Source organism: Pseudomonas sp. DR48 (genome assembly GCF_019823085.1).
Lineage (GTDB): Bacteria > Pseudomonadota > Gammaproteobacteria > Pseudomonadales > Pseudomonadaceae > Aquipseudomonas.
The window spans coordinates 3297872-3410921 of sequence record NZ_CP081946.1 but is presented as its reverse complement, the minus strand read 5'-3'; the positions used below and the strand labels follow the sequence as shown (position 1 = coordinate 3410921).

108 protein-coding genes (2 of these 108 cut by a window edge) are annotated in these 113050 nt (G+C 59.8%); 59 read left to right on the top strand and 49 right to left on the bottom strand.

Annotation, left to right across the window (positions count from 1 at the left end; translation table 11 throughout):
* Together K5K95_RS15365 and yiaY are read right to left on the bottom strand one after the other, a co-directional pair.
* Nucleotides 1–277, bottom strand: the beginning of a protein-coding gene (locus tag K5K95_RS15365; protein WP_222590110.1) for a LysR substrate-binding domain-containing protein. 632 nt of this gene lie to the left of the window's left edge; 277 of the gene's 909 nt are visible here — the first part of the coding sequence; it begins with the start codon at nucleotides 275–277; its stop codon lies off the left edge, out of view.
* A 70-nt stretch (nucleotides 278–347) separates the two neighbouring features.
* A complete protein-coding gene (gene yiaY / locus K5K95_RS15360) occupies nucleotides 348–1496 on the bottom strand; it encodes an L-threonine dehydrogenase (RefSeq protein ID WP_222590109.1) in 1149 nt (382 codons plus the stop codon).
* Between the two features lie 155 nt (nucleotides 1497–1651).
* Between yiaY and K5K95_RS15355 the strand changes: the two genes are divergently transcribed.
* Entirely contained in the window at nucleotides 1652–2671 is a 1020-nt protein-coding gene (locus K5K95_RS15355; RefSeq protein ID WP_222590108.1) for a DUF4917 family protein, read from the top strand.
* 116 nt (nucleotides 2672–2787) lie between these two features.
* Here K5K95_RS15355 and K5K95_RS15350 read toward each other — a convergent pair whose 3' ends face one another.
* From K5K95_RS15350 to K5K95_RS15340, 3 genes are all read right to left on the bottom strand, one after another.
* Nucleotides 2788–3132 (bottom strand): YegP family protein, encoded by a 345-nt coding sequence (locus K5K95_RS15350; RefSeq protein WP_090181076.1) that lies wholly within the window; start codon nucleotides 3130–3132, stop codon nucleotides 2788–2790.
* A gap of 173 nt (nucleotides 3133–3305) precedes the next feature.
* Complete coding sequence (locus tag K5K95_RS15345) at nucleotides 3306–3611, bottom strand: ribbon-helix-helix domain-containing protein (protein WP_222590107.1); 306 nt, start codon at nucleotides 3609–3611, stop codon at nucleotides 3306–3308.
* A 14-nt stretch (nucleotides 3612–3625) separates the two neighbouring features.
* Complete coding sequence (locus tag K5K95_RS15340) at nucleotides 3626–4207, bottom strand: DJ-1/PfpI family protein (protein WP_090181073.1); 582 nt, start codon at nucleotides 4205–4207, stop codon at nucleotides 3626–3628.
* A 267-nt stretch (nucleotides 4208–4474) separates the two neighbouring features.
* Between K5K95_RS15340 and K5K95_RS15335 the strand changes: the two genes are divergently transcribed.
* A complete protein-coding gene (locus K5K95_RS15335) occupies nucleotides 4475–5380 on the top strand; it encodes a DMT family transporter (RefSeq protein WP_222590106.1) in 906 nt (301 codons plus the stop codon).
* A 60-nt stretch (nucleotides 5381–5440) separates the two neighbouring features.
* On the opposite strand, the gene K5K95_RS15330 is transcribed toward K5K95_RS15335, so the two are convergent.
* From K5K95_RS15330 to K5K95_RS15315, 4 genes are all read right to left on the bottom strand, one after another.
* A complete protein-coding gene (locus K5K95_RS15330) occupies nucleotides 5441–6655 on the bottom strand; it encodes a class I SAM-dependent methyltransferase (RefSeq protein ID WP_222590105.1) in 1215 nt (404 codons plus the stop codon).
* 216 nt (nucleotides 6656–6871) lie between these two features.
* Nucleotides 6872–7489 carry a TPM domain-containing protein gene (locus tag K5K95_RS15325; protein ID WP_222590104.1) on the bottom strand — a complete coding sequence of 206 codons (618 nt, stop codon included), beginning with the start codon at nucleotides 7487–7489 and terminating at the stop codon, nucleotides 6872–6874.
* 31 nt (nucleotides 7490–7520) lie between these two features.
* Nucleotides 7521–8276, bottom strand: a complete 756-nt coding sequence (locus K5K95_RS15320; protein ID WP_222590103.1) for a TPM domain-containing protein — start codon at nucleotides 8274–8276, stop codon at nucleotides 7521–7523.
* Between the two features lie 43 nt (nucleotides 8277–8319).
* Nucleotides 8320–8931 carry a LemA family protein gene (locus K5K95_RS15315; RefSeq protein ID WP_222590102.1) on the bottom strand — a complete coding sequence of 204 codons (612 nt, stop codon included), beginning with the start codon at nucleotides 8929–8931 and terminating at the stop codon, nucleotides 8320–8322.
* Between the two features lie 237 nt (nucleotides 8932–9168).
* Between K5K95_RS15315 and bglX the strand changes: the two genes are divergently transcribed.
* Nucleotides 9169–11460 (top strand): beta-glucosidase BglX, encoded by a 2292-nt coding sequence (gene bglX / locus K5K95_RS15310; protein ID WP_222590101.1) that lies wholly within the window; start codon nucleotides 9169–9171, stop codon nucleotides 11458–11460.
* A gap of 132 nt (nucleotides 11461–11592) precedes the next feature.
* Here the strand turns inward: bglX and K5K95_RS15305 are convergent, their stop codons facing one another.
* The 5 genes from K5K95_RS15305 to K5K95_RS15285 form a co-directional block, all read right to left on the bottom strand.
* On the bottom strand, nucleotides 11593–12750 hold the full coding sequence (locus K5K95_RS15305) for a phospholipase D-like domain-containing protein (protein WP_222590100.1): 1158 nt from the start codon (nucleotides 12748–12750) through the stop codon (nucleotides 11593–11595).
* 1 nt (nucleotide 12751) lies between these two features.
* Nucleotides 12752–13342, bottom strand: a complete 591-nt coding sequence (locus tag K5K95_RS15300) for a YceI family protein (RefSeq protein ID WP_222590099.1) — start codon at nucleotides 13340–13342, stop codon at nucleotides 12752–12754.
* 171 nt (nucleotides 13343–13513) lie between these two features.
* Nucleotides 13514–13837 (bottom strand): amidase, encoded by a 324-nt coding sequence (locus K5K95_RS15295; protein ID WP_222590098.1) that lies wholly within the window; start codon nucleotides 13835–13837, stop codon nucleotides 13514–13516.
* A complete protein-coding gene (locus tag K5K95_RS15290) occupies nucleotides 13834–14928 on the bottom strand; it encodes a serine hydrolase domain-containing protein (protein WP_222590097.1) in 1095 nt (364 codons plus the stop codon). Before K5K95_RS15290 ends, K5K95_RS15295 begins: the two co-directional genes overlap by 4 nt.
* 156 nt (nucleotides 14929–15084) lie before the next feature.
* Nucleotides 15085–15963, bottom strand: coding sequence for an acyl-CoA dehydrogenase family protein (locus tag K5K95_RS15285; protein ID WP_222590096.1), 879 nt, complete (start codon nucleotides 15961–15963; stop codon nucleotides 15085–15087).
* 154 nt (nucleotides 15964–16117) lie between these two features.
* On the opposite strand from K5K95_RS15285, the gene olsB reads away from it, so the two are divergent.
* Together olsB and K5K95_RS15275 are read left to right on the top strand one after the other, a co-directional pair.
* Nucleotides 16118–16873 (top strand): L-ornithine N(alpha)-acyltransferase, encoded by a 756-nt coding sequence (gene olsB / locus K5K95_RS15280; RefSeq protein ID WP_222590095.1) that lies wholly within the window; start codon nucleotides 16118–16120, stop codon nucleotides 16871–16873.
* Nucleotides 16873–17664: a lysophospholipid acyltransferase family protein gene (locus K5K95_RS15275; protein WP_222590094.1), complete on the top strand. Its 792-nt coding sequence runs from the start codon at nucleotides 16873–16875 to the stop codon at nucleotides 17662–17664. Before olsB ends, K5K95_RS15275 begins: the two co-directional genes overlap by 1 nt.
* A 107-nt stretch (nucleotides 17665–17771) precedes the next feature.
* On the opposite strand, the gene K5K95_RS15270 is transcribed toward K5K95_RS15275, so the two are convergent.
* Nucleotides 17772–18350, bottom strand: a complete 579-nt coding sequence (locus tag K5K95_RS15270) for an ACP phosphodiesterase (RefSeq protein WP_222590093.1) — start codon at nucleotides 18348–18350, stop codon at nucleotides 17772–17774.
* A 170-nt stretch (nucleotides 18351–18520) separates the two neighbouring features.
* On the opposite strand from K5K95_RS15270, the gene K5K95_RS15265 reads away from it, so the two are divergent.
* The 4 genes from K5K95_RS15265 (at nucleotide 18521) to K5K95_RS15250 (ending at nucleotide 22050) form a co-directional block, all read left to right on the top strand.
* Entirely contained in the window at nucleotides 18521–18823 is a 303-nt protein-coding gene (locus K5K95_RS15265; protein ID WP_090181020.1) for an ArsR/SmtB family transcription factor, read from the top strand.
* 93 nt (nucleotides 18824–18916) lie between these two features.
* Nucleotides 18917–20083, top strand: coding sequence for an MFS transporter (locus K5K95_RS15260; protein WP_222590092.1), 1167 nt, complete (start codon nucleotides 18917–18919; stop codon nucleotides 20081–20083).
* Between the two features lie 30 nt (nucleotides 20084–20113).
* Nucleotides 20114–21163 carry an alkene reductase gene (locus K5K95_RS15255; RefSeq protein ID WP_222590091.1) on the top strand — a complete coding sequence of 350 codons (1050 nt, stop codon included), beginning with the start codon at nucleotides 20114–20116 and terminating at the stop codon, nucleotides 21161–21163.
* A gap of 227 nt (nucleotides 21164–21390) precedes the next feature.
* Nucleotides 21391–22050, top strand: coding sequence for a hypothetical protein (locus K5K95_RS15250; protein WP_222590090.1), 660 nt, complete (start codon nucleotides 21391–21393; stop codon nucleotides 22048–22050).
* A gap of 258 nt (nucleotides 22051–22308) precedes the next feature.
* Here K5K95_RS15250 and emhR read toward each other — a convergent pair whose 3' ends face one another.
* Nucleotides 22309–22941 carry an efflux system transcriptional repressor EmhR gene (gene emhR, locus K5K95_RS15245; RefSeq protein ID WP_222590089.1) on the bottom strand — a complete coding sequence of 211 codons (633 nt, stop codon included), beginning with the start codon at nucleotides 22939–22941 and terminating at the stop codon, nucleotides 22309–22311.
* 265 nt (nucleotides 22942–23206) lie between these two features.
* Between emhR and K5K95_RS15240 the strand changes: the two genes are divergently transcribed.
* The 7 genes from K5K95_RS15240 (at nucleotide 23207) to K5K95_RS15210 (ending at nucleotide 33274) form a co-directional block, all read left to right on the top strand.
* On the top strand, nucleotides 23207–24364 hold the full coding sequence (locus K5K95_RS15240; protein WP_222590088.1) for an efflux RND transporter periplasmic adaptor subunit: 1158 nt from the start codon (nucleotides 23207–23209) through the stop codon (nucleotides 24362–24364).
* Between the two features lie 3 nt (nucleotides 24365–24367).
* The gene (emhB, locus tag K5K95_RS15235; RefSeq protein WP_222590087.1) at nucleotides 24368–27532 is read left to right on the top strand and encodes an efflux RND transporter permease subunit EmhB; all 3165 of its coding nucleotides are present in this window, start codon (nucleotides 24368–24370) and stop codon (nucleotides 27530–27532) included.
* Nucleotides 27529–28989 (top strand): efflux RND transporter outer membrane subunit EmhC, encoded by a 1461-nt coding sequence (emhC, locus tag K5K95_RS15230; RefSeq protein WP_222590086.1) that lies wholly within the window; start codon nucleotides 27529–27531, stop codon nucleotides 28987–28989. Before emhB ends, emhC begins: the two co-directional genes overlap by 4 nt.
* Before the next feature lie 436 nt (nucleotides 28990–29425).
* Nucleotides 29426–30685, top strand: a complete 1260-nt coding sequence (locus tag K5K95_RS15225; RefSeq protein WP_222590085.1) for an OprD family porin — start codon at nucleotides 29426–29428, stop codon at nucleotides 30683–30685.
* A 197-nt stretch (nucleotides 30686–30882) separates the two neighbouring features.
* The gene (locus K5K95_RS15220) at nucleotides 30883–32073 is read left to right on the top strand and encodes an FAD/NAD(P)-binding oxidoreductase (RefSeq protein WP_222590084.1); all 1191 of its coding nucleotides are present in this window, start codon (nucleotides 30883–30885) and stop codon (nucleotides 32071–32073) included.
* Between the two features lie 25 nt (nucleotides 32074–32098).
* Nucleotides 32099–32434 carry a DUF1641 domain-containing protein gene (locus K5K95_RS15215; RefSeq protein ID WP_259152090.1) on the top strand — a complete coding sequence of 112 codons (336 nt, stop codon included), beginning with the start codon at nucleotides 32099–32101 and terminating at the stop codon, nucleotides 32432–32434.
* A 21-nt stretch (nucleotides 32435–32455) separates the two neighbouring features.
* Nucleotides 32456–33274, top strand: a complete 819-nt coding sequence (locus tag K5K95_RS15210) for a methyltransferase domain-containing protein (RefSeq protein WP_222590082.1) — start codon at nucleotides 32456–32458, stop codon at nucleotides 33272–33274.
* An 84-nt stretch (nucleotides 33275–33358) separates the two neighbouring features.
* Here the strand turns inward: K5K95_RS15210 and pcaC are convergent, their stop codons facing one another.
* The 11 genes from pcaC to pcaR all read right to left on the bottom strand — a co-directional run bounded on the left by pcaC (nucleotide 33359) and on the right by pcaR (nucleotide 44251).
* Nucleotides 33359–33751, bottom strand: coding sequence for a 4-carboxymuconolactone decarboxylase (gene pcaC, locus K5K95_RS15205; protein WP_222590081.1), 393 nt, complete (start codon nucleotides 33749–33751; stop codon nucleotides 33359–33361).
* Nucleotides 33752–33761: 10 nt separating this feature from the next.
* Nucleotides 33762–34553: a 3-oxoadipate enol-lactonase gene (gene pcaD, locus K5K95_RS15200; protein WP_222590080.1), complete on the bottom strand. Its 792-nt coding sequence runs from the start codon at nucleotides 34551–34553 to the stop codon at nucleotides 33762–33764.
* 11 nt (nucleotides 34554–34564) lie between these two features.
* On the bottom strand, nucleotides 34565–35929 hold the full coding sequence (locus K5K95_RS15195; RefSeq protein WP_222590079.1) for a 3-carboxy-cis,cis-muconate cycloisomerase: 1365 nt from the start codon (nucleotides 35927–35929) through the stop codon (nucleotides 34565–34567).
* 45 nt (nucleotides 35930–35974) lie between these two features.
* On the bottom strand, nucleotides 35975–37279 hold the full coding sequence (locus K5K95_RS15190) for an MFS family transporter (RefSeq protein ID WP_222590078.1): 1305 nt from the start codon (nucleotides 37277–37279) through the stop codon (nucleotides 35975–35977).
* 196 nt (nucleotides 37280–37475) lie between these two features.
* Nucleotides 37476–38042, bottom strand: a complete 567-nt coding sequence (pcaG, locus tag K5K95_RS15185; RefSeq protein WP_222590077.1) for a protocatechuate 3,4-dioxygenase subunit alpha — start codon at nucleotides 38040–38042, stop codon at nucleotides 37476–37478.
* A 1-nt stretch (nucleotide 38043) separates the two neighbouring features.
* Nucleotides 38044–38748, bottom strand: a complete 705-nt coding sequence (gene pcaH, locus K5K95_RS15180; RefSeq protein ID WP_222590076.1) for a protocatechuate 3,4-dioxygenase subunit beta — start codon at nucleotides 38746–38748, stop codon at nucleotides 38044–38046.
* Nucleotides 38749–38784: 36 nt separating this feature from the next.
* Nucleotides 38785–39990: a 3-oxoadipyl-CoA thiolase gene (pcaF, locus tag K5K95_RS15175; RefSeq protein ID WP_222590075.1), complete on the bottom strand. Its 1206-nt coding sequence runs from the start codon at nucleotides 39988–39990 to the stop codon at nucleotides 38785–38787.
* The gene (locus K5K95_RS15170) at nucleotides 39987–40766 is read right to left on the bottom strand and encodes a CoA-transferase subunit beta (protein ID WP_222590074.1); all 780 of its coding nucleotides are present in this window, start codon (nucleotides 40764–40766) and stop codon (nucleotides 39987–39989) included. Before K5K95_RS15170 ends, pcaF begins: the two co-directional genes overlap by 4 nt.
* The gene (locus K5K95_RS15165) at nucleotides 40766–41623 is read right to left on the bottom strand and encodes a CoA transferase subunit A (protein WP_007947285.1); all 858 of its coding nucleotides are present in this window, start codon (nucleotides 41621–41623) and stop codon (nucleotides 40766–40768) included. The genes K5K95_RS15170 and K5K95_RS15165 overlap by 1 nt, the downstream gene beginning before the upstream one ends.
* Nucleotides 41624–41925: 302 nt before the next feature.
* Nucleotides 41926–43272 carry an MFS transporter gene (locus K5K95_RS15160; RefSeq protein WP_222590073.1) on the bottom strand — a complete coding sequence of 449 codons (1347 nt, stop codon included), beginning with the start codon at nucleotides 43270–43272 and terminating at the stop codon, nucleotides 41926–41928.
* 136 nt (nucleotides 43273–43408) lie between these two features.
* Nucleotides 43409–44251, bottom strand: a complete 843-nt coding sequence (gene pcaR / locus K5K95_RS15155; RefSeq protein WP_222590072.1) for a pca regulon transcriptional regulator PcaR — start codon at nucleotides 44249–44251, stop codon at nucleotides 43409–43411.
* 672 nt (nucleotides 44252–44923) lie between these two features.
* Here pcaR and K5K95_RS15150 point away from each other — a divergent pair.
* Nucleotides 44924–45124: a hypothetical protein gene (locus K5K95_RS15150; protein WP_007903846.1), complete on the top strand. Its 201-nt coding sequence runs from the start codon at nucleotides 44924–44926 to the stop codon at nucleotides 45122–45124.
* A 376-nt stretch (nucleotides 45125–45500) separates the two neighbouring features.
* Nucleotides 45501–46976: an inorganic phosphate transporter gene (locus K5K95_RS15145; RefSeq protein ID WP_222590071.1), complete on the top strand. Its 1476-nt coding sequence runs from the start codon at nucleotides 45501–45503 to the stop codon at nucleotides 46974–46976.
* A 1094-nt stretch (nucleotides 46977–48070) separates the two neighbouring features.
* Here K5K95_RS15145 and ccoM read toward each other — a convergent pair.
* The 3 genes from ccoM to K5K95_RS15135 form a co-directional block, all read right to left on the bottom strand.
* Entirely contained in the window at nucleotides 48071–48184 is a 114-nt protein-coding gene (gene ccoM / locus K5K95_RS33380) for a cytochrome c oxidase subunit CcoM (protein ID WP_010462558.1), read from the bottom strand.
* A 144-nt stretch (nucleotides 48185–48328) separates the two neighbouring features.
* On the bottom strand, nucleotides 48329–48490 hold the full coding sequence (locus K5K95_RS15140) for a hypothetical protein (RefSeq protein WP_222590070.1): 162 nt from the start codon (nucleotides 48488–48490) through the stop codon (nucleotides 48329–48331).
* Nucleotides 48491–48562: 72 nt separating this feature from the next.
* Nucleotides 48563–48904 carry an aspartate-semialdehyde dehydrogenase gene (locus K5K95_RS15135; protein WP_222590069.1) on the bottom strand — a complete coding sequence of 114 codons (342 nt, stop codon included), beginning with the start codon at nucleotides 48902–48904 and terminating at the stop codon, nucleotides 48563–48565.
* A gap of 218 nt (nucleotides 48905–49122) precedes the next feature.
* Between K5K95_RS15135 and rapA the strand changes: the two genes are divergently transcribed.
* Nucleotides 49123–51969: an RNA polymerase-associated protein RapA gene (gene rapA, locus K5K95_RS15130; RefSeq protein ID WP_222590068.1), complete on the top strand. Its 2847-nt coding sequence runs from the start codon at nucleotides 49123–49125 to the stop codon at nucleotides 51967–51969.
* 192 nt (nucleotides 51970–52161) lie between these two features.
* Here the strand turns inward: rapA and K5K95_RS15125 are convergent, their stop codons facing one another.
* On the bottom strand, nucleotides 52162–53511 hold the full coding sequence (locus tag K5K95_RS15125) for a spinster family MFS transporter (RefSeq protein ID WP_222590067.1): 1350 nt from the start codon (nucleotides 53509–53511) through the stop codon (nucleotides 52162–52164).
* A gap of 282 nt (nucleotides 53512–53793) precedes the next feature.
* On the opposite strand from K5K95_RS15125, the gene K5K95_RS15120 reads away from it, so the two are divergent.
* Together K5K95_RS15120 and K5K95_RS15115 are read left to right on the top strand one after the other, a co-directional pair.
* Nucleotides 53794–54159 carry a YkgJ family cysteine cluster protein gene (locus K5K95_RS15120; protein ID WP_222590066.1) on the top strand — a complete coding sequence of 122 codons (366 nt, stop codon included), beginning with the start codon at nucleotides 53794–53796 and terminating at the stop codon, nucleotides 54157–54159.
* A gap of 147 nt (nucleotides 54160–54306) precedes the next feature.
* Nucleotides 54307–56589, top strand: coding sequence for a putative bifunctional diguanylate cyclase/phosphodiesterase (locus K5K95_RS15115; protein WP_222590065.1), 2283 nt, complete (start codon nucleotides 54307–54309; stop codon nucleotides 56587–56589).
* Here K5K95_RS15115 and K5K95_RS15110 read toward each other — a convergent pair.
* Nucleotides 56480–57376, bottom strand: coding sequence for an NAD(P)-dependent oxidoreductase (locus tag K5K95_RS15110; RefSeq protein ID WP_222590064.1), 897 nt, complete (start codon nucleotides 57374–57376; stop codon nucleotides 56480–56482). The genes K5K95_RS15115 and K5K95_RS15110 overlap by 110 nt on opposite strands.
* 198 nt (nucleotides 57377–57574) lie before the next feature.
* Between K5K95_RS15110 and K5K95_RS15105 the strand changes: the two genes are divergently transcribed.
* On the top strand, nucleotides 57575–59776 hold the full coding sequence (locus tag K5K95_RS15105) for a hypothetical protein (protein WP_222590063.1): 2202 nt from the start codon (nucleotides 57575–57577) through the stop codon (nucleotides 59774–59776).
* Nucleotides 59777–60061: 285 nt separating this feature from the next.
* Here K5K95_RS15105 and K5K95_RS15100 read toward each other — a convergent pair whose 3' ends face one another.
* A complete protein-coding gene (locus tag K5K95_RS15100) occupies nucleotides 60062–60367 on the bottom strand; it encodes a DUF2288 domain-containing protein (RefSeq protein WP_222590062.1) in 306 nt (101 codons plus the stop codon).
* 350 nt (nucleotides 60368–60717) lie between these two features.
* Between K5K95_RS15100 and K5K95_RS15095 the strand changes: the two genes are divergently transcribed.
* The 9 genes from K5K95_RS15095 (at nucleotide 60718) to K5K95_RS15055 (ending at nucleotide 68374) form a co-directional block, all read left to right on the top strand.
* Nucleotides 60718–61845: a branched-chain amino acid ABC transporter substrate-binding protein gene (locus tag K5K95_RS15095; RefSeq protein ID WP_090180945.1), complete on the top strand. Its 1128-nt coding sequence runs from the start codon at nucleotides 60718–60720 to the stop codon at nucleotides 61843–61845.
* Between the two features lie 232 nt (nucleotides 61846–62077).
* Nucleotides 62078–63001 (top strand): high-affinity branched-chain amino acid ABC transporter permease LivH, encoded by a 924-nt coding sequence (gene livH, locus K5K95_RS15090; RefSeq protein WP_090180942.1) that lies wholly within the window; start codon nucleotides 62078–62080, stop codon nucleotides 62999–63001.
* Nucleotides 62998–64254: a high-affinity branched-chain amino acid ABC transporter permease LivM gene (locus K5K95_RS15085; protein WP_222590061.1), complete on the top strand. Its 1257-nt coding sequence runs from the start codon at nucleotides 62998–63000 to the stop codon at nucleotides 64252–64254. The genes livH and K5K95_RS15085 overlap by 4 nt, the downstream gene beginning before the upstream one ends.
* The gene (livG, locus tag K5K95_RS15080) at nucleotides 64251–65018 is read left to right on the top strand and encodes a high-affinity branched-chain amino acid ABC transporter ATP-binding protein LivG (RefSeq protein WP_090180937.1); all 768 of its coding nucleotides are present in this window, start codon (nucleotides 64251–64253) and stop codon (nucleotides 65016–65018) included. Before K5K95_RS15085 ends, livG begins: the two co-directional genes overlap by 4 nt.
* Nucleotides 65019–65720: an ABC transporter ATP-binding protein gene (locus K5K95_RS15075; RefSeq protein WP_222590060.1), complete on the top strand. Its 702-nt coding sequence runs from the start codon at nucleotides 65019–65021 to the stop codon at nucleotides 65718–65720.
* Nucleotides 65721–65933: 213 nt separating this feature from the next.
* A complete protein-coding gene (locus K5K95_RS15070) occupies nucleotides 65934–66239 on the top strand; it encodes a DUF2282 domain-containing protein (RefSeq protein ID WP_222590059.1) in 306 nt (101 codons plus the stop codon).
* A gap of 25 nt (nucleotides 66240–66264) precedes the next feature.
* Nucleotides 66265–67119 (top strand): DUF692 domain-containing protein, encoded by an 855-nt coding sequence (locus K5K95_RS15065; protein ID WP_222590058.1) that lies wholly within the window; start codon nucleotides 66265–66267, stop codon nucleotides 67117–67119.
* Nucleotides 67116–67886: a DUF2063 domain-containing protein gene (locus K5K95_RS15060; RefSeq protein WP_222590057.1), complete on the top strand. Its 771-nt coding sequence runs from the start codon at nucleotides 67116–67118 to the stop codon at nucleotides 67884–67886. Before K5K95_RS15065 ends, K5K95_RS15060 begins: the two co-directional genes overlap by 4 nt.
* Nucleotides 67883–68374, top strand: coding sequence for a DoxX family protein (locus tag K5K95_RS15055; RefSeq protein WP_222590056.1), 492 nt, complete (start codon nucleotides 67883–67885; stop codon nucleotides 68372–68374). Before K5K95_RS15060 ends, K5K95_RS15055 begins: the two co-directional genes overlap by 4 nt.
* Here the strand turns inward: K5K95_RS15055 and K5K95_RS15050 are convergent.
* Complete coding sequence (locus K5K95_RS15050) at nucleotides 68365–69279, bottom strand: LysR family transcriptional regulator (protein ID WP_222590055.1); 915 nt, start codon at nucleotides 69277–69279, stop codon at nucleotides 68365–68367. The two genes, K5K95_RS15055 and K5K95_RS15050, sit on opposite strands and share 10 nt — an antisense overlap.
* Before the next feature lie 105 nt (nucleotides 69280–69384).
* Between K5K95_RS15050 and K5K95_RS15045 the strand changes: the two genes are divergently transcribed.
* The 3 genes from K5K95_RS15045 to K5K95_RS15035 all read left to right on the top strand — a co-directional run bounded on the left by K5K95_RS15045 (nucleotide 69385) and on the right by K5K95_RS15035 (nucleotide 72406).
* Nucleotides 69385–69984 carry a short chain dehydrogenase gene (locus K5K95_RS15045; RefSeq protein WP_208671605.1) on the top strand — a complete coding sequence of 200 codons (600 nt, stop codon included), beginning with the start codon at nucleotides 69385–69387 and terminating at the stop codon, nucleotides 69982–69984.
* A gap of 59 nt (nucleotides 69985–70043) precedes the next feature.
* On the top strand, nucleotides 70044–70697 hold the full coding sequence (locus tag K5K95_RS15040) for a COG3650 family protein (RefSeq protein ID WP_222590054.1): 654 nt from the start codon (nucleotides 70044–70046) through the stop codon (nucleotides 70695–70697).
* 95 nt (nucleotides 70698–70792) lie between these two features.
* Nucleotides 70793–72406, top strand: a complete 1614-nt coding sequence (locus K5K95_RS15035; RefSeq protein ID WP_090180911.1) for an NAD(P)/FAD-dependent oxidoreductase — start codon at nucleotides 70793–70795, stop codon at nucleotides 72404–72406.
* A gap of 122 nt (nucleotides 72407–72528) precedes the next feature.
* Here the strand turns inward: K5K95_RS15035 and K5K95_RS15030 are convergent, their stop codons facing one another.
* Complete coding sequence (locus K5K95_RS15030) at nucleotides 72529–73626, bottom strand: PLP-dependent cysteine synthase family protein (protein WP_222590348.1); 1098 nt, start codon at nucleotides 73624–73626, stop codon at nucleotides 72529–72531.
* 236 nt (nucleotides 73627–73862) lie between these two features.
* On the opposite strand from K5K95_RS15030, the gene nhaA reads away from it, so the two are divergent.
* The 3 genes from nhaA to K5K95_RS15015 all read left to right on the top strand — a co-directional run bounded on the left by nhaA (nucleotide 73863) and on the right by K5K95_RS15015 (nucleotide 76583).
* Entirely contained in the window at nucleotides 73863–75050 is a 1188-nt protein-coding gene (nhaA, locus tag K5K95_RS15025) for a Na+/H+ antiporter NhaA (RefSeq protein WP_222590053.1), read from the top strand.
* A 121-nt stretch (nucleotides 75051–75171) separates the two neighbouring features.
* Nucleotides 75172–76356 (top strand): colicin E3/pyocin S6 family cytotoxin, encoded by a 1185-nt coding sequence (locus tag K5K95_RS15020; RefSeq protein WP_222590052.1) that lies wholly within the window; start codon nucleotides 75172–75174, stop codon nucleotides 76354–76356.
* The gene (locus tag K5K95_RS15015) at nucleotides 76353–76583 is read left to right on the top strand and encodes a hypothetical protein (protein WP_222590051.1); all 231 of its coding nucleotides are present in this window, start codon (nucleotides 76353–76355) and stop codon (nucleotides 76581–76583) included. Before K5K95_RS15020 ends, K5K95_RS15015 begins: the two co-directional genes overlap by 4 nt.
* Before the next feature lie 85 nt (nucleotides 76584–76668).
* Here K5K95_RS15015 and K5K95_RS15010 read toward each other — a convergent pair whose 3' ends face one another.
* Nucleotides 76669–77133, bottom strand: a complete 465-nt coding sequence (locus K5K95_RS15010; RefSeq protein WP_222590050.1) for a glycine zipper 2TM domain-containing protein — start codon at nucleotides 77131–77133, stop codon at nucleotides 76669–76671.
* A 166-nt stretch (nucleotides 77134–77299) separates the two neighbouring features.
* Here K5K95_RS15010 and K5K95_RS15005 point away from each other — a divergent pair, with 166 nt between their 5' ends.
* Nucleotides 77300–77536, top strand: coding sequence for a hypothetical protein (locus K5K95_RS15005; protein ID WP_222590049.1), 237 nt, complete (start codon nucleotides 77300–77302; stop codon nucleotides 77534–77536).
* 5 nt (nucleotides 77537–77541) lie between these two features.
* On the opposite strand, the gene pdxH is transcribed toward K5K95_RS15005, so the two are convergent.
* The 5 genes from pdxH to dinG form a co-directional block, all read right to left on the bottom strand.
* Complete coding sequence (gene pdxH / locus K5K95_RS15000) at nucleotides 77542–78189, bottom strand: pyridoxamine 5'-phosphate oxidase (RefSeq protein WP_222590048.1); 648 nt, start codon at nucleotides 78187–78189, stop codon at nucleotides 77542–77544.
* A gap of 24 nt (nucleotides 78190–78213) precedes the next feature.
* On the bottom strand, nucleotides 78214–79332 hold the full coding sequence (locus K5K95_RS14995; protein WP_222590047.1) for an OmpA family protein: 1119 nt from the start codon (nucleotides 79330–79332) through the stop codon (nucleotides 78214–78216).
* Between the two features lie 114 nt (nucleotides 79333–79446).
* A complete protein-coding gene (locus K5K95_RS14990; RefSeq protein ID WP_222590046.1) occupies nucleotides 79447–80592 on the bottom strand; it encodes a serine hydrolase domain-containing protein in 1146 nt (381 codons plus the stop codon).
* Between the two features lie 162 nt (nucleotides 80593–80754).
* Nucleotides 80755–83265 (bottom strand): beta-agarase, encoded by a 2511-nt coding sequence (locus K5K95_RS14985; RefSeq protein WP_222590045.1) that lies wholly within the window; start codon nucleotides 83263–83265, stop codon nucleotides 80755–80757.
* A 95-nt stretch (nucleotides 83266–83360) separates the two neighbouring features.
* Nucleotides 83361–85505, bottom strand: a complete 2145-nt coding sequence (gene dinG / locus K5K95_RS14980) for an ATP-dependent DNA helicase DinG (protein WP_222590044.1) — start codon at nucleotides 85503–85505, stop codon at nucleotides 83361–83363.
* A 99-nt stretch (nucleotides 85506–85604) separates the two neighbouring features.
* Here dinG and K5K95_RS14975 point away from each other — a divergent pair, with 99 nt between their 5' ends.
* Nucleotides 85605–86063, top strand: coding sequence for a CopD family protein (locus tag K5K95_RS14975; protein ID WP_222590043.1), 459 nt, complete (start codon nucleotides 85605–85607; stop codon nucleotides 86061–86063).
* Between the two features lie 109 nt (nucleotides 86064–86172).
* Here the strand turns inward: K5K95_RS14975 and K5K95_RS14970 are convergent, their stop codons facing one another.
* From K5K95_RS14970 to K5K95_RS14955, 4 genes are all read right to left on the bottom strand, one after another.
* Entirely contained in the window at nucleotides 86173–86931 is a 759-nt protein-coding gene (locus tag K5K95_RS14970) for a collagen-like protein (RefSeq protein ID WP_222590042.1), read from the bottom strand.
* The gene (locus K5K95_RS14965) at nucleotides 86924–87202 is read right to left on the bottom strand and encodes a DUF1145 domain-containing protein (RefSeq protein WP_222590041.1); all 279 of its coding nucleotides are present in this window, start codon (nucleotides 87200–87202) and stop codon (nucleotides 86924–86926) included. Before K5K95_RS14965 ends, K5K95_RS14970 begins: the two co-directional genes overlap by 8 nt.
* A gap of 148 nt (nucleotides 87203–87350) precedes the next feature.
* On the bottom strand, nucleotides 87351–88064 hold the full coding sequence (locus K5K95_RS14960; protein ID WP_222590040.1) for an OmpA family protein: 714 nt from the start codon (nucleotides 88062–88064) through the stop codon (nucleotides 87351–87353).
* Between the two features lie 90 nt (nucleotides 88065–88154).
* Nucleotides 88155–88850: an OmpA family protein gene (locus tag K5K95_RS14955; protein ID WP_222590039.1), complete on the bottom strand. Its 696-nt coding sequence runs from the start codon at nucleotides 88848–88850 to the stop codon at nucleotides 88155–88157.
* 191 nt (nucleotides 88851–89041) lie between these two features.
* On the opposite strand from K5K95_RS14955, the gene K5K95_RS14950 reads away from it, so the two are divergent.
* The 4 genes from K5K95_RS14950 (at nucleotide 89042) to K5K95_RS14935 (ending at nucleotide 90833) form a co-directional block, all read left to right on the top strand.
* On the top strand, nucleotides 89042–89539 hold the full coding sequence (locus tag K5K95_RS14950) for a DUF6231 family protein (RefSeq protein WP_222590038.1): 498 nt from the start codon (nucleotides 89042–89044) through the stop codon (nucleotides 89537–89539).
* 5 nt (nucleotides 89540–89544) lie between these two features.
* A complete protein-coding gene (locus tag K5K95_RS14945) occupies nucleotides 89545–90021 on the top strand; it encodes a YchJ family protein (RefSeq protein ID WP_222590037.1) in 477 nt (158 codons plus the stop codon).
* 111 nt (nucleotides 90022–90132) lie between these two features.
* On the top strand, nucleotides 90133–90627 hold the full coding sequence (locus tag K5K95_RS14940; RefSeq protein ID WP_222590036.1) for an LEA type 2 family protein: 495 nt from the start codon (nucleotides 90133–90135) through the stop codon (nucleotides 90625–90627).
* Nucleotides 90624–90833 (top strand): SEC-C metal-binding domain-containing protein, encoded by a 210-nt coding sequence (locus K5K95_RS14935; protein WP_007906737.1) that lies wholly within the window; start codon nucleotides 90624–90626, stop codon nucleotides 90831–90833. Before K5K95_RS14940 ends, K5K95_RS14935 begins: the two co-directional genes overlap by 4 nt.
* Nucleotides 90834–90986: 153 nt before the next feature.
* On the opposite strand, the gene K5K95_RS14930 is transcribed toward K5K95_RS14935, so the two are convergent.
* Nucleotides 90987–91544, bottom strand: coding sequence for a cysteine hydrolase family protein (locus K5K95_RS14930; protein ID WP_222590035.1), 558 nt, complete (start codon nucleotides 91542–91544; stop codon nucleotides 90987–90989).
* A 146-nt stretch (nucleotides 91545–91690) separates the two neighbouring features.
* Between K5K95_RS14930 and K5K95_RS14925 the strand changes: the two genes are divergently transcribed.
* The 11 genes from K5K95_RS14925 (at nucleotide 91691) to pdeM (ending at nucleotide 105787) form a co-directional block, all read left to right on the top strand.
* Entirely contained in the window at nucleotides 91691–92335 is a 645-nt protein-coding gene (locus K5K95_RS14925) for a glutathione binding-like protein (RefSeq protein ID WP_222590034.1), read from the top strand.
* 208 nt (nucleotides 92336–92543) lie between these two features.
* Entirely contained in the window at nucleotides 92544–94994 is a 2451-nt protein-coding gene (locus K5K95_RS14920) for a penicillin acylase family protein (protein ID WP_222590033.1), read from the top strand.
* Between the two features lie 202 nt (nucleotides 94995–95196).
* Nucleotides 95197–96231: a ligase-associated DNA damage response exonuclease gene (locus tag K5K95_RS14915; protein ID WP_222590032.1), complete on the top strand. Its 1035-nt coding sequence runs from the start codon at nucleotides 95197–95199 to the stop codon at nucleotides 96229–96231.
* Nucleotides 96228–97916, top strand: coding sequence for an ATP-dependent DNA ligase (locus tag K5K95_RS14910; RefSeq protein WP_222590031.1), 1689 nt, complete (start codon nucleotides 96228–96230; stop codon nucleotides 97914–97916). The genes K5K95_RS14915 and K5K95_RS14910 overlap by 4 nt, the downstream gene beginning before the upstream one ends.
* Before the next feature lie 310 nt (nucleotides 97917–98226).
* Nucleotides 98227–99009 (top strand): transporter substrate-binding domain-containing protein, encoded by a 783-nt coding sequence (locus K5K95_RS14905; RefSeq protein ID WP_140666252.1) that lies wholly within the window; start codon nucleotides 98227–98229, stop codon nucleotides 99007–99009.
* 56 nt (nucleotides 99010–99065) lie between these two features.
* Nucleotides 99066–99794, top strand: a complete 729-nt coding sequence (locus K5K95_RS14900) for an ABC transporter permease (RefSeq protein WP_033058975.1) — start codon at nucleotides 99066–99068, stop codon at nucleotides 99792–99794.
* Nucleotides 99791–100501, top strand: coding sequence for an ABC transporter permease (locus K5K95_RS14895; RefSeq protein ID WP_222590030.1), 711 nt, complete (start codon nucleotides 99791–99793; stop codon nucleotides 100499–100501). The genes K5K95_RS14900 and K5K95_RS14895 overlap by 4 nt, the downstream gene beginning before the upstream one ends.
* 28 nt (nucleotides 100502–100529) lie before the next feature.
* Nucleotides 100530–101648, top strand: a complete 1119-nt coding sequence (locus K5K95_RS14890) for a succinylglutamate desuccinylase/aspartoacylase family protein (protein ID WP_222590029.1) — start codon at nucleotides 100530–100532, stop codon at nucleotides 101646–101648.
* A gap of 13 nt (nucleotides 101649–101661) precedes the next feature.
* Nucleotides 101662–102426: an ABC transporter ATP-binding protein gene (locus K5K95_RS14885; RefSeq protein ID WP_222590028.1), complete on the top strand. Its 765-nt coding sequence runs from the start codon at nucleotides 101662–101664 to the stop codon at nucleotides 102424–102426.
* 218 nt (nucleotides 102427–102644) lie between these two features.
* Entirely contained in the window at nucleotides 102645–105131 is a 2487-nt protein-coding gene (locus K5K95_RS14880) for a ligase-associated DNA damage response DEXH box helicase (protein ID WP_222590027.1), read from the top strand.
* Nucleotides 105131–105787, top strand: a complete 657-nt coding sequence (pdeM, locus tag K5K95_RS14875; protein ID WP_222590026.1) for a ligase-associated DNA damage response endonuclease PdeM — start codon at nucleotides 105131–105133, stop codon at nucleotides 105785–105787. The genes K5K95_RS14880 and pdeM overlap by 1 nt, the downstream gene beginning before the upstream one ends.
* A 48-nt stretch (nucleotides 105788–105835) precedes the next feature.
* Here pdeM and K5K95_RS14870 read toward each other — a convergent pair whose 3' ends face one another.
* Both K5K95_RS14870 and dcd read right to left on the bottom strand, forming a co-directional pair.
* Nucleotides 105836–106045, bottom strand: a complete 210-nt coding sequence (locus tag K5K95_RS14870) for a hypothetical protein (RefSeq protein ID WP_084321795.1) — start codon at nucleotides 106043–106045, stop codon at nucleotides 105836–105838.
* Nucleotides 106046–106151: 106 nt separating this feature from the next.
* Nucleotides 106152–106718, bottom strand: a complete 567-nt coding sequence (gene dcd, locus K5K95_RS14865; protein WP_090187649.1) for a dCTP deaminase — start codon at nucleotides 106716–106718, stop codon at nucleotides 106152–106154.
* Nucleotides 106719–107072: 354 nt separating this feature from the next.
* Here dcd and K5K95_RS14860 point away from each other — a divergent pair, with 354 nt between their 5' ends.
* Complete coding sequence (locus tag K5K95_RS14860) at nucleotides 107073–107282, top strand: cold-shock protein (protein ID WP_002554837.1); 210 nt, start codon at nucleotides 107073–107075, stop codon at nucleotides 107280–107282.
* A 110-nt stretch (nucleotides 107283–107392) separates the two neighbouring features.
* On the opposite strand, the gene K5K95_RS14855 is transcribed toward K5K95_RS14860, so the two are convergent.
* Nucleotides 107393–108400, bottom strand: coding sequence for a DUF481 domain-containing protein (locus K5K95_RS14855; RefSeq protein ID WP_222590025.1), 1008 nt, complete (start codon nucleotides 108398–108400; stop codon nucleotides 107393–107395).
* A 163-nt stretch (nucleotides 108401–108563) separates the two neighbouring features.
* Between K5K95_RS14855 and K5K95_RS14850 the strand changes: the two genes are divergently transcribed.
* The 4 genes from K5K95_RS14850 to K5K95_RS14835 form a co-directional block, all read left to right on the top strand.
* Entirely contained in the window at nucleotides 108564–108917 is a 354-nt protein-coding gene (locus K5K95_RS14850; protein WP_222590024.1) for an MGMT family protein, read from the top strand.
* A gap of 44 nt (nucleotides 108918–108961) precedes the next feature.
* On the top strand, nucleotides 108962–110521 hold the full coding sequence (locus K5K95_RS14845) for an AmpG family muropeptide MFS transporter (RefSeq protein WP_222590023.1): 1560 nt from the start codon (nucleotides 108962–108964) through the stop codon (nucleotides 110519–110521).
* A 130-nt stretch (nucleotides 110522–110651) separates the two neighbouring features.
* Entirely contained in the window at nucleotides 110652–112367 is a 1716-nt protein-coding gene (locus K5K95_RS14840; protein ID WP_222590022.1) for a proline--tRNA ligase, read from the top strand.
* A 17-nt stretch (nucleotides 112368–112384) separates the two neighbouring features.
* A protein-coding gene (locus tag K5K95_RS14835; protein ID WP_222590021.1) for a hypothetical protein crosses the window boundary here: on the top strand, nucleotides 112385–113050 show its 5' portion. Its footprint extends 288 nt past the window's final position; only the first 666 of its 954 coding nucleotides appear in the window; its start codon is at nucleotides 112385–112387; the stop codon falls past the right edge of the window.

The window sequence follows — 113050 nt, the reverse complement described above, 5'->3', positions numbered from 1 at the left end:
CACCCAGCTCCAGGCCCATTTTCTCGACGTTGAACAACATCTGCCGGGCATGATGCAGCAGGGTTTCACCGGCCGCCGTCAGGGTCATGCCTTTGGCCTGGCGCACAAACAGACTGATCCCGAACGCCTCCTCCAACTCCATCAGCCGCTTGCTGGCCGCCGACACCGCAATCGCTTCACGCGTCGCGGCACGGGTCAACGTGCCTTCCTCGTGGACGGCGACGAACAGCTGGAGAGTGATCAGGTCGAGGCGGCGGATCAGGCTTTTTTGCAGCATCAGGGACTCGGCAATGTCGGCTCGGGCGTGGCCGCAGCATAGCGTCCTTTACGCCCGAACCGTGCTGCCATTAAAACGCGCTGCGGAAAATCTCCTCGATCTGGCGCTGATCCGCCGCTCGAGGATTGGTCAGGCCACAGGCGTCTTTCAGTGCATTGGTGGCGAGCATCGGAATGTCGTTGAGCTTGGCGCCGAGTTCACGCAACCCGGCGGGAATGTCCACGTCCTGGGCCAGGCTGCGGATGGCCGCGATGGCCGCTTGAGCGCCCTCTTCCGGGCTGAGGCCACGGACATCGGCACCCATCGCATGAGCGACGTCGGTGAGGCGCGGCGCGCAGACCAGCGCGTTGAAACTTTGTACATGAGGCAACAGCACCGCGTTGCACACGCCATGTGGCAAGTCGTAGAACCCGCCCAGCTGGTGAGCCATCGCGTGGACATAACCCAGGGAGGCGTTGTTGAACGCCATGCCGGCGAGGAACTGCGCGTAGGCCATGTTTTCCCGCGCATTCATATCGCTGCCATCGCGGACGGCCAGGCGCAGGTTGTCGCTAATCAGGGTGATGGCTTTCAGTGCGCAGGCATCGGTGATCGGGTTTGCAGCGGTGGAGACGTACGCTTCGACAGCGTGGGTCAAGGCGTCCATGCCGGTGGCGGCCGTCAGGCCTTTGGGCATGGCGACCATCAGCGCCGGATCGTTGACCGACAGCAGCGGTGTGACGTTACGGTCGACGATGGCCATTTTCACGTGACGCGACTCGTCGGTGATGATGCAAAAACGGGTCATTTCACTGGCGGTGCCGGCGGTGGTATTGATGGCAATCAACGGTAGTTGCGGCTTTTTAGATTGATCGACGCCTTCATAATCACGGATCTGCCCGCCGTTGGTCGCGCACAAAGCGATGCCTTTGGCGCAGTCATGCGGCGAACCGCCACCGAGCGAGACCACGAAATCGCAGCGACTTTCCTTGAGCAGGCCCAGGCCTCGTTCGACGTTGGCAATACTCGGGTTCGGTTTGGCACCGTCGAAGATCACCGAATCGATATCCAGTATTGCCAGTTTTTCGGCAATCATCTTCGCCACGCCGGCCTTGGCCAGCCCGGCGTCAGTGACGATCAGGGCTTTGCGAAAACCGTATTTGCCGATGGCGACCATGGCTTCGTCCAGGCAACCAGTGCCCATGATGTTCACGGCGGGGGTGAAAAATGTGCTGCTCATGAGCGACTCTCCAGGCTGGGCCGAATCGGTGGCGCCGATCCAGCGGATGCCCACAGGATCGTCCCATCGCTCACGCAGTAACTTGATCTGGCTCAAGGGTTGGTCGTGATAAAGTCGCCGCCCATCTGACCTTTTGCCTTGAGACTTTGACCGCAATGACCGATTTCCAGGATGTTGATGCCCAACTTGAAGACTGGAACGCCTTGCGCAGCACCGCCTCGATCAGCGGCTTGCTGGTTGGCAACGGCGCCAGCCGTGCGGTGTGGGACGACTTCGGCTACGACTCGCTGTTCGAAAATGCCCGCACCGTCGAAGAAAAACCCCTGAGCCAATCCGAACTGAGTGTGTTCGACGCCCTGCAGACGCGCAGTTTCGAACAAGTGCTGAGCGCACTGAAAACCACCAGCAGGGTCAATAAAGCGCTGGCCGTCAGCTCCGCCGCGCCGCGCAATCGCTATTACGCGATCAAGGAAGCGCTGATCAACACCGTCCACGCGGTGCACATCCCGTGGCGGCTGGTGGTGCCTTCGACGCTGGCGACGATCAGTCAGGAACTGGGCACCTATCGGACGGTGTTCACCACCAACTACGACCTGCTCAATTACTGGGCGATCCAGCATCAGCCGGGGGCGATCACTGATTTGTTCCAGGGCGCCGAACCGGGTTTTGATTTGAGCGCCAAAGCCACCGACCAGACCCGTTTGCTGTACCTCCACGGAGGCCTGCACCTGGTGCGCAATCAGGATGGCACGGCGCGCAAACTGATGTCGACCGAAGGCACGTTGCTCGGCAGTTTTGCGATCAACAACACGATCAAGACCCTGGATGACGTGCCGTTGTTCGTGAATGAAGGGCCGGCGCAGGACAAGCTCAAGACCATTCGCAGCTCGGACTATTTGTCGTTCTGCTATGACCAGTTACTGGGTCATGGTGAGGGGTTGTGCCTGTTTGGTCAGGCGTTGGGTGAGCAGGACAGCCACATCATCCATGCGCTGCGCCAAGCGAAACCCAAGGTCGTGGCGATCTCGATTTACCCGCGCAGCAAGGCGTTCATCCAGCATCAGAAGCGGCATTACGCGAAGGTGTTTGAGGGAACCGGGAGTGAGTTGCGGTTTTTTGATTCGAAGACGCATGCGCTGGGCAGTCCGAAGCTTACGGTTCCCGTCGAGGTCTGAAGATCGTTCCCACGCTCTGCGTGGGAATGCAGCCCGTGACGCTCCGCGTCACTGGACGCGGAGCGTCCCCAGAGGCATTCCCACGCAGAGCGTGGGAACGATCTCGAACCGGGGATTCAGAGCACCGGCAAGGTCTTGTCCTTGATCACGGTGGTCGGCCCGTTGGCTTTGACGCTGGCAATGCCTTTATCGAGCGCGGCCGCGGAAGAGTAAGCCTCGCTGTTGCCGATGATCTCGTGGTTGGCGGCCCGCAGATTGAAGTAAGGATGGCCATCCTTGGTGGTTTTCTTTTCGTAGCGCGCATCCAGTGGGCTGTTGGCCTGAACCGAGGCAATCCCTTTGTCGGCGGCGCTGCGGGTGGTGTACAGCTCGCTGGTCAGAATGGTTTCGGCGTTGGCCGCTTTCAGCACAAATTTGAACTGACCATTGCTGCTTTTGCTCACTTCGTACCATCCGGACATGCTCGTTCTCCTTGGCGATTGAGAGGCTTTGCGCTTCAGAGTAAAGACCACGCCGGGATTTCTGTCGCCTGTTGCACCGCCATCGCGAGCAGGCTCGCTCCCACAGTGGAATGCGTTCACCTGTGGGAGCGAGCTTGCTCGCGATGAGGTCAGTAAGGACAGCGTAAATCGCCCTACTTCACGCCCGCGCGCACCACCGACAACTCCGGCGTCTGCACCCGCCGCTGACTCAGATACCGAGTGCAGCTCACCCGCAAAAACGAGGCAAAATTCACCACCTCGCCGCGGTAGTCCATCACCTCTTCATACAGCTTGGCGATCAACTGGTTGGTGGTCATGCCGTCGACCTCGGCGATTTCGCTGAGGATGTCCCAGAACTGGTTTTCCAGGCGCAGGGTGGTGACCACCCCGCAGATGCGCAGCGAGCGGGAGCGCGATTCGTAGAGAATCGGATCGGCTTTGACGTAGAGCTCGCACATGCAAATGTCCCTCGTTACAGCGTGATTTTGGTACCCAGTAACCCGAGGAAACCAGCGAGCCAGCTCGGGTGCGCCGGCCAGGCCGGAGCAGTGGCCAGATTGCCTTGAACGTGACCTTCCGTCACCGGGATATCGATGAACGTGCCGCCGGCCAGTCGGACTTCCGGGGCACAGGCCGGGTAGGCGCTGCATTCACGACCTTCGAGAACACCGGCTGCGGCCAGCAGTTGCGCGCCGTGGCACACGGCCGCGATTGGTTTGCCGGCCTTGTCGAACGCGCGAACCAGTTCCAGGACTTTTTCGTTCAGGCGCAGGTATTCCGGCGCACGACCGCCGGGGATCAGCAGCGCGTCGTAATCGCCTTCAGCGACCTTGGCGAAATCGAAGTTCAGGGCGAACAGGTGGCCGGGTTTTTCGCTGTAGGTCTGGTCGCCTTCGAAGTCATGGATGGCTGTGCGCACGGTCTGGCCGGCGGATTTGTCCGGGCAAACAGCGTGCACCGTGTGGCCGACCATCAGCAGCGCCTGGAAAGGCACCATCACTTCGTAGTCTTCGACGTAATCGCCGACCAGCATCAGAATTTTCTTGGCAGCCATGGGGAGAACTCCTCTGGGGAAATGCTTAGGAGTATTCAAGGTAGTCCTTATCCGGGAGGTCGGGTAATAACCAGCTACTACCGAGTTATCGTTCATCGCGAGCCAGGCTCACTCCTACAGGGGAACGCATTTCAATGTGGGAGCGGGCTTGCCCGCGATGGCGTCCGAAAACTGTACGGATAACTCTGCGCCTAGCTGTAACAGCGCTACGCCCCCGGTTTATGGCTATATGGAGGCTCGTCCCGTCACCCTATTCTGGTCCTCATCATGTCCTCGCGCGAAAACACCGGCATGGCCCTCGGCCTGCTCGGGGTTGTGATCTTCAGCCTCACCCTGCCCTTCACACGGATCGTCGTGCAGGAACTCCATCCGCTGCTCAATGGCCTGGGCCGGGCGCTGTTCGCGGCGGTGCCGGCGGCGATGTTGCTGCTGTGGCGCCGGGAAAAATGGCCGACCTGGAAACAGGTCAAAGGCCTGACGCTGGTGATCGCCGGTGTAATCCTCGGTTTCCCGGTGTTGTCAGCCTGGGCGATGCAAACCTTGCCGGCCTCCCACGGCGCGCTGGTCAACGGTTTGCAGCCGTTATGCGTCGCGCTGTACGCCGCGTGGCTGTCCCACGAACGACCGTCGAAAGCCTTCTGGGCCTGCGCCGCGCTGGGCAGTGCGTTGGTGCTCGGTTATGCGTTGATCAGCGGGGCCGGCAGTATTCAGGCCGGTGATTTGCTGATGCTCGGGGCGATTGCCGTGGGCGGCCTGGGTTACGCCGAGGGCGGCCGGTTGGCCAAGGAAATGGGCGGCTGGCAGGTGATCTGCTGGGCGCTGGTGCTGTCGACGCCGTTGTTGATCGGGCCGGTGGTGTATTTGGCGCTGCAACATCAGGGCGCGATTTCGGCCAAGACCTGGTGGGCGTTCGGCTACGTCTCGCTGTTTTCGCAGTTCATCGGGTTCTTTGCCTGGTATGCCGGGCTGGCGATGGGCGGCATCGCCAGGGTCAGTCAGATCCAGTTACTGCAGATCTTCTTCACCATCGCCTTTTCGGCGTTGTTCTTCGGTGAACACATCGAGCCGATCACTTGGCTGTTTGCGGCCGGGGTGATCGTCACGGTGATGCTGGGGCGCAAGACCGCCATCAAACCCCATGTGGGAGCGGGCTTGCTCGCGAAGGCGGACTAACAGCCAACGCAGATGTTGAATGTTAGGGCCCCTTCGCGAGCAAGCCCGCTCCCACAGGGGTCAGAGGTAGCCGTCGGCTCGCAGCAGGGTTTCGAGGCAATGTTCGCTGATGTGGTAGAAATCCTTCAGTTCCTGAATCTTCACCAGCAGCTGGGCCGGGTCCACCGGCTCGGCGCGTTTGACCGCCAGGATCATTTTGTTCTTGTTGGTGTGGTCCAGTGAAATGAACTCGAACACCTTGGTCTCGTAACCACAGGCTTCCAGGAACAGCGCGCGCAAACTGTCGGTGACCATTTCCGCCTGCTGGCCCAAATGCAGACCGTATTGCAGCATCGGCTTGAGCAGCGCCGGGCTCTGAATTTGCAGGCGGATCTGTTTGTGGCAGCACGGCGAACACATGATAATTGAAGCGCCGGAACGGATGCCGGTGTGAATCGCATAGTCGGTGGCGATGTCGCAGGCGTGCAGCGCGATCATCACGTCCAGCTCGCTCGGCGCCACGCTGCGCACATCGCCGCATTTGAACACCAGCCCCGGGTGCTCAAGTTTTGCCGCGGCGGCATTGCACAGGTTGACCATTTCCTCGCGCAACTCGACACCGGTCACCACGGCTTCGGCGTTCAAGGTGTTGCGCAGGTAGTCGTGAATCGCGAACGTCAGGTAACCCTTGCCCGAACCGAAGTCCGCCACCTGCACCGGTTTGTCCAGCGCCAGCGGTGAAGTGGTCAGCGCATGGCTGAAGACTTCGATGAACTTGTTGATCTGCTTCCACTTGCGCGACATCGCCGGGATCAGCTCGTGTTTGCTGTTCGTCACGCCCAGGTCGGCGAGGAACGGACGGCTCAGATCCAGAAAGCGGTTTTTCTCGCGGTTGTGTTCGGCGGACGGCACTTCACGCAATTGCTGAGGTTTGCTCTTGAACAGTGAAGATTTGCCCTTTTTGCTGTATTCGAGCTGGGCTTCATCCGTTAGCGAGAGTAAATGCGCATTTTTGAACGAGGCCGGCAGCAACGCGGCGACGGTCGCCACGCCCTCGGCAATCGGCAGGTTCTTGGTGATGTCGCGCGTCTTGTAGCGGTAGACAAAGGACAGGCAAGGCTGATCCTTGACGGTGAGCTGCTTGATGATCAGCCGCTGCAAGTCGGCTTCGGTGCCGACGTACTTGGCCAGGACCAGTTTGATGAAGGCGTTCTGGTCGAGGCTGGTTTGCAACAAGTCGATGAACTGGGCGTGGTGATCCGGCGCGAGGCTGGCGGGAATGGCGGTGACAGACATGGAAAAACGGCCTCGGACGGTGCGAATCGGGGAATGGCGGGTATTTTAGGGGGGATGGGGATCGAGGGCACGGCTAATTTCCCGAACGGTGCGATCTGTAGATCTAGCGCGGCCCTGTGGGAGCGAGCCTGCTCGCGATAGCGGTGTATCAGCCAACATTGATGGCGACTGAAACACCGCTATCGCGGGCAAGCCCGCTGCAACATGGGATCAGCGTTAGCCTAAAACCACCAACCGGTTCGGCAATTCATTGCGCACCTGGGTCACCGGCACATGCACTTTCAGCAATTCGCCGCAGGCTTCCACACACGTCACAAAACCCTGCAAGGTCTGTCCCTGCTTAACCTGCTCGGTGAACGCCGCGACAATCGCGTCCCAGTTCTTGTTGTCCAGCCGCTTGGAAATCCCTTCATCCACCAGGATCTCCACGTAACGTTCGGCCTCGCAAACGAAGATCAGTATCCCGGTGCTGCCGACTGTGTGGTGCAGGTTTTGCTCCAGGAATTGCCGGCGCGCCAGGTTGGACGCGCGCCAATGCCGCACCGAACGCGGGACCAGATGCGTGGTGACGCGGGGAAGACGAAACACCAGGCACAGCACGATAAAGGCGATCCACTGCACCAGCAGCAAACTGTGCAGGGTCAACCAGCCGGTAAGGTAATGCACGATGCCCGGCACCATCAGCGCCAGCAGGCTGGCCCACAGCAGCGGGATGTACGCATAGTCGTCGGCGCGGGCCGCGAGCACGGTCACCAGTTCCGCGTCGGTGTCGCGCTCGACCCGGGCAATCGCCTCGGCGACTTTGCGTTGTTCGTGTTCAGTCAGTAATGCCATGTTTTTGAATGCCTGCTCGCTATTGTTTTTATCACCAGCCGCCCGACGAACCGCCGCCCCCGAAACTGCCACCGCCGCCGCTGAAGCCCCCGCCTCCACCGCCGCCGCCAAATCCTCCGCCGCCGAAACCGCCTCCCGAGCTGCCGCGACCGCCGCCACCACTGGGCAGGATGCCAAGCATCTGGCAGACGAAAATCGTCAGGATGAACAGCATCACCAGAAACACGAATACGCCCGGGTGACGCGACACGAAGTCGCTGCTCTCGTCGCCTCGCGGTTCATACACCGTCGACGGTTCGTCCAGTGGATTGCCGCGCAGCACCACCAGCATCGCCGCGACCCCGTCGCTGATGCCTTTGCTGAAGTTGCCGGTCTTGAACGCAGGCGTGATCACCTGATTGATGATCACCGAACTCTGCGCATCGGTCAGCCGGTCTTCCAGGCCATAACCGACTTCGATCCGCAACTTGCGTTCATCGCGCGCAACGATCAGCAATGCGCCGTTGTTCTTGTCCTTCTGGCCGATACCCCAGGCTCGACCGAGTTGATAACCAAAGTCCGCAATGTCGGTGCCCTGCAGGTTCGGCAATGTCACCACCACCAACTGCTCGCCGGTGGCTTTTTCGTGGGCCTGAAGCTGTTGCGTCAGCTGCTCGCGCACCGCCGGCTCGATCATCTGTGCGTTATCGACCACCCGCCCGGTCAACTCCGGAAATTTCAATTCGGCCTGGGCCGTCAGGGCAAACACCCAGAGCAACAGCACCAGGCCCACTTTCAACACGCGCATTGGCAACCTCATCCGTGGTGACGCTTGGACCCTGTCCCGGTACTTACTGGAACTTCACTTCAGGCGCTTTTTCGGCACCGGGGCTGGTGGCTTCGAAGGTTTCGCGAATCGGCAAATCGCTGTACAGCACGGTGTGCCAGAGACGCCCCGGAAAGGTGCGGATTTCGGTGTTGTACTTCTGCACCGCGAGGATGAAGTCGCGACGCGCCACGGCGATGCGGTTCTCGGTGCCTTCAAGCTGCGACTGCAACGCCAGGAAGTTCTGGTTGGCCTTGAGGTCCGGGTAACGTTCGGACACCACCATCAAACGGCTCAGGGCACCAGTCAGTTGATCCTGCGCCTGCTGGAACTGCTTGAGTTTCTCTGGATTGTCCAGCGTGTTGGCGTCCACCTGGATCGAGGTGGCCTTGGCCCGGGCTTCGATCACCGCGGTCAGGGTCTCTTCCTCGTGCTTGGCGTAGCCCTTGACGGTCTCCACCAGATTGGGAATCAGGTCGGCGCGGCGCTGATACTGGTTCTGTACCTGGCCCCAGGCCGCCTTCGCCTGTTCATCCAGGGTCGGAATATTGTTGATGCCGCAACCGGCCAACAGCGTGGTCAGCAACATCAAGGCTGCCATCTGCAGGCTCGACCGATAGTGGTGTCGTACATTCATCTGGTTGACGCTCCCTTGCACATTCCGTTGATAAGCAACCTGCAACCCTCTGACCGGAATCTTGGGGCATAATCTGCCGCCGCCACTGGATTGCATCGAGCCAATGGGCTAAAAGATGCCCCAGCGCTAAAACACGACAGAAGTGTGCTGCATTTACCTGAACAACAATAGTCGCTCCCTAAATTTTGGCTGACCGGCGCGTATTCACTGCCGTTTAGGCCTTTGAGAAAACTATTCATGAAGAAGCTGTGTTTGCTGGGCCTGTTCGTCAGTCTGGCCAGTCATACCGTATTGGCCGCCACGACGCCCGCACCTCTGGAGAACAAGGACGCCTTCATCAGCAACCTGATGAAGCAGATGACCCTCGATGAAAAGATCGGCCAGCTGCGCCTGATCAGCATCGGTCCGGAAATGCCACGGGAATTGATCCGCAAGGAAATCGCCGCCGGCAATATCGGCGGCACGTTCAACTCGATCACCCGCCCGGAAAACCGTCCGATGCAGGACGCGGCCATGCGCAGCCGGTTGAAGATCCCGATGTTCTTCGCCTATGACGTGATCCACGGTCACCGCACCATTTTCCCGATCCCGCTGGCCCTGGCCTCGAGCTGGGACATGGACGCCATCGGCCTGTCCGGGCGCATCGCCGCCAAGGAAGCAGCGGCTGACAGCCTCGACATTACCTTTGCGCCGATGGTCGACATCTCCCGCGATCCGCGCTGGGGCCGCACCTCAGAAGGCTTTGGCGAAGACACTTACCTGGTCTCGCGCATTGCCGGCGTCATGGTCCGGGCCTTCCAGGGCACGGGCGCGAACGCAGCCGACAGCATCATGGCCAGCGTCAAGCACTTTGCCTTGTACGGCGCAGTCGAGGGCGGTCGCGACTACAACGTCGTCGACATGAGCCCGGTCAAGATGTACCAGGATTACCTGCCACCGTACCGCGCCGCCATCGACGCCGGTGCGGGTGGGGTGATGGTTGCACTGAACTCGATCAATGGCGTGCCGGCCACGGCCAACACTTGGTTGATGAACGACCTGTTGCGCAAGGAATGGGGCTTCAAAGGCCTGGCGGTCAGTGACCACGGGGCGATTTTCGAGCTGATCAAGCACGGCGTGGCCCGTGACGGTCGCGAAGCCGCGAAACTGGCGATCAAGGCCGGCATCGACATGAGCATGAACGACACCCTGTACGGCAAAGAGCTGCCGGGGCTGTTGAAGGCTGGCGAGATCGAACAGAAAGACATCGATAACGCCGTGCGTGAAGTGCTCGCGGCCAAGTACGACATGGGCCTGTTCAAGGACCCGTACCTGCGCATCGGCAAGGCTGAGGATGATCCGGCCGACACTTACGCCGAAAGCCGCCTGCACCGCGCCGAGGCACGTGACGTCGCGCGCCGCAGCATGGTGTTGCTGAAGAACCAGGGCGAAACCCTGCCGCTGAAGAAAACCGCGAAAATCGCGCTGGTCGGTCCGTTGGCCAAGGCGCCAATCGACATGATGGGCAGCTGGGCCGCTGCCGGTAAACCCGCGCAATCGGTGACGCTGTTTGATGGCATGAACGCCGCTGTGGCCGACAAGGCGACGCTGATCTATGCCCGTGGCGCCAACATCACCAGCGACAAGAAGGTGCTCGATTACCTCAATTTCCTCAACTTCGATGCCCCGGAAGTGGTGGACGATCCGCGCCCGGCACAAGTGCTGATCGACGAAGCGGTGAAAGCCGCGAAGGATGCCGATGTGGTGGTGGCAGCGGTCGGTGAGTCCCGTGGCATGTCCCACGAATCGTCGAGCCGCACCGATATCAACATTCCGGCCAACCAGCGCGAGCTGATCAAGGCCTTGAAAGCCACCGGCAAACCGCTGGTGCTGGTGTTGATGAACGGCCGTCCACTGACGATTCTCGAAGAGAAAGACCAGGCCGACGCGATTCTGGAAACCTGGTTCAGCGGCACCGAAGGCGGCAACGCCATCGCTGATGTGTTGTTCGGCGACTACAACCCGTCGGGCAAACTGCCGATCACCTTCCCGCGTTCGGTAGGTCAGATTCCGACCTACTACAACCACCTGAGCATTGGCCGGCCGTTCACGCCGGGCAAACCGGGCAACTACACCTCGCAGTATTTCGATGACACCACTGGCCCGCTGTTCCCGTTCGGTTTCGGCTTGAGCTACACCGATTTCAGCCTGAGCGACATGGCCCTGTCGTCGACCACGCTGAACAAGACCGGCAAGCTGGACGCCAGCGTCATGGTGAAAAATACCGGCAAGCGTGACGGCGAAACCGTGGTGCAGTTGTACATCCAGGACGTGACCGGCTCGATGATCCGGCCGCTGAAGGAATTGAAGAACTTCCAGAAAGTGATGTTGAAAGCCGGCGAGCAGAAAGTCGTGCACTTCACCATCACTGAAGACGACCTGAAGTTCTTCAACACCCAGCTCAAGTACGCCGCTGAACCTGGCAAGTTCAACGTGCAGATCGGCCTGGATTCCGAGAACGTGACGCAGCAGAGCTTCGAATTGCTGTAATCCTGACACACCGCAATAAACCTGTGGGAGCGAGCCTGCTCGCGATGAGGCCATAACATTCAGCATCTATGTTGACTGTCAGGCCGCCATCGCGAGCAGGCTCGCTCCCACAGTTGTTTTTTGGTCTGACGACTATCCCCGTCGATCCAGCAGATTCACCACCAACCGATCCACCCATCCCCAAATCCTTTGCTTCACCCGCCGCCACAGTGGCCGGCGTTGCCATGCCTCCAGGCTGACTTCCTGGCTCTGCATGAAATCCTTCTCGAAACTCGCCACCACCGCTTGCGTCAATGCGGGGTCCAGCGCCTCAAGGTTGGCTTCCAGGTTGAAGCGCAGATTCCAGTGATCGAAATTGCACGAGCCAATGCTCACCCAATCATCGATCAACACCATTTTCAGGTGCAGGAAACACGGCTGGTATTCGAAAATCTGCACCCCGGACTTGAGCAGCCGCGGGTAGTAGCGGTGCCCGGCGTAGCGCACCGACGGATGATCGGTGCGCGGCCCGGTCAGCAGCAGGCGCACATCGACGCCTCGCCCCGCCGCCCGGCGCAACGAGCGACGGACTTTCCAGGTGGGCAGGAAATACGGCGTGGCCAGCCAGATCCGCTGCTGCCCGCTGTTCAGCGCACGGACCAGTGATTGCAGAATGTCGCGGTGTTGACGGGCGTCGGCATATGCCACCCGGCCCATGCCCTCGCCCGTTGACGGTACACGCGGCAGTCGCGGCAAGCCGAAGTGCGAGGCCGGCTTCCAGGCGCGGCGATGACGGTTGGCAATCCACTGGCGGTCGAACAGCAACTGCCAGTCGATCACCAGCGGACCGGTGATTTCCACCATCACTTCGTGCCATTCGCTGGTGTCTTCGCCCGGCGTCCAGAACTCATCGGTGACCCCGGTGCCGCCGACCACCGCCAGGCTTTGATCGACCAACAGCAGTTTGCGGTGATCGCGATAGAAATTGCCGACCCAGCGGCGCCAGCTCAGGCGATTGTAGAAACGCAGTTCCACGCCCGCCGCCGTCAGGCGCTGCCGCAAGGTCAGAGTGAAGGCGAGGCTGCCGTAATCATCGAACAGGCAACGCACCCGCACGCCGCGTTCGGCGGCCAGGACCAACGCCTGAACCATCGCCTCGGCACAGGCACCCGCCTCCACCAGGTACAGCTCCAGTTCAACCTGCTCCTGGGCACGGGCAATCGCGACCAGCATACGTGGGAAAAACTGCGGCCCATCGATCAGCAGCTCAAAGTGGTTGCCTTCACGCCACGGGAAAATTGCGCCGGCCATGTCAGCGCGCCGTGAAAATCAGTACCGCACCCACCGGCACTGACAGACTGATGGCCGACAGGCCGGCGAGCTTGCGCAAATTTTCCAGCCCGGGGGCCAGGTCGAAGTCTTCAGCGTTGATCACCAACGGCTCCAGGGTCACCACCTGAAAGCGCCGGTCATCAAGACGGGTCGCCAGCAGTTCGGCGTTGTAGGGATGTTGTTTGCCATGCAGATTGACGGTCACCGGTAACCGCAACTCCAGTTGTGCGCCGGGAGCGAGGTCGTTGATCGGGCGCAGATCGATCTGCGCGGTGATCAGCGCCTCGGGGAAGGTCTTGATCTCGAACAGCTCCTTGCGCATCCGCTCATCACGCAACGGGATGCCGCTGTTCACCGAGTCCATCTCGATTTCCACCTCGGCCACGCCTTTGGAATCGACCTTGCCGTGCAGTACCAGAAAGCGCTGCACTTCGGAGATGTTGGCGTTTTTGGTGCTGATGAACGACAGCCGCGAAGACTCTCCGTCCAGATACCAATCAGCCTGGGCCGACAGCGAAGCGCCGGCCAGCAGCGCGAAGGCGAGGGTTTTGCAGAAGGAGCGGTTGAACATAGAGACTCGTGTGCCGATAAACCTGCACGAACCTTAACCGCCCGTGGGCCAATTGCAAGGCTTCGTGTTGCCGTGCACCGCGCCGGCGCTGAGTAATTCGTCGCGCTCGGCATCAGATAACTGCGCTTGGCGTGAGGACAATCGAATGGGCTTCGACTGTGTGAAACCTGTTCAGGGATTCAGGCGACAGCCCTGGTGTTCGCCAACCCAAACGGCGCTATTGCTGCGGCCCATGCCGCTGACCGTCACGCGTTTGCCGGCGGGGTCATCGGTAAAGCCGCTGGTCGGCAACCATTGCTTCACGTAGCCATGGCAATACTCGGCGGCGTTATTCATCACGTACCGGCACGAGCAATATTCCTTCGCGGTGTAGGCGCTGATGATGTCGGGAAACGCCGACAACGCCACTCGCTCGTGCCAGCCCCAGCCGAACACGGCGATTAGCAGCACCAGCAACAACGTGCTGAACGGTCGGCGGCGAACAACACGGTTCATGGCTGCACCTTCCCGGCAAAGGCCTTGATCGCGAGCTTGAGCAATTCGTTGTGTTGGTAACTGTCGTCGCGATCATCGCCGTAGCGCACGATCACCAGGTGTTCGCTGGGAATCACGTACATCGCCTGGCCCCAATGGCCCAGTGCGGCGAAGGTATCGTCGGGGGCATCGGGCCAGGGCCTGGGCGCGCCATCCGCTGCGCGATTGAGCCACCACTGCCCACCGGGCACCGTGTCATCCTGATGGGCACGATAGTGCGCGAAAGGTTCGCGGTTGAAGGCGACCCAGTCTTTGGGCAGCAGTTGTCGGTCCCGCCAGCGACCGTCGCGCGCCATCAACCAACCGATCCGCGCCAGGTCGCGGGCGGTGAGGTAGGCGTAGGACGAGGCGACAAAAGTGCCCGTGGCGTCCGTTTCCCAGACGGCCTTGCGGATCCCCAGCGGCTCAAACAGTGCGGTCCACGGATAGTCCGCATAACGTGCCGGGCCGACAATGTTTTTCAGTGCGGCGGCCAACAGGTTGCTGTCACCGCTGGAGTAACGAAATGCCTGCCCCGGCTGGGCGTACTCCTCGTGGCCAGCGGTAAACGCAGCCATGTCCTGATGACCCCGGGTGTAGAGCATGGCCACCACCGAGGACTTCAACGGGGCGTATTCATAGGCTTCCTGCCAGTCCAGCCCTGAAGCCCAATGCAGCAGGTCAGCCATGGTGATTGCCGGGTGTTTTTGCAGTGGCGGATAAAATTTCAGCGCCGGGTCATCGAGCTTGAACAGGCCCTCGCCATAAGCAACACCGAGGACCGTGGCCATCAGGCTTTTGCTGATCGACCAGGTCAGGTGCGGCGTTTGGGCCGTGGTCGGCCCGGCGTAGCGTTCGTAAATCAATTGGCCGTCGCGGATCACCAGCAAGGCATCGGTGCGGATGCCCTTTCGAGTGGCGTCATCGCGAGGTGGGAAGGTGTAGGTTTCCAGGGATTGAAGCGCCGGTCCGGAAATTGCCGGAGCGGTCGACCATTGCTCGGCGGGCCAGTTTTCGGCTTGGGCGGTGAGGCTGAGCAGGAGCAGGAAAAACAGGGACAAGCCTTTGGACATGGCAGGGGCTCGGCGGGGTTATCCTGCTGAGCCTAGTTGAGGTTGATGACAGTTCGAGAATTTGTGTCGCTCTTGCGGCCGCCATCGCGGGCAAGCCCGCTCCCACAGGGGAATGCATTTCAAATGTGGGAGCGAGCTTGCTCGCGATGACGTCCGTCAATTCGCCGCGAGCGCCTTGGCCAACCGCTTGCCCCGCGCACCTGCCGCCAGATCCATCACGGCCTGGTCCCGCTGCCACATCGCCGCCCAATGCTGCGGCCCCTCGGCCAGCGCCTGATTGATCTCAGCCTTGAGCCCGTCGAACTGCGCAAACAATCCCCCCAGCAATATATGCCCCACCGGATTGTTCGGCGCCTGCCGACTGACTTCAGCGCACCCGGCCAGCAGCGCCAGCAAACGCAATTGCAAGGCCTGCGGCCAGGCGCTGTCGTGACCGACGCCATACAGCCACGCCGTCATCGCGCTCAGCACATAAATGTCTTCCAGCGTGCGGAACGGTTTGACGTAGGCATCCCAGCCATCCCCCGCCAGCAATTCGCACAGTGCGTTGTCCAGAAACAAGCGACCGTGACTGATGTCCGGCATCAGCGGGATCGCCGGCAGTTTTTCCACACGCACGCCCGGTTCACCGGGATAGACCACCGCCAGACTCAGGCGCGCAGTTTCACCGGATTCTTCGCTGCGGGCAGCAACCAGCAGCCAGTCCGCCGCATCACCGGCGGTGACGAAATCCTTGCGTCCACTGACGCGCAAACCGCTCAGGCGCGTTTGCATGTCAGCGACTCGCAGGCTGCGCTGTTCGGTCGCGCACAACGCACCCAGGCTCGGCGGTGCGCTTGGCCAAAGCATGCGCAGCGCCGCCTGATAACCCACCAGAAACGCCAGCCCCGGCGTCGCCATCAACCGTCCGCCCACCGTCGCCAGTTCGAACGGCGTGACCGTGCCCAATTGATGCAACAACGTTGCGAAACCCTCCGCCAGGTCCGGATTCGCGGGTATTCGGTCGCGGCGGTCGAGCAGGTTTTGCCAGGGCATAAGAGGCTCCTTGGGGACTGTCATACAAGCATCACCAAAGCTTCATGGCGATGACACCGGGGCTACATAGCCTGACTTTGCACAACACGGCCGCATAAAGAAAGTCGATTGGCTCTAACCCAAGACGGGTGACCAGCCCGCACGGAGATTCGCAATGACTCAGATCGCCCGCATCAGCGACACCGGCAATGAACGCCGTCTGCAAGCCGAACGCCTGGTGGGCGCCGAGGCCTTGCAGGAAGCCCAGGCTTTGCGCTTCAACGTGTTCAGCGGCGAATTCAACGCCAAGCTTAAAGGCGCCGAACTGGGGCTGGACATGGATGATTATGATGTTCACTGCGCCCACATCGGCGTGCGTGACTTGAACACCGGCCGACTGGTGGCGACTACCCGCTTGCTCGATCACACGGCGGCCAGCAGCCTGGGCAAGTTCTACAGCGAAGAAGAATTCAGCCTGCATGGCCTGGTTCATCTGAAGGGTCCGATCCTGGAAATCGGCCGCACCTGCGTCGACCCGGCGTACCGCAACGGCGGCACCATCGCCGTGCTCTGGGGTGAACTGGCCGAAGTCCTCAATCAGGGCGGCTACAGCTATCTGATGGGTTGCGCGAGCATCCCGATGCAGGACGGCGGCATCCAGGCCCACGCGATAATGCAGCGCCTGCGCGAACGTTATCTGTGCACCGAACACCTGCGGGCCGAGCCGAAAAAACCGCTGCCCACTTTGGATATCCCGTCCAACGTCATCGCCGAAATGCCGCCGCTGCTCAAGGCCTACATGCGTCTGGGCGCAAAGATCTGCGGCGAGCCGTGCTGGGACGAAGATTTCCAGGTCGCCGACGTGTTCATCCTGCTCAAGCGCGACGAACTCTGCCCGCGTTACGCCAAGCACTTCAAGGCGGCCATGTGATGAGCCGCTTACGGGTGTACGCGCGAATTGCGCGAGTGCTGGTGGTGGTGGCGCTGGGGTTGAGCATGGCCGGTGTGTTCGGCTTGTTCGAGCGGCTGGGGATTGCTCATTCGATGGTGCGTCGCCAGCGCTGGTCGCGATTTTTCATGGCACGCCTGAGCAATGCCCTGCCCTTTCGCGTAACCGTCCACGGTGAACTGCCGAAGGCGCCGATGCTCTGGGTCAGCAACCACGTGTCCTGGACCGACATTCCGCTGCTTGGCATGCTCACGCCGCTGTCGTTTCTGTCCAAGGCCGAAGTGCGCACCTGGCCGGTCGCCGGCTGGTTGGCGGCCAAGGCGGGAAGTTTGTTCATACGTCGCGGTTCGGGTGACAGCCAGTTGATTCGCAAGCAGATGACCCGTCATCTGGAGCAACAACACCCGCTGCTAATGTTCCCGGAAGGCACCACCACTGATGGCCGCTCGTTGCGCACCTTCCACGGTCGCTTGCTGTCAGCGGCAATCGACTCCGAAGTGGCTCTGCAGCCCGTGGCCATTCGTTATCTGCGCAATGGTGAGCTCGATTCGCTGGCGCCGTTCATTGGCGATGATGATTTGCTCTCGCACCTGATGCGCCTGTTCGCCAATGATCGGGGTGAGGTGGAAATTCATCTGCTCAAGCCGATCGCCTGCGAAGGCCGCGAGCGTGCGGCGCTGGCGTTCGAGGCGCAGCAGGCGGTGCAAAAGGCGTTGTTTGGCGCGATACCGCAGGCGCAACCGGAACCACTGCGCCCCGCAATTGCCGCTTAAACACCTTTCCCTGTGGGAGCGAGCCTGCTCGCGATAGCGGTGTATCAGTCGACATCAGTGTTGGATGAAGGACCGCTATCGCGAGCAGGCTCACTCCCACAAGGGGTTTAGAGTGTTGGATAGTTCTGCGCGAAATCCTGAAGCTGTGGATAGAACAACCGAAAGTCCTCGCTCAACGGCTCATACAGCACTCGCAATTCCTGCATCGCCGCCGCCAGTTCCTCCGGCTTGGTCAGCCGCCGCGAAATCCCGCGCAATACCTGCTCCAGCACCTCGAACTCCCGGTAAGAACCCAACCAGTCATTGGCCATCATGTGCGGCGCGATCCGCGCCAGCCGTTCCGGCAACTGCGGCTCGGCCGACAGCACCCGATACACATCCGAAGTGAATAACTCCAGCGACTGATCGGCGTAAAGCGTCCAGTCCCGCGCCAGGCAATGGTCGAAAAACACATCGAGCACGATCCCGGCATAGCGCCGGCGCGTCATGGAAAACCGCGACAACGCAACGTCCACCAACGGATGGCGGTCGGTAAAGACATCGATGCTGCGATGCAACTGAATGGCCGCCTCGATTTCCGGATCGAACTGCCCTTGCAGCCGTCCTTTGACGAAGTCGCCATAAAGGCTGCCGAGCAGTTGACCGGGGCGCTGGCCACCGAGGTGCAAATGAGCGAGATAGTTCATGGGCGCAGCTTAGCATTGCCTCCCTGTACTTTTACACGCAGCGTATCGTTATAACTCGATATACCGAATTACGATCAGCTCAGAGCCAAATCGTATTTGTATATCGCGAAATACCGATTTAAAGTTCGCCCCATCGCGATATAGCGTTTTACTCATCACGAGCCCACACCATGACTCTCAATCTCGACGAAATAATAAAAGCCCTGGCGCACCCGGTACGGCGAGAAATCCTGCACTGGCTAAAAGACCCGGACGTCGAATTTCCCGACCAGTCCCACAGCCACGAGCACGGCGTCTGCGCCGGGCAGATCGATCAACGGTGTGGTTTGTCGCAGTCCACGGTGTCGGCCCACCTGGCGACCCTGCAACGCGCCGGTTTGATCAGCAGCCGCAAAGTCGGCCAATGGCACTTTTTCAAACGCAATGAGGAAACCATCCAGGAATTCCTCCGCACCTTCAGCAAAGAGCTCTGACCCTGCGGGGGTGTTCTCAATTGGTTTTCACGCAGCGCTGGGAAAACCAATTGAGAACGCCCCCCACGTCAGTCAGCCGACAAGGAATCGACAATGCCCCTCTCGCTACTCATCCTGGCCTTGAGTGCCTTCGCCATCGGCACCACCGAGTTCGTCATCATGGGCTTGCTGCCCGACGTGGCGACTGACCTCGGTGTGTCGATCCCCGGCGCCGGCTGGCTGGTGACCGGTTACGCCCTGGGCGTGGCCATCGGTGCGCCGTTCATGGCACTGGCCACCTCCAGACTGCCGCGCAAGGCCGCACTGGTCGCGTTGATGGGCATCTTCATCATTGGCAACTTGCTCTGTGCCCTGGCCACTGACTACAACGTGCTGATGTTTGCCCGTGTGGTCACCGCCCTTTGCCACGGTGCGTTTTTCGGTATCGGTTCGGTGGTGGCGGCAGGCCTGGTGCCCGCCAACAAACGTGCTTCGGCCGTGGCATTGATGTTCACCGGCCTGACCCTGGCCAACGTCCTTGGCGTTCCGCTGGGCACCGCGCTCGGTCAGCAAGCCGGCTGGCGCTCGACCTTCTGGGCAGTGACCGTGATTGGTGTGATCGCGTTGATCGGCCTGATCCGCTTCCTGCCGGCCAAGCGCGATGAAGAGAAACTCGACATGCGCGCCGAATTGCGCGCCCTCAAAGGCGCCGGCATCTGGTTGTCGTTGAGCATGACCGCGTTGTTTGCCGCGTCGGTGTTCACGCTGTTCACCTACGTTGCGCCGCTGCTGGGCGAAGTCACCGGTGTCTCGCCACGCGGCGTGACCTGGACCCTGATGCTCATCGGCCTGGGCCTGACGGTCGGCAACATCATCGGCGGCAAACTGGCCGATAAAGGCATGGCCGCGACGCTGATCGGCGTCTTCATCTCGATGGCCGTGATCTCCACCGTACTGACCTGGACCAGCATCGCGCTGATCCCGACCGAAATCACCCTGTTCCTCTGGGCCACCGCCTGTTTCGCCGCCGTGCCCGCACTGCAAGTGAACGTGGTGACCTACGGCAAGGCCGCGCCGAACCTGGTGTCGACCCTGAACATCGGCGCTTTCAACATCGGCAACGCACTCGGTGCCTGGGTCGGCGGCAGCGTCATCGCCCACGGCTATGGCTTGACCAGCGTTCCTCTCGCTGCAGCGGCGCTGGCGGTGCTCGCCCTGCTGGTGACCCTGATTACTTTCCGCCAGAGCGGCGATCCCGAACTGGCTCCTGCTACCCACTAAATAACCATTACCTCACGAGGGTTGTACTTCATGACGACTATTTTCGATCCAATCAAACTCGGTGATATCGAGCTGGCCAACCGCATCATCATGGCGCCGCTGACCCGCTGCCGCGCCGACGAAGGCCGTGTGCCGAACGCGCTGATGGCCGAATACTACGTACAACGTGCCTCGGCCGGCCTGATCCTCAGCGAAGCCACATCGGTCACGCCGATGGGCGTCGGCTACCCGGACACCCCGGGCATCTGGTCCAATGACCAGGTGCGTGGCTGGTCCAACGTGACCAAGGCGATCCACGGCGCGGGCGGCAAGATTTTCCTGCAACTGTGGCACGTTGGCCGGGTGTCCCACGAGTCGTACCTGAACGGTGAAGCACCTGTCGCACCGAGCGCCATCCAGCCCAAAGGGCATGTCAGCCTGGTGCGTCCATTGGCCGATTACCCAACTCCGCGTGCTCTGGAAACCGCTGAAATCGCCGACATCGTCGACGCTTATCGCACCGGTGCCGAGAACGCCAAGGCCGCCGGTTTCGATGGCGTGGAAATCCACGGCGCCAACGGTTACCTGCTCGACCAGTTCCTGCAAAGCAGCACCAACAAGCGCACCGACAACTACGGCGGCTCCCTGGAAAACCGCGCTCGCCTGTTGCTGGAAGTGACCGACGCCGCCATCGAAGTCTGGGGCGCCGGCCGCGTCGGTGTGCACCTGTCACCCCGCGCCGACTCCCACGACATGGGCGACGATAACCTGGCCGAGACGTTCACCTACGTCGCTCGCGAACTGGGTAAACGCGGCATCGCGTTCATTTGCTCACGTGAGAAAGAAGGCGCCGACAGCCTGGGTCCACAGCTCAAAGAAGCCTTTGGCGGTCCTTACATCGTCAACGAACGCTTCACCAAGGACAGCGCCAACGCCTGGCTGGCGAGCGGCAAGGCTGATGCGGTCGCCTTCGGCGTGCCATTCATTGCCAACCCGGACTTGCCGGCGCGCTTGAAGGCCGATGCGCCGCTGAATGAAGCGCGTCCTGAGTTGTTCTATGCCAAGGGGCCAGTCGGTTATATCGACTATCCAACGTTGTAAGTTCCACTCGCTGAAATCAAAAAGCCCCGACTCTCGCGAGCCGGGGCTTTTTAGTTTTACTGACTTACAGCAACTTCTTTATAAACTCAACCAACAACAACCCCTTCAATAAAACACATCAAGACACTATCCCTCGCTTTCGATATTCACCACTAACCTAGATACTCGCCATTCGACAAGCAACAACAAACTCCTGTTCTACAACACAATTATCGAAAGGAATCGACATGACCAATATTGAAAACATCAACAACGAAACTCCCGACGCTTACAGCGATATATTCTCCTTCTTCAGCGCTACGTCGATCGGCATTCTTTATCAGCTTTCACCGTTCCTGCTCAGCAAGGAAAATCAGGCGTTGCTGGATGATCTGGTGGGTAAGGCCAAGGTCGAACTGATTGGCTTTCTGGACCGGACGGAATCGAGGCTCGCCCTGGAACAACAGATCGAGCAGTGGCGAAACCAGAAGGCAGATCCGAAACAAACCCGGGTCATTATCAAGATCATCAACAATACTTCTCACACGTTCAATATGGCACAAACCAGTTTGCCGTTGCGCCAATCGGAGCGTGAGTCGTTCCAACTTAAACCACAAGAAGAAACAGCCTTCAAGTCGGAGTTTGCCTACACTTACGCGTACCCTTGGCCGAAAAACAAAATCATGTTCAACCAGTTTGTAGACTTCGGCGATAAGACGATCGGGGTGCGTTTTGATCTGGGCATGATTATGAACACTTCCTTCGGTGTGCTGACGCCAACACATAAACCGAGCGTAAAAAACACCGTCACTTCGATTGGCACCTCCCGGGTCAACTGTTCAACCAAAATCACCCACATGAGTGACGAGGCACCGTTTAACTTCGAGGTGGAAATCACCTTGGGCTGATGATTGCGAATACACCGTCCGGTTAACTGATTCAGCCAGGAGGTGCAGCGAGTGCTGACCTCCTGCGACTGAGGCGGTAAAACGGTTCAGCCGATTCATAACCGCGTCACAAAATCAGTACAAATTACGTAGCTCGCTACCTTTCAACCTGGCGAGTGTGCGTATATAAAAGCACCCCATTGCAAAGGCGCTGGCGCTGATGGGGGCCAAGCCTGTCTTATTTGGTTGACAGGAACGGATCCAATTACGCATTTTGTTTCATTTGCGCAGGCTGCTGCTCAAGCGCAGCATGTCCAACCCTGCATCGACCCAACGTTCGGCGTCGGTGTGCAATAGAAAACTGTCCGGCGCCAACAGCCACTGATAAAGCATGCCGTCGATATAGGCGTGCAGGCTGACCGCCGCGCGTGCCGTATCGAGGTCCTCGGGCATTTGCCCGCGATTCACCGCATTACTCAAGGCCAGGGCGATTCGCACGTTGCAATCGAGGCTGACCGTTCGGCGCTGCTGACGCAGGTCGCACATTTCATCGGTGAATTCGCACTTATGATACAAAATCTCATTAATGCGTCGGGTTTTCGGGTCCAGTGCAACTTGATGAAACAAATGAATCAGAAGCTTGCGCATGCACCCAAGAGGATCGAGCTCATCTTCGCTTTCGCTGGCCCGGGCCATCTCATCCAGCGGCTCTTGCAAGGTGTCCAGCATCGCTTGCACCAGATCGGCCTTGTTACTGAAATGCCAATAGATGGCACCGCGCGTCACGCCGGCCAGGGTCGCGATGTCCGCCAGCGTCGTGCGCGCCACGCCCCGTTCAAAAAAGGCTTTTTCTGCCGCTTCGAGTATCTGGCTGCGAGTTTCTTGAGCTTCCTCTTTGGTACGACGGACCATGGCAGTAAAACCTCAATCAGGATGCTTCAGTGATGCCTGAATATCCGCTGAATAAAAGTGGGGCGAGCGCTCTTGGGCATCGTCCCCTACATACAATTCCAACCTTTGAACGGCTTTTGTAACGGAGTGGGTACGCAGCCAAGGTATTTACAAACAACCATGAACGTAAGTATATTCCTTAGCAAGCTACTTATCCACCCGGTACCGATTTTTTACCCTTTCACATTTCTAGTGCGTTTCTAGCGCGCCTGACCCGAGGATCTTCATGCAATTCAAGCCAGCTGTTACCGCTCTGGTCACTGCCCTCGCCCTGGCATCGCTGCTCAGCGGCTGCAAAAAGGAAGAGACGGCACAAGCCGCCCCACCCCCTCAGGTCGGCGTAGTCACCCTGCAACCTCAAGCGTTCACCCTGACGTCCGAGCTTCCAGGCCGCACCAGCGCGTTCCGCATCGCCGAAGTCCGCCCTCAGGTCAACGGCATCATTCTCAAGCGTCTGTTCAAGGAAGGCGGCGACGTCAAGGCCGGCCAGCAGCTGTATCAGATCGATCCGGCCGTTTATGAAGCCACCCTGAAAAGCGCCGAAGCCAACCTGCAACAGACCAAGTCGATCTCTGATCGCTACAAGCAGCTGGTCAACGAGCAAGCTGTCAGCCGTCAGGAATACGACACAGCCGTTGCCAACCGCTTGCAGTCGGAAGCCGCGTTGCAAAACGCGCAGATCAATGTGCGCTACACCAAGGTCTACGCCCCGATCTCCGGCCGCATCGGCCGCTCGAATGTGACCGAAGGCGCGCTGGTCACCAGCGGCCAGGCCGATCCGATGGCCGTGATCCAGCAACTGGACCCGATCTACGTCGACGTCACCCAGTCGTCCGTCGAGCTGCTTGAGCTGCGCCGTGAGCTGGAAAGCGGTCGTCTGCAAAAGGCCGGCGACACCGCCGCCGCCGTCAAGCTGACCCTCGAAGATGGCAGCCTGTACAAGCTGGAAGGCAAGCTTGAGTTCTCCGAAGTCTCGGTTGACCAGACCACTGGTTCGGTAACGCTGCGCGCCGTGTTCCCCAACCCTGATCACACCTTGCTGCCGGGCATGTTCGTTCACGCCCAGTTGCAGTCTGGTGTGAACAGCGCCGCGATCCTGGCCCCGCAACAAGGCGTGACGCGTGACCTCAAAGGCATGCCGACGGCACTGGTCGTCGGTGCGGACAACAAGGTCGAATTGCGTCAGCTCAAGGCCAGCCGCACCGTCGGCAACCAATGGCTGATCGAGGACGGCCTGAAAGCCGGCGATCGCCTGATCACCGAAGGGTTGCAATACGTCAAACCTGGCGTCGAAGTCAAAGCCAGTGAAGCGACTAACGTTGGCGCAAAGAACCCGGCCCCCGCACAGGCAGCTGATAAGGCTTCCAGCGGCAAAGGGGAGTAAATCATGTCGAAATTTTTTATCGACCGTCCGATTTTCGCCTGGGTAATCGCCCTGGTGATCATGCTGGTCGGGGCACTATCGATCCTCAAACTGCCGATCAACCAATACCCGAGCATTGCGCCTCCGGCGATTGCGATCTCCGTGGCCTACCCGGGCGCTTCCGCACAAACCGTGCAGGACACCGTGGTTCAGGTCATCGAACAGCAGCTCAACGGTATCGACAACCTGCGTTATGTCTCCTCGGAAAGTAACTCCGACGGCACCATGACGATCACCGCGACCTTCGAGCAAGGCACCAACTCCGACACCGCGCAGGTTCAGGTCCAGAACAAACTGAACCTGGCCACCCCGCTGCTGCCGCAAGAAGTGCAGCAGCAAGGTATCCGTGTCACCAAGGCCGTGAAGAACTTCCTGCTGGTGATCGGCGTGGTTTCGCGTGACGGCAGCATGACCAAGGACGACCTGTCCAACTACATCGTGTCCAACATGCAGGACCCGATTTCGCGGACAGCCGGCGTGGGCGACTTCCAGGTGTTCGGCTCGCAATACGCCATGCGTATCTGGCTCGACCCGGCCAAGCTGAACAACTTCAGCCTGACCCCGATTGACGTCAAGACTGCCATTGCCGCGCAAAACGTGCAGATCTCGTCCGGCCAGCTCGGCGGCCTGCCGGCCATGCCCGATACACAGCTGAACGCGACGATCATCGGCAAGACCCGTCTGCAGACCGCTGAGCAATTCAACAAAATCCTGCTCAAGGTCAACAAGGACGGTTCCCAGGTTCGTTTGAAAGATGTCGCCGACGTCGGCCTGGGTGGCGAAAACTACAGCATCAACGCCCAGTTCAACGGCGCCCCGGCTTCCGGTCTCGCGGTGAAACTGGCCAACGGCGCCAACGCCCTCGACACCGCAAAAGCCTTGCGCAAGACCATCGACAGCCTCAAGCCGTTCTTCCCGCAAGGGATGGAGGTGGTGTTCCCGTACGACACCACGCCCGTGGTGACCGAGTCGATCAAGGGTGTGGTTGAAACCCTGGTCGAAGCGATCGTGCTGGTGTTCCTGGTGATGTTCCTATTCCTGCAAAACTTCCGCGCCACGGTCATCACTACGATGACAGTGCCAGTGGTATTGCTTGGTACATTCGGGATCCTCGCGGCGTTCGGTTTCAGCATCAACACCCTGACCATGTTCGGCATGGTGTTGGCCATCGGCTTGCTGGTGGACGATGCCATCGTCGTGGTGGAAAACGTCGAACGGGTCATGAGCGAAGAAGGACTGTCACCCAAGGAGGCCACCAAGAAATCCATGGGGCAGATCCAGGGTGCACTGGTCGGTATCGCCCTGGTGCTGTCGGCGGTATTGCTGCCGATGGCGTTCTTCAGCGGTTCCACTGGCGTGATCTACAAGCAGTTCTCGATCACCATAGTTTCGGCCATGGCGCTGTCTGTGATGGTCGCGTTGATCTTCACCCCGGCACTTTGCGCCACCATGCTCAAGGCCATTCCGAAAGGTGAACACGGCGTACCGAAACGCGGCTTTTTCGGCTGGTTCAACCGCAACTTCGACCGAAGCGTACGCAGCTACGAACGTGGCGTGGGCAACATGCTTGCGAACAAGATTCCGTTCCTGCTCGCGTACCTTCTGATCCTGGTCGGCATGATCTGGCTGTTCACCCGTATTCCAACGGCGTTCCTGCCGGAAGAAGACCAGGGCGTACTGTTCGCTCAAGTGCAGACCCCGGCCGGTTCGACTTCCCAGCGCACCCAGGTGGTCGTGGACCAGATGCGTGAATTCCTGCTGCGTCCAAGCAAGGATGGCGGTGAAGGCGATGCAGTGAACTCGGTGTTTACCGTGACCGGCTTCAACTTCGCCGGCCGTGGCCAGAGCTCGGGCATGGCGTTCATCATGATGCGGCCGTGGGACGAGCGTAACGCCGACAACAACGTGTTCAAGGTTGCGGCCCGCGCCCAGCAGCACTTCTTCACCTTCCGTGACGCCATGGTGTTCGCATTCGCGCCACCGGCGGTTCTGGAACTGGGTAACGCCACCGGTTTCGACGTGTTCCTGCAAGACCGTGCCGGTATCGGTCACGAAAAACTGATGGCGGCCCGCAACCAGTTCCTCGGCATGGCAGCGCAAAGCAAAGTGCTGTCGCAAGTGCGCCCGAACGGTCTGAACGACGAGCCGCAATACCAGTTGGAAATCGACGACGAGAAGGCCAGTGCACTGGGCATTACCATCGCCGACATCAACAACACCCTGTCGATTGCCCTGGGCAGTAGCTATGTGAACGACTTCATCGACCGTGGTCGGGTGAAGAAGGTTTACGTACAAGGCCAGCCCGGCGCACGCATGAGCCCTGAAGACCTGAAAAAGTGGTACGTGCGCAATCGCGACGGCGCGATGGTGCCGTTCACCGCCTTCGCCAAGGGTGAATGGATCTACGGTTCGCCGAAACTGGCCCGTTACAACGGTGTAGAGGCGATGGAAATTCTCGGTGCTCCGGCGCCTGGCTACTCCACCGGTGAAGCGATGGCCGAAGTCGAAGCCATCGCCCAGAAACTGCCGGCAGGTGTCGGTATTTCCTGGACCGGTCTGTCGTACGAGGAACGCCTGTCCGGCTCGCAAGCGCCAGCGTTGTATGCGCTATCGCTGCTGATGGTATTCCTGTGTCTGGCGGCGCTGTATGAAAGCTGGTCGATTCCGATCGCGGTGATGTTGGTCGTGCCGCTGGGGATCATCGGTGCGCTGATGGCCACCAGCCTGCGAGGTCTGTCCAACGACGTGTACTTCCAGGTGGGCCTGTTGACGACTATCGGTCTGGCGGCGAAAAACGCCATTCTGATTGTCGAATTTGCCAAGGAGCTGCATGAACAGGGGCGCAGCCTGCGCGATGCGGCGATCGAAGCCTGCCGCATGCGTTTGCGACCGATCATCATGACCTCGCTCGCGTTCGTTCTTGGTGTGGTGCCCCTGGCAATCTCCACAGGCGCAGGCTCGGGTAGCCAGCATGCGATCGGTACCGGGGTAATTGGCGGTATGCTCACCGCCACGATTCTGGCGATCTTCTGGGTCCCGCTGTTCTTCGTCACCGTGTCGTCCATGGGCCAGCGCAAAATCGCCGACCAGGATGACGCTATTGAACCTACTAAAGAGGCTGGCCAATGAGCAAGTCGCTACTCTCCCTAGCCGTCGCCGCCTTCGTGCTCGGTGGCTGCTCGCTGATTCCTGACTATCAGCAGCCCGCAGCACCGGTGGCCGCGCAATACCCGCAAGGTCCGGCGTATTCGCCGGCCCAGGCGCCTGCCCAGGCTGCCGCCGAACAAGGCTGGAAGCAGTTTTTCCATGACCCGGCGCTGCAACAGCTGATCCAGGTTGCGCTGGAAAACAACCGTGACCTGCGCGTCGCGGCCCTGAACATCGATGCGTTCGCGGCTCAATACCGCATCCAGCGCGCCGATCTGTACCCGGCCGTTTCGGCCAATGGCACCGGCAGCCGTCAGCGCGTCCCGGCACGGGCCTCGCAGACTGGCGAAGCGGGCATCAGCAGTTCCTACTCGGCCACCGTGGGTATCAGCGCGTATGAACTCGACATGTTCGGTCGGGTTCGCAGCCTCAGCGAAGAAGCGCTGCAGAAGTACTTCGCGACCGAAGAAGGTCGTCGCAGTACGCAGATCAGTCTGGTGGCGAGCGTGGCCAACGCTTACCTGGCCTGGCAAGCCGACAAGGAACTGCTGAAAGTGACCCAGGACACCCTCGCTGCGTTCGAGGAGAGCTACAAGCTCACCGCGCGCAGCAACGAGGTCGGCGTGGCTTCGGCGCTGGACCTGGCCCAGTCGCGCACCTCGGTGGAAACCGCCCGGGTTCAACTGGCGAAGTACACCCGCCAGGTTGCCCAGGATGAAAACAGCCTGGTGCTGCTGCTCGGCACCGGCCTTCCGGCCAACCTGCAAGCCGCCAAACCGCTGTCTGAAGATTTGCTGAGTGACGTGCCCGCCGGTCTGCCATCGGACTTGCTGCAACGTCGTCCGGACATCCTCCAGGCCGAATACAACCTGAAAGCTGCCAACGCCAACATCGGTGCGGCACGGGCTGCGTTCTTCCCGAGCATCAGCCTGACGGCCAACGCCGGCACCCTGAGCCCGGACTTGTCCGGTCTGTTCAAGGGCGGTTCGGGCACCTGGCTGTTTTCGCCGCAGATCAACCTGCCGATCTTCAACGCCGGCAGCCTGAGCGCCAGCCTGGATTACTCGAAAATCCAGAAAGACATCGGCGTGGCGAACTACGAGAAATCCATTCAAACGGCTTTCCAGGAAGTCGCCGACGGCCTGGCTGCCCGCCTGACCTACACCGACCAGTTGCAGGCGCAGCGTGACAACGTCACCGCCAACCAGGAGTACTACCGCCTGGCCGAGCGTCGTTACCGCATTGGTGTCGACAGCAACCTGACCTTCCTCGACGCCCAGCGTCAGCTGTTCAACGCGCAACAAGTGCTGATCACTGATCGCCTGGCGCAGTTGGTCAGTGCGGTCAATCTGTACAAGGCCTTGGGCGGTGGCTGGAATGAGCAGACGGCGAAAGTCGAACCGCTGAAAGAAGACGCGCCGAAGATGAAGTTGTTCTGATCGCGCTGTAAACAAGAAGCCCACCTTTTGGTGGGCTTTTTGTTGTCTGCGGGAAATATTGTGTTGTCAGCGCTGGCCTCTTCGCGGGCAAGCCCGCTCCCACAGTGGATTTCTGTATGTATGTGATTTGCGGCAAACATGGAAACCTGTGGGAGCGGGCTTGCCCGCGAAGAGGCCCGCGCAAACGACACAAAATCCAAAACAATCTTGCGTTCGATTATCGCCCAAAACCCGCTTTTGCCAATTGAACCAGCTGGTTCATTCCCCTCACCATCTGCCCCCACAAGACCAATAACATCAGGTTCGACACCATGCCCCCGCGCCCTGCCCTGTCCGGCTGATCCGTTCCGATTCTCACAACTTCGAATCCTTTGTCTGCAACCCCGCCGTTGCGGCAGCGCCCTGTTTCATCCCTAACAATTAGAGAGACCGCCCCATGACGCCTTCCACCGCGCAGTATTATTTTCCCGGCCTGATCGCCATCGCCCTGGCCAGCGCTGCCCTGCCTGTCATGGCCGAGGAATCGGGGTTTGTCGACGGCGCCAAGGTCAACCTGAACCTGCGCAACTTCTACATCAACCGCAATTTCACCAACCCGACCAAGGCTCAAGGCAAGGCGGAAGAGTGGACACAAAGTTTCATTCTCGACGCCAAGTCAGGGTTCACCCAAGGCACCGTCGGGTTCGGCATGGATGTGCTGGGCCTGTACTCGGTGAAACTCGACGGCGGTAAAGGCACAGGGGGAACGCAGTTGCTGCCGCTGGACCACGATGGTCGCCCCGCCGACAACTTCGGCCGCACCAACGTGGCGTTCAAGGCCAAGCTGTCGCAGACCGAAGTGAAAGTCGGTGAATGGATGCCGGTACTACCGATCCTGCGCTCGGACGACGGCCGTTCGCTGCCGCAAACCTTCCGTGGCGGCCAGATCACCTCGAAGGAAATCACCGGCCTGACGCTCTACGGCGGCCAATTCCGCGCCAACAGTCCGCGCGATGACAGCAGCATGAACGACATGTCGATGACCGGAAAACCCGCCTTCACCTCCGACCGCTTCAACTTCCAGGGCGGCGAATACGTGTTCAATGACAAGCGCACGCAGATAGGTCTGTGGAATGCCGAACTCAAGGACATCTACAGCCAGCAGTTCGTGAACCTGATTCACAGCCAGCCACTGGGCGACTGGACTCTGGGCGCCAACCTCGGTTTCTTCTACGGCAAGGACGACGGCAGCGCCCGGGCCGGCGACCTCGACAACAAAACCTTTTATGGCCTGTTCTCGGCCAAGTACGGCGGCAACACCTTTTACGTCGGTCTGCAAAAACTCACCGGCGACAGCGCCTGGATGCGCGTCAACGGCACCAGCGGCGGCACCCTGGCCAACGACAGCTACAACTCCAGTTATGACAACGCCCGGGAAAAATCCTGGCAGGTGCGTCATGACTACAACTTCGTCGCCCTCGGTGTTCCCGGCCTGACCCTGATGAACCGCTACATCAGCGGCGACAACGTGCACACCGGCAACATCACCGATGGCAAGGAATGGGGCCGTGAAAGCGAATTGGGCTACACCGTACAAAGCGGCGCGCTCAAGGACCTGAACGTCAAATGGCGCAACTCGACCATGCGCCGCGACTACAGCAATAACGAGTTCGACGAGAATCGGTTGATCATCAGCTATCCGATCAGCCTCTTGTAACGAGACTCAGGCAGCGACCGCAGACGAAAAACGGTCGCCTGCCTCTCACCGTTTGTCGGTAGGCGCTGGTGATTTGCACGCTGACAGATACAGTCAACTTGCGTGTTTAATTCTCCAGCCCTGATGTAGGAGCCCCTGTTTCCTTCCGTTATCTCCGGATGCTGTACGCGAAGCTGCCATGACCTCGGAGGTCAGGTATGAGCAAGCGAATAGTTATCGTCGGTGGCGGCGTCGGTGGAACCATGTTGGCCAATCAATTGGCCAGCAAGCTGTATCCAGAAATCCTGCGCGGCGAAGTCTCGATTGCACTACTGTCCAATTCCCCCGATCACTTCTATAAACCTGCCTTCATGTACGTGGCGTTCAACCTGTTTTTTCAGGAAGAACTCAAGCGCACGGAACGTTCGCTGCTGCGTCCGGAAATCGATTTTCACGTTGAGGAGGTCACTCGTTTCGATTTCAACCGCCAACATCTGTACACCCGCAGCGGCAAGCAGTATGGCTATGATTTTTTAGTCATTGCCACCGGCTGCATACCGGCGCCGGAGCGAATCGAAGGACTGAAGAAAGCGGGTGACCATTTCTATCAGTACGAGCCTGCCCGGCAACTGGCGCAACGCCTGAGCACGATCGAGAAAGGCCGCATCTTTATCACGGTGTCGTTCCCGCAAACGCCGAATGTGCCGCATCAATGCGGGATCGCCCCTGTTGAAACTACTTTGATGCTGGATGATTTCCTGCGCCGACGCGGCGTACGCGATCATGTAGAAATCATCTACACCTACCCGACAACTGCGCAATTAATGCGCAACTGTCTGTTCCTTCAGCGGCCGACCGGGGAAATTCTGCCCGGTATCTTCGAGCAGAAAAACATCCGCTTCCAGCGCGGCTTCACCCTGAAGCGAGTCGATCCTGACAAGAAAATTGCTTACTCCGAAGAAGGTGAGGAACAACCGTTCGACATTCTCATGGCGACCCCACCGATCCGGGCCGTGGACGCCGTGCTGGAGTGTGGCGCATCACACGCCCCCAACAACGAGGGTTGGTTGCCGACCAACCATGAAACGTTGAAGGTCTATGGCCTGGAAAACGTCTATGTCATCGGTGACACCGTCGACCTGCCTGTGAGCAAAGCTGGCGGCGCCTGCCATAACCAGGCACCTGTGATTGCCAACAATATCGCTGGCGAAATTCGGCTGGGCAGCACCATCGCCGTGTATGACGGACGCGTCCAGGCCGTGGCGCAAATGGGCCTGAATGCAGGAATGCCGCTTTGGTATGACTACTGCCACGATGTTCTGCCGACACCGCCCACCAAACTCGGCGGTTTGCTCAGAAACGGCTTCAATCGCGGTCTGTACTGGGCGGTCGCCCGTGGAATGCTTTGACCCTGCACAGGGAGGAGTGAATGCGATGGACGTAGCCAATGAGTCCGCACTGATGGCGAAACTCAAACCACTGATTGACGGTGGTCGGATAGACAACCTGATAGACCTGCTGTCACTGGTCAGCGACATCGTCGATTTGCTGGACGCCCCGATGGTGGAAAAGCTGGCTCAGCTTTTCGAGAACGCCACAGCAGCCACCTGGACGGTCAGCAACGCCGTGCGTGTGGCAAAAGCCGACAGTGCAGAAAACGAGCAGCCCCCCGGCTTTTATCAACTGCTGAAACTGTTGCGCGAGCCGGATACGCGAAGAGGTGTGGGGTTTTTACTTAAAACCCTCAACGTCATTGGAAGACAACTTTGAATCGCCAGAGAGGACAACCTCATGAGCACCGACCTGAAGGCAAAAAGCAATGCCAAACCCGACTGGGACGCCAAGGCCTATCAACAATTCTCAAGGCTTCGACAACGACCGGTGAACGAGCTGCTCGACCGCGTCGATGTAGAAAACCCCAGACGCATCTACGACCTGGGTTGCGGCACTGGCATCGCCACCCAAGTCCTGGCCAAGCGTTGGCCCCGAGCGCAACTGATGGGTATCGACAGTTCGAAGCAAATGCTCGTGGAGGCAGGCTGCCTGCCGATCAAGGCGCAATGGAAGCAGTGCGATCTACAAACCTGGCAACCGGAGCAACCCGCCGATCTGCTCTTTGCCGCCGCTGTACTGCATTTCATCGACGATCACGAACACTTGCTGCCGCGGCTGCTGGGTTATCTCAATCCGGGTGGCTGTCTGGCGGCGCACATGCCCGACTGGCGGGATGCGGTGTGGTATCAGCTGATGCTCGATACCCTTGATGATGGCGGCCCCGACGGCAAACCGCTGGGCACCCCTCAACTGCGCGAAGACCTGGCTGCGCGCCCATTGCTCTCGCTGGAAAATTACTATCGGTTGCTCTCGCCCATCACCCGCACGCTGGATATCTGGGAGACCGAACAACTGCAAGTCGTCGATGGCAAGTCGCCGATCTACGACTGGATCAAGGTGTCGGCTTTGCGCTCGGTGATGCAATCGTTGGAGGGGAACGAACAGGCGCGCTTCATCTATCACTTCATGATGCGGGTGCATGCGCATTACCCGCATGAGCCCGATGGGCGAACGCTGTTTCCGTTCAAGCGGATTTTCATTGTCGCCACGGTTTGAAATTCAGGACTGATGCAAGCAGACCCACCGCCATCGCGGGCAAGCCCGCGATGGCGGTGGGTCAATCAACATAAATCCCAAGGATCAATCCCGCGATTCGACTCCCAACTCATCCCACACCGACTCCGCCAGATGGAACGTCGCGTTGGCCGCCGGAATCCCGCAGTAGATCGCGCTCTGCATGATCACTTCCTTGATCTCGCCGCGAGTCACGCCGTTGTTGGCGGCGGCGCGCAGGTGCAGCTTGAGTTCTTCGTTGCGGTTCATGCCGATCAACATGGCGATGGTGATCAGGCTGCGGGTGTGGCGCGGCAGGCCCGGACGGGTCCAGATGTCGCCCCAGGCATGGCGGGTGATCATCTCCTGGAACTCCGAGTTGAACTCGGTCAGGGCGTTCAGGCTGCGGTCGACGTGGGCATCGCCCAACACCGCGCGGCGAACTTTCAGGCCTTCGTCGTAACGTTGTTTCTCGTCCAAAAGAAAATCCTCAGTGGCCTGCCAGAAATGCCAACACCCGCGCGCTGAAAGCGTCGCCGGCCTGGACGTTGGACAAGTGAGCAGCGTAGAACTCGGCGTACTCGGCGCCCTGCACATGCTCCTGAATGAAGTGCCCACCGGACGGCGGCGTAACCGCATCTTCGGTGCCGGCGATGACCAGCAGCGGCACCTTGATCGAAGACAGCTGCTCGCGGAAATCAGCATCACGCACGGCGGCGCAATTGGCCGCGTAGCCCTCAGGTGAGGTGGCCGCGAGCATGTCGGTGATCTGCTTCGCCACCGCTGGATTGGCTTGGGCAAAATCGGCAGTGAACCAGCGCGCAATCGAAGCATCGCGCAAAGCGACCATCGCGGCCGGACCGTCACGCAACACGGTTTCGATCCGTGGGTTCCACACCGACGGATCGCCGATTTTCGCAGCGGTGTTGCACACCACCAGTTTATGCAGACGTTCGCCGGCGTTGATCCCCAGCCACTGGCCGATCAAACCGCCCATCGACAACCCGCAGAAATGTGCGCGTTCAATGTGCAGCGCATCCAGCAGCGCCAGCACGTCGTGCCCCAGTTGCTCGATGCTGTAAGGCCCCGGCGTCACCAGCGATTTGCCGTGCCCTCGGGTGTCGAAACGCAGCACGCGAAAATGCTCGGCGAACGCCGCGATCTGCGCGTCCCACATGTGCAGGTCGGTGCCCAGGGAGTTGGACAGCACCAGTACGGGCGCGTCGACCGGCCCTTGAATTTGGTAGTGCAGTTCGCCATCGGCGAGTTTCACGAAAGCCACAGCAGTCTCCTTCAGGCAGTCAATGCAGAATGTTCAGCCACCGCTCGCTCGACCCAGGTATGGGCCTGGCCGAGGTAGTTGGCGGGGTCCATCAGACGATCCAGTTCAGCGGCTGAAAGCTGCGCGGTCACTTGCTGTTCCTCGCCCAGTACCGCACGCAGATGACGTTGTTGCGCCACGGCGCGTTTGCAGCACTGTTCCAGCAAATGATGTGCAGTATCGCGGCCGACCCGCTGGGCCAGGACGATGCTCACCGCTTCGGCGAGCACCAGGCCCTGGGTCAGGTCGAGGTTGCGGGCCATGCGCTCGGCGTCCACTTCCAGAGCATCGGCCACCAGCAACGCCTGTTTCAGGCTGCCCGACACCAGGCAGCAAATCTCCGGCAGGGTTTCCCACTCGGCATGCCACAAGCCCAGGCTGCGCTCGTGTTCCTGAGGCATCGCACTGAACAGGGTCGAGAGCAAACCGGGTACGCGAGTGGCCGCGCCGATCAGCACCGCCGCGCCCACCGGGTTGCGTTTGTGCGGCATGGTCGAGGAACCGCCCTTGCCCGGTGCCGAAGGTTCGAACACCTCCCCCGCTTCGGTCTGCATCAACAGGCTGATGTCACGGCCGAGCTTGCCGAGGCTGCCGGCGATCAAACCCAACACCGAGCCGAACTCCACCAGCCGATCACGCTGGGTGTGCCAAGGTTGCTCCGGCAACGTCAGTTGCAGTTCACCGGCCAAGGCTTCGGCAATCGGCATTGCCTGGTCGCCGAGGGCCGCGAGGGTCCCGGAAGCGCCGCCGAATTGCAGCACCAACAGGCGCGGTTTGAGTTCTTGCAGCCGTTGTCGGCTGCGGCTTACAGCGCCCAGCCATCCGGCGATTTTCATGCCCAGGGTGACGGGCGTCGCATGTTGCAACCACGTGCGGCCAGCCAGCGGTGTGGCGACGTAGCGCAACGCTTGGGTCGCCAACGTTTCGCCCAGCTGCGCCAGATCTCGTTCGATCAACACCAGTGCCTGGCGCAGTTGCAGCACCAGACCGGTGTCCATCACGTCCTGACTGGTGGCGCCCAAATGCACGTAACGCTCGGCCTCGGCATCGCTGGCGGCAATGTGCTTGCCCAATGCCTTGACCAGCGGAATCGCCGAATTACCGGCCGTGGCAATCGCCTCGCCCAGTGCGGCAAAATCATAAAACCCGGCCTGACAGGCCGCTTCAATAGGCGCGACGGCGGTGTGCGGAATCAAGCCGACGCGTGCTTGCGCTCGCGCCAATGCCGCTTCGACATCGAGCATGGCCTGAACCCGGCCCTGATCGCAGAACACTTCACGCATGTCGCGGGCAGTGAAATAGGCATCGAACAATTGATTGCCCGGTCGCTGGTTCATAAACAATCCCTGAAGGCGTGGGCCGATGTGGCCCACGCGGATAGATCAAAGGTCGTGGTGCAGGTATTTCGCCTGTTTCGGCAAGCGCAGGCTGAACAGGAACGCCACCGCCATCATCACCGTGACGTACCAGTAGAAGGAGTTCTCCATACCGCCGGCCTTGAGGCTCAGGGCCACGTATTCCGCCGAACCGCCGAAGATCGCATTGGCCACCGCGTACGCCAGGCCGACACCCAGTGCACGCACTTCGGGCGGGAACATCTCGGCTTTTACCAGGCCACTGATGGAGGTGTAGAAACTGACGATCGCCAGCGCCACGGTAATCAGTACAAAGGCCAGGAACGGGCTGCTGACACTTTTCAGGCTGAGCAGGATCGGCACGGTGAACAGCGTCCCGAGGGCGCCGAACCAGAGCATGGAATTACGACGGCCGATCTTGTCCGCGAGCATGCCGAACAGCGGTTGCATGCACATATAAAGGAAGAGCGCGCCGGTCATGATGTAACTGGCGGTCTTGGCCTGCATGCCGGCGGTGTTCACCAGGTACTTCTGCATGTAAGTCGTGAACGTGTAGAAAATCAGCGAACCACCCGCGGTGTAACCGAGCACGGTGATGAAGGCTGCCTTGTGATCGCGAAACAAAGCGGCGATGCTGCCGGCGTCCTTGTTTTCACGCATTTCCTTACTGGTGGTTTCCTTGAGCGAACGACGCAGGAACAGCGAAATCAGCGCCGCCGCCGCACCGACCACAAACGGGATCCGCCAGCCGTAGGCACGCAAGTCATCTTCCGTGAGGAACTGTTGCAGGATCACCACCAGCGACACCGCCAACAGTTGGCCGCCAATCAGCGTCACGTACTGGAACGAGGCGAAGAACCCACGCTGGCCCTTGAGGGCGATTTCACTCATGTAGGTCGCGGTGGTGCCGTACTCGCCGCCCACCGACAGGCCCTGGATCAGACGCGCGAACAACAGCATGACCGGTGCCCAGACACCGATGTCCTTGTAGGTCGGCAGGCAGGCGATGAGCAACGAACCGAAGCACATCATCAGAATCGAGATCAGCATCGAGTTCTTGCGCCCGTGCTTATCCGCCACCCGGCCGAAAATCCAGCCGCCGATGGGTCGCATCAGGAACCCGGCGGCGAACACGCCCGCCGTGTTGACCAGTTGCACCGTCGGGTTATCGGACGGAAAAAAGGCCGGGGCGAAATAGATCGCGCAAAAGGCATAGACGTAGAAGTCGAACCATTCCACGAGGTTGCCGGACGAAGCACCGACAATGGCGAAGATCCGCTTGCTGCGCTCTTCGCCGGTGTAATGAACGGGAGTAGCCGTAGGTGTTGTCATTGTTTTTTTACTCAATGGGGACAGTGAGAGTCTAGACACACTTCGCAACAGTCCCGTTCCGCAGATAGATCAGCAACACATTCCGATCGTTCCCACGCTCTGCGTGGGAATGCCGCCATGGACGCTCCGCGTCCACTGTGACGCAGAGCGTCACGGGATGCATTCCCACGCAGAGCGTGGGAACGATCAGGTGGAGTCAATAATCGAAGAACACCGTCTCGGCGTCGGTGCCCTGCAGGATCACGTTCCACTGGTAAACACCGCTCGCATCCTGCTTCGCCAGCAACGTACCGCGGCGTTCAGCCGGCACACATTCGAGCAACGGATCGGCCACATTGGCCGGCTCGCCGTCAAAATAAATCCGCGTCAGCAGGTGCTTGACCAACCCGCGAGCAAACACCAGCACCACCAGATGCGGCGCCTGCGTCGAGCCCTTCAGGCCCTCCACGGTTCCAGGCTTGATCGTGGTGAAACGGAAGCGCCCTTCGGCATCCACCGGCACCCGGCCAAAGCCTTCGAAGTTCGGGTCCAGGGGTTTGTCCTGATCGTCTTCCGGGTGGTCGTACTTGCCGGCAGCATTGGCCTGCCAGATTTCCAGCATCGCGTCGTTGACGATATCGCCATTGCCATCGATGACTTGCCCGGTGATCGCCACGCGCTCGCCCAGGGTGTTTTCGACGGTCAGGTTTTCACGGTTCAGCCAGGTCAGGCCGATATGGTAGTAAGGTCCGACGGTGTGGGACGTGGTCGCAGTCAGCGTCATCTTATTTCTCCATCGGCGTGGCATCGCGGCCGCGCAAGACGATGTCCCAGCGATAACCGAGGGCATAGGAAGGGATGGTTTTTTCCAGGTCGAAACTGGCGATCAAGCGTTCTTTGGCGCTGGTATCGGGCACGCAGTTATAGATCGGGTCGTAAGCCAGCAGCGGATCGCCCGGGAAATACATTTGCGTGACCAGACGCGTCAGGATGCTCGGTCCGAACAGCGAGAAATGGATGTGCGCCGGACGCCATGCATTGTGGTGGTTACCCCACGGATAGGCGCCGGGCTTGATGGTCTGGAATTGATACCAGCCATCGGCGTCGGTCACGGTGCGGCCGGTCCCGGTGAAGTTCGGGTCCAGCGGCGCATCGTGCAGGTCGCGGTCATGGTTGTAGCGGCCGGCGGCATTGGCCTGCCAGATCTCCACCAGAATCCCCGGCACGGGAAGACCGTTTTCATCCAGCACACGGCCATGAATGATGATGCGCTCGCCCAAAGGCTCGCCCTTGTGCTGGGCGGTCAGATCGTTGTCCTGCTCGTTGACGCGCTCTGCACCGATTGTCGGGCCGGTGATTTCCGACAACGAATGGGGCAAAAACACCAACGGCTTGGACGGCGAGCGACGGTTGGTGGATTGATAGGCCGGGTGCAGGTAGTCCGGCTGGGTGCCTTCCTGCGGACGGCGGTAACCAGGCTTGTCAGTCATTTCACTTTCCTCAGTTCTTATTGTCACTGCTGCGCGTCAGACGCGTTCGATCGCCAAGGCCAGACCCTGGCCGACGCCGACGCACATGGTCGCCAGACCTTTCTTTCCACCGGTTTTTTCCAGCTGATGCAACGCGGTCAACACCAGGCGCGCACCGCTCATGCCCAGCGGATGGCCCAGGGCAATGGCGCCACCGTTCGGGTTGACCTGAGCCGCATCATCCGCCAGCCCCAGTTCGCGCAGCACCGCCAGGCCCTGGCTGGCGAACGCTTCGTTGAGTTCGATCACGTCGAAATCGCTGACGGCCAGACCGAGGCGCTCGGTCAACTTGCGCACCGCCGGGACCGGGCCGATGCCCATGACCCGAGGCGCTACACCGGCGCTTGCCATGCCCAGCACTTTGGCGCGAGCAGTCAGGCCGTGTTTTTTCACCGCTTCGGCCGAAGCCAGGATCAGCGCCGCGGCACCATCGTTCACACCCGATGCATTGCCGGCAGTGACCGTTTTATCGGGACCGTTGACCGGCTTCAGCTTCGCCAGGGTTTCCAGGGTGGTGTCGGCGCGCGGATGCTCATCCTGACTGACGACGGTTTCCCCTTTCTTGTGGGCAATGCGCACTTCAACGATTTCTTCAGCGAAAAATCCTGCAGCTTGCGCGGCGGCTGTCCGTTGCTGGCTGCGCAGTGCGAAAGCGTCCTGATCTTCGCGGGACACTTGGTAATCGTCGGCCACGTTGTCGGCGGTCTGCGGCATCGCATCGACACCGTATTGGGCTTTCATCAACGGATTGATGAAGCGCCAGCCAATGGTGGTGTCTTCCAGCTTCATGTTGCGCGAGAACGCCGCATCAGCCTTGCCCATCACGAACGGCGCGCGGGACATCGATTCGACGCCGCCGGCAATCGCCAACTCCATTTCACCGCTGGCGATGGCGCGGAACGCGGTGCCGATGGCATCCATCCCCGAAGCACAGAGACGGTTGAGGGTCACGCCCGGAATGGTTTCCGGCAGCCCCGCCAACAGCAGCGCCATACGCGCCACGTTGCGGTTGTCTTCACCGGCCTGGTTGGCGCAGCCGAGGAACACCTCATCGACTGCGTTCCAGTCCACCGAGGGGTTGCGCTCCATCAGCGCCTTGATCGGCACGGCGGCCAGATCGTCGGCGCGTACCGCCGACAGGCCACCGCCGAAACGGCCGATGGGTGTGCGAATCGCGTCGCAGATATAAACGTCACGCATCACGCTTCTCCGGGTGCTTGGCCGTGGGCGGCGGCAGTACAGGCTTCCAGATCCCTGAGTGCCTTCAATTCGACCTCGGTCGGCTCGGCGGTGTTTTCCACGGTTTCGGCAAAGCGAATCGCCCAGCCGGTGGCGGCGGTCACTTGCTCGCGGGTCACGCCCGGGTGCAATGCGGTAACCACGAATTCATGGGTGCCAGCTTCCGGTTCCATGATGCACAGGTCGGTAATGATGCCGACTGGGCCAGCGCCCGGCAGGCCGAGACGCTTGCGCGAATCGCCGCCCTCGCCGTGGCCGACCGACGTAATGAAGTCGAGTTTGTCGACGAAGGACCGCGCCGATTGCTTGAGGATGATCAGCACGCTTTTAGCCGAACCGGCGATCTCCGGCGCACCGCCAGCCCCTGGCAGACGGACTTTCGGCGCGTGGTAATCGCCGACCACTGTGGTGTTGATGTTGCCGAAGCGGTCGACCTGTGCGGCGCCGAGGAAACCGACGTCAATGCGCCCGCCCTGCAGCCAATAGCGAAAAATCTCACCGGTCGGGACGACTGTGTCGGCGGTTTCCGCCAGTTCGCCGTCACCGATCGACAGCGGCAATACGCTGGGCTTGGCACCGATCGGACCCGATTCGTAGATCAGGACGACATCCGGCGACGACGTCAGGCGCGCAAGGTTGGCCGCTTTCGATGGAAGGCCGATGCCGACGAAGCATACTGAACCGTTTTTCAGGCGGCGGGCGGCGGCGACGGTCATCATTTCATTGGTGGTGTAAGTCATTACTTGGCCTCCGAAGCAGCGGCCAGCTTGGCCTGGAACTCGCTGAAGTCAGCGCAGCCGTGGATGTATTCGTTGATCCACGCGGTGAAGGTTTCACGGTCGCGGGCAATCGGGTCCCAAGCCTGGTAGAAACGGTTGTCGCGTTCGTTGTACCCGTGGGCGTAGGACGGATGCGCACCGCCAGGGACGTGGCAGACCGCGCTCAAGGCCCAGGTCGGCAGCACGCAGGAGTTCATCGGTGCATTAAGGTCGTCGACGATTTCTTCAACGGTGACGATGCAACGCTTGGCGGCCAGCGCAGCTTCTTTCTGCACACCGAGAATGCCCCACAACAGCACGTTGCCTTTGCGGTCGGCTTTCTGCGCGTGGATCACGGTGATGTCCGGGCGCACCGAAGGCACGGCGGCCAACACTTCACCGGTGAATGGGCAGGTCACGGTTTTGATCAGCGGGTTGACCTTCGGAAGGTCGGAACCAGCGTAGGCACGCAGCACCGCGAACGGCAGGCCGGAGGCGCCCGCGACGTAGGCATTGGCCAGGTCGGCGTGGCTGTGCTCTTCGATTTCCAGCGCATGCGGCCACTGTTTCTCGACCGCATCGCGCAGACGGTGCAGCGAGCCGACGCCAGGGTTGCCGCCCCAGGAGAAAATCAGCTTGCGAGCACACCCGGCGCCGATCAACTGGTCGTAGATCAGGTCAGGCGTCATTCGCACCAGCGTCAGATCTTTCTTACCCTGGCGAATGATTTCGTGACCCGCCGCCGTAGGGATCAGGTGAGTGAAGCCTTCGAGCGCGACGGTATCGCCGTCGTTAACGAACTGCTTCACCGCGTCGTGCAGCGAAAGGATTTCAGCCATGGGGCAGGCTCCCGTTTTTATTAACCGACAGTGGAAGAAAAAGGCGCGATGCGCTGCGCCGGAATGACTGAAGATTAAGCCTGCACAAAACGTCAAACAATCCGATAATCGACTGAGTGTTCGTTTATCGAACAGATTGTTGTTTGGCTACCGATCGTCGACTTGATCGTCTGATCGCTCCCACGTCGAGGCGTCGAACCGTCCGCATGGGAATGCCTCAATGGACGCTCTGCGTCCGCTTCTGGGACGCGGAGCGTCCCGGGCTGCATTCCCACGCGGAGCGTGGGAACGATCATGTTCCGTCAGGTCGCGTCCGCATGACTGACCATGCCCTTGATCACCACGGCGGTGGTCGCCACAGCCGCCGGAATCACCAGCGCCGTCAGCACCTGCTCGAAATTCCAGCCCAGCCCCAGCAGCGTCGCACCCATCCAGGCCCCGAGGATCGCGCCGAAACGACCAATCCCCAGCATCCACGAGACGCCGGTCGCCCGCCCTTGAGTCGGGTAAAACCGCGCTGCCAGCGAAGGCATCGCCGACTGCGCGCCGTTGACGCACATCCCGGCCACCAGTACCAGCGTCGCCAAAAGCGTGATGTTGCCCAGGCTCTGCCCTACCGCGTAGGCAAAGACCCCGGCCAGCAGGTAGAAAATGCCAATGACCTTGTGCGGATTGAACCGGTCCATCGCCCATCCCACACCCACGGCGCTCAACACGCCGCCAAACTGGAACAGTGCGCCAATGAACGCTGCTTGCTCCATGCTCGCGCCGCTGTCACGCATCAGCGTCGGCAGCCAGCTGGTCAACAGGTAAACGATCACCAGGCCCATGAAGTAGGTCAGCCACAGCAACAAAGTGCCGGTGCTGTAGGTGCCGGAGAAAATCACCGCAAACACGTTGCGCGCCTTCACGGTTTTTTGTTCCGGCACACTGAAGCTCGAGGCTTGAGCGACGATGGTCGGGTCGATGGGGGCCAGGGTTTTGCGCACTTTGTCGGTACCGCGATTACGCACGACCAGGTAGCGCGCCGATTCCGGCAACCAGAACAGCAAGACAACGGCAAGGATCAGCGGCAGAATCCCGCCGATCAACAGCAAGCTGTGCCAGCCGAATGCAGGAATCAGTTTGGCCGAGATAAACCCGCCGCCAGCCATGCCGAGGTTGAAGCCGCAGAACATGCTGGTCACCAGCAAGGATTTTTTGCGCTCCGGGGTGTATTCCGACAGCAACGTCGTGGCGTTCGGCATGCCGGCGCCCAGACCCAGGCCGGTCAGGAATCGCAGCACCAGCAATTGATCAACGTTAGTGCTGTAGGCCGACGCCAGGCTGAAGACGCCGAACAGCAATACCGCGCCGACCAGTACGACTTTTCGCCCGAAGCGGTCCGCCAACGGGCCGGAGCCCAGTGCGCCAAAGACCATGCCGATCAACGCGGCACTCATCACCGGGCCGAGACTGGCGCGGTCGATACCCCAATCCTGGGACAGGGCCGGTGCGATGAAGCCCATCGCCGCCGTGTCGAGGCCATCGAGAAAGACAATCAGAAAACACAGGATCACCACTCGCCACTGGTAGCGCGAAATGGGTTGAGCATTGATGAAGGACTGCACGTCGAGGCAGTTTCCTACAGCAGACTGAGGCTGGTTCATTATTTTTATTCCACGCAAGAACGCAGTCGGACAGGTGCCAGCCAAGGCTGGCGCTGCCGCGACAGTAATGATCCCGGGGAAAGAGCGTCAATTCGATAACCGCGACTCTGTGCGTTTATCGAACAGCTTAGAAGATTCAGGCAAACAGTTGCGCGCTGAGGTCGCGGCTGGCACTCAGCAAACCTGGCAGGAAACGCTGCTCCAGTTCATTGCGGCTGACCCGTCCGGCGTGGGTGCTGACGTTCAGCGCGGCCACGACCTGACCGGAAGCGTCGTACACCGGAACGGCAATGGAACGCAGGCCTTGCTCCAGCTCCTGATCGACAATGCACCAGCCTTGCTGCCGAACTTCTTGCAGGCACTCAAGCAGCGCCTCGGGGGTGTGCAGGGTTCGGCTGGTCTTGGCCTGGAAATCCGCATGGTCGAGGTACTCGCGCAGCGAAGTGTCGTCCAGCGCAGCGAGAAGAATCCTGCCCATGGACGTGCAATAGGCGGGCAGTCGTCCACCCACCGACAGGTCCACGGAAATCAGGCGCTGGGTAGTGGCCGAGCGCGCGATGTACAAAATGTCGTCGCCTTCCAGCGTCGCCATGTTGCACGCCTCGTGAAGCTGTTCACTCATGCGGTCCAGATACGGCTGGGCGGACACCGCCAGTGGCGTGGAAGATAAATAGGCATGCCCCAGGGTCAACACCTTGGGCAGCAGCGAATAGGTGCGACCGTCCGTGGTGGCATAGCCGAGTTTGATCAGGGTATGCAGGCAACGTCGCACCGCAGCGCGGGGAATTTCCGTGCGGTGACTGATCTGGGCAATCGTCAGGTGGCGCTTGCGCTCCTGGAACGCTTGCACCACCGCGAGGCCCCGCGCCAGGGACGTCATGAAATCCGGGTCGCCGGTCAGGGCCTGGATGCGCTTGGCGGGCGAGGCCACGATTGGCGGTGCCACTGAAGCGAAGGAGTTGCGCATTTGATCGTTCATATCAGGTCCTTTCCTACACGGATCAGCGGCTATTACAAGCGGCTACCGGTTCTGCACACAAGCCACCGGCCGCCAAGATTGGGCGATTATCGAACCATCGACCGATAATCGCAATTGGCGCCAGGCAATGCCTGACCCTGATGTTAACGTCGACACTAAATGTCTTTATTCCTGTGGAGCGCGGACATTAAGGTGCGATGTGTAATTGGCGTAACTTGTTCGGCTTTATGGCGCCAGAAAGACATCGGTGCCCAGCGACTTCATCGGCGCGTAGTTACAGCAAAAGTTGCTATTAACAAAACAATCACACACGGTGAACTACTTTTAACTCTACGGAGATAGTGTTATTCGGTTCGACCGCTATAATGCATCTCAGTGGTGGCCGGTTTTTACGTGCCGACGCCGCCACTCGACAGCCCGGTACTCTACCGTCGCTGCCCGCAGCAAACGCTTGACGCTCATTTCATATGCTCGACCAACGCGCGTGCTGAAACAGGTAACTGATGCTACGTCAGCTGTTTTTCTCTGGTGCCGTGGCCGCCTGCAATATGGAAGTATTGTTCACCTGCCGTAAAACGATGCCTTGTCCGGCATGCCCTTTCGGCAAACGTGGTCGATAGATCCATGCAGTGCGTTTCACCAGAATTTATCTCAACTCATACAGGTAGCACTGTGACGAAAGACGAACTGCGCGCGGAACTTGAGCGCCAGGAACAACGTTACAAGGAAGTTTACGGCGGGGAAGTCACCACCTACGCCGCTCAGCCCGAACCCGAGCGCAAGCCTTGGCGTAAACGCGCCACCGTTCAGGATCAGGCGTTCAGCCAGGAATTGCAAAAGATGGAAAAGGAACTCAAAGCCGAAGAGCCATGATTGCCTCGGCCTGAATCCCTCCAAGGGTCTGCATATGCACCTGTTAAAAGCGGGTTGCAGGGATGGTGCCTTTCGCGCCCGCTACAAGCGGGCAGCGGCCGCCTCATCATCGGTTGAGGCAAATGGCGCATACCTGACCCTCTTTTCAGATATTTCACACAAGCGTTCAAGCCTCTCGGCTTCCCGAGCGAAACCCTTGTGGCTGTGGCCTTTCCTCAACAATTCAATGACTTGCAAAACCCCGAAAAAAGCTGGGTCATAAGCTATCAGCGCAAACTAATTCATTGAAGAATGTTACCGATGAGCAGCAAGTGCATCGATTAGCAGTCTTTTCTGGCATAATCGCGCCCCCTTATGACCGGGTCAGAAAACCTTCATGATCGATTTATTCAGCGGACTAGATGCTTGGGTGCTTGTGAGCCTCTTGCTCGCCCTGGCCTTTGTCCTCGCCTTCGAGTTCATCAACGGCTTTCATGACACCGCTAACGCGGTGGCCACTGTTATCTACACCAAAGCCATGCCGCCTCATCTGGCGGTGTTCTTTTCCGGTGTGTTCAACTTCCTCGGCGTGCTGCTGGGCGGTGTTGGCGTGGCATATGCCATCGTCCACCTGCTGCCGGTAGAACTGCTGATCAATGTGAACACCGGTCACGGATTGGCCATGGTGTTCTCGTTGCTCGCCGCCGCCATCACCTGGAACCTGGGCACCTGGTACTTCGGTATCCCCGCCTCCAGCTCCCACACCCTGATCGGTTCGATCCTCGGTGTCGGTCTGGCGAACGCCTTGATCAACGATATTCCGTTGGCCGATGGCGTGAACTGGCAGAAGGCGATCGATATCGGGGCATCCCTGGTGTTCTCGCCGCTGGCGGGTTTCATCGTCGCCGCGCTGGTGCTGGTCGGCCTTAAATGGTGGCGTCCCCTGTCCAAGATGCACAAGACACCGGACCAGCGCCGCAAGCTCGACGACAAAAAGCACCCACCGTTCTGGAACCGCCTGGTACTGGTGATCTCGGCCATGGCCGTGAGCTTCGTGCACGGTTCCAACGATGGTCAGAAAGGTATCGGCCTGATCATGCTGGTACTGATCGGTATCGTGCCGGCGCAGTTCGTACTCGACCTGAGCAGCACGACTTACCAGATCGAGCGCACCCGCGATGCGACCTTGCACCTGAGCCAGTTCTACAAACGCAACTCTGACACCTTGGGCGAGTTCCTGGCGTTGGGCAAAAGCGTGGAAGGCGATCTGCCGGAGAAATTCCGTTGCAACCCGCAACAGACCGAACCGACCATCACTGCCCTGCTCGGCACCCTTAAAGGTGTAGCGGACTACCATTCGCTGCCATCGGAAAGCCGCATCGAAGTGCGTCGCTACCTGCTTTGCCTGGACGACACTGCAAAGAAAGTCAGCAAATTGCCTACCCTGGCAGCCCGTGAAAAAGCTGACCTGGACAAACTGCGCAAAGACCTGACCACCACCACCGAATACGCCCCGTTCTGGGTAATTCTGGCCGTCGCCCTGGCCCTCGGCCTCGGGACCATGGTGGGCTGGAAACGCGTGGTACTGACCATCGGCGAGAAGATCGGCAAGCAAGGCATGACCTATGCCCAAGGCATGTCGGCACAAATCACCACCGCGTGCATGATCGGCCTGGCAAACATCTTCAGCCTGCCGGTCTCCACCACCCACGTCCTGTCCTCCGGCGTCGCCGGCACCATGGTCGCCAACAAAAGCGGCCTGCAAGGCGGCACCGTCAAAACCATCCTGCTGGCCTGGGTCCTGACCCTGCCCGCAACAGTGGCCCTGTCGGCCGGCCTGTTCTGGCTGGCCTCGAAGGCACTGGGCAGCTGATATATAGCTGCAACGAAAAGGCGCGTCCCGTGAGGTTCGCGCCTTTTTAATGCCTGAAATTCGGTCTCAGTGATCTACTGAAAACGATGGGCTGGACGCGAGGCCCATCGTCGGAACACCGCCCAGAGCAAGCCCGCTCCCACAGGGTTCGATGTACATCAGCAGGAGATTAGTCGGTTGGCGGGACGTCATCGCTGGCAGGCCAGCTCCCACAGTGGAACGGGCACACCTGAAAGAGACTAGTCGGCTGTCAGACCGCCATCGCGGGCAAGCCCGCTCCCACAGGGTTCGATGCACACTGCAAGAATCTGGTCGGCTGTCAGGCCGCCATCGCCAGCAGGCTAGCTCCCACAATAAAAACCGAGGTACACCGCCCGCCCTTCACCACTCAACAGGCCGAGCGGTAGCTCGCCTGCAGCTCTTGATCTTGATCCGCCCGTCCCTTTGGAACGCGGAGCGTCCCTGGCTGCATTCCCACGCGGAGCGTAGGGAACGATCAGTGAGGTATCAGGAAGAGACTGGTCGGCTGGCAAGCCAGCTCCCACAATAAATCGAGGTACACCACCCGCTCTTCACCACTCAATAGGCCGAGCGGTAGCTCGCCTGCAGCTCTTGATCTTGATCTGGCTTTTGATCTACCCGCCCCTTCGGCAGGCTGAGTGGAGGCGTTCATCTGGGGGGCAGGCGCGTAGCGCCGTGCGGCGAAGCCGCATACATCGAGAGGAGGTCGTCGCGAAGCAGACCGGAGGCGATGCCCCCAGATGAATGCCGGAAAGAAGGAACACCGAGCCTAAGCGAGGGGCCGGACGCCGGGGCGAGCCTTTTTTTTGCTTACTTTTTTTGAGGCGTTTGTCAAAAAAAGTGAGTCGCCGTCAGGGCGAAACCCTAAGTGGCCGTTACCGCAGCAACGGATATGTACACCTGAAAGAGACTGGTCGGCTGTCAGGCCGCCATCGCGAGCAAGCTCGCTCCCACAACTAGCCCAGGTACAACCAAGAGAACATGGTCGGCCCAAAGGCCGCCACTACAACCAAAAAAAAAGGGCAACCGAAGTCGCCCAAAATGCCTTGCGTGCTCATTACACCCAGAAAGACCTACGGCTTACGCTTATGCGAATCCTTCCAGATAAAAAATCCAAACCCTGCAAAAAACAGAACCATGAGGCCAACCGTCAGCACTCCGGCGATCACCACGTTATCGAAAAACATGACGTCCCTCCTGCACCTGCCCTGTTGCGATAGGGCTAAGTTAACCAATCAGACAGAAGAGAAAATTGACCGGGATCAATGTCGCCCAAGACAGGGCGTAAAGGAGGGCAAATAACTGACCTGCATCAACAGATGCAGGGTACTTCAACGCTTTTTCGGTTTGTTCTTCGGCTTTTTCTTGGCTTTGACCAACGGCATCGCCTGCTCAAACGCCTGCCGCACTTCATTCAGACGCTTTTCATTAAGGTCATGAACCCGCTTGGCGCGTTCAGAATTAAGATCGATCAACTTGTCATCTTGGCTCATGGTGCTCAATACATCGTTCGGCAGGTTTATCGCAATAATGCGGCCTGGCGCCAGCGCTGACCAGCCGCAACCTCAAATCTGAATATCGACCCACAACCCCTGGCGCGGCTGATCTTCCATCAATGGCGCCACCGGCACAGTATTGTCGGCATTAAGCTCATCACCGGGAACCGCGAGGTGCTCCTGCGGATCCTCATCAGCCTCACGACGGCGCCGGTCACGCTCAAGCTTGCGGCGCTGCTCCTCGCGCAGCTGAAAAGCCGCCTCTTCGGGATCGCGTTGTTGCAGGTCGATCGTGCTTTCGTTGGAGCTTTCCTGCACCGGCACGACTGGCGGAATATCCGGGCGCTGGCGGATCGGGTCCTGCTGTGAGGTGATCGGCACGGCACTCAAGGGGAGCATCGGTGGCAGCATAATTAGTAGTCTCCTGTCAGCAGGCTGTCGGCTGAGGGGATGGCGACTTGAGCCATCGGTCGCAAACTGTGACCGGTTTGGCACAGATTGGTGCCCGAACTGACACACACCGCATCATTGGGCTAACGTAAGTCTGCGAGTATTTATGAGAGTCCTTTGGCCCTGAAGCCCTCATTCCGTTAAGATAGCCCGCTTTTTCAAGGTGGGAGTCAGGCAGCATGGCGCAGCAGTATCAACCGGGGCAACGCTGGATCAGTGACAGCGAAGCCGAGCTGGGTTTAGGCACCGTTCTGGCACAGGACGGCCGCTTGTTGACCGTGCTCTATCCGGCCACTGGCGAGACTCGCCAGTACGCGCTACGGAATGCGCCCCTGACCCGCGTGCGGTTTTCGCCGGGCGATTCGATCACTCACTTCGAAGGCTGGAAACTGACCGTCCAGGAAGTCGACGACGTCGATGGCCTGCTGGTCTACCACGGCCTCAACGCGCAAAACGAAGTGGTCACCCTGCCGGAAACCCAACTGTCGAACTTCATTCAGTTCCGTCTGGCCAGCGACCGTCTGTTTGCCGGGCAAATCGACCCGCTGGCCTGGTTCTCACTGCGCTACAACACCCTGGAACACACCAGTCGCCAATTGCAATCCTCGCTGTGGGGACTGGGTGGCGTGCGTGCGCAACCGATCGCGCACCAGCTGCACATCGCCCGTGAAGTGGCCGACCGCATTGCTCCACGGGTATTGCTGGCCGACGAAGTAGGCCTGGGTAAAACCATCGAAGCTGGTCTGGTGATCCATCGCCAACTGCTTTCGGGCCGCGCCAACCGCGTGCTGATCCTGGTTCCGGAGAACCTGCAGCACCAGTGGCTGGTCGAGATGCGCCGCCGTTTCAACCTGCAAGTCGCGCTGTTCGACGAAGAACGCTTCATCGAAAGCGATGCCGCCAACCCGTTCGAAGACACGCAGCTCGCGCTGGTGGCTCTGGAGTGGCTGGTGGAAGACGAGAAAGCCCAGGACGCACTGTTCGCCGCCGGTTGGGACCTGATGGTCGTCGACGAAGCGCACCACCTGGTGTGGCATGAAGAAAAGGCCAGCCCTGAATATTCGCTGGTCGAGCAACTGGCCGAAGTCATTCCGGGCGTGCTGCTGCTGACCGCGACCCCGGAACAACTGGGCCAGGACAGCCACTTCGCCCGCCTGCGCCTGCTCGACCCGAACCGTTTCCATGACCTGCACGCCTTCCGCGCCGAGAGCGAAAACTATCGCCCGGTGGCCGAGGCCGTTCAGGAGTTGCTGGACAAGGGGCGCCTGTCGCCCGAAGCGCACAAGACCATTCACGGTTTCCTCGGCAACGAAGGCGAAGCCTTGCTGACCGCGGTGAACGATGGCGACACCGAAGCCAGCGCCCGCCTGGTTCGCGAATTGCTGGACCGTCACGGCACCGGCCGCGTGCTGTTTCGCAACACCCGCGCCGCCGTACAGGGTTTCCCGGAGCGCAAGCTGCATCCGTACCCACTGCCGTGCCCGGACGAATACCTCGAACTGCCGTTGGGCGATCACGCCGAGCTGTACCCGGAAGTCAGCTTCCAGGCCCAGCCGGACGCCAACGAAGAAGAACGCTGGTGGAAATTCGACCCGCGTGTCGAGTGGCTGATCGACACGCTGAAGATGCTCAAGCGCACCAAAGTGCTGGTGATCTGCGCCCACGCCGAAACCGCCATGGACCTGGAAGACGCCCTGCGCGTGCGCTCCGGCATCCCGGCCACGGTGTTCCACGAAGGCATGAACATCCTCGAACGTGACCGCGCCGCCGCCTACTTCGCCGATGAAGAATTTGGCGCGCAAGTGCTGATCTGCTCGGAAATCGGTAGTGAAGGTCGCAACTTCCAGTTCTCGCACCACCTGGTGCTGTTCGATCTGCCGTCCCACCCGGACCTGCTGGAGCAGCGTATCGGGCGTCTGGACCGGATCGGCCAGAAGCACATCATCGAACTGCACGTGCCGTACCTGGAAACCAGCCCGCAAGAGCGCCTGTTCCAGTGGTACCACGAAGCGCTGAACGCTTTCCTCAACACTTGCCCGACCGGCAACGCCTTGCAGCATCAGTTCGGCCCGCGCCTGCTGCCGCTGCTGGAAAACGCCGACGACGGCGAGTGGCAAGCGCTGATCGACGAAGCCCGCAGCGAGCGTGAGCGTCTGGAGGCTGAACTGCACACTGGCCGTGACCGCCTGCTGGAACTCAACTCCGGCGGCGCTGGCGAAGGTGATGCGCTGGTCGAGGACATCCTCGAGCAAGACGACCAGTTCACCCTGCCGATCTACATGGAAACCCTGTTCGACGCCTTCGGTATCGACAGCGAAGACCATTCGGAAAACGCGCTGATCCTCAAGCCGAGCGAAAAAATGCTCGACGCCAGCTTCCCGCTGGGCGACGACGAAGGCGTGACCATCACCTACGACCGCAACCAGGCGCTGTCTCGCGAAGACATGCAATTCATCACCTGGGAACACCCGATGGTGCAGGGCGGCATGGACCTGGTGTTGTCCGGTTCCATGGGCAACACGGCCGTGGCGCTGATCAAGAACAAGGCGCTGAAACCCGGCACCGTGTTGCTGGAACTGCTCTACGTCAGTGAAGTGGTCGCCCCGCGCTCGCTGCAACTGGGCCGTTACCTGCCGCCGGCCGCCCTGCGCTGCCTGCTGGATGCCAATGGCAACGACCTGTCGGCCCGGGTGTCGTTCGAGACCTTGAACGATCAACTGGAAAGCGTGCCGCGTGCCAGCGCCAACAAGTTCATTCAGGCCCAGCGCGATCAGCTGACGCCGCGGATCAACGCCGGCGAAGAGAAAATCTTCCCGCGTCACGCCGAGCGGGTTGCTGAAGCGAAACGTCGACTGGCAGCCGATACCGACGAAGAACTGGCGCGCCTGACCGCGTTGCAAGCGGTCAACCCGACCGTACGCGACAGTGAACTGGTTGCCCTGCGCAAACAGCGCGAGCAAGGGCTGGCCATGCTCGACAAGGCGGCGCTGCGACTGGAAGCGATCCGGGTGTTGGTGGCGGGTTAAGCCCCCTGCTCCACCCTTAAATAAAAAGGCCCGCAGCGATGCGGGCCTTTTTTTGTCTGCTGATCGTTCCCACGCTCTGCGTGGGAATGCCTCAACGGACGCTCCGCGTTCGGCTTTTGGGACGCAGAGCGTCCCGGGCTGCATTCCCACGCGGAGCGTGGGAACGATCAATCCCTGTGCCCGCGATGGCGATTAAGCAGTCACCGCAGAACCCACAGGCTCGACCACCGCCACCAACCCGTCCTTCATCCGCTTGGCATCCCTGACAAAACACCGCGAAGCCAAGAACAGAAACACCATGGTGAAAAACAGCGCAACCGGGATCAAGTACATCGCGTCGTGCAAGCCCACGGCCTTGAACGCCTCGGTCATCTGTTCGGCACCGGCGGCGAACATTGCAGTATGTGCAAAATGGTCGGACAAGCCACCCACCACCACAGGGCCTAAACCACCGCCCAGCAAGTACAAGCCAGCAAAGAACAACGCCATCGCCGTGGCTCGCAAACGGGGTTCGACTACGTCTTGAATCGCCGTGTAGACGCAGGTATAGAAGTTATAGGCAAACAGCCAGCCAAGGCTGAACACCGCCACAAACACTCCGATCTCGATCCGCCCGGCATGCAGCGCCCAAGCGGTGCACACGGTCGAAACGATCAGGCTGAATGCCGCAAACAGCAGTCGCCCATTGGCGACCCGCTGGTGAATCTTGTCGGCCACCCAGCCACCGAGCGTCAGGCCGAACAACCCGGTCACGCCGACAATTACGCCGGTCGCCACCGCCGCTTCCTGCAACGGCATCAGGAAATAGCGCTGCAACATCGGCACCAGGAACGAGTTACAGGCATAGGTCGCAAAGTTGAAGCACAGCCCGGCCAACACCAGCCACAGGAAAGTCGGGACCGCCAGCACTCGACGAATCGGCCGGTCGACACGTTCCTGGGACACCTGCACGCTTTCCGCGGCACCGCGTTTAGGCTCTTTAATGAAGAACATGAAGATCGCCAGGATCAGCCCCGGCACTGCGGCGATGAAGAACGGCGCACGCCAGCTGTCGAATGCCTTGACCATCGCGCCAATGGTAAAAAACGCCAGCAGCAGGCCCAGTGGCAGGCCGAGCATGAAAATGCCCATCGCCCGTGCCCGGCGGTGCGCCGGAAACAGATCGCCGATCAGCGAGTTGGCCGCCGGTGCGTAACTGGCTTCGCCGATGCCGATGCCCATACGCACGATCAGGAAGGCCCAGAAATTGCCCACCAGCCCGTTGACCGCCGTCAGGCCGCTCCAGACTGCCAGGCCCCAACCCATCAATTTACTGCGCGAACCGGTATCGGCCATCCGCCCCAGCGGCAGCCCGGCAATCGCATAAACGAGGGTGAATGCCGTTCCGATAATCCCCAGCTGAAAGTCGCTGAGGTGCCACTCCATGCGGATCGGTTCGATGATGATGGCGGGAATGGTGCGATCGAAGAAGTTGAACAGGTTCGCCAGGAACAGCAGGAACAGAATGCGCCAGGCATTCGCCGCTTGGGTCGAGTTCTGCATGGGGTCCGTCTCTTTTTATTGTTGTTGGGGCTTTCACTGTCCCCGGAGCTGCCAATCTAGTCAGGCCTGCCAGAGCTGTCTGTCATTATTCGCAAGACTGATATCAGCCCATGGCAGCCGCCCCTGTGCAAACACCAAAAGGCACTATGGGAGCCGCGTTTTTCATTACCCGACCGGCTGCTGAAAAATACCTCTGCGCCCCCCTTCCCAAGCCCAAGGCGAAGCCTAGAATAGCGACCTTGCTGCCCCACCGTTCCCCCCATCCCTCTTTGACTATCGCCCATGTCCGAAGCCAGTCCGTGTCTGAATTGCGGTGCCTGCTGTTCCCATTTTCGCGTGTCCTTTTTCTGGGGTGAATGCGCCTCGTCCGGGGGAACGGTGCCTGACGACCTTGTCGCGCCGATCAGCCCCAGCCGTGTGGCGATGCTCGGCACGGACTGCAAACCCACGCGCTGCATCGCCCTGTCAGGGGAAGTCGGCGGCACCGTGCAATGCTCGATTTACGATCAGCGTTCCAGCACCTGTCGCGAATTCGATGCCTCCTGGGCCAATGGCGAAGCGAACGCAGACTGTGACGCGGCGCGGGCCGCGTTCGGACTGCCGGCCCTGCAGCCTGAATTCCAAGTGCCTTACGAGCAGATCGCCTGAGGCTTAGTACTGACAGCAATAAAGCTCATTCCAAAATCATCGGCATCAATGTGCCACTACCGCTTGCACTCCCTGTATGGCCTCTATACTCCAACGCATTAACCAATGTTCATGGTGTTGGCAGGCTGGACAATACGGGGCGAACGGATGCAGTGGCCTGATGTGTATTTCACTACCCAGCTGCCAGAAAGCGGTCAGGTCATTCTCAATTGCACACATAACCCGTTCCTGGTGCTGCTGGCCTACGTGGTGGCGTGCGCGGCCGGGTTCGCCACCCTGGGCATCACCGAACGGATCGGTCATACCGAAAAATCCACCTCCCAACGTATCTGGCGCTGGGTCGGTGCCGGATGCCTGGCGGGCGGCATCTGGGCCATGCATTTCATCAGCATGCTGGCGTTCCAGGCGCCGATCGAAATCCACTATCAACTCCCCGTCACCCTGATTTCGTTGTTTTTCGCACTGACCGCCTCGTGGCTGGCGATGCAGACCCTCAGCCATGCTCATCTGAGCGTCTGGCAACACCTGCGGGCGTCGGTGTGGATCGGCCTTGGCATCGCAACCATGCAATACGTGGGCATGGCCGCGATGCGCTCAACGGCGACGGCCTATTACGACCCGACGCTGTTCGCCCTCTCCATCGCGATCGCCATCGGCGCCAGCCTGGCTGCGCTGTTGATGTCCAGGCACCTGCGCGAGGGCAGCGGCGTGGTTCATCAACTGCTCAAATACACCGCCAGCCTGGTGCTCGGCGCCGGTATCGTCAGCATGCATTTCACCAGCATGGCGGCGCTCAAACTGGCGCTTCCCGAAGGCAGCCTCCAGCCGCTGCCTGACGACAACAATCATCTGCAATTGGGCGTGACGGTGGCGGTCATGATGTTGCTGATCATCGGCAGCAGCATCAGCGCCGCAATGGCCGACAAAAAACTTCAACACAAGGAAAGCGACCTGCAACGGGTCAATGCCCTGCTCAGTCAGCTCGACCAGGCACGCCTGTCGCTGCAACAGGTGGCGCACTACGACGCACTGACCAACCTGATCAATCGCCGTGGTTTCAACCAGCTCTTCGCCGAAAAGCTGAGCGAGAAAACCAACGAAGGCGGGATGCTGGCGGTGATGTTTCTCGACATCGATCACTTCAAGCGGATCAACGACAGCCTTGGCCATGACGCCGGCGACCTGATGCTCAAGGTCCTGGCCAGCCACATCAAGAGTTCGGTTCGCAGCCACGAAGATGTGGTCGCGCGTTTTGGCGGTGACGAATTTTGCATCCTCATCGGCCTGCATGACCCCGAAGAAGCGCGGCACATGGCCCAGCGCATCATGTTGAAAATGAAAGAGCCTATCGAGCTGGCCGGTCGCAGCATGGTCATGACCACCAGCATCGGCATCAGCCTGTTCCCGCAAGACGGCAAGACGTGCGAAGAACTGCTGAAAAACGCCGACCTGGCGCTTTATCAGTCCAAAGGCAATGGGCGCAACGGGCTGCATTTTTTCAGCCCGCACATGAAGGCTCGCGCCACGCTGGAACTGCAAGTCGAAGAAGAACTGCGGCACGCCTTGCGCAACGACGATGGGCTGCTGCTGTTTTACCAACCCATCTATGACCTGAAAACCGGCCAGGTCACCAAGCTCGAAGCGCTGATTCGCTGGCAACACCCGGTTCATGGGCTGCTGGCGCCGGATCGATTCATCGCCATTGCCGAGGCCAACGGCCTGATCGCCGAACTGGACAACTGGGTACTGCGCCAGGCTTGCGAGGACCTTGGCGAACTGTCCCGTCAGGGCTGCGAAGAACTGAAGATTGCCGTGAACTGCTCACCGCTGAACCTGGCGCGCGAAGACCTGGCCAATGAAATCGAACAAGCCCTGCGCATCTGCGGGGTCGCGCCGCAACGGCTGGAACTGGAGGTCACCGAGAACGCGTTGATGGGCAACCTCTCCGACACCCTGGCGCTGCTGCGCCAGATCCGTGCTCTCGGGGTCTCCCTGTCGATCGACGATTTCGGCACCGGCTATTCATCGCTGGCCTACCTCAAGCGCCTGCCGCTGAACACACTCAAGATCGACCGCTCGTTCATCCAGGACATTCCCAGGGCGACCCAGGACATGGAAATCGTCCAGGCCATTATTGCCATGGCCCATACCCTGCATTTACAGGTGGTCACCGAGGGCGTCGAAACGTTCGAGCAATATGACTTTCTCGAACGCCAGGGCTGCGACTTCGTTCAGGGCTACCTGCTCAGCCGCCCGGTGCCGCTGGCTGAATTGCATCCGGTGCTGAACGAAATCAATCAGCGCAAACACGCCTGCCCCGTCAGTCCTCTGACCCTGGCGCGCGGTACATTTGCACTAGCGTCGACGGATCTTTTTCCAAAAAACCCTGCGCCCCATGCAGGCGCATCAGTTGTGCAGCCAATCCGCTGATCGGCGTGGATGAGCCCTGTTCGCGGGAAAACTTCACAGCGGTGTCGAGGTCCTTGAGCAGCGTGCGGACATGCCACTTCACGGGCTCGAAACGGCTCTCGGCCATTTGCGGGGCCAGGATCTGCAAGGGTCTGGAATCGGCGAAACCACCGGCCAGGGCTTCGGCGATCAGACCTGCGTCGACCCCGGAACGCTCGGCCAATGCCACCACTTCGGCGATTACCAGCGCGTTGCAGGCGACGATCATCTGGTTGCAGGCCTTGGTCACCTGCCCGGCGCCGACGCCGCCCATGTGCGTCACCCGTTGACCGAGGTTCAACAGGATCGGCTTGACCCGCTCAAGGTCCGCTGCCGCGCCGCCGACCATAATCGCCAGGCTGCCAGCCTCGGCACCGACCACGCCGCCGGACACCGGCGCATCCAGCCAATTCATGCCGCACTGGTCGCCAAGCGCCGAGGCCATTTCCCGCGTCGCGGTGGGCTCCAGACTGGAAAAATCCACCAGCAGTTGACCACTTTTCGCCCCACTGGCGATGCCGTCGGGGCCAAAGACCACCTCGCGCACCACCGACGTGTCCGCCAGGCACAGCATCACCACATCAGCGTGTTGGCACAGCTCGGCCGCTGTCGCCACTTGCCGGGCGCCGGCCTCGACCAAGGGCGCGCACTTGGCCGGATTGCGATTCCACACCGTCAGCGGATACCCCGCAGCCAACAGACGTCGGCACATGGGCAATCCCATCAGGCCGATTCCGGCGAACCCCAACGAAGGTTGCGTTGACATCATTTAGCCTCCTTTTGATTAAAGATCGTTGAATACTGGCCGATTCATCATGACTAAGGAAAGGATTCCCCCCGAGCGATGCTCAGGCTTCGGTCATGACGCTTGGGCGAAATACGCGCTGAAAAAGTCGCGAGTAACTATTCCGTGAAGGTTCGGCGACAGCGTGTCGCCGGGCCCATCAGCCCAGGTACATGGCGCCCAATGACTTCTAAAAATAATCCGGCCACTGCGGTTTCCGATCTGACACTGAGCCCCGCGGCAAACAGCCCCTCATCGTCGAAGCCATTGGTTGCATCACGCCCGCTGGCCAGTCAGCAATACCTGTATTTCACCGAAACCAACACTGACCGCATTCTCGACAACCTCGACGGGCTGCGCGACATGGTGTTCCCGCGCCCTCCACATCTGGATGGCGACAGCGAACAGCATAGCGATCAGGAATTCCCTTCGGTGTGCCTGATCGGCCTGGGCCGTTGCGGCTCCAACATTGCGCTGGATGTCGCGGAGCTGGTGTACAACGCCCGCAAGTTCTACCTCAACGAATTCAACAACGAAGACCGTCCCTCGGCGGATAAACGCTACGCGGAAAAGGGTTACAGCCCGGCGCAGTGGATCCGCAACAACCTGCGCCTGGGGCCGAACAAAGCCACCAAGCCGGTGTTCCTGGTCGAGCCTCTGGTAATGCTCGGCGACCTGGACAAAGACATCGCCGGTCGCATCCGTTTCTCGCGCAAGGGCGAAAAAAGCGGCTTCCTGCGCGACTACAGCAAAATGAAAATCATGGACTTGTCGGAAGTCCACGCCGGTGGCGCCGGTAACGCGCCGATCCTCGGTCAGTACCTGGCCAAGATCATCCTGAACAAGGACACCCAGCGTTTCTCCAGCCCCGACTGGAAAATGATTCACTCGTACCTGATCGACAGCTGCGGCATCAAGGCCAACCAGTCGCGCCTGTATTTCTCGATTTTCAGTGCCGGCGGCGGTACCGGTTCGGGCATGGCCTCAGAGTTCGGCCTGGCCCAGCAGCACTCGTACATGAACAAGACGTTCGACACCAAGCCGATGGACGAGCACGACGGCAAGAGCGGTCATTCGTTCGTCTTCGAGCCGATCTTCACCAGCGGCATCTGCGTGCTGCCGAACATTTCCGATCACCGCAGCGAAATGTCCGAGGCGCTGCACATCAACGCCGGTCGCCTGCTGTGCAAGTACCTGTCGGAAGAGTGGGATTTCTCCTACAACTTCGCCAATGAAGACAGCAGCGAAGCCAGCGTCATGGGCCGTATCCGCCCATGGAACGCGATGATGCTGATCTCCAACGACATCATGCGCTACGCCGAAGAAAGCGATGACGGCAACATTCAGAACATCGACGTCAACGCGATGGAAAAGCACGCCAACCAGTACATCTCGCAGCAGATCTTCAACATTCTGACGGCGCAGGCGGTCACGACTGACTACGACCAGAACTATTTCCGTCGTGCCGGTATCGACATCGGCGAAACCATTCGCCTCGACGCCAACGACCTGTTCATGAGTCTGGCCGGGCCGGTGGCGATTGCCTATGCCGAATCCGTGGTACCGGAAAGCCCGCCGCCGAGCAGCGACAAATTCAAGGTGTTCGAGAAAGAGCCGCAGCGCCTGAACATCGATGATCTGTTCTTCCGCTCCATCGACCTGCCCCACTTCAACAAAGTGACGCAAGCAATCGAAGGCATCAGCCTGCTGCCGATCGAGTCCAAGCGTTATCGTGCGTCCCTGGAGCAGTACAAGAATTCCGGTTACGACGCGGCCGCGTTGCACGACCTGCACTTCTTCAAGAACTGCTCGTCGGTGGTCTCGATCGTTTCGCTACCGAAAGACTACAAGCTGTCCTACATGGACCTGAACCGGTTGAAGACCCACCTCAACAGCCTGTTCCCGAACACCACGCTCAAGCGCTACGCGCTGGTGATCGGCGCCTCGGCCAACTTGTCGCTGACTACGTTGATCGCCAAGAGCCCATGCCTGTCGGACGACTTCCTGACGCTGATCGTGGCGTTCATCAAGCGTTGCTTCGCGAAAACCCCGTACCGCTTCGACGAAACGCTGGATAACTCGATCCTCGACTTCATCATCAATGAAGAATTCGATGAGGACCGGATTGACGAGTTGCTCAATGAATTCGAAAACCCGGCGAAAATCCTCGACACCAACTGGTACGCGATCAAACCGATGTACGAGAAGAAGTACCGCGAGCTGATCAATGACAAGGACAAGTTTGTCTCGATCAACGACATTCGCCTGTCGCGCGATTGCGTGAAGAAGGCGATCAAGTACCTGCGCGAGATCTACCGTCACCGGATTGGCAAGACCAAGGTTATTTCGCTGAATAACCATACGGGCAAGACGTTTTCGGTCTGATTGATCGATCGTTCCCACGCTCTGCGTGGGAATGCCTCTATGGACGCTCTGCGTCCAGTTTGGGACGCAGAGCGTCCCGGGCTGCATTCCCACGCAGAGCGTGGGAACGATCACATCCAGAAACAATTAAGCAGCCCGACGGCTGCTCAATAAACTGTTCCCGTTACGTTTACGTCACCGTGATGCTGGCCACGCCTGTGGCCTTTCTCCACGGCAACATGCCATCACGCTACTCGCCTACACACTTTTGCGCGATCAACCTACGCACCAACAAAGTGCACGACTTCAGTTCGTCGCCCTTTCCTGGATCATAATCCACGGCGAAACGACCACGGCCCACAGCTCGGGGTCACGTTCGAAAAGATCCAGCGCCCGCGTTTCAGACAGCTTGGCGACTTTGTCGGCGGCCAGCCAGGCAGCCACTTTCTCGCCTTCGTCCGTCGCCACCGCTTCAGCCGCGGCGATCAAATCCAGACCCGGGTCGACCCACAATAGGGCACCCTTGGCAAAGAACGGCTCCAACTCTTTCCAGGTAATAGATGCGGTTTCACCAAGCAGCTTGGCATAGAGGGTGCTAGGTTCTTGAGTCATGGGTCCTGTCCGGAAAAGAAATCGACGCGAATGATAACGTCGGTGGTCCGCCAGAAAAACCCGGATGCAATTGAGTCACCGATTGAAAAGAACAGGAGCGCCAGGGAATGCCGCTGAATCAAGCAATTAGCCAGCTAACATCCCGCCGCAATTCTGTCTTTTTCTTTCAATAAAGCGACACCCTCAGGTTTTGCCCCCTGGCGCCAGCTTCCCAGGCTAACAATTGGCGCTCTACACTGTACCGGTACAGTTGCCGGGGGCATTTTCCGGAGGATATCGAAGATATCTGACCCGGTTCTGCTGCTACGGCGCCAGGACTATAAAAACTACAACAGTAAGAGTGGAGCACTATGACTAAGGCTACTAAGCAGATTTCCAAACTGTTTGCCGCTATGGTTCTGGCCGGGGTTGCCAGCCATTCGTTCGCAGCTGACACCATCAAGATCGGCATCGCCGGCCCTAAAACCGGTCCTGTAGCCCAATACGGCGACATGCAGTTCAGTGGCGCCAAAATGGCCATCGAACAGATCAACGCCAAAGGCGGCGTAGACGGCAAGAAACTCGAAGCCGTTGAATACGATGACGCCTGTGATCCAAAACAAGCGGTAGCGGTCGCGAACAAAGTCGTCAACGACGGCGTTAAGTTCGTGGTCGGTCACCTGTGCTCCAGCTCCACCCAACCGGCTTCGGACATCTACGAAGACGAAGGCGTGATCATGATCACTCCGGCTGCCACCAGCCCGGACATCACCAACCGTGGTTACAAAATGGTGTTCCGCACCATCGGTCTGGACAGCGCCCAGGGCCCTGCCGCCGGTAACTACATTGCCGATCACGTAAAACCGAAAATCGTTGCTGTGCTGCACGACAAACAGCAATACGGTGAAGGCATCGCCACCGCCGTGAAGAAGACCCTGGAAGGCAAAGGCGTCAAGGTTGCCGTGTTCGAAGGCATCAACGCCGGCGACAAAGACTTCTCCTCGATGATCTCCAAGCTCAAGCAAGCCAACGTTGACTTCGTCTACTACGGCGGCTACCACCCAGAGCTGGGCCTGATCCTGCGTCAAGCACAGGAAAAAGGCCTGAAAGCCAAGTTCATGGGTCCGGAAGGCGTGGGTAACGACTCCATTTCGCAGATCGCCAAAGACGCTTCCGAAGGCCTTTTGGTAACCCTGCCGAAGTCTTTCGACCAGGATCCGGCCAACGTTGCACTGGCTGACGCGTTCAAAGCGAAGAAAGAAGACCCAAGCGGTCCGTTCGTGTTCCCGGCCTACTCGGCTGTTGAAGTCATCGCCGGTGGTATCACTGCCGCCAAGAGCGAAGACCCTGCGAAAGTGGCGGCTGCCATCCACGCAGGCACCTTCAAGACCCCGACTGGCGACCTGAGCTTCGACGCCAAGGGCGACCTGAAAGACTTCAAATTTGTGGTTTACGAGTGGCACTTCGGTAAACCAAAAACTGAAGCTTCGCCTCAGTAAGGCCTTGCCGAACTGACTGCCAACAAAGCCCACGGCGTGCCGTGGGCTTTGTTTTACGAACGTATTGGGCCGCGCTGGCGTGATCCGCCAGTCTCCCCACCTGAAAATCTCAAAACCGTCATCAGCGGTTCGCTGGCAAACCTCGCGTTCGAAGTGGATGCAGATCCACGGGGCTCGAGCGGGAAAATGACTCCACCAGTGAAATGCGTATCAGGTTTTTAGGAGCGCTGTAATGCCTGACATCTATCACTTCTTCCAACAGCTGGTTAATGGCCTGACCATTGGCAGCACGTATGCCCTGATCGCCATCGGCTATACGATGGTTTACGGCATCATTGGAATGATCAACTTCGCCCACGGCGAGGTGTACATGATCGGTTCCTACGTGGCGTTCATCGCCATCGCGGGCCTGTCCATGATGGGACTCGACAGTGTTCCGCTGTTGATGACCGCCGCGTTCCTCGCGACCATCGTCGTGACCAGTGCCTACGGCTACAGCATCGAACGAATTGCCTACCGCCCCCTGCGCGGCAGCAACCGTCTGATCCCGCTGATTTCCGCCATCGGCATGTCGATCTTCCTTCAGAACACGGTTCTGCTGGCGCAAGACTCCAAGGACAAATCCATCCCCAACCTGATCCCCGGCAACTTCGCCATCGGGCCAGGTGGCGCACATGAAGTGCTGATTTCCTACATGCAAATCGTGGTGTTCGTGGTGACCCTGGTCGCCATGCTCGGCCTCACGCTGTTCATCTCCCGCTCTCGTCTGGGTCGCGCCTGCCGCGCCTGTGCCGAAGACATCAAGATGGCCAACCTGCTGGGTATCAACACCAACAACATCATCGCCCTGACCTTCGTCATCGGTGCCGCATTGGCGGCTATCGCGGCCGTGCTCCTGAGCATGCAATACGGCGTGATCAACCCGAACGCCGGTTTCCTCGTCGGCCTCAAGGCCTTCACCGCCGCAGTATTGGGCGGCATCGGTAGCATCCCCGGCGCCATGCTCGGCGGGATCGTGCTGGGTGTGGCGGAAGCCTTTGGTGCCGATATCTTCGGCGACCAGTACAAGGACGTCGTGGCGTTCGGCCTATTGGTTCTGGTGTTGTTGTTCCGGCCAACCGGCCTGCTGGGCCGTCCGGAGGTTGAGAAAGTATGACTAGGAATCTTAAACAGGCGTTGTTCAGCGCCTTGCTGGTGTGGGCCGTGGCCTACCCGGTACTCGGTCTGAAACTGACCATCGTCGGTATCAACCTCGAAGTCCATGGCACCAGCACGGGTACGTTGATCACCATCGCCGTGTGCTCGGTGCTGATGTTCCTGCGGGTGCTGTTCGACCAGCAGATCAGCTCGGCCTGGAAGTCCTCGCCCAACCTGCCGGTGATGCCGGCCAAGGCCAGTAACTTCCTGACCCTGCCGACCACTCAGCGCTGGATCATCATTGCGTTGATCATCGGTGCACTGGTCTGGCCGTTCTTCGGCTCGCGCGGCGCGGTGGACATCGCAACGCTGGTGTTGATCTACGTGATGCTCGGCCTGGGCTTGAACATCGTGGTCGGTCTGGCCGGCCTGCTCGACCTTGGTTATGTCGGCTTCTACGCCGTCGGCGCCTACAGCTACGCGCTGCTGTCGCACTACTACGGTCTGAGCTTCTGGATCTGCTTGCCGATTGCCGGCCTGATGGCGGCTACCTTCGGCTTCCTGCTCGGTTTCCCGGTACTGCGTCTGCGCGGTGACTATCTGGCGATCGTTACGTTGGGCTTCGGTGAAATCATCCGTCTGTTCCTGCGTAACCTGACCGACCTCACGGGCGGCCCGAACGGCATCAGCAACATTCCCAAGCCAACACTCTTCGGACTGACCTTCGATAAAACCGCCGCGGAAGGCCTGCAGACTTTCCACGAGTACTTCGGCCTGACCTACAACCCGGTGAACAAGGTGATTTTCCTTTACCTGATCGCGGTGTTGTTGTCGCTGTTCGCCCTGTTCGTCATCAACCGCTTGCTGCGCATGCCGTTGGGCCGTGCCTGGGAAGCGCTGCGTGAAGACGAGATCGCCTGCCGCGCGCTGGGTCTCAACCCAACGGTCATCAAGCTGTCGGCCTTCACCCTCGGTGCGTGCTTCGCCGGTTTCGCCGGCAGCTTCTTCGCCGCGCGTCAGGGCCTGGTGACACCGGAGTCCTTCACCTTCATCGAATCGGCGACCATCCTCGCCATCGTGGTACTTGGTGGCATGGGCTCGCAACTGGGCGTCGTGCTCGCCGCCACGGTGATGATCCTGTTGCCGGAAATGATGCGTGAGTTCAGTGAATACCGCATGTTGATGTTCGGCGCCTTGATGGTGCTGATGATGATCTGGCGTCCTCAAGGTCTGCTGCCCATGCAACGTCCTCACATGGAGCTGCGCAAATGAGCCGCGAGATCCTGAAAGTAGAAAATCTGAGCATGCGCTTCGGCGGCCTGCTCGCGGTCAACGGCGTAGCCCTGAGCGTGAAGGAAAAACAGGTCGTGGCATTGATCGGCCCCAACGGCGCCGGCAAGACCACCGTGTTCAACTGCCTGACCGGTTTCTACAAACCGAGCGGCGGCAGCATCCTGCTGGACGGTGAGCCGATCGAAGGCCTGCCCGGCCACAAGATCGCCCTCAAAGGCGTGGTGCGCACCTTCCAGAACGTGCGGTTGTTCAAGGACATGACAGCGGTCGAGAACCTCTTGATCGCCCAGCACCGTCACCTGAACACCAACTTCCTGGCGGGCCTGTTCAAGACCCCGGGCTTTCGCAAGAGTGAACGCGAAGCCATGGAGTTCGCCGAGTACTGGCTGGAAAAGGTCAACCTCAAGGGGTTCGCCAACCGTCCCGCCGGCACCCTGGCCTACGGTCAGCAGCGCCGCCTGGAAATCGCTCGCTGCATGATGACGCGCCCGCGCATCCTCATGCTCGACGAACCGGCCGCCGGCCTGAACCCGAAGGAAACCGAAGACCTCAAGGCGCTGATCAGCGTGCTGCGTGAAGAGCACAACGTCACCGTGCTGTTGATCGAACACGACATGAAACTGGTCATGAGCATTTCCGACCACATCGTCGTGATCAACCAGGGCACGCCTCTGGCCGACGGCACGCCGGAACAGATCCGCGACAATCCTGAAGTGATCAAAGCCTACCTGGGGGAAGCGTAAATGCTGCAATTCGAAAACGTTTCCACCTTCTACGGCAAGATCCAGGCGCTGCACAGCGTCAACGTCGAAGTCCGCCAGGGCGAGATTGTGACCCTGATCGGCGCCAACGGTGCCGGCAAGTCGACCCTGCTGATGACCCTCTGCGGTTCGCCGCAAGCCCACAGCGGCAGCATCCGTTACATGGGTGAGGAACTCGTCGGCCAGGACTCGTCGCAGATCATGCGCAAGAGCATCGCGGTCGTGCCGGAAGGTCGTCGGGTATTTGCCCGTCTGACCGTGGAAGAGAACCTCGCCATGGGCGGATTCTTCACCGACAAGGGCGACTATGAGGAACAGATGGACAAGGTTCTCGGACTTTTTCCACGCCTGAAAGAGCGCTTCGCCCAACGCGGCGGCACCATGTCCGGCGGCGAACAGCAAATGCTCGCCATCGGCCGTGCGCTGATGAGCAAACCCAAACTGCTGCTGCTCGACGAGCCATCGTTGGGCCTGGCACCGATCATCATCCAGCAGATCTTCGACATCATCGAACAACTGCGCAAGGATGGTGTGACCGTGTTCCTGGTGGAGCAGAACGCCAACCAGGCACTGAAAATCGCTGACCGCGCCTACGTTCTGGAGAACGGCCGGGTAGTGATGACCGGCACCGGGGAAGCGCTGCTGACAGATCCGAAAGTACGTGAAGCGTACTTGGGTGGTTGAGCCTTTGCGGTAAACAGAAAACGGCCTTCGGGCCGTTTTTTTGTGCCTGATACAAACCCTCTAACGATGAAGCTCGCTCCCACAGGGACATGGGTGCTTTGAGTTTTTTTTAAAAAGTTTGCATTGCGCTGTAACGCATCGCGATGACGTTCCTCTAGTGAGGCAAGCAAGCACAAACGCTTGCCAACTCAAGCTCACTTTCGGAGAAACATCATGACTGCTACCACCCGCACCCTGTCCGCTACCGCCCTCGTTCTGGCCCTCGGTTCCGCGCTGAGCATGGCCGCCGTCTCCACCGTCCAGGCCGCCGACAGCAACATGGAAAAGTGCTTCGGCGTGGCCATGAAAGGTCATAACGATTGCGCCGCCGGTGCCGGCACCACGTGCGCCGGTACGTCGAAAACCGACTACCAGAGCAACGCCTGGAAACTCGTCCCTAAAGGCACCTGCACCACCACCGAGAGCAAGACTTCGTCGACCGGTTTCGGTCAGATCGAAGCGTTCAAAACCAAAGCCTGATCCGTTCCCAGCCTGAGTGTCGACCATGAACAATTCACCGTTCGGGCTCCCGCCTCGCGCCGGGCTGGGGCTCAAGACCGAGCACTTTCGTGAAGTGCTCGGTTCACAACCGGACATCGGTTTCTTCGAGGTACACGCCGAAAACTACATGGTAGCCGGCGGTCCTTTTCATCATTACCTGGGGTTGATCCGCGAGCAGTATCCGCTGTCGTTGCATGGCGTTGGCTTGTCCATCGGCGCCGAAGGTCCGCTGGACATCCAGCACCTGCAACGCCTGGCCAGGCTGATCGAACGTTATCAACCCCACGCCTTTTCCGAACACCTGGCCTGGTCCAGCCACGGCCCGGTGTTTCTCAATGACCTGTTGCCATTGGCCTATGACACGCCGACGCTGAACCGCGTCTGCGAGCACATCGATCAGGTGCAGACCACGCTTAAACGCCCGATGTTGCTGGAGAATCCGGCGACGTATCTGGCGTTCGAGCGCTCGACGATCGATGAAGCCGACTTCATCCGCGAAGTCATCAACCGCACAGGCTGCGGGTTGCTGCTGGACGTGAACAACGTCTACGTTTCGAGCATCAATCATCAACGCGATCCTTTGGCCTATATCGACGCCCTGCCCCTTCACGCCGTGGGCGAGCTTCATCTGGCAGGGTTTGCCGAAGACACCGACGACCTCGGTGACCGTCTACTGATCGATGATCACGGTGCGCCCATCGACAACGCCGTGTGGGCGCTATACAGACAGGTGCTCGAGCGAGTGGGCCCGGTGGCGACGCTGATCGAGCGCGACAACCAACTGCCAGTCTTCAACGTGTTGCACGCCGAAGTGCGTCAGGCTGACAGGCTGTTGCAGTGCGTCGGAGTCTGGTCATGAGCAGCCAAGCCGATTTCGCTGCCGCCCTGCTCGATCCGCAACGGCCCTGCCCTGACGGATTGATCAGCGCCAATGGCGCCGATCCAGCCAGCCGCTTCGCGGTGTATCGCAACAATGTGCAAAGTTCGTTGATCAACGCGCTGGCCGACAGTTACCCCATGGTCCAGCAGTTGGTGGGCGACGAGTTCTTCAGGGCCATGGCCGGAATTCATGTGCAAGAGAGCCCGCCGACGAGCCCGATGATGAACAGCTATGGCCACGATCTGGCGACGTTCATCGAAGGCTTTGCGCCTGCCGCCAGCGTGCCGTATCTGGCTGACATCGCCCGATTGGAGCGCCTGCGCGTCATGGCTTATCACGCCGCCGATGCGCCCCCCCTGGACCCTGAACGGATCGCTGCCGCACTCGCCGACCCGCAAGGCCTGAGCGACCTCACCGTCACACTTCATCCCTCACTGCACCTGTTGAGTTCAGCCTTTGCCGTGGTCGCGATCTGGGCTGCGCATCATGCGCATCAACAGCAAGCAACGCTGGCAGGGATTGATCTGAACCTCGGGCAACACGCCTTGGTGTTGCGCAACGGCCTGGAAGTCGAAGTCTTCGCCATTGACCACGGGGCGAGCGTGTTCATTCAACACCTGCAAAACGGCCAGTCACTCATGCAGGCACTGGAAGCCGCCCCGGCCTTCGACCTTGGCCAGACCCTGGCGCTGCTGATCAGCCGCAACGCCATCACCCACTTACACAAAAACAAGGTATTGCCATGAACATTCGGACTGAATCACTGAACCCCATCGACCGCGCCATCGTATTGCTGGAGAAGATCCCTCGCAGCCTGATCGCCTTTATCGCGCGTTTCTCTATCGCCGCGGTGTTCTGGAAATCCGGGCAAACCAAGGTCGAAGGCTTGGCCATCGACCTGTTCGACGGTTCCTTTCAACTGGGTGTTCCGCGTCTGGCGGACTCGACCATCCCGCTATTCCAGAGCGAATACCACGTGCCGTTGCTGTCACCGGAACTGGCGGCGCATCTGGCAGCCTTTGCCGAGCACTTCTTCCCGATCCTGATCCTGATCGGCTTCGCCACCCGTTTTTCGGCCCTGGCGTTGCTGGGCATGACCCTGACCATTCAACTGTTCGTGTACCCCGATGCTTACCCGACTCATGGCACTTGGGCGGCGGTGTTGCTGTACCTGATGACGACCGGGCCGGGCAAACTGTCGATCGATCACCTGATCGCCAAGCGTTATCGCTGAAGCCGATCCAGTGCCTCGCCGCTGCGCTTGAACCAGTCGATCAGGTAATCCGCCAGCACTTGCGTACGTTTCGGCAGACCGCCCTGATAGGCGTGCACCAGGTACATCGGCATGCTTCGAGTCTGATAATCGCGCAGGAGCCAGCGCAGTCGACCGTCCGCCAATTCCGCCTGCAACAGGTAAGACGGCAACCGCGCAATGCCGGCGCCCGCCAGCGCGGCTTTTTTCAACAGGCTGTAGTGATTGCTGGCGAACGGGCCGCTAACCCGCACTCGCATCAACTCGTGCTGTTGGTGGTAAAGCCATTCTTCGCGACCACTGTAATGGCTGTTGAGCAGGCAGCGATGGTCAGCCAACGCCTGTGGCGTCTGCGGTTCGCCGAATTGTGCGAGGTAGGCCGGACTGGCACAGGTCATCTCGTGCCAGGCCAATAACGGACGCGCCACCAAGCGGTCGTCGTTGTTCACATCAGAGCGGATCGCCAGGTCAAAACCGTCGCGGGACAAATCCCGGTAGTTGTTGCTCAGGTCCAGCTCAATCTGCACCTCGGGGTATTGGCCGGAAAACTCCAGCAGCAGCCCATCGAAGAAGGTTTCGCCCAGTGAAACCGGAACCGTCATGCGCACCGGCCCCGCCATGTCGTCCTTCAACCGCGCCAATGCCTGGCGGGCCTTTTCGACCTGAACCACCAATGCCTGAGCCTGCGGCAACAACGCCGCACCCGCCGCGGTCAGGCTCAAGCGACGCGTGGTGCGTTGCAGCAAAACCACGGAAAAGCGCGATTCCAGCAAGCTGATGCGCTTGGACAGCTGCCCTTTGCTGCAACCCAATTGTTGCGCCGCCAAGGTAAAACTCCCCGCTTCGATCAACACCGCAAATGCCGCCAGGTCATCCATCTCGCTCATGGATTGTTTCCATTTGAAAACCAAAGGTTGCCTATTAGCGCGCTTATCAATGGAAAAAACCACTCTAGACTTCAACCTCGTTCAACCACTTCGAGGAACAGCACGATGAAAATTCTTTTGATAGGCGCAGGCGGCACCATCGGTTCGGCCGTCGACAAGGAATTGTCCCAGCGTCACGAAGTCATCCGCATCGGCCGTAAAAGCGGCGACTTGCAGGTTGATATCAGCGACAGCGCATCGATCCGCAAGCTGTTCGAAAAGACCGGAAAGTTCGATGCCCTGGTCTGCGCCGCCGGCAATGTCACCTTCGCGCCACTGGATGAAATGACCGAAGAAAGCTTCGCGCTGGGCTTGAAAGACAAGCTGATGGGCCAGGTCAACCTGCTGCTGATCGGCCGCGAATTCGCCAATGACGGCGCGTCGTTTACGTTCACCACCGGCGTGCTCAGCCACGACCCGATTCGCAGCGGCGCCTCGGCGGCACTGGTCAATGGCGCGCTGGACAGCTTTGTGCGAGCGGCGGCGATCGAACTGCCTCGGGGCCTGCGGGTGAACTCGATCAGCCCGACCGTGCTGGTCGAAGCGATGGGCAGTTACGCGCCGTACTTCCGGGGCTACAAGCCGGTTCCTGCGGTGGATGTGGCTTTGGCCTACGCCAAAAGTGTGGAAGGCCTGCAAACAGGTCAGACCTTTCACGTGGGCTAAACCCTTGTGATGAACGGTCAGGCTGCGTAACGTGGCGGCACTTGTCTGGAGAACCGAAGATGCGTGTTGCCCGTTCCTTAGTCCTTATCGCCCTGCTGCCGTTGTTTGCCGCCTGCCAATTGTTTGATGGCTCGCGTGAAAGTGCCTCTCACGTGGGCCAGACCCGCCTGCAAGGGCAGTTGACGGCGGCGGACGGCAAGCTGCTGTTCCAGCCGTGCAATGAACAGCGCAGCCTGGTGGTCAACGACACTGGCGGCACCAGCATCCTGCAAGAGGCCGCAAGCCTGGCCGATGCTCATGGCCAGCTGTTTGCCGACGTGCGCGGCCGGATTGACGGTAGTCGCTTCGATCTCGAACAGTTGTACCGCGTCGAGCGCTCGGGCACCGCGTGCGACGACCCCAATTTCAAACTGCTGATCCTGCGCGCCGCCGGCCACACGCCCGAGTGGAACGTCAAGGTCAGCGGCAAGGGCATGGTCATCGACCGCGCAGGCCAACCTCCACTCGCCGTGCCTTATGTTGAAGAACAACTGGGCGATGGCCGTTTCAACCTCAGCACCGAAGCCAATAACCAGCACATCGAACTGTGGGTCGCGCCGCAACGTTGCGTCGACAGCACCACCGGCGCCATCAACCACATGAGCGCCGAACTGCGCATCAATGGCCAGGTGCAGCGCGGCTGCGGGTATTTCGGCGGATCGCGTAACGACTGATCGTTTTAGCCTCACTGGAATCATCCTTTGAGGCTTATAATCGCGGGCTTCAAACGCCTTGGCGCAGTTGTGCGCCCCGCGAACCGGATCCTGTCATGTTACGAATCACCGAACTCAAGCTGCCGATCGACCATCCCGATGAAGACCTGCGCCCTGCCATCGTGCAGCGCCTGGGCATCGCCAATGATGACCTGCTCGATTTCACCTTGTTCAAGCGCAGCTACGATGCGCGCAAAAAATCCTCCGAACTGTGCTTCATCTACACCATCGACCTCACCGCCAAGGATGAGGCCGCGCTGCTGCACAAGTTCGCCGATGACCGTAACGTCAACGTAGCGCCGGATGTCAGCTACAAAGTCGTCGGCCAGGCACCAGCCGATCTGCAACAACGCCCGGTCGTCGTCGGCTTCGGGCCGTGCGGGATTTTCGCCGGACTGATCCTGGCGCAAATGGGCTTCAAGCCGATCATCCTCGAGCGCGGCACCGAAGTGCGCCAGCGCACCAAGGACACCTGGGGCCTGTGGCGCAAAAGCGTGCTCAACCCGGAATCCAACGTCCAATTTGGTGAAGGCGGCGCGGGGACATTCTCTGACGGCAAGCTCTACAGCCAGATCAAGGACCCGAAATTCATCGGTCGCAAGGTCCTGCACGAGTTCGTCAAGGCCGGTGCGCCGGAAGAAATCCTTTACGTCAGCAAGCCGCACATCGGTACATTCCGCCTGACCGGCGTTGTGGAAAACATGCGTGAGCAGATTCGCGCCCTGGGTGGCGAAGTGCGCTTCCAGCAGCGCGTCACCGACGTGTTGATCGAGGACGGCCAACTGGTCGGCGTCGAGCTGGATGGCGGCGAGCAGATTCACTCCAGGCATGTGATTCTGGCCCTCGGTCACAGCGCCCGGGACACGTTCCGCATGCTGCATGGCCGTGGCGTGTACATGGAAGCCAAGCCATTCTCGGTGGGTTTCCGCATCGAACACCCGCAATCGCTGATCGACCGCGCTCGTCTGGGCAAGTACGCCGGTCACCCGAAACTCGGCGCGGCCGACTACAAACTGGTGCACCACGCCAAAAATGGTCGTTCGGTCTACAGCTTCTGCATGTGCCCGGGCGGTACCGTGGTCGCAGCGACCTCGGAGCCGGGCCGCGTGGTCACCAACGGCATGAGCCAGTATTCGCGCAACGAGCGCAACGCCAACTCCGGGATCGTCGTCGGGATCACCCCGGAAGTCGATTATCCGGGCGGTCCGCTGGCCGGTATCGAGTTGCAGGAGCGCCTGGAATCCCACGCCTATGTGCTGGGCGGCAGCAATTACCAAGCGCCGGCGCAACTGGTCGGCGACTTTATTGCGGGCAAGCCTTCCACCGAGTTGGGCAGTGTCGAACCTTCCTACAAACCCGGCGTTGCCTTGGGTGATCTGGCGCTGGCCTTGCCGGCGTTTGCCATCGAAGCCATTCGCGAAGCGTTGCCGGCCTTCGAAAAGCAGATTCGCGGTTATTCGCTGCATGATGCGGTGTTGACCGGGATCGAGACGCGTACCTCGTCTCCGCTGCGCATCACCCGCAACGAATCGATGCAGAGCCTGAACGTGAAGGGCTTGTTCCCGGCGGGTGAAGGCGCGGGTTATGCAGGCGGGATTCTGTCGGCGGGTGTCGACGGGATTCGGATTGCTGAAGCGGTGGCCCGAGATATCCTCGGCCTCGAAGCCTGATCCCGAGATGATCGTTCCCACGCTCCGCGTGGGAATGCAGCCAGGGACGCTCCGCGTCCCAAAAGAGGACGCAGAGCGTCCGGTGAGGCATTCCCACGCAGAGCGTGGGAACGATCATCGGGTCAGATATTGGCGCGTAGTACGGTGTCTGGCAGCGGCTCGCCGCGCTCGACCGTTGCTGCCACCGCAGCCATCAACCCACTCAACTCATACCCCTGAGCCTTGAGCCAGTCCTGGTCGTAATAACTGGTCTCATAACGCTCGCCGCCGTCACACAGAATCGCCACGATCGACCCCGACTCCCCCGCCGCCACCATCTGTTGCGCCGCCATCAAGGCGCCGATCAGGTTGGTGCCGCTCGACCCGCCGACCCGACGACCCAAGCGCTGAGCCAGGTAATGCATGGCGGCCAGTGACAACGCATCCGGCACCTTGACCATCGCATCGATCACCTTGGGCAGGAACGACGCTTCGACCCTAGGCCGGCCAATGCCTTCGATCCGCGAACCATGATCCAGCCGCAGCGTAGCATCGCCGGTCTGGTAGTAATCGAAGAACACAGAACGTTCGGCGTCGGCGCACAGTACGCGGGTGCAATGCTGGCGATAACGCACGTAGCGCCCCAGCGTGGCGGTGGTACCGCCAGTGCCGGGGCTGGAAATCAACCAGCTCGGCTCGGGGTGCTGCTCGAAGCGCATTTGCTGGAAGATCGACTCGGCGATGTTGTTGTTCGCGCGCCAGTCGGTGGCGCGCTCGGCGTAGGTGAACTGATCGACGAAATGCCCGTCATGCTCACGCGCCAGGCGCTCGGACTCGGCGTAGATCTGTGTCGGATCATCAACCAGGTGACTCTTGCCGCCATAGAAAGCGATCTGCGCGATTTTCTCCCGGGAGGTGGTTGCCGGCATAACGGCAATGAACGGCAAGCCCAGCAATCGGGCGAAGTACGCCTCTGAAATCGCCGTCGAACCACTGGACGCTTCGATCACCGGGGCGCCAGGTTTTAGCCAGCCGTTACACAACGCATAAAGAAACAACGAGCGGGCCAGGCGGTGTTTGAGGCTGCCGGTGGGATGGCTGGACTCATCCTTGAAATACAACTCGATGCCCGGCAAACCCGGCAGCGGCAGAGGGATCAGGTGCGTGTCGGCGCTGCGCTGGAAATCGGCTTCAATGATCCGGATGGCTTCGCGGGCCCACTGGCGGTTGTCGTTCATGATGGTTTTTCTCGTCAGGTCGGCCTTGTTGCAAGGCTCAGCTAACAAGCTTAGGAAAAATCCCACAGCACGCACAGATACAGCTGAGACCCAATACGTCCGGCAACTGCTAGGCTCTGGTCCGTGACTCCTTTGACGTTGTAACGACATATAACAAAAAAGAATATAACTTTTGTTTTAACAACTAACGGTACGGGTTAGGGTGTGCCACCTTTTGAATTTATCGATGGAGAGCGACCTTGCCTCTGCGTAGCACTTTCACGCGTTTCTTTCAGTTGGAAGCTGCCAGCGGTCTGTTACTGATCGCCGCCGCAGCCCTGGCTTTGATCATCAACAATTCCCCGCTGTCGTGGCTTTACAGCAGCTTTCTGGACACGCCGGTCGTGGCTCAGATCGGCGCGCTGCAAATCGCCAAACCGGCGCTGCTGTGGATCAACGACGGCCTGATGGCCTTGTTCTTCCTGCTGATCGGCCTCGAAGTGAAGCGCGAAGTCCTCGACGGCCAGCTGTCGAAACCTTCGCAAATCGTCCTGCCCGGCGCGGCAGCGATTGGTGGCATGGTGGTGCCGGCGTTGCTGTACTGGTTTCTCAACCGTGACAATCCTGCCGCCCTGAGTGGCTGGGCCATCCCGATGGCCACCGACATCGCCTTTGCCCTAGGCGTCCTCGCCCTGCTGGGCAAGCGCGTGCCGGTATCGCTGAAACTGTTCCTGATGACGCTGGCGATCATCGACGACCTGGGCGCCATCATCGTCATTGCGATCTTCTATTCCGGCGCGCTGTCGACCCTTTCACTGTCGTTGGCCGCGGCGTGCATCGTGGCATTGATCGCGATGAACCGGCTCGGCGTGGTCAAGCTCGGGCCCTACATGATCATCGGATTGATCCTCTGGGTCTGCGTACTCAAGAGCGGTGTCCACGCGACACTGGCCGGCGTGACTCTGGCGTTCTGCATTCCATTGCGCACGAAAAACGCCGAGCCGTCGCCGCTGCTGACCCTCGAGCACGCCCTGCATCCGTGGGTGGCCTATGGCATCCTGCCGCTGTTCGCCTTCGCCAACGCCGGCCTGTCCCTGAGCGGCGTGACCGCTGAGAGCTTCACTCACCATGTGCCGATGGGCATCGCGGTTGGCCTGCTGTTGGGCAAGACGCTGGGTGTGTTCGGCCTGACCTGGCTGGCGGTGAAAATCGGCATCGCCGCCCTGCCCCAAGGTGCCAATTGGGGCCAGGTGCTAGGCGTGGCGATCCTTTGCGGGATCGGTTTCACCATGAGCCTGTTTGTCGGCTCCCTGGCGTTTGAGCCGGGCGTCAGCGAGTACGCCGGGATGGACCGGATGGGGATTTTGACCGGTTCGATTCTGGCCGCCTTGATCGGTTATGCGGTAACGGCGGCGGCGAGCCGCAAGCGCACTGCGCTGCAATCCTGAACGTTAGAGAACACTCTTAACGACATTCAGGATTCGTCCTACAGCCACGATTAGCCTCGTTCGTTAACGTCGCACAGCCCATTTTCAAAGGGCTGTCGACGTACGAACGCAAGGAAGATCAGTGGCTGGCAACAAGGAAGTCCCCAGGGTTCAGAACCCACCGTCCGGCGACGGACATCACGTCACTCACCGCTTCATGACGGCCACCGAACTGGCCGGACGAGAGGCCCGACAGAACGCTTATGACGCCATGCTCGCCAGGCAAGACGCCTTCGAGCGCAGTCGCGGGGTCTCCGCGAAAAAGCCTGAGCCCGTTCGCGCGGGCTGTGTCTTCGCCAAGTCCTGCAATCTGCCGGATGCCATCATTGACTACTCGAATCCTTCGGGCATGGTGCCCACCGACAGCCTCAAGGACTACGGCGAAATCGCCTGGCTCGGCGCCCGCGAAAAAGACAATGCCGGGCTGCTGAACCTCGAAACCATCAGCGGCAGCACCCTCTCGCTCGGCATTGGCCGACTTGCACTGAGCGCCCCCGTGCTCTCTGCTCCAGTCGCCGCAATTGGCGCTGCTGGAACCGCCGCATTGGCCACCGTGGTCGCACTGTTCTGGACGCCTGGCCTGGGCGACAGCGCGCTCTATAACGAAGATCAACTACGCGCCCTGAAACAGGCCAGAACCCGCGTTCGTCTACAGGTCGAGCAACACGCTGACGGCAGTCTCAAGGGTTACGGCTTCTATACCGGCAAGAACCGCGATTGGGAAATGGTTGATGTTGTGCAGTTCACATTGCGCGGCAGTCAGCAGGTGGCGGATCTGGGAGATGGCGTTGAACTGATCTGGACACCGGCAGTGGATGGTTCGGACATCCTCGGTATTCCAGCACTGGAAGCTGCACCGCAAGCGCCGCATGTTTGGGTTTATCCGCCGACGAAACAGGCTGACAGCATGATCGTCGATCCGGTTTATCCGCCTGATTACAAAGATTTCATTCTTGTGTTTCCGGTGGGGTCGGGGATTTTGCCGGTTTATATTGTGGTCAGTGTTCCTAACCACAAATATTATCCGGCGCCAAAGGGACTGACCGCTTTTCCCGATGCTACGAGAGCAACTCGTAAGACCCCAATTAAAGGTGGTGGCGGCCTTAGAAAACGCTGGAAAACTCCAAATGGGAAAATTTTTGAATGGGACGCACAGCATGGGGCTGTCGAGATGTACGACAAACGTGGCCGTCATCTCGGTGAATATGATCCGACTACTGGCGAGCAGACCAAACCAGCGGATAACACTAGGAAAGTAGAACCATGATTTACGTTATAGAGGCATTTGATAAAAAAACCGAACTCCTCGCATTCGAAGAAGAGTTACCGAACGGCTACGAAAAAGAATTAAAAGCAATTATGGGATGGAAAGCGGATCAACAAGGCTGGGAGGGATACAACCTCACGAACGAGCAGCTTAATTCCTTGGAAGAAATACTCGGAAAGAAAATTTATAACCCATCATTTCTATTTCAACTCACCTGCAACGTCTAGAAATAGCGCCGTTTGATCCTCACTTCAAAAAACAAAACCCCGACCAGTCACCTGATCGGGGTTTTCTTTTACCGCTCGTTCCCGCTTAGTGCGAAACGCGGCTAGTCCCATTAACAGTGGCAATCCGCACCCGTTCGCCCACACGGAACACTTCGTTTGGCTGAACTTCCTGAACGTAGGCGCGCATGCTGCCATCGTCTTCGCGAACGGTGATTTCGACGCCTTGAGTACGGGTCAGGCCTTCTTCGGCAGCCGAGCCTGCAAGGCCGCCGGCAACGGCGCCGATAACGGCTGCGACGATGCTGCCGCGACCGCCGCCGATGGCGCTACCGCCAACGCCACCGACCGCCGCACCGGCAACGCTGCCGATTGGGGTCTTGGTGCCTTCGATTTTGACCGGACGCAGCGATTCGATGGTGCCCATGCGAACGGTCTGTACACGACGCGCTTCGTCACGGGAGTAGGAGTCACCGGTCAGGCTCGATTGGCAGCCAGTGAGCAACATCGCCATCGTGGAAAAGGAAGCAACCAGCAGAACAGACTTACGCATAGCATCAACTCCAAAGGACAGGTATTCATTAAACTCCGCAGCTTGACGCCTGTCACGGCATCGCCCGGATAAAATTGGTTTCATTCAGGCCCGGTACAGGCGCCCCGGAACTCACCACACAGTAGCGGCAAATTCAAAAAACTGCGCCGCAGCCCCTAGGATTTTCATGGATTATTTCATCATTGTCGTCACCACTGCCGCCGGTTTGTACTTCCACTGGTGGCTATACGTGCGGATCAAACGCTGGATGGACCGCGACCTGGCGTTGGCCCTGGCGGGCAAAGACGAGAAGAAACGGGCCTTCATGCTCCAGCAACTGGCAGACGCGCATGCACAGAAAATCAGGCGCCGGGACCTGCCCCAGTGGCTTGAGGCCGCTGCGGCAGGCTATCCCGATCGATAGACTGTTTAAGGTGCCAGACGTTCAAGTGTCCAGTGGGAGTCTTGCAAGCGATAGTTGAGGCGATCGTGCAGTCGGCTCGGACGACCCTGCCAGAACTCGATGCGCTCGGGTAGCAAGCGATAACCGCCCCAGTGTTCCGGGCAGTGTGGCTGAGTGTCACTGAAACGTTGCTCGGTGGTCTTGAGCAGCGCTTCCAGCTCGGCACGGTCGGCGATCACCTGGCTCTGAGGCGATGCCCAGGCACCAAGGCGACTGCCCAGCGGCCGGACCTGGAAATAGGCGTCGGACTCTTCAAGTGTGACCTTCACGACCCGCCCTTCGATGCGCACCTGACGCTCCAGGGTTGGCCAGAAAAAAGTCATGGCGGCGAACGGGTTCGCCGCCAGATGCTGGCCCTTGGCGCTGTCGTAGTTGGTGAAGAAGGTAAAGCCCTCCTCATCCAGCCCCTTGAGCAGCAGAATGCGGCAATGCGGTCGACCGTCCTGATCGACCGTGGCCAGCGTCATGGCGTTGGCCTCCACCGGCGGTTGCTCGGTTTTCACCGCATCGCCAAACCACTGATGGAACAGCCCGAACGGCTCGGCCGGGGCTTGCGCCTCGGTCAGGCCATCACGGGTGTAGTCACGACGCATATCAGCCAGGCCCTGTGTCATGGCGCATTCCTTTTAGTTAACGAATCACTTCTTGTCAGCATCGGCTGCAACGACTTTCTTGTCAGCTGCCGCGGCTTTGGCGGGAGCCGTTTTTTTCGCCGGTGTTGCAGTTTTAGCCGGTGTTTTCTTCGCGGTGGCTTTTTTGGCCGGCGCTTTTTTCGCCGCAGGCACAGCAGCCTTCTTCGCCGCTGGCGCAGGAGTGACCGGCGCAACTACTGGCTTGATGTCCTTGGACGCAACCATCGTCACAGGCGCTGGCGCTGGCATGTTGTACTTGCTCAGCAGCGCAACCATGGTGTTTTGCGGCGTTACCAGCATTTCCACACGACGGTTCAGTGCACGCCCCTCATTGCTGTCGTTGGCGGCACGCGGCGCTTCACCGCCCATACCGCGCAACATCAGACGATCACGCTGCAGGCCGCTGAGACGGAAGATCGCAGCCACGGCTTGCGCACGCTCCTGGCTCAGTTTGACGTTGGCTGGCGCGGCACCCGAGGTATCGCTGTGACCAAGTACCAACACGGCAGTTTTCGGATCGGCTTCAAGGATTTTTGCGACGCGAGTGAAAGGACCGAGGGTCACCGGCAGCAGCATGGCCGGGCGATCCGGGTTGAACGAGCCTTCTACCGGCGCGGTGACGACCAACACGTTTTCACGGCGTTCGAGTTGCAGGTTGCTGTCCTTGATGGCCTCGCGCAGGCGCGGCTCGTAATCGTCGAGCCAGGCCTGGGTTATTTTAGGGTCTGGCATCGGCACGACTTTGGCAGTCGGTTGTTCTTTGCCACCGAACGGCCACCACCATTTGCCACCCGCATCGGCTTGAGCCTTGGCGACGTCGACAGGCTTGGCTTCAGGTTTCACTTCTGGCTTGGCTGGCGTCTTGACAGCAGTGTCATCAGAGCCGAACGGCCAGTACCAAGGGCTGGCGCTTTCCGTTTTGGCGACCGGTGCAGTAGCGCCAGGCTTCAAGGGAACCGGCGCTGGAGCCGGGGCCGGGGCCGGGGCAGCCGGGTCTTTTGCGGCGACTTTGTCGGAAGACCCGAACGGCCACCAGCTACTGCCATCCGAATCATTTTTTGGAGTCTGTGCACAACCGGTGATAGCGAAGCACAGGGCCAAGGCGAGGGTTTTATTGGATGACATTGGATATCCGCAAAATGAAGTAATGAAAAAATCTGACCGGATCGGCCCGCATAAACTGATGATTTGAAACTGAAAAGGCTTTCAGGTTCCGACACTGGAACCCTTGAGCGGGATTTACAGACAAGTGGCCAGTACTCGCACAAGTTTCTGCGCTCGCGGATCCATCAAGACGTACGGCCCTAAGGTATTGGTCACAAAGCCGAAGGCAACATCGTGTTCCGGGTCAGCGAAACCGATGGAGCCACCAGCACCCGGATGGCCGAATGCCCGTGGGCCGAGGCCATAGGTTGCATTCGGGACATCCGGTTGATCGAGCATGCAACCCAGACCGAAACGGGTCCGGGTCAACAAAGTCTTGTCTTCACCGAGGCTGTGTTCGCGAGTCAGCTCATCGAGCATTTCGCTTTCCAGCAGGCTGCCGTCCAGCAGACCGGCGTAGAACCCCGCCAGGCTGCGGGCGTTGCCGTGGCCATTGGCGGCGGGTTGTTGCATGCGGCGCCACTCGGGTTTGTTGGTGCTGGTCATGATCGACGGCGGATTGGTGAAGGCACGGGTCGTCATGGCCGTCGGTTCGCGCATGGTCACTTGCAGCAGGCGCTGGGCCGCGGCATCGCCGACGTTGCCTTTGCCACGGGCGATGTGTGCCACGCGATGGAATTCTTCGTCGGCCAGGCCGACATGAAAATCCAGCCCCAGCGGCTTCGCGACCCGGGCCACGATCGACTCGCCCGGCCCACGACCGTCAACACGGCGCAACAACTCGCCCACCAGCCAGCCGTAAGTGATGGCCGCATAGCCGTGGCCTTCGCCCGGCGTCCACCACGGTTCTTCGGCGGCCAACGCATTGACCATGGTCTGCCAGTCGTAAAGCGCTTCAGGTGGCAGCAACTCGCGCAACGCTGGCAGACCAGCCTGATGGCAGAGCAACTGTCGCAGGGTCACCGAAGCTTTGCCGGCGGCGGCGAACTCAGGCCAGTAACGCGCAACCGGGGCGTCCAGCTGCAGCTTGCCTTCGGCCACCAACTGCAGCGCGGTGACGGCGGTGAAGGTCTTGGTGCAGGAGAACAGGTTGGCGATGGTGTCGCTATGCCACGCCTCCAGGCCATCCTTATCGGCAGTCCCGGACCAGAGATCAAGGACGGTTTCACCACCTACCTTGATGCACAACGCCGCACCACGTTCCTGAGGATCGTCGAACAGCGCCGCGAAAGCTTCGCGCACCGCTTCGAACTGGAGTTCGTAATGACCCTGAATCTGCACCCGCAACGCTCCTGGATTTACGCTCTACAAAGTGGTCCGCATTGTTCCAGCCCTTGAGGGTTTTGGGAACAGGGTCGGGCTCGGCGGTCGGTTGCCCATGGAGTGGGCAACCATTGATGTGGCTGTCAGGCTGCAAAGAACGGTAACGCGACCTGACGGAACTCAGTGACCGTTCGCCGAATGCCCGCCCGCATGGCCAGCGCCCTGCCCCGCCCCTTTGCCGGCATCACCTTTTCTGCCGCCTTCGGAATCGTGACTGGCTTTATCCGCCTCGGCCTTGGCCTTTTCGGCTTCTTTGCCCAACTGATCGACGATCGCCAGGTTGCTCTTGCGCACGCTGTCGACGAAGCCCTGGAACGGCAGATCGGTTATGCCGACCAGGCCAAAGTGACCGTTCTCGCCATCGAGCAGACGACCGGTCACCGGTTGATCGAGGTACTGGAACCAGTGCACCCCGACAATCGACGGCTCGCTCATCGCCTGTTTGAGGAAGTTGGCGTACGCCGGGCCACGGTCTTCTTCCTTCGCCAGTTGCGTCACGCCGCCCCAGAATGGACCGCGATCCGCCGAGCCGAAGTTGAATTCGGTGATCAATACCGGTTTGTCGAGGCTGCGCAACCGGGCAAAGTCGTAACCGTCCTGCGGTTGCAGGGTGTACATGTTGAAACTCAACACATCGCAATACTGCGCGCAGGATTCGACGGCTTCTGGGGTGCTGATGGCGAAACGACCGCCCAGCAACAGCTGGTTCGGTGCATGCCACTTGAGCGAATCGGAGATGGTCTTGAAGTAAGTGTCGGCGAAGACCTTCTGGAAGTATTTGAAGTCGGCCTCGATTTCCGGGTGATCGGCACTTGGCAGCGGCGCCACGAAACCCGGGTCTTCCATCAATTCCCAAGCCGGCAAGTCAATGCCCCAGGCTTTGGACAGGCCCGCCTGGTTGCGGTATTTGTCGCGCAATTGCTTGAGGAACGCGCGTTTGGCTGGCACGTCAGTGGTCATTTTCAAGGTGCCGTAAGCCAACGCGTAGCGAGCCTTGGGATCGTCGCCGGGACCGGCCCAGGCCAGTTCGTTGTCGGCGAAATAACCGATCAGCCATGGATCGTCGCGATGGTCCCGGGCTGCGATGGCCACGGCACGTTCGGTCGCCATGGCGAAACGCGGATCGAACGGATCGGGCATGCCGCCCCACCAGTCGGTGCCGGTGCTGATGCTGGCGTAATCGCCGACGATCGACAACGGCAAGGTGTATGGCACGCGATCAGCGTTGGCCAGAACCGGGTCGCTCCAGTTACCGATGGTGTTGAAGCCCCAGGCTTGCAGACGGTCCAGCGTGTGGCCGGCCCAGCGTTGCTCATCAACCACGGCTTTGCAGGGTTCGGCAGGTTTCTGTTCAGCCGTGTTCGCGGCGCTCGCTTCAACCGCGCTGCTCTTGGCAGCTTCGGCGACACCGGATTCGGTGGTCGAGGGAACGACCGCTGGCTCAGCAGCTTTCTCGGCCGTCGCCTCAACCGCTTCAGCCTTGGCGGCTTCTGCGACACCCGCCTTGGTGTCATGGCCCGGCTTGCACGGTTCGCCATACAGGCGCTGCAAGTTGGCGCCATAGAAGTCGTACCAGCGACCGGCGTTGTAGCCTCGGCCCTGATCAACACCATTGCCGCCACGGTTGTCGCCTTCGCCAAAGTGGCTGGCCAGCGTTTCGCCGGGTTTTGGCAGGGATTCGAACATCCACTCGCGACCCTCGACGTAGGTCTGGTTGATGTCCGGGGTAATCGTATTGACCCCCAGCGAATAGAAAGGATGACCTTCAGGGGTCACCAGGTACCAGCGACCGTCACGCTTTTCCGTGCGGAAAAAACCGCTGGCCTTGAACGTCGGGCCTTTGTTCAAGCCGCCGAACTTGTCCAGCGACGACTTCTCGCGCTCGGCGAGCCAGGTTTTGGTTTGTTGCTGTTCTTTGGCGGTGGCACTTTTGAGTTGCTCGTCACTGCTGACCTTCTCCGGCCATTTGGCCCGGGTCGATTGACCGTAAGCGTCCACCAGACCGCCGTAAGCGGCCTTGGTCACGGCGTCACCGTCCTGCACGCCGAAGCGCTCAAGCAGGATGCTTTGGGCCACGTTGGGCTGATCCATCGAGAGGGTCACAGAGACCACCTGACTGCGATCCAGCTCACCGCTGCTGCTGGCCAGCAACACGCGTTGACCGTCGAAGGTCATCGGCATCGGCGGACCGGCTTTCATCCCCAGGTTCAATGGCGAGAACGGCTGCAGCGGCACCAACAGGGTTTGCGCGGGCCCAGCCGGCAAGTCGACACGGCTGATCAGTGTCTTGCCATCGTTGCTCTGGATCTTCACGTACAGGGTCAAGGCCCAGCTCATTGCGCTCTGGACCCGCAAGCTCATGAAACCCGACTGCGACCAGTCCCAGGCACCCGTTTGCGGGGTCAGACGTACATTTGGTTGTGCGACCGGGTTGAATGTCACCCGACGCAACACTTCTCCGTCGGCTGTTTGCTCAGCATTGGACTGCGGCAGGCTGGCATCCTGAGTCGTCACCTGAACCACATCGGCAGGGCGCACAAAGTTGAACAACGTCTGTTGGCCGGCCGGAGCCGCCAGCAAAGGGGTTGCGAACATCAGGGCAAAAACAGCGGGCAACGAACGGCGGATCATAAGAACGAGGTTCTCCCTAACGGCCAACGATGGCCAGTGGAAAAGCGATAGTAGAGAGATAGACAACAGGTTGGGCAAAATTGCCCAGCCCTGTATCAGGAAATTTCACGACGGAATGGTGGCAACGCATTGAGGATCGCTTTGCCGTAACGCTGGGTGACCAGGCGTCTGTCGAGCAAGGTGATGGTGCCGCGGTCTTCTTCGGTACGCAGCAGGCGGCCGCAGGCCTGGACCAGTTTCAGCGAAGCATCCGGCACGGAGATTTCCATGAACGGATTACCGCCACGGGCTTCAATCCATTCGGCCAGGGCCGCTTCAACCGGATCGTCCGGCACCGAAAACGGAATCTTGGCGATCACCACGTGCTCGCAATAAGCACCGGGCAAGTCGACCCCTTCGGCAAAACTCGCCAGGCCGAACAGCACGCTGGAATCCCCGCCATCGACGCGCGCCTTGTGCTTGTTCAGGGTTTCCTGTTTGGACAAGTTGCCTTGAATGAACACTTGCTTGCGCCAGTCGCGGTCCAGCCCGTCGAACACGTCCTGCATCTGTTTGCGCGAGGAGAACAGCACCAGGGTGCCGCGCGAACCTTCGACCAGTTGCGGCAGATCACGAATGATCGCTGCCGTGTGGGCCGGCGCGTCACGCGGATCGGCCTTGAGGTCCGGCACCCGCAACACGCCCGCATCGGCGTGATGGAACGGGCTTGGGACCACGGCGGTCACGGCTTTTTTCGGCAGACCGGCACGCATGCGGTAGCGGTCGAAGGTGCCCAGCGCAGTCAGGGTCGCGGACGTCACCAAGGCGCCGTAGGCCACGTTCCACAGGTTGCGGCGGAGCATTTCCGCCGCAAGGATCGGGCTGGCGTTGACCTCGATGTCGAACAACGAACCGCTTTCGGCCAGAGTCAGCCAACGCGCCATGGGCGGGTTGTCTTCCGGGTCTTCGGCGGTGAACGCGACCCACAACTCCCAGTTGCCCGAAGAACGCGACAACAGGCTGCCAAACAGCGGATACCACTCTTCGGCCTGGTTGCTGGCGATGCCGATATTGACCTCGCCGTCCATGCCTTCCTTGAGCAGCTCGGTGAGCCGGGTGAACAGGTCGGTCAGACGGGCAAAGCCCTTCTTCAACTCGACGCCCATCTCGCGCATGTGCTCGGGAATTACCCCGCCGACGAATCGGTGACGCGGCCGCTCGCGGCCCTCGACATCTTCGCCCGGTTTGAAATCGGCGACCTGTTCGCAGGCAGTGAACATGAATTGCTGCTGGGTCTTGATCTCACGGGCCAGTTCCGGCACCTGCTCGATCAACTTGCCCAGGTCGCCGGGCAGCGGGTGCTGGGCGAGCAGTTTGGTGAGGTTCTTGGCCGTGGTTTCCAGCCAGTCGGCAGTGGAACGAAGGCGCGTGTAGTGGGCGAAGTGGCCGATGGCCTTGTCCGGCAGGTGATGGCCTTCGTCGAAGACATAGATGGTGTCGCGCGGATCGGGCAATACCGCGCCGCCGCCGAGAGCCAGGTCGGCCAGGACCATATCGTGGTTGGTGACGATGACGTCGACCTTGCCCATGCCTTCGCGGGCCTTGTAGAAGGCACACTGGCCGAAGTTCGGGCAATGACGGTTGGTGCACTGGCTGTGATCGGTGGTCAGGCGCGCCCAGTCGGCGTCCTCGAGGGCCGTCGACCAACTGTCGCGGTCACCGTCCCATTTATTGCCGGCGAGCTTTTCGATCATGCTGGTGAAGAGCTTTTGACTGGCTTCGTCGACTTCGATCTTGAAGCCTTCTTCTTCGAACAACTGCGCCGTGGCGGTTTGTGCGTGGCCTTCCTGGAGCAACATATCGAGCTTGGACAGGCACATGTAGCGCCCGCGCCCCTTGGCCAGGGCGAAGGTGAAGTTCAGCCCGCTGTTGCGCATCAGGTCGGGCAGATCCTTGTAGACGATCTGCTCTTGCAGGGCCACGGTGGCCGTGGCGATCACCAGGCGTTTGCCGGCAGCCTTGGCGGTGGGGATCGCCGCCAGGCTGTAGGCCACGGTTTTGCCGGTACCGGTGCCGGCTTCCACCGCGACAATCGCGGGGTCGCCACTGCGCCGGCCTTCATCGTCGGTGTCGATGTCACCGAGGACCTTGGCAATTTCGGCGATCATCAGGCGTTGGCCGTAGCGCGGCTTGAGGCTCTTGGCTTCAAGAAAACGCGAATAGGCGCCCTGGATCGTAGTTTTGAGTTCGGTGCTGATCATGGATTGTCGGGCGCAAAAAACGCTGGATAAATTTTCAGTGGTTCGGTTCGGCGGCTATCATACCGCGCTAATTAATCCCGCGCAGAACGGAGTACCCCAATGACACCTTTTGGCATCGTTTACACCCTGCATGTCCTGTCCGCCCTGGTGTGGGTCGGCGGCATGTTTTTCGCCTGGATGGTCCTGCGGCCCGCGGCAATGAAGGCGCTCGAGGGCCCTGCCCGGTTGAAGCTGTGGGTAGAAGTGTTTCAAGGTTTTTTTCGCTGGGTCTGGGTTGCGGTGGTGCTTTTGCCCATCAGCGGAGTGGGCATGATTCATCTGCAGTTCGCCGGGTTTGAGACAGCACCACGGTATGTGCAGGTGATGATGGGGTTGTACGTGGTGATGACGGCGCTGTTCATCCGTATTCAGGCGTTGCTGCTGCCGCAGTTGCGCACGGCGGTCGTGGCGCAGGACTGGCCGGCCGGGACAGCGACGCTGGGGCAGATTCGCAAGCTGGTGGGGATCAATCTGATCGTCGGGCTGGCGTTGGTGGCGATCGCGGCCGCGCGGCCCTGATCGTTCCCATGCTCCGCGTGGGAATGCCTCAACGGACGCTCCGCGTCCAGTGACGCGGAGCGTCACGGACTGATTTCCCACGCAGAGCGTGGGAACTATCGGCCAGCGCTTACAACCGCTGAACCGTCACCGAACCCGCCGCGCCAGCAGGCCCTGGTTGTCCATCGACGCCAGGATGCCCGTTCTTGCCGCCATCGGTCTTGTATACGAAGCAGCCCTTGGCCTTGCCGCCCGCGCCCGGCTTGCCGCCGGGACCGGCGAGGCCACCGGCACCGCCAGCCACCTGAACCTTGATCTGTTGCGCCGGGTAATCGCGTGGCACTTCCAGCCTGACCAACGCACCCGGCGCTCCTGGCTGGCCATCACTGCCGTCGCTGCCATCGGCACCGCGACCTGCCTGGCCCCAGGTGCATCCCGGTGCCTCGCCGTTGGCGCCGTCAAGGCCGACAAACCCTGGCGCGCCCGCACCACCGCGAGCATCCACCGACAGGAGCGGCGCATTCAGTGCCTTGATCTGCAAATTCAGGTTACGTCCCGCGCGGGCGGCCTTGAGATAAGTCCCCGGCGCGCCACGCGCGGTGATCTGGCTGCCCTCAGACAGCTCGGCACGACTGACTTTCAATTCCAGCGCCTGCTCACTGGGCACGATCGCGATTCGCGCTTCACGCCCCAGATGCAAATCGCCAACCGTCAACTCGGTCACGTTTGAAGGAATCAGCAAAGTGCCGTAATCGGCGACTTCCAGCCGCTCCAGCTGCAAGGTACTGGCGGTGTTGGGCAAGCGCATCAGCGAGTTGGTCTGGACACTGACCACCTGAGCGCAGGCCAATGGACTGATGAGAGCGGCGAGCAGACAGAGTTTACGCATGGGAAGCCTTCGATGCGGTCGGAGCCGGGAGGGTTTGCAGGTGGAATACGCCGAAAAACAGGATCTGCAGGCGATCGCCCCAAGGATGAGCGCGTCCCCTGAGGCTGCGGAAACAGAACACCGCCTCAAGAAGATGAAGTCCCGCCAACAGACTGCCGGCCATATTGACCAACAGGTGCAGCGGATTGACAAACGGCGTCAGCAGATTGACCAGCACCACCAGCCAGAACAGCAGGGTCAATAACTTCCCCAGGCCCCAAAACACCTTCATACGCTCCCCCGTTGAGAATTATTCTTTGCGCGCACAGTAACGGCTTCCGCGAGGAATACGCCAGTGGGCAACGGATAATTCTTCATGAAGGCCGCCGAATGGCCGTCGGATTTACTGTCATTGCCACCCGACGGCTCTACTTCGCGGCTTAGCGATTAATGTGCAACTCCACGCGACGGTTTTTCGCGCGTCCTTCATCGGTATCGTTGTCGGCCACCGGCTGGCTTTCGCCCTTGCCTTCGCTGGTGAGCTTGCTCGGCGCAATGCCCTGGCTCAACAGATAAGCCGCCACACTGCTGGCGCGACGCTCCGAAAGTGCCTGATTGTATTCAGCTGAACCGACGCTGTCGGTGTGACCGACTACCTTGATGCTCACCACATCGGCAAGTTGCAGTTTAAACATCACTGAATCCAGCTGACTCTTCGCAGAGGGACTCAGGTCAGACTTGTTGAAGGCAAACAGCACATCGCTGGGCAGGGTGATGACTTCGGGTTGCACAACTTCGACAGGTTTCACGCTGGCCGGGTACTGCGGCAGCGGACAACCATGGTGTTCAACAGGTGTGTTGGCGGGCGTATCGGGGCAACGATCACGTCGATCGAAGACACCATCACCGTCCTCATCGCCATCCTGGGCGTAACAGATCAAGCCACCGGTCAATATCCCGAGCGCCGCACCACCGCCTGCCCAGCCGCCACTTTCAAGCGCGCCCAATCCTCCGCCGACCAGTCCGCCAATGACGCTGCAGATCGGCCAGGTACGTTGATTGAGGGGGGCGGTGCCATCGCTGTGAGTTGCGCAACCGGTCAAAAGGCTACCCAGTAGCAGAACCGGCAAGACGGTCCTTGTGAGAACGCTCATATTGAAAGCTCCTGTGTCACCGGTCCATACCGGTTACACAGGAGTAAAGACCCGCATCCGCGACTGCACAAGCCGCGGAGCGGAAGGGGCCTAGCGGTCGATTTTGATTTCAGTGCGACGGTTCATGGCACGGCCGTCAGCCGTTTTGTTATCAGCCACCGGCTGGCTTTCACCGGCACCGGTTACCGATACGAAGCTGCTGCGTGGCACGCCTTGCTGGATGAGGTATTCAACCACCGAGTGAGCACGCTTATCCGACAGTTTCTGGTTGTAGGCATCGCTGCCCACGCTGTCGGTATGGCCGGTCACGGTCAATCTGGCGGTAGGTGCCTCCTGTTTCAGGCGGGTGGCGATTTTATCGAGGACTTGTTTATCGGAAGGCGTGAGCGTGGCCTTGTCGAACTGGAAGTGAACATCGCGGATGACAATGACTTCTTCCTTGACCACCGCTGCCTCTTCGACCACAGGTGCAGGTGCCGGTGGAGGGCAGCCGTTGGCATCGACCTTAACGCCACGAGGAGTACCCGGGCACTTGTCGCGGCTATCCGGCACACCATCGCCGTCTTCGTCGCCATCACCGTGAACCCAGCAATAGGCTGCTGCCGTGCCACCGACCAGCAGTGCACCATACCCAGCCCATGCCGAGCTCTCGGTCGCGCCGAGACCAGCACCCACGACACCGCCGACAGCCGCACAGGTCGGCCAGTCGGTTTTCTGCAAACCTGCGCAACCAGTTAACACACTGGTTAGCAGAACCAAGGGTAATGCTGTCCGAACTATGCTCATCTAGTTTTCTCCTGAAGGATCGGCTTAGAACCGATTCAGGGAGTAAAGACCGGAGTTTTAATCTCCGCCAGCAATAGGCCATTGCTCTTTCCGCCCCGTGTTCACGTCAGATGACAGCTTTTACGGCAAACCCGCTCTAGGCCCGGACGTTTGGGCAGGCTAGTCTTGGCGACTCTGAATGAGGATCTTCGATGATTGCAGGTATTTCTTCGCGCACGCCCCAGCAGGCGTTGGCCGCTTTGCTTGATCGTTACGCCCCTGCGCGTCTGCTGTTGATTGGCGCCAGCGAGTTCCCCGCCCTGGAAGCCTTCAAGCTGGCGCACCCTGAAAGTTGCGTCGCGCACGCCACGCCCGGCCCGTTGCCGACCGAGTTGGCGGCGCAACGGTTTGATCTTGCGCTGGTGGTCGATTGCCTCGAACACCTGCCCAAGCGCGACGGTCTGAACTTGCTGGGAGGGATCCGCAACCTCAACGCCAGCCGTATTGCAGTGCTGGCGGATTTGCCGGCCAGTGGCTGGCAGGAGACGGACTTTTTTTCCCTGGCCCTGCAAGCCAGCGAACGCTTCCAGCGCGACGAACAAGTGTTGACGCTGTTTACTTACGATCTGCTTGACTACAAACAGGTGCCCGACTGGCTCAATTCAAGGTTCTGGGCCAATCCGGAAAACTTCGGGAAATACTGGTGGTAACCGCAATGAGTACATCCATTTGCCCTTGCGGCAGCGGCACCCTGCTCGACGCCTGCTGCGGCCATTACCACGCCGGGCATCCGGCGCCGTGTGCCGAAGCCTTGATGCGCTCGCGCTACAGCGCTTATGTGCTGGGGCTGATCGACTATCTGGTGGCGACCACCCTGCCCGCGCAGCAGGCAGGCCTGGATCGCAAATCCATCAGTGACTGGAGCGCGCAAAGCACCTGGCTGGGTCTTGAGGTGGAAAGCTCCGAGGTATTCGGCGGCCAGCCGGAACATGCGTTCGTGACCTTTACCGCGCGCTGGCACGACGGCACTGGCGAACACAGCCATCGCGAGCGCTCCTCGTTCGTGCAGAACGCCGGCCACTGGTACTTCATCGACCCCACCGTGCCACTCAAGGCCGGGCGCAATGATGCCTGTCCGTGCGCCAGCGGGCAGAAATTCAAGAAGTGTTGCGCAGGGTATTTCGGCGCGTGAGGTGAGCTAAAAGGATCGCTGCGCATCGCCAGTACTGCGCCGCCCCATTCAGCAGCGGTGAAGGCGGTGATCTTTTCCGTCTAGACTGGGGCTCAAGGGAGAAATACCGCCATGATGACCCAGCGACTCGCACGCTATCTGTTCACCTTGTTCCTGCTGTCAGGACTCAGCGGCTGCGCGTCGTGGTTCAGCAACGATGAGCCGGACCCGCAAGTGCATCTTGTCCAGGTCGAAGTCGTGCGGGCCAAGCTGCTGGAGCAGAAATTCATCCTGCACTTTCGCGTCGACAACCCCAACGACAGCGACCTGACAGTGCGCAGCCTTGAGTACCGCATTCACTTGGGCGACATGCTGCTGACCGAAGGCGAGCATGAACACTGGTTCACAGTCGGGCCCAAACACAGCGCCTATTTCAAGGTGCCGATCCGCACCAACCTGTGGCCCAAGGTCCGGGATCTGGTGAAAATGTTGAAAAAACCCGACCAACCCATCCCCTATCGTCTGGAAGGTGAACTGGAAACCGGCTTATTCATCGCGCACTACGTGCACCTGGCGCGCAATGGCGTGATAATCCCCGCCGATTTAATTCCGGAGAAAACCCGATGACCCAGCAACCCCATGTCCATGGTCCTGACTGCAACCACGATCATGACCATCACGACCACCATGATCACGACCATGGCCATGTCCACGGCCCGAACTGCGGCCACGCTCACCAGGAACCGGTGCGCAACGCCCTGAAAGACGTTGGCCGCAACGACCCTTGCCCTTGCGGCAACGGCAAGAAATTCAAGAAGTGCCACGGCGCGTAATGCTTGGGGCGAAATTCTTTTTCGCCTGTTGAATCGCTATCGCGGGCAAGCCCGCTCCCACACTGGTTCTGTGAACGACGAAGATCCCTGTGGGAGCGAGCCTGCTCGCGATGACGTCGGCACACTCACTATCAATCTCGCTCCCACAGGTTTTCAGCCAGCCATCAAAATCTGCGTGCTGCTGACGACCGTCGCATACTCCCCGTGCAAATTCCCCAGCGACATCGCATGCACGTCCTCGGCTGAACGCAGCTGACCAAAATAATCCGCCTTGTCGAACGTGAAGCACGCATCCTCCGCCACCCAGGCGTCAAACCCCAGGTTACCGGCCGCTCGCGCCGTGGATTCGACCGAGTTGTTGGTTGCAACACCAACAATCACCAACTGATCGATCCCCGCCTCGCGCAAACTCGCCGCAAGCCCTGTGGCACTAAACGCATCCGGCACCTGCTTCTGAATCAGTTGCTCACCACTCTGTGGGGTGAACCGCTCCTGAAACTCCACACCCGATTGCTCAGGCCAGAATACTGAATCCGGTGAACGGGACAGGTGCTGCACATGAATCACCGGGCGCCCGGTGCGCCGCCAATACGCGAGCAAATCGAGAATTCGTTCCTCAGCCTGAAGATTATTTCGACGACCCAATCTGGGCTGCAGGATGCCTTTTTGCTGGTCGATGATGATCAGTGCCGCGTTGGTCTTGAGCTCCATGCCGACTTTTCTCACACAAGGTCATTGAATTTCACGCACTTGAGCATCACCTCCTCTTACAGGCAAGCCCTCGAACGCAAACAGGACGACCTGATGCCCGCGGTCGCTGTCCGACCCTAATGACGTCTCTTGATTTGGAGTACTGCATGATCGACCTGTATTACTGGACTACCCCCAACGGCCACAAAATCTCGATTTTCCTGGAAGAAGCCGGCCTACCGTACAACGTGCACCCGATCAACATCAGCAAAAATGAGCAGTTCCAGCCGCATTTTCTTAAAATCTCCCCGAACAACCGGATCCCGGCCATCGTCGACCATGAGCCAGTCGATGGCGGCGAACCGTTGTCGGTGTTCGAATCGGGAGCAATTTTGCTGTACCTGGCAGAGAAAACCGGCCAGTTCCTGCCCAAAGACTTGCGTGGTCGCCAGCTAGCGCTGCAGTGGTTGTTCTGGCAAATGGGCGGTCTGGGGCCGATGGCCGGGCAAAATCATCACTTCAGCCAGTTCGCGCCGGAGAAAATCCCCTACGCGATCAAACGCTACGTAGACGAAACCGCTCGCCTGTATGGGGTTCTGGACAAGCAACTGGCGAACAACGCGTTTGTTGCCGGCAGCGAATACAGCATTGCCGACATGGCGATTTACCCCTGGATCGTTTCCCACAAATGGCAGAGCCAGAACCTGGAAGACTTCCCGAATGTGTTGCGCTGGTTCAACCACATCCAGGATCGTCCGGCGACGGTGAAGGCCTACGCGCTGGCTGCCAAGGTGAATCCACCAAAACCCTGACCCAGGATCGTTCCCACGCTCTGCGTGGGAATGCCGCAACGGACGCTCCGCGTCCGCTTTTGGGACGCAGAGCGTCCCGAGCTGAATTCCCACGCAGAGCGTGGGAACGATCATCGTGAAGAAATAACCCTGCCGCCGCTTGCGCGGTCCCCTCCTGCTCACTAACGTAGCGGCTTTATTGCGCCTCTACCCCCGCAGGAGCTTTGCCATGGCCTCGCCAGCCCTTACACATTTCATTCCCCGGTTCGGCGTTGCCGCAGCAGTAGCCAGTGTTTTGAGCCTGACCGGTTGTCAGACCTGGAACACTCAAGACACCCTCCCGCCGACCACCGGCGTGCAACCGCTCAAGGGCCTCGCGCAGAACGTCTCGGTGCGCCGCAATGCCATGGGCATGCCGCTGATCGAAAGCAACAGCTTCCACGACGCGCTGTTCAGCCTCGGTTACGTCCACGCCAGCGACCGCATCACGCAGATGGTCACCCTGCGCCTGCTGGCCGAAGGCCGTCTGGCGGAAATGTCCGGTGCCGACCTGCTCGATGCCGACCGCTACATGCGCGCCGTCAATCTGAAGAAAAGCGCCGGTGAGTTGTACAAGGCTTCTTCGCCGCGCCTGAAACGCTTCTTTGAAGTCTATGCCCGCGGTGTCAACGCTTACCTGTTCCGCTACCGCGACAAGCTGCCCGCCGACCTCGCTGCCACGGGCTACAAGCCTGAGTACTGGAAACCGGAAGACTCGGCGCTGATTTTTTGCCTGCTGAACTTCAGCCAGTCCGCCAACCTGCCAGAAGAAATCGCCTCGCTGGTGCTGGCCCAGACGGTCACCACCGACAAGCTCCCGTGGCTGACGCCATCCGCGCCCGATGAAAAATTGCCGGTCGCCGAGGCCGAAAAACTTCAAGGCATCAAACTCAACGGCGCCATTCCAGGGCTGACCGAGATCAGCAAAGCCACTGGCCAACTGTCCGACCTGAACCTGCTGGGCGCCGCCTCGTCGAACAACTGGGCCATCGGTCCGCAACGCAGCCGCAGTGGCAAAAGCCTGCTGGCCAGCGACATTCATGGCCCGTTGGGCGTGCCGTCATTATTCAGTTACGTGCAGATTCGCGCCCCTAAATACCAGGCCTCTGGCGTGACCGTTGCCGGTTTGCCGATGGTTCTCGGCGGTTTCAACGGCAAAGTGGCATGGAGCATGACGGCGGTCATGGGTGACAACCAGGACCTGTTCCTGGAAAAAATCAAACGTCAGGGCAATGGCCTCACCTATGAGGTCAACGGCAAATGGCAGCCGGTGGTCGTGCGCAACGAAACCTACTTCGTCAAAGGCCGGCAGCCGATTCGCGAAGCGGTGTATGAAACCCGCCACGGGCCGTTGCTCAACAGCGCCCAAGGCACAACGCTGGCCAATGGTCTGGGCCTGGCCCTGCAGACGCCAAACTTCACTGACGACAAGACCCTGGACGCGCTTTTCGATCTGTCGCGCGCCCAAACCGTCGAGAAAGCCTCGGACGCCAGTCGGGAAATCCGCGCCATCGCACTGAACCTGGTGTTCGCCGACGCCAGCAACATTGGCTGGCAAGTCACCGGTCGCTACCCGAACCGTCGCGAAGGCGAAGGCCTGCTGCCGTCGCCGGGCTGGGAAGGTCGTTACGATTGGGACGGTTACGCCGACCCGATGCTGCACCCGTACGATCAGGACCCGGCCCAAGGCTGGCTCGGCACCGCCAACCAGCGGGTCATTCCCCATGGCTATGGCATGCAGCTGTCCAATTCATGGTCGGCGCCGGAGCGTGGCGAACGCATGGCCGAACTGGCCGGCGTGGGCAAACACGACACGCGCAGCATGATCGCGATGCAATACGACCAGACCACCACCTTCGCCACCAAACTGAAAAAGATGTTTGAAGCCCCGGGCATGGCCCAGCCGCTCAAACAGGCCATCGAAGCGTTGCCCGTTGCCGATCGCGCCAAGGCGCACGAGGCTTATACGCGCCTGATGGCGTTCGACGGCAAACTCAGCCAGACCTCCGCCGACGCGGCGATTTACGAGCTGTTCCTGCAGGAAAGCGCCAAGCAGATCTTCCTCGACGAACTGGGCCCGGAAACCAGCCCGGCGTGGAAAGCTTTTATCGCCAACGGCAAGTTGTCCTACGCGGCACAGGCCGATCACCTGTTGGGGCGTGAAGACAGCCCGTTCTGGGATGACGTGCGCACGCCACAAAAAGAAGACAAGCCGACCATCCTCGCCCGCAGTCTGGCAGCGGCGATCAGCGCCGGTGACAGTCAACTGGGTGGCGATCACAAGGCCTGGCAATGGGGCAAATTGCACCGCTATGAATGGAAGAATGCCAGCGGCCAGACCGTACGCGGTCCTCTCGCAGCGGGTGGCGATCACACCACGCTGAACACGTCGGCGTTCGCTTGGGGCCAGGATTTCAATACGACGCTGGCGCCCGCCATGCGCTTTATCGTCGATTTCGCCCAGGCCGAACCGTTGATGGGGCAGAACGGCACGGGGCAATCCGGCAACCCGGCGAGCCCGAATTACCTGAACAGCGTTGATCCTTGGCTCAAAGGGCAATACATGAGCCTGCCGATGCAGCCGCAGAACTTCGACAAGGTTTACGGCAATACCCGGTTGACCCTGACACCCGGCAAGTAAGGCAAAAGGCAAGATTGATCGTTCCCACGCTCTGCGTGGGAATGCAGCCCGTGACGCTCCGCGTCACTGGACGCAGAGCGTCCCTTGAGGCATTCCCACGCAGAGCGTGGGAACGATCATTTCATCGCCCATGAAATTTCGATAGAACTTCTGGCTTCGCGCAAACCTCATAGCTAACAAGTCCCTCCATTTTGGTAACAACATGGATCTTGTTATCGCGCGTCCTGAAGGTTTGTACTGCCCCGCCGGCGATTTCTATATCGACCCGTGGCGGCCGGTCGAGCGTGCCGTCATCACCCACGCCCACGGCGACCACGCCCGCGGTGGTAATCAGCATTACCTGGCTGCCGCACCCGGCGAAGGGATATTGCGTGCGCGACTGGGACAGGACATCAACCTGCAAACCCTGCCCTACGGCCAGCGGTTATTGCATCACGGCGTCACCTTGAGCTTTCACCCGGCGGGCCATGTGCTCGGTTCGGCACAGGTGCGCCTGGAATACGGCGGTGAAGTCTGGGTCGCGTCCGGGGATTACAAGATCGAACCGGATGGCACCTGTGCACCGTTCGAACCGGTGCGTTGCCACACATTCATCACCGAATCGACGTTCGGCCTGCCGATTTATCGCTGGCAGCCTCAGGCGCAGGTTTTTTCCGAGATCAATCAGTGGTGGCAGGCCAATGCGGCGGCCGACAGAACCAGCGTGCTGTTGTGCTATTCCTTCGGCAAGGCCCAGCGAATCTTGCACGGCATCGACGCCAGCCTCGGCCCCATTCTGGTGCACGGCGCGGTCGAGCCGCTGAACCGGGTTTATCGTGAAAGCGGCGTTTATATACCGCCCACGATCTATGCCGGCGACGTCCAAAAAAGCGACCCGATCATGCGCAAGGCGCTGGTTATCGCCCCGCCATCGGCAGGTGCCAGCACCTGGATGCGGCGTTTTGGCGACTACAGCGACGGCTTCGCCAGTGGCTGGATGCGTTTGCGCGGCACGCGCCGGCGACGCGGTGTTGACCGTGGCTTCGTACTCTCCGACCACGCCGACTGGCCCGGCCTGCTCTGGGCCATCGAACAGACCGGAGCGGAACGGGTGATGGTCACCCACGGTTCGGTCGGCGTGCTGGTGCGTCATCTGCGCGAACAGGGCCTGGATGCTCAAAGCTTCAGCACCGAGTACGGCGATGATGAGGAAGACGCTGCGTTAACCGAACCCGACACCGCCGAGGTGCAGCCATGAAAGACTTCGCCGAGCTGTATGCCGAACTCGACGCGACCACTTCAAGCAACGCCAAACTGGCCGCGATGCAATCCTACTTCGCTCAGGCTGCGCCACAGGATGCAGCATGGGCGGTGTATTTCCTGTCCGGCGGACGGCCTCGGCAATTGGTGCCAGTGCGGGTGCTGCGAGAGTTGGCGGTGGAGTTTTCAGGTCTCCAGCCCTGGTTGTTCGAAGAAAGTTACCAGGCGGTTGGCGACATGGCAGAAACCATTTCGCTGGTCCTGCCGGAAGCCTTGCACAGCTCCACTGACGGGCTGGCGGTATGGATCGAAGACAAACTGCTGCCCCTGCGCGGCGAATCGCCGGAAGTTCTCGCTCAACGCTTGCCTGCGCTATGGGCGCAGCTGGACCGTCATAGCCTGATGCTCTGCATCAAGCTCATCACCGGCAGTTTTCGCGTCGGTGTGTCCAAGCTGCTGGTCACTCGCGCCCTGGCATCCATGGCCGGGCTCGACAGCAAACGCGTGGCCCAGCGGCTGGTCGGTTACACCGATCTGTCCAACCGTCCGAGTGCTGCCAGTTACCTGAAGCTGATCGCGGCCGAATCCAGCGACGAACATGCCCAACGGGGCGGTCAGCCGTATCCGTTTTTCCTGGCGCATGCCTTGTCGCAACCGGTCGAGCAATTCGAAGGCCTGTTGGGTCCGGCCAGCAACTGGCAGGTGGAATGGAAGTGGGACGGGATTCGCGCCCAAGTGGTCAAGCGCGAGGGGCGCCTGTGGATCTGGTCCCGGGGCGAAGAGCTGGTCACCGAGCGGTTTCCCGAACTCGACAGCCTGGTGCATGGCCTGCCGGACGGCACGGTCATCGACGGTGAAATCGTTGTCTGGAAACCCGCGCAATCCGGCACACAGGATGCCTTCGATCCACAATCACCCGCCTCGCCTGCGGTGCAACCTTTCGCCCTGCTACAACAGCGGATTGGCCGCAAAACCCTCGACAGGAAAATCCTGGAAGAAGTGCCGGTGGCCATCCTCGCCTACGACCTGCTGGAATGGGCTGGCGATGATTGGCGCAATCAACCTCAGTACAAGCGCCGCACTCAGCTGGAGCAAGTCATCGCCACCTGCAACAACCGGGTATTGCTGGCCTCGCCGGTGCTCACCGGTGAAAACTGGTTCGACCTCGCCCGACAACGCGAGTCTTCGCGCAGCCGCGGCGTCGAAGGCATGATGCTCAAGGCCCGGGATGCGCTGTATGGCGTCGGCCGGACCAAGGACATGGGCACTTGGTGGAAATGGAAAGTCGACCCTTTCAGTGTCGATGCGGTGTTGATTTACGCGCAGCGCGGCCATGGCCGCCGGGCCAGTCTCTACAGCGATTACACCTTCGCGGTCTGGGACGGCCCGCCCGATGCCCGCGAACGAACGCTGGTGCCGTTCGCCAAAGCCTATTCAGGTCTGACCGACGAGGAAATGCGCCAGGTCGACAGCATCGTGCGCAAGACCACGGTAGAGAAATTCGGGCCGGTCAGCAGCGTCAGGCCGAGCCTGGTGTTTGAACTGGGGTTCGAGGGCATTGCCCTGTCCAAACGCCACAAGAGCGGGATCGCCGTGCGGTTTCCAAGAATGCTGCGCTGGCGCCAGGACAAGTCCGTCGAAGAGGCCGACAACCTCGCAACTTTGCAAGACCTGTTGGGCTAACCCCTATCCCCTGTGGGAGTGAGCCTGCTCGCGATTGCGGTGTGTCAGTTGACATAAATGTCACTGAAACAACGTTATCGTCAGCAGGCTCACTCCATAGTTTTTTGTGCCAATCCGAACTAACTTGGTGCAGCTATTTCCCCGCGCCCGATTTCGTGCATAAATCTCCTGTTGCCATTTCTTGAATCACCTTTTAAAACGCTTGTTCGGGACTCTGGTTCGGAAATTGCTACTTTCACTTGGTCTTACGCTTTCCAGTAACAATAATTCTGCGCCACAAGCGCTCATATTGGTTCTTAGGGATTGAATAATGAAAAAAGCATTGCTGACCCTTTCTGCACTGGCGTTGTGCATGGCTGCTGGCTCCGCCATGGCAAAGGAATACAAAGAACTGCGTTTTGGCGTTGACCCTTCTTATGCTCCGTTCGAGTCCAAAGCGGCTGACGGAAGCCTGGTGGGCTTTGACATCGATCTGGGGAACGCGATCTGCGCCGAGCTGAAGGTCAAGTGCAAATGGGTCGAAAGCGATTTCGACGGCATGATTCCGGGCCTCAAGGCCAATAAATTCGACGGTGTGATCTCTTCGATGACCGTCACCGAAGCCCGCGAAAAAGTCATCGACTTCTCCAGCGAGCTGTTCTCCGGCCCAACCGCCTACGTGTTCAAGAAAGGTTCTGGCGTCACCGCAGACGTCGCTTCGCTCAAGGGCAAGACCGTCGGCTACGAACAAGGCACCATCCAGGAAGCCTATGCCAAAGCCGTTCTGGACAAGGCCGGCGTTAAAACCCAGGCCTACGCCAACCAGGATCAGGTCTATGCCGACTTGACTTCCGGTCGTCTCGACGCAGGGATTCAGGACATGCTGCAAGCTGAACTGGGCTTTCTGAAGTCGCCGCAGGGCGCCGATTACGATGTCACCAAGCCAGTCGACAACGCTTTGCTGCCGGCCAAAACGGCTGTCGGTATTAAGAAAGGTAACACCGAGCTGAAAGCGCTTTTGGATAAAGGTATCAAAGCGTTACACGATGATGGCAAATACGCCGAGATTCAAAAGAAACACTTTGGCGATCTGAATCTGTACAGCGGCAAATAATGCCCGGCGCCCATCTCGCGATGGGCGCTTTTTTTATCCGATCAGGTTGCTGATTTATGTTCGAAAACCTATTACAAAATCTGGGGCTCTCAGCCTTCAGCCTCAAGGGCTTCGGTCCGTTGCTGATGGAAGGCACCTGGATGACCATCAAATTATCGGCGTTGTCGCTCTTGGTGGCCGTCTTGCTCGGCTTGCTGGGCGCCAGCGCCAAGCTGTCCAAAGTCAAACTGGTGCGCGTGCCGGCGCAGGTCTACACCACGCTGATTCGCGGCGTGCCGGACCTGGTGCTGATGCTGTTGATTTTCTACAGCCTGCAAACCTGGTTGACGTCGTTTACCGACTTCATGGAATGGGAATACATCGAGATCAACCCATTCAGCGCCGGGGTCATCACCCTGGGCTTCATCTATGGTGCGTACTTCACCGAGACCTTCCGTGGCGCGATACTCGCAGTCCCGCGTGGTCAGGTCGAAGCCGCCACCGCGTATGGCCTCAAGCGTGGCCAGCGTTTCTGGATCGTGGTGTTCCCGCAAATGATGCGTTTTGCCCTGCCGGGGATTGGCAATAACTGGATGGTGATGCTCAAGGCCACTGCGCTGGTGTCGATCATCGGCCTCGCCGACCTGGTCAAAGCCGCTCAGGACGCCGGCAAAAGCACCTATCAACTGTTCTATTTCCTGGTGCTGGCCGCGGTGATTTACCTGCTGATTACCAGCGCTTCCAACTTCGTCCTGCGCTGGCTCGAACGCCGTTACGCCGCTGGTTCCCGGGAGGCCGTACGATGATCGAACTCTTGCAGGAATACTGGAAACCCTTCCTTTATACCGACGGCCAGAACATCACCGGCCTGGCCATGACCCTTTGGCTGCTCAGCGCCTCGATTTTCATCGGTTTCCTGGTGTCGATCCCGCTGTCCATCGCCCGGGTCTCGCCGCACTTCTACATCCGCTGGCCGGTGCAGTTCTACACCTACCTGTTCCGTGGCACGCCGCTGTATATCCAGCTACTGATCTGCTACACCGGGATCTACAGCCTGGCCGCCGTGCGCGCGCAACCGGTACTCGATGCATTCTTTCGCGATGCAATGAACTGCACCATCCTGGCATTCGCCCTGAACACCTGCGCCTACACCACGGAGATTTTCGCCGGGGCGATCCGCAGCATGAATCACGGTGAAGTCGAAGCCGCCAAGGCTTATGGCCTGACAGGCTGGAAGCTGTATGCCTACGTGATCATGCCCTCAGCCCTGCGTCGTTCGCTGCCTTATTACAGCAACGAAGTGATTCTGATGCTGCACTCGACCACCGTAGCGTTCACGGCGACCATCCCGGACATCCTGAAAGTCGCGCGGGACGCCAACTCGGCGACCTTCCTGACTTTCCAGTCGTTCGGCATCGCCGCGCTGATCTACCTGACCGTGACCTTCGCGCTCGTCGGCCTGTTCCGCCTCGCCGAACGCCGCTGGCTGGCCTTCCTCGGGCCTACCCACTAGGACCCGCTTTAGGGATAAAGAGACAAACATGCGCCACCAGATTCATGACCTGCTGGCCCCGCTGCCGGGGACCGCGCGACAGATTCACAGCTTCCACTTCGGCCCCTCGTCGGCCAAAGGCAAGATTTACATCCAGTCGTCCCTGCACGCCGATGAATTGCCCGGCATGTTGGTGGCCTGGCACCTCAAGCAACGCCTGGCGGAACTGGAAGCCTCCGGTCACCTGCGCAGTGAGATCGTGCTGGTGCCGGTAGCCAACCCGGCTGGCCTGGAACAAGTGTTGATGGACGTGCCGCTGGGCCGCTACGAGCTCGAAAGCGGGCAGAACTTCAACCGCTGGTTCGTCGATTTGAGCGAGGCCGTCGGCAACGAGATCGAAGGCAAGCTTGGCGATGATCCGCAGCACAACCTCGAACTGATCCGCAGCAGCCTGCGCAATGCGCTGGCGACACAGACTGCCGGCACGCAACTGCAATCCCAGCGCCTGACCCTGCAACGGCTGGCCTGCGATGCGGACATGGTGCTGGACCTGCATTGCGATTTCGAAGCCGTGGCGCACCTCTACACCACGCCCGAAGCCTGGCCGCAGGTCGAGCCGCTGGCCCGTTATATCGGTGCCGAAGCGAGCCTGCTGGCCACCGATTCCGGCGGTCAGTCGTTCGATGAATGCTTCACCCTGCTCTGGTGGCAGTTGAAAGAACGCTTCGGCGAGCAATTCGACATTCCGCTGGGCAGCTTTTCGGTCACCGTCGAATTGCGCGGCCAGGGTGACGTCAATCACCCGCTGGCCAGTCTCGATTGCCAGGCGCTGATCGATTACCTGATTCACTTCGGGGCCATTGCCGGCGAACCGGCGCCGCTGCCTGAACTGCCCTACCCCGCCACGCCGCTGGCCGGCGTTGAACCTGTGGCGACGCCGGTCGGTGGGCTGCTGGTGTTCACCGCGCTACCGGGGGAATACCTCGAAGCCGGGCAGCAGATCGCCGAAATCATTGATCCGATCAGCGATCTCGTCACTCCCGTTCATTGCACCGCCGCCGGGCTGATGTACGCCCGTTCGCTGCGACGCATGGCCACTGCCGGCATGGTGATCGCGCACGTCGCGGGCGCCGAAGCCTATCGCAGCGGCTACCTACTTTCGCCTTGAGGATGCATGCCCCATGTACAAACTGACCATTGAAGGCCTGCATAAAAGCTACGGCGATCATCATGTGCTCAAAGGCGTTTCACTCAAGGCCAACACGGGCGATGTCATCAGCCTGATCGGCGCCAGCGGCTCGGGCAAAAGTACCTTCCTGCGTTGCATCAACTTTCTGGAGCAACCCAACGACGGCGCGATGACCCTGGACGGCCAGAATATCCGCATGATCAAGGATCGCCACGGCATGCACGTGGCCGATGCCAATGAGCTGCAAAAGATCCGCACACGCCTGGCCATGGTGTTCCAGCATTTCAACCTGTGGAGCCACATGACCGTGCTGGAAAACATCACCATGGCGCCGCGCCGGGTGTTGGGTTGCAGCAAAGAGGAAGCCGAAGACCGCGCTCGACGCTACCTCGACAAGGTCGGCCTGGCCTCCCGTGTGGCGGATCAGTACCCGGCATTCCTGTCCGGCGGTCAGCAGCAGCGGGTCGCCATTGCCCGCGCGCTGGCGATGGAACCGGAAGTCATGCTGTTCGACGAACCGACGTCGGCGCTCGACCCGGAACTGGTCGGCGAAGTGCTCCGAGTGATCCAGGGCCTGGCCGAGGAAGGCCGGACCATGATCATGGTGACCCACGAAATGAGCTTCGCCCGCAAGGTCTCGAGCCAGGTGTTGTTCTTGCACCAGGGCCTGGTGGAAGAGGAAGGCGCGCCGGAAGACGTACTTGGCAATCCGAAGAGTGAACGGTTGAAGCAATTCCTGAGCGGCAACCTCAAATAACCCACGGCAGGACACATAACCCCGTAGGAGCTGTCGAGAGAAACGAGGCTGCGATCTTTTGATTTGCTTTTAAAAAACAAGATCAAAAGATCGCAGCCTCGTTTCACTCGACAGCTCCTACAGTAGGGTCCGGCTCGCTCGGATTGCTCAGTGTCATTAAACCTTTGCTATGGCGGCGCGGTCACTGAAAGAACACTTTCAGAGCGCACACCGCCGGCATGGGAACCTCCCCCGACTTCGCAAAACAATGGTTCACCGCCCGCGGCTGGAAGCCATTCGCCTTTCAGAAACAGGTGTGGACGGCAGTTAAACGCGGTGAGTCCGGATTACTGCACGCCAGCACTGGCGCGGGTAAAACCTACGCGCTCTGGTTTGCCGCGCTCAATCGCTTCGCCGCGTCTGTCGCGCCTGTTGAAACACCACGCAAACGAAAACCGCTCGCCCAACCACTGACCGTGTTGTGGATCACGCCCATGCGCGCTCTGGCCGCCGACACGGCCCGAGCCCTGGAAGCGCCGCTGCTTGATTTGCACATACCCTGGAGCGTCGGCCTGCGTACCGGCGACACCAGTAGCAGCGAGCGCGCCCGCCAGAGTCGACGTCTGCCCACCACCCTGATCACCACCCCCGAAAGCCTGACCCTGATGCTCGCCCGTTCCGATGCGCACACGGCGCTGGCGACCCTGCGCATGGTGGTGGTCGACGAATGGCATGAATTGCTCGGCAACAAACGCGGCGTGCAACTGCAACTGGCCCTGGCGCGTCTGCGGCGGTGGACCCCGGAACTGATCGTGTGGGGCGTTTCCGCGACGCTGGGTAATCAGGCCCACGCTGAACAGGTATTGATCCCACAAGGTGGCGGCATCAGCGTGCAGGGCCAGACCGCCAAGGCATTGCTCGTCGACACCTTGTTACCCCCCACCATCGAACGGTTTCCCTGGGCCGGGCATATTGGTTTGAAGATGTTGCCGCAAGTCGTCGCCGAACTGGACTCCAGCCCCAGCAGCCTGGTCTTCACCAATACCCGCGCGCAATCGGAGATCTGGTATCAAGCCTTGCTGGAGGCACGCCCTGATTGGGCCGGTTTAATTGCGTTGCATCACAGTTCACTGTCGAGAGAAACCCGCGACTGGGTCGAGCGGGCATTGAAAGACGGTCAGCTCAAAGCGGTGGTTTGCACATCCAGCCTGGATTTGGGCGTGGACTTCCTGCCGGTCGAACGGGTGCTGCAAATCGGCTCGGCCAAGGGCGTGGCGCGGCTGATGCAGCGCGCAGGTCGCTCAGGTCACGCGCCGGGACGGGTTTCCCGGGTGACTCTGGTGCCCACTCACAGCCTGGAACTGATCGAAGCGGCCGCTGCGCAAGACGCCGTGGCGGCGCAACGCATCGAACCTCGTGAGTCACCGCATAAACCGCTGGATGTGTTGGTCCAGCATCTGGTCAGCATGGCGCTGGGCGGTGGTTTTTTGCCCGATGAGTTGTACGAAGAAGTCCGCGGCGCCTGGGCATATCGCGATCTCACCGAGGCGGACTGGACCTGGGCGCTGGCTTTCGTACGCCATGGCGGACTTTCTCTGACGGCTTACCCGGATTACCGCAGGGTCGAACCGGATGAACACAGGGTGTGGCGCGTGCCGGATGCGCGACTGGCGCGGCGTCATCGCATGAGCATCGGCACGATCGTCAGCGACGCGAGCATCCAGCTGAAGTTCTGGAGCAAGGGTGGCGGTGGTAAACAATTGGGCAGTGTCGAGGAAGGGTTTATCGCGCGACTCAAACCGGGGGATGGTTTTCTGTTTGCGGGGCGCCTCTTGGAACTGGTCCGGGTGGAAAACATGACCGCTTATGTCAAACGCAGCACCGTGAAAAAAGCGGCAGTGCCGCGCTGGAATGGCGGCCGGATGCCTCTCTCCAACGAGCTGGCACAGGCGGTGGTCGAGCGTTTCAGCGCGGCCGCGAATGGCGAGCTCGTCGGTCCGGAAATGCAGGCGTTGCAGCCTTTGCTCAAGGTGCAACAACGCTGGTCCGGCCTGCCAACCTCGACGAAGTTGCTGGCCGAAGCCCTGAAATCCCGCGAAGGCTGGCACCTGTTTCTTTACCCCTTTGCCGGGCGCCAAGTGCATCTGGGCCTCGCGAGCCTGCTGGCCTGGCGCGTCAGCCAACTTCAGCCAGTGACGTTTTCCATTGCGGTAAACGACTATGGGCTGGAGTTGCTCAGCGCCACTCACCTGGATTGGTCGCAGGCTCTGAACGCCGAATTACTGAGTCCCGGCAATCTGTTGCGAGACGTGCTCGCCAGTTTGAATGCCGGCGAGCTGGCGCGTCGTCGGTTTCGGGAAATCGCACGGATCGCCGGGCTGGTCTTCGCCGGCTACCCCGGCGCGCCGAAAAGCACGCGCCAGGTTCAAGCGTCGAGCGGGTTGTTCTTCGAAGTGTTCAAGCAGTACGACGCCGGCAATTTGCTGCTGGCGCAGGCAGGGGAAGAAGTCCTGCGCGAAGAACTGGATATTCATCGCCTGGAGCAAACACTGGAGCGCATCAACCGCCTGACAGTGGACCTGCATCAGATCAAACGTCCTACCCCGCTGGGGTTTCCGCTGCTGGTCGAGCGTATGCGGGAAAGCATGAGTTCGGAAAAACTCGCTGATCGCATCCGCCGCATGGTCAGCGATCTTGAGAAAACCGCCGAAACCGGGAAACGCTGATGAACACGCCCTATCCCGTGCGACTGGCTGGAGAAGAACTGTGGCTGCTGCCCGAAAAAGCCATCTACTGGCCCGCCCAACAAGCGCTGCTGATCGCCGATGTGCATTTCGGCAAGGCAGCGGCCTATCGCAGCCTTGGCCAACCAGTGCCTCACGGCACCACCGCGAGCAATATCGCGGTGCTGGACGGGTTGCTGACAGCCCTGCCCTGCCGTCAGCTGATTTTCCTCGGAGATTTTCTACACGGGCCCGGCTCTCACGCAACAGCCACCTTAAGCGCCCTGGCCGAATGGCGAATGCGTCACCCGGATTTGCCGATGACGCTGATTCGCGGCAACCACGACAAACGTGCGGGGGACCCGCCGGCCTCGTTAAACATTCGAGTCGTGCCGGAGCCGTTGCTGATGGGGCCATTCGCCTTGCAGCACGAACCTGAGCCACATCCTGATCGGCACGTGCTCGCCGGACACGTCCATCCGGTGTATCGACTCAATGGCAGAGGTCGACAGACCTTGCGGCTGGCCTGCTTCAAGCTGGGCGTGGATACAAGCCTGTTACCGGCGTTTGGCGCGTTTACCGGCGGGTATCAGGTCGAGCAGGACGAGCGCTGCAGGATTTTTGTCATTGGCGACAACGAAATATGGCCAGTCAGCTGACGTCTTCAAGTACATCAGCTGACTGGCCATTCATTTTTCAGCAGCAGGTCAGACGACAGGCGCGGGAGGCGGCTCATCCGGCAAAGTGGGCTCACCGGGTTCCGTCGGTTGTTCATTGGGGGTATCGGGATCAGGCTGACCGGGGATGCCCCCTGCCATGCTGATGGGTGGATGTGCCAACAACGACCAGGCCAAAACGCCAACCTGATTGGGCTCAAGCCTTGCCAGTTCGGCACTTATTCGCGGATCGATCTTCATAAAGCACTCCTGAGCGAAGGCCCCATTCGCTGTGCGCGAACCGGGCAGTACACCCAATAGAGTGTCTACCCGCTCAAGAATTCCCGCTACCTCTCAGATGAATCAATCAAGTGCGCGGGAGGGTGACGCCGAGCTGGCCCTGATACTTGCCGCCACGGTCCTTGTAGGAGACTTCGCATTCTTCGTCGGATTCGAAGAACAGCATCTGCGCCACGCCTTCATTGGCGTAGATTTTCGCCGGCAAGGTGGTGGTGTTGGAGAACTCCAGGGTCACATGGCCTTCCCACTCGGGTTCAAGCGGCGTCACGTTGACGATAATGCCGCAACGCGCGTAGGTGCTTTTACCCAGGCAGATGGTCAGTACATTGCGCGGTATGCGGAAAAATTCCACGGTGCGTGCCAGGGCGAACGAGTTCGGCGGAATGATGCAGACATCGCTTTTAACGTCAACGAAGCTCTTCTCGTCGAAGTTCTTCGGATCGACGGTCGCCGAGTTGATGTTGGTGAACACCTTGAATTCGTCGGCGCAGCGAACGTCGTAGCCATAGCTCGAAACACCGTAGGAAATGACGCGCTCGGCGCCTTCGCCGCGCATCTGGCGCTCAACGAAGGGCTCGATCATGCCGTGCTCTTGCGCCATGCGGCGAATCCACTTGTCCGATTTGATGCTCATGGCGGGTGTCCTGAATAGCGAGGTGGAAAAATTCTGTCCGGCATCTTACCGGGCGCGCGCTCCGGGTTCAAAGTCCAGGGCGCAATTCTCGCCGATCCCCCGTGAATATTGAGCTTTGGCCGTAATAAGCTGCACCGTCAGTCACGAAAACATAGAAACCTTCGCAAGAAGCATTGGCACGTCCCTGAAAAAGGGTTAAGGTGGCGCCACTGTGCTGCTTGTGTCACTGAGAATCTCTACACGATATGTTGAATTTCGATCCAACCATCTACAAGAATTTTTCCTGCTCTTTGCACTCAGTCTCGGCCAGGGTTCTTCCTGAGTCGCAGTTATCTTTGTTCAAGGAGTTACACCATGTCTAATCGCCAAACCGGTACCGTTAAGTGGTTCAACGATGAAAAAGGCTTCGGCTTCATCACTCCACAATCCGGTGACGACCTGTTCGTTCACTTCAAAGCTATCCAATCCGACGGCTTCAAAAGCCTGAAAGAAGGCCAACAGGTTTCTTTCATCGCTACCCGCGGTCAGAAAGGCATGCAAGCTGAAGAAGTTCAAGTTATCTAACTTGTACTTGCTTTAGTAAAAAGCCCCGCCCTCAAAAGCGGGGCTTTTTTGTGCCTGACTGTTTTGCAGGCAAAAAAAATCGCAGCCACCGGCTGCGATTTTTTTATGTCTTACCAGGCCACGCCAAACCCTGCGGTGTAGCGCGTCTTGTCCAGGTCAGCCTCGCTGGTGCCGCTGATGATGTCTCGCTCAGCCTTGAGGTTGAGCGATGCCCATTCGGTGACTTTGTAGCGCAAGCCCATTTCGGCATCGAGCGCGTAATCGGCGACGCCCGACAACGGCTTACTCACTTCGCCATTGGTGAAGAATTCCACCTTCTTGCCGATCAGGTAGCGGTTGTAGTCCCACTTCATCGCCAAGGAATAGAAGTTCTCCTTGCTGCCGTCGGAGAATTCATAGTCCGTGCGGTTAAGCAGCGAACCCAGGGAGAACGCGCCCAACTCGTCATCCCAGAACTGGTAACCCGGACCGGTACCGACCGTGCGCTGACGAGAGAGGTCTTCGACATGGTCACGCTTATAGACCGCTCGACCTTCCCAGTACCATTTCTCGGTCAGGAAGCGGTCGAGTGAGTACTCGGCGCGCCAGTTATCGGTGGTGACCACGTCATCCTGGAATTCGCGGTTGTACTCGCCTTCCGCGATGTGACGCCATCTGCCATGGCGCGCGGTAGTCTTGAAGTCGATGTCATAGTCATCGGTGTCTTTTTCCGCCCGCTGGTAATCCAGAGCCGCGTCGATATTGCCCTTCCACACCAGGTCTTCGACCACCGGCTTGGGCTTGAGGATCTGCTGGATGCTCGCCAGTTCGACCGTCTTGGGCGCCTCGCCATTTTCAAGAGTCACCTTGCCATCGTCCGCCGGATGCAACGACTTGGCTTTTTCGCCAGTGTAGGCATCTTGCTTGACCAGCAACTCCTGATCACTTTCCAGGGTTTTGACCTGCTTCCAGTCAATCGGCACCGCGCCAGCGTACTCGGTCTGGATCAGCAATTTGCCGCCGTCGAACAGCGTGATCTTGCCGCTCAGCTTGTCACCGTTCTTCAACCAGACGGTATCGGCGAGCAAGGGTGAGGAAGCACTCAAGACAGCAAGGCACAACAGAGTTCTGGACACCATAAGCAGAGATAGGCTCAAGATTGCGAAAAAAGTCGGCATTATCCGTTGGAATAAGACCCCAACAACGACTGACCCAACTATTTCTCATGAGTTCATTTCTCAACAGGCGATCCAGGATTTACTCTACAGCCGGTAATACGAACTTTTTCAAGGAACCACGGACGTGACCGACTCAACCACTGAAACCGAAAGCGCGGCGCAAATCCGACGCACGGCGCTCTACCTGACTCTTGCACAGGTACCGGAGGGCAAAGTGGTGAGCTATGGTCAATTGGCCGAGCTGGCTGGATTGGGTCGAGCCGCCCGATGGGTTGGACGCACACTGAGCAAATTGCCCGGCGACACGAAGTTGCCCTGGCACCGGGTGCTCGGTGCCGGCGGTCGGATCAGCTTGCCCGTGGGCAGTCCTTCAGGGGACGAACAGCGGGCGCGATTGCGCTCTGAAGGCATCAGTGTCCTGAATAATCGTGTTGATATTCTGCGCCATGGCTGGCGTCCGGTAGAGCACAGCGGTTAGAGTGCGCGCTTTGTTTCCGTAACTCTTGAGGCAGACTCCAACCCATGCCCCGTAAAACCTGGCGCGCCGCGCTCGCCGCCTATGCCAGCCCCTCGACGCTTGTGTTGTTGTTGCTTGGTTTCGCCGCCGGCATGCCCTACATGCTGGTGTTTTCGACGCTTTCCGTCTGGCTGCGTGAGGCCGGTGTAGCCCGCGAAACCATTGGCTATGCAAGCCTGATCGGCTTGGCCTATGCCTTCAAATGGGTGTGGTCTCCGCTGCTGGACCAATGGCGCCTGCCATTTCTCGGCAAACTCGGTCGACGACGCTCGTGGCTGGTACTGTCCCAGACGCTGGTCATCCTCGGCCTGATCGGGATGGGTTTCTGCGACCCGCAAAAACACCTGTCCTGGCTGATCGCTATCGCCGTGGTCGTCGCCTTCGCCTCGGCGACACAAGACATCGCGGTTGACGCCTATCGCCTGGAAATCGCCGACGACACTCGCCAGGCCGCGCTCGCTGCCAGCTATATGTCTGGCTACCGGATTGCCGCCTTGTTGGCCACGGCCGGCGCACTGTTCTTCGCTGAAGGCTTCGGCTCCACCGGCTTCAACTACAAGCACTCGGCCTGGACCGGCACTTACGTGCTGTTTGGTGCCCTGATGGTTCCGGCCTTGCTGACCAGCCTGTTCATGCGCGAGCCACCCGTACCTCTGCGCACCCAACTCCAGGCCGGGCGCTACAGTTTTGTGCATCAACTGGTGTCAGTGTTCGTGCTGATCGTGTTGCTGGTCTCGGTACCGGCCATGTTCACCCAGCTCTACAACACCGACTTTGCCAGCGTGCTGTTCAAAGGCGTCAGCCTGCTCGACCTGTTGCTTGAAGACCGTGCATTCCTGCGGGCAATCCTCTACACCACCCTGACAATGATGTGCCTGTCAGCCATGGGCCGGCGCGGTCTGGCGCCGGTGCTGACCCCGGTCAACGACTTCATTTTGCGTTACCGCTGGCAAGCGTTCCTGTTGCTCGGACTGATCGCCACCTATCGGATGTCCGATACGGTCATGGGCGTGATGGCCAACGTGTTCTACATCGACCAGGGTTTCACCAAGGACCAGATAGCCAGCGTCAGTAAGGTCTTTGGCCTGATCATGACGCTACTCGGCGCCGGAATGGGCGGCCTGCTGATCGTGCGCTTCGGTATCTTGCCGATCCTGCTCATCGGCGGTATTACGTCGGCCGGGACCAACCTGCTGTTCCTGATGCTCGCCGACATGGGCGCGAATCTGAACATGCTGATCTTCACCATTTCCCTGGATAACTTCAGCTCGGGCCTGGCGACCTCAGCCTTCGTCGCTTACCTGTCGAGCCTGACCAACCTCAAATTCTCCGCCACTCAGTACGCCCTGCTCAGCTCAATCATGTTGCTGCTGCCTCGCCTGATCGGCGGTTACTCAGGCGTCATGGTGGAGAAATTCGGCTATCACAATTTCTTCATGATCACGGCCCTGCTGGGCGTGCCGACGGTGCTGTTGATCGCCCTGCACTGGTTCCAGGAGAGCCGCCGCGCAGGTCCGACACCGACACCCGAACCGGTGCCGACTCAGGTCGCCGAAGAATCGTAAGACATTTCGCAGAGGGCGCGGCGAAACCCGCCCTCCTGCCACACCGCCGACCGCACGCCTGTACGCCAGCGGATCTCGCCCGTACAATGCTCCGTCATTTCTCGTCATCAGCAACCGACAACGGCCAACCATGCGCACCAGTCAATTTTTGCTCGCCACACAGAAAGAAACGCCTTCCGACGCGGTTGTAGTCAGCCATCAGCTGATGCTGCGCGCCGGCATGATCCGCAAACTCGCCTCGGGCCTCTACACCTGGCTGCCGATGGGCTTGCGAGTGATGCGCAAGGTCGAAGCCATCGTTCGTGAAGAAATGAACGCCGCTGGCTCTCTCGAAGTGTTGATGCCGAGCACCCAACCGGCTGAGCTGTGGCAGGAATCCGGTCGCTGGGAAGAGTACGGCCCTGAATTGCTGCGATTCAAGGATCGCCACGGTCGCGATTTCTGCGCCGGCCCGACCCACGAAGAAGTGATCACCGATCTGATGCGCAATGAATTGAGCAGCTACAAACAGCTGCCAATCAACCTGTATCAGATCCAGACCAAGTTCCGCGACGAAATCCGCCCACGTTTCGGCTTGATGCGCGGCCGCGAATTCATCATGAAGGATGCGTACTCGTTCCACGCCGACCAGGCATCGCTGCAGGTCACTTACGACCGCATGCACCAGGCTTACTGCAACGTCTTCACCCGCCTGGGCCTGAAGTTCCGTCCGGTTGAAGCCGACAACGGCTCGATCGGTGGCGCTGGCTCCCACGAGTTCCACGTACTGGCCGAATCCGGTGAAGACGATATCGTCTTCAGCAACGGTTCCGACTACGCCGCGAACATCGAGAAGGCAGAAGCCGTACCGCGTGAAACGTCTCGCCCTGCGCCAGCCGAAGAGCTGCGCCTGGTCGACACCCCGAACGCCAAGACCATCGCGCAACTGGTCGAAGGCTTCAACCTGCCGATCGAGAAGACCATCAAGACCCTGGTTGTTCACGCTGAAGAGAAAGGCAAGCTGATTGCCCTGATCATCCGTGGCGACCACGAACTGAACGAAATCAAGGCCGCCAACCAGCCTGGCGTTGCCAGCCCGCTGGTCATGGCCTCCGAAAGCGAACTGCGCGACGCCATTGGCGCCGGTGCCGGCTCCCTCGGTCCGTTGAACCTGCCACTGCCAATCATCATCGACCGCTCCGTCGAACTGATGAGCGACTTCGGCATCGGCGCCAACATCGACGACAAGCACTACTTCGGCGTGAACTGGGAACGTGATCTGCCTGTTCCGACCGTTGCCGACCTGCGCAACGTTGTCGCTGGCGATCCAAGCCCGGATGGCAAGGGCACCCTGGAAATCAAGCGCGGCATCGAAGTCGGGCACATCTTCCAGCTGGGCAACAAGTACAGCAAGGCGATGAAGTGCGAAGTGCTGGGCGAGAACGGCAAGCCGGTCACCCTGGAAATGGGTTGCTACGGCATTGGCGTTTCCCGCGTGGTGGCTGCGGCCATCGAGCAGAACAACGACGCCAACGGGATCATCTGGAGCGACACCCTGGCCCCGTTCCAGGTTGCTCTGGTGCCACTGCGCTACGAAACCGAACAGGTTCGCGAAGCCACCGACAAGCTGTATGCGCAGCTGACCGGCGCAGGCTTCGAAGTGCTGCTCGACGACCGCGACAAGAAAACCAGCCCGGGCATCAAGTTCGCGGACATGGAGCTGATCGGCATTCCTCACCGGATCGTGGTCAGTGACCGCGGCCTCGCCGAAGGCAATCTGGAATACAAGAGCCGCACCGAACCTGAAGCGCAAGCGCTGCCGGTCGCTGAAGTGCTGTCGTTCCTCCAGGCCCGCATCCGCCGCTGACACCAGATAGAGAAGTCATGTTCAAGCGAAACACCTTAGGCCTCGGTGGTGCCGCCCTGTGCGGCACCCTGCTGGTCAGTGGCTGTGCCAATCACATGTCACAACGCAGCGAGCACGAGGAACGTGTCGAGCGCAAGTTGCTCGATCACAGCCTGCAGATCGATGTCGGCGAGCCCAAGGTGCTCGAATTGCCGCAACGTCGGGTGAAAATCCACGAGCAGAAGACGTTCGAAGTCACGGAATTCGAAGTCACCCGTCACTACGATCGCTATACGCCTTATCAACCCTGGCGGGAGGTTTACGAGATTCCGCTGGGCGCGGTGGCCGTGGTCGCAGGCGTCGGCGCGAACGTGGTCAACGTGTTCGCCCTCGGCAATCTACCGGACAGCGTGACGAAAGACTGGCTGAGCTACGGTATCGCCGGGCTCAACCCGTTCATGAACATGCCATCCCATGGTCGAGCACAGCAGAACCTGGCGGGTATCGACGAGGTTCAGCGCGACAAGCGCACCGAATACTCAAGCCTGCCCTGGAGCGAGCGCCCGGTGCAGGTCAAGGCCGGCAAGGAAACGTTCGAGCTGACCACCGATAAAAACGGTGTTTTGCGCCTGAACCTGCTGGACACTCCTTTCGCCGAACATGACATCAATCATCTGACTCGACTGCTGATCAGTGTCGAAGAC

Excerpts from the sequence above, each read along its gene's own strand:
- K5K95_RS15285 (WP_222590096.1), bottom strand. The coding sequence starts at position 15,963 with ATGCCCTGGCAAAACCTGCTCGACCGCCGCGACCGAATACCCGCGAAT.
- K5K95_RS14895 (WP_222590030.1), top strand. The coding sequence starts at position 99,791 with ATGATCGAACTCTTGCAGGAATACTGGAAACCCTTCCTTTATACCGAC.
- K5K95_RS14985 (WP_222590045.1), bottom strand. The coding sequence starts at position 83,265 with ATGATCCGCCGTTCGTTGCCCGCTGTTTTTGCCCTGATGTTCGCAACC.
- K5K95_RS15065 (WP_222590058.1), top strand. The coding sequence starts at position 66,265 with ATGAACAATTCACCGTTCGGGCTCCCGCCTCGCGCCGGGCTGGGGCTC.
- K5K95_RS14885 (WP_222590028.1), top strand. The coding sequence starts at position 101,662 with ATGTACAAACTGACCATTGAAGGCCTGCATAAAAGCTACGGCGATCAT.
- K5K95_RS14880 (WP_222590027.1), top strand. The coding sequence starts at position 102,645 with ATGGGAACCTCCCCCGACTTCGCAAAACAATGGTTCACCGCCCGCGGC.
- K5K95_RS14920 (WP_222590033.1), top strand. The coding sequence starts at position 92,544 with ATGGCCTCGCCAGCCCTTACACATTTCATTCCCCGGTTCGGCGTTGCC.
- K5K95_RS15140 (WP_222590070.1), bottom strand. The coding sequence starts at position 48,490 with ATGAGCCAAGATGACAAGTTGATCGATCTTAATTCTGAACGCGCCAAG.
- K5K95_RS14870 (WP_084321795.1), bottom strand. The coding sequence starts at position 106,045 with ATGAAGATCGATCCGCGAATAAGTGCCGAACTGGCAAGGCTTGAGCCC.
- K5K95_RS15355 (WP_222590108.1), top strand. The coding sequence starts at position 1,652 with ATGACCGATTTCCAGGATGTTGATGCCCAACTTGAAGACTGGAACGCC.
- K5K95_RS15260 (WP_222590092.1), top strand. The coding sequence starts at position 18,917 with ATGCCCCTCTCGCTACTCATCCTGGCCTTGAGTGCCTTCGCCATCGGC.
- K5K95_RS15125 (WP_222590067.1), bottom strand. The coding sequence starts at position 53,511 with ATGCAGAACTCGACCCAAGCGGCGAATGCCTGGCGCATTCTGTTCCTG.
- pcaR (WP_222590072.1), bottom strand. The coding sequence starts at position 44,251 with ATGAACGATCAAATGCGCAACTCCTTCGCTTCAGTGGCACCGCCAATC.
- K5K95_RS14965 (WP_222590041.1), bottom strand. The coding sequence starts at position 87,202 with ATGAAGGTGTTTTGGGGCCTGGGGAAGTTATTGACCCTGCTGTTCTGG.
- K5K95_RS14995 (WP_222590047.1), bottom strand. The coding sequence starts at position 79,332 with ATGTCATCCAATAAAACCCTCGCCTTGGCCCTGTGCTTCGCTATCACC.
- K5K95_RS15250 (WP_222590090.1), top strand. The coding sequence starts at position 21,391 with ATGACCAATATTGAAAACATCAACAACGAAACTCCCGACGCTTACAGC.
- K5K95_RS15330 (WP_222590105.1), bottom strand. The coding sequence starts at position 6,655 with ATGTCTGTCACCGCCATTCCCGCCAGCCTCGCGCCGGATCACCACGCC.
- K5K95_RS15160 (WP_222590073.1), bottom strand. The coding sequence starts at position 43,272 with ATGAACCAGCCTCAGTCTGCTGTAGGAAACTGCCTCGACGTGCAGTCC.
- K5K95_RS15015 (WP_222590051.1), top strand. The coding sequence starts at position 76,353 with ATGATTTACGTTATAGAGGCATTTGATAAAAAAACCGAACTCCTCGCA.
- K5K95_RS15120 (WP_222590066.1), top strand. The coding sequence starts at position 53,794 with ATGTCCGAAGCCAGTCCGTGTCTGAATTGCGGTGCCTGCTGTTCCCAT.
- K5K95_RS15010 (WP_222590050.1), bottom strand. The coding sequence starts at position 77,133 with ATGCGTAAGTCTGTTCTGCTGGTTGCTTCCTTTTCCACGATGGCGATG.
- K5K95_RS15325 (WP_222590104.1), bottom strand. The coding sequence starts at position 7,489 with ATGGCATTACTGACTGAACACGAACAACGCAAAGTCGCCGAGGCGATT.
- K5K95_RS15170 (WP_222590074.1), bottom strand. The coding sequence starts at position 40,766 with ATGACTTACACCACCAATGAAATGATGACCGTCGCCGCCGCCCGCCGC.
- K5K95_RS15085 (WP_222590061.1), top strand. The coding sequence starts at position 62,998 with ATGACTAGGAATCTTAAACAGGCGTTGTTCAGCGCCTTGCTGGTGTGG.
- emhB (WP_222590087.1), top strand. The coding sequence starts at position 24,368 with ATGTCGAAATTTTTTATCGACCGTCCGATTTTCGCCTGGGTAATCGCC.
- K5K95_RS15135 (WP_222590069.1), bottom strand. The coding sequence starts at position 48,904 with ATGCTGCCACCGATGCTCCCCTTGAGTGCCGTGCCGATCACCTCACAG.
- K5K95_RS15295 (WP_222590098.1), bottom strand. The coding sequence starts at position 13,837 with ATGAACCGTGTTGTTCGCCGCCGACCGTTCAGCACGTTGTTGCTGGTG.
- K5K95_RS14975 (WP_222590043.1), top strand. The coding sequence starts at position 85,605 with ATGACACCTTTTGGCATCGTTTACACCCTGCATGTCCTGTCCGCCCTG.
- K5K95_RS14970 (WP_222590042.1), bottom strand. The coding sequence starts at position 86,931 with ATGCGTAAACTCTGTCTGCTCGCCGCTCTCATCAGTCCATTGGCCTGC.
- ccoM (WP_010462558.1), bottom strand. The coding sequence starts at position 48,184 with ATGTTTTTCGATAACGTGGTGATCGCCGGAGTGCTGACGGTTGGCCTC.
- K5K95_RS14955 (WP_222590039.1), bottom strand. The coding sequence starts at position 88,850 with ATGAGCATAGTTCGGACAGCATTACCCTTGGTTCTGCTAACCAGTGTG.
- K5K95_RS15240 (WP_222590088.1), top strand. The coding sequence starts at position 23,207 with ATGCAATTCAAGCCAGCTGTTACCGCTCTGGTCACTGCCCTCGCCCTG.
- K5K95_RS15215 (WP_259152090.1), top strand. The coding sequence starts at position 32,099 with ATGGACGTAGCCAATGAGTCCGCACTGATGGCGAAACTCAAACCACTG.
- pdxH (WP_222590048.1), bottom strand. The coding sequence starts at position 78,189 with ATGACACAGGGCCTGGCTGATATGCGTCGTGACTACACCCGTGATGGC.
- livH (WP_090180942.1), top strand. The coding sequence starts at position 62,078 with ATGCCTGACATCTATCACTTCTTCCAACAGCTGGTTAATGGCCTGACC.
- emhC (WP_222590086.1), top strand. The coding sequence starts at position 27,529 with ATGAGCAAGTCGCTACTCTCCCTAGCCGTCGCCGCCTTCGTGCTCGGT.
- K5K95_RS15115 (WP_222590065.1), top strand. The coding sequence starts at position 54,307 with ATGCAGTGGCCTGATGTGTATTTCACTACCCAGCTGCCAGAAAGCGGT.
- rapA (WP_222590068.1), top strand. The coding sequence starts at position 49,123 with ATGGCGCAGCAGTATCAACCGGGGCAACGCTGGATCAGTGACAGCGAA.
- K5K95_RS14930 (WP_222590035.1), bottom strand. The coding sequence starts at position 91,544 with ATGGAGCTCAAGACCAACGCGGCACTGATCATCATCGACCAGCAAAAA.
- K5K95_RS14890 (WP_222590029.1), top strand. The coding sequence starts at position 100,530 with ATGCGCCACCAGATTCATGACCTGCTGGCCCCGCTGCCGGGGACCGCG.
- K5K95_RS15095 (WP_090180945.1), top strand. The coding sequence starts at position 60,718 with ATGACTAAGGCTACTAAGCAGATTTCCAAACTGTTTGCCGCTATGGTT.
- K5K95_RS15105 (WP_222590063.1), top strand. The coding sequence starts at position 57,575 with ATGACTTCTAAAAATAATCCGGCCACTGCGGTTTCCGATCTGACACTG.
- pcaG (WP_222590077.1), bottom strand. The coding sequence starts at position 38,042 with ATGACGCTGACTGCGACCACGTCCCACACCGTCGGACCTTACTACCAT.
- K5K95_RS14925 (WP_222590034.1), top strand. The coding sequence starts at position 91,691 with ATGATCGACCTGTATTACTGGACTACCCCCAACGGCCACAAAATCTCG.
- livG (WP_090180937.1), top strand. The coding sequence starts at position 64,251 with ATGAGCCGCGAGATCCTGAAAGTAGAAAATCTGAGCATGCGCTTCGGC.
- K5K95_RS14935 (WP_007906737.1), top strand. The coding sequence starts at position 90,624 with ATGACCCAGCAACCCCATGTCCATGGTCCTGACTGCAACCACGATCAT.
- K5K95_RS14960 (WP_222590040.1), bottom strand. The coding sequence starts at position 88,064 with ATGAGCGTTCTCACAAGGACCGTCTTGCCGGTTCTGCTACTGGGTAGC.
- K5K95_RS15165 (WP_007947285.1), bottom strand. The coding sequence starts at position 41,623 with ATGGCTGAAATCCTTTCGCTGCACGACGCGGTGAAGCAGTTCGTTAAC.
- dinG (WP_222590044.1), bottom strand. The coding sequence starts at position 85,505 with ATGATCAGCACCGAACTCAAAACTACGATCCAGGGCGCCTATTCGCGT.
- K5K95_RS15005 (WP_222590049.1), top strand. The coding sequence starts at position 77,300 with ATGGATTATTTCATCATTGTCGTCACCACTGCCGCCGGTTTGTACTTC.
- K5K95_RS15290 (WP_222590097.1), bottom strand. The coding sequence starts at position 14,928 with ATGTCCAAAGGCTTGTCCCTGTTTTTCCTGCTCCTGCTCAGCCTCACC.
- K5K95_RS15350 (WP_090181076.1), bottom strand. The coding sequence starts at position 3,132 with ATGTCCGGATGGTACGAAGTGAGCAAAAGCAGCAATGGTCAGTTCAAA.
- K5K95_RS14915 (WP_222590032.1), top strand. The coding sequence starts at position 95,197 with ATGGATCTTGTTATCGCGCGTCCTGAAGGTTTGTACTGCCCCGCCGGC.
- K5K95_RS15345 (WP_222590107.1), bottom strand. The coding sequence starts at position 3,611 with ATGTGCGAGCTCTACGTCAAAGCCGATCCGATTCTCTACGAATCGCGC.
- yiaY (WP_222590109.1), bottom strand. The coding sequence starts at position 1,496 with ATGAGCAGCACATTTTTCACCCCCGCCGTGAACATCATGGGCACTGGT.
- bglX (WP_222590101.1), top strand. The coding sequence starts at position 9,169 with ATGAAGAAGCTGTGTTTGCTGGGCCTGTTCGTCAGTCTGGCCAGTCAT.
- K5K95_RS14855 (WP_222590025.1), bottom strand. The coding sequence starts at position 108,400 with ATGGTGTCCAGAACTCTGTTGTGCCTTGCTGTCTTGAGTGCTTCCTCA.
- K5K95_RS15100 (WP_222590062.1), bottom strand. The coding sequence starts at position 60,367 with ATGACTCAAGAACCTAGCACCCTCTATGCCAAGCTGCTTGGTGAAACC.
- K5K95_RS15075 (WP_222590060.1), top strand. The coding sequence starts at position 65,019 with ATGCTGCAATTCGAAAACGTTTCCACCTTCTACGGCAAGATCCAGGCG.
- K5K95_RS15315 (WP_222590102.1), bottom strand. The coding sequence starts at position 8,931 with ATGAATGTACGACACCACTATCGGTCGAGCCTGCAGATGGCAGCCTTG.
- K5K95_RS14840 (WP_222590022.1), top strand. The coding sequence starts at position 110,652 with ATGCGCACCAGTCAATTTTTGCTCGCCACACAGAAAGAAACGCCTTCC.
- K5K95_RS15340 (WP_090181073.1), bottom strand. The coding sequence starts at position 4,207 with ATGGCTGCCAAGAAAATTCTGATGCTGGTCGGCGATTACGTCGAAGAC.
- K5K95_RS15045 (WP_208671605.1), top strand. The coding sequence starts at position 69,385 with ATGAAAATTCTTTTGATAGGCGCAGGCGGCACCATCGGTTCGGCCGTC.
- K5K95_RS14950 (WP_222590038.1), top strand. The coding sequence starts at position 89,042 with ATGATTGCAGGTATTTCTTCGCGCACGCCCCAGCAGGCGTTGGCCGCT.
- K5K95_RS15145 (WP_222590071.1), top strand. The coding sequence starts at position 45,501 with ATGATCGATTTATTCAGCGGACTAGATGCTTGGGTGCTTGTGAGCCTC.
- K5K95_RS14900 (WP_033058975.1), top strand. The coding sequence starts at position 99,066 with ATGTTCGAAAACCTATTACAAAATCTGGGGCTCTCAGCCTTCAGCCTC.
- K5K95_RS15035 (WP_090180911.1), top strand. The coding sequence starts at position 70,793 with ATGTTACGAATCACCGAACTCAAGCTGCCGATCGACCATCCCGATGAA.
- K5K95_RS15195 (WP_222590079.1), bottom strand. The coding sequence starts at position 35,929 with ATGAACCAGCGACCGGGCAATCAATTGTTCGATGCCTATTTCACTGCC.
- K5K95_RS15040 (WP_222590054.1), top strand. The coding sequence starts at position 70,044 with ATGCGTGTTGCCCGTTCCTTAGTCCTTATCGCCCTGCTGCCGTTGTTT.
- K5K95_RS15225 (WP_222590085.1), top strand. The coding sequence starts at position 29,426 with ATGACGCCTTCCACCGCGCAGTATTATTTTCCCGGCCTGATCGCCATC.
- pdeM (WP_222590026.1), top strand. The coding sequence starts at position 105,131 with ATGAACACGCCCTATCCCGTGCGACTGGCTGGAGAAGAACTGTGGCTG.
- K5K95_RS15055 (WP_222590056.1), top strand. The coding sequence starts at position 67,883 with ATGAACATTCGGACTGAATCACTGAACCCCATCGACCGCGCCATCGTA.
- K5K95_RS14845 (WP_222590023.1), top strand. The coding sequence starts at position 108,962 with ATGCCCCGTAAAACCTGGCGCGCCGCGCTCGCCGCCTATGCCAGCCCC.
- K5K95_RS15190 (WP_222590078.1), bottom strand. The coding sequence starts at position 37,279 with ATGACAACACCTACGGCTACTCCCGTTCATTACACCGGCGAAGAGCGC.
- K5K95_RS15320 (WP_222590103.1), bottom strand. The coding sequence starts at position 8,276 with ATGCGCGTGTTGAAAGTGGGCCTGGTGCTGTTGCTCTGGGTGTTTGCC.
- K5K95_RS15220 (WP_222590084.1), top strand. The coding sequence starts at position 30,883 with ATGAGCAAGCGAATAGTTATCGTCGGTGGCGGCGTCGGTGGAACCATG.
- K5K95_RS15335 (WP_222590106.1), top strand. The coding sequence starts at position 4,475 with ATGTCCTCGCGCGAAAACACCGGCATGGCCCTCGGCCTGCTCGGGGTT.
- K5K95_RS14945 (WP_222590037.1), top strand. The coding sequence starts at position 89,545 with ATGAGTACATCCATTTGCCCTTGCGGCAGCGGCACCCTGCTCGACGCC.
- K5K95_RS14860 (WP_002554837.1), top strand. The coding sequence starts at position 107,073 with ATGTCTAATCGCCAAACCGGTACCGTTAAGTGGTTCAACGATGAAAAA.
- K5K95_RS15210 (WP_222590082.1), top strand. The coding sequence starts at position 32,456 with ATGAGCACCGACCTGAAGGCAAAAAGCAATGCCAAACCCGACTGGGAC.
- emhR (WP_222590089.1), bottom strand. The coding sequence starts at position 22,941 with ATGGTCCGTCGTACCAAAGAGGAAGCTCAAGAAACTCGCAGCCAGATA.
- dcd (WP_090187649.1), bottom strand. The coding sequence starts at position 106,718 with ATGAGCATCAAATCGGACAAGTGGATTCGCCGCATGGCGCAAGAGCAC.
- K5K95_RS15305 (WP_222590100.1), bottom strand. The coding sequence starts at position 12,750 with ATGGCCGGCGCAATTTTCCCGTGGCGTGAAGGCAACCACTTTGAGCTG.
- K5K95_RS14910 (WP_222590031.1), top strand. The coding sequence starts at position 96,228 with ATGAAAGACTTCGCCGAGCTGTATGCCGAACTCGACGCGACCACTTCA.
- K5K95_RS14940 (WP_222590036.1), top strand. The coding sequence starts at position 90,133 with ATGATGACCCAGCGACTCGCACGCTATCTGTTCACCTTGTTCCTGCTG.
- K5K95_RS15300 (WP_222590099.1), bottom strand. The coding sequence starts at position 13,342 with ATGTTCAACCGCTCCTTCTGCAAAACCCTCGCCTTCGCGCTGCTGGCC.
- K5K95_RS15110 (WP_222590064.1), bottom strand. The coding sequence starts at position 57,376 with ATGATGTCAACGCAACCTTCGTTGGGGTTCGCCGGAATCGGCCTGATG.
- K5K95_RS14905 (WP_140666252.1), top strand. The coding sequence starts at position 98,227 with ATGAAAAAAGCATTGCTGACCCTTTCTGCACTGGCGTTGTGCATGGCT.
- K5K95_RS15060 (WP_222590057.1), top strand. The coding sequence starts at position 67,116 with ATGAGCAGCCAAGCCGATTTCGCTGCCGCCCTGCTCGATCCGCAACGG.
- pcaH (WP_222590076.1), bottom strand. The coding sequence starts at position 38,748 with ATGACTGACAAGCCTGGTTACCGCCGTCCGCAGGAAGGCACCCAGCCG.
- K5K95_RS15270 (WP_222590093.1), bottom strand. The coding sequence starts at position 18,350 with ATGAACTATCTCGCTCATTTGCACCTCGGTGGCCAGCGCCCCGGTCAA.
- K5K95_RS15070 (WP_222590059.1), top strand. The coding sequence starts at position 65,934 with ATGACTGCTACCACCCGCACCCTGTCCGCTACCGCCCTCGTTCTGGCC.
- K5K95_RS15275 (WP_222590094.1), top strand. The coding sequence starts at position 16,873 with ATGAGCCGCTTACGGGTGTACGCGCGAATTGCGCGAGTGCTGGTGGTG.
- K5K95_RS15265 (WP_090181020.1), top strand. The coding sequence starts at position 18,521 with ATGACTCTCAATCTCGACGAAATAATAAAAGCCCTGGCGCACCCGGTA.
- K5K95_RS15255 (WP_222590091.1), top strand. The coding sequence starts at position 20,114 with ATGACGACTATTTTCGATCCAATCAAACTCGGTGATATCGAGCTGGCC.
- olsB (WP_222590095.1), top strand. The coding sequence starts at position 16,118 with ATGACTCAGATCGCCCGCATCAGCGACACCGGCAATGAACGCCGTCTG.
- K5K95_RS15050 (WP_222590055.1), bottom strand. The coding sequence starts at position 69,279 with ATGAGCGAGATGGATGACCTGGCGGCATTTGCGGTGTTGATCGAAGCG.